The following is an 88,093-nucleotide window of genomic DNA, read 5'->3' as shown; positions in this document are numbered from 1 at the left end:
TAGCGCAGGTTTCATGTACTTTGAATCTGTACTTTCTTACCTCGCTACGTTTATAAATGACATCTCTTTAATGAACTTCTCGATTCGCCTCGCGGGTCATCTTTATATATCTTTAATGTCCTGGTTTGTGTTTCAGCCAAGTCTTATTGCTCTTCGCTTTCTGTTTAACCTTTTCATTATTTCAATCTTTTTTATTCCGTTACTAAACTCCGTTTGGTAACCCCCGTTTTGTTTGGGACTGCAAAGGTAGAAATCTTTTTCTATTTGTCAAGACTTTTATTTTCTTTTTTTCTTTTTGTTTCTTAGAACGCTAATTCTGATAAACTTAAAGAGACAAACCTCCTTTACAACCTTTCAAATACTCAATCTCACTGATCCTTTTCTCTGTTTCTCTTCCTCCGAAGCGGGATGCAAAAGTAGGAAAATTCCATCAACCTCCAAACCCTTTCCCATTATTATTTCATGAATTCTCCTAACTCATTAAAGGCTAGGCAGAAAATTAAATTTGCGCTCCGGGCAGGCCATGATCCGCCCGGCTCCCGGGGTAAACCGCCGGGGCATCGGCCAGGTTTCCCGCAGGCACAACTCAGGCGATTTACCTCAGCTTGGCCTGGGAAGAGCCTGAGAAACCCCTCAGAAAAGCCTGATTTCTCCCGAACAGGTATACAGTCGGCACAGCGCCGGTACCCAAAGGATACCTTACTTTTTTATCTTAAGCCATTAGGTGTATTTATTACCAGTGTTTATTACGAGATGCCAAGCTCGAAGAAGCTGCGAAGCAAAATAAATCACCAACGACAACGTGCGTTCGCTATACTGAATTCGCCATGCCGGCGAAGGCCCGCATCAGCATCTCTCAAGAGAAAGAAAGCCCTGCTAGTGCGGGGTCCTGAAATAAATTCAGGATGACGATCGATTAAAAAAGAACGACGATTAAACAAGATTGTCATTACCACTTTTTTGCATTCTTTCCAATGCTAGGCTCTCAGCACGACCGATTAAACAATTACGATCGCTTAAACAATGACCATCGATTAAATAATGAGGCTCGTTTATACGATCTTGCCCTTTTGAACAGCTTCCTTCAAAAAGGAATGCTTCGGTTTAATACTGGCCTGTAGCCAATAATACCAAGGTACAAGCCTCTAATACTTCTATATCATTTTCTGACAAGAGTTCTTCCAGCTCCTGATTTTCGGTTCCCGGGTTAAAAACAACACGTTTAGGACGAGTTTGTAGTATATAGTTATAATAGCCACTTTGTAAATGCGGACCTATATATAAGGTTATCGTATCAATATCATTATGTGCATGTCCGGGCTGCTCAATTTCCTCCCCCGCTACTTCACCTTTTTTTATACCAACATTGATAATATCGTGCCCTTTCGATTTAAGCATATGTGCTGCCTTATAGGCATACCTTTCTGGATTAGGGCTAGCCCCGATAATTAGTGTTTTTTTCACAATCTAAAATTTTAACAGCAAAGAAATCTGTCCGGCATGATAAGCATGATGCTGTACCAAGCCATTTAACAATTCAAAATAGCTCAAGCGAGTACCGGTTTCCTGCTGAATGGCAGCCCCCCATTGATCTTCAGAAATTTCCATGGCAAGATGGAGTAGCTTTTCATTAGCTAACCGAAACTCACTCAAAATGACATTCCATTCTTGCATGGTTTCTTCTTTAACTTTAGGCCAACCACCATTTTCAGGCTCTTTGGCTATATTTCCCTCTAATCTAGAATATACTTCTTCAGTCCACGAAGTTAAGTGCAATACTATTTCGGCAATACTATGCACATTAGGAATTGGCCTGCTAAATATCTGGTCTTTATTTACCAAGGCAAGAATAGCAGAAACGCTATTGCCATGCCATGCATCTCCATAGTATGCCTTTCTCAATTCATTTGCGAAATCAATCATACCGAAACAACAAATAAAAACTAAATGTGTTTAGCTAAACTTCAATATCGCATTGGCGCAATTAACACCATCAATAGCTGCTGATACGATACCTCCGGCATAGCCGGCGCCTTCTGCACATGGATACAATCCTGCAACCTGAGAGTGCTGAAAAGTCTCTCTATCTCTTGGTATTCGCACCGGCGATGAGCTTCTGCTTTCTACTCCTACTAAAATAGCTTCGTTAGTGTAGTAGCCTCTCATTTTTTTCCCAAACAAAGGCAGGGCGTTCTTTAGACTCGATGCCACAAAATCGGGTAAAGTATCTTTAAGCATTACGCTTCTTGTTCCAGGCAGATAAGAGTTTTTAGGTAAATCAATTGAAGTTCGTCCTTCAACAAAATCGACCATTCTTTGTGCCGGAGCAACCAAATCCCCTCCTCCTAACTTAAAGGCGGTCCTTTCTATCTCTGCCTGAAAATGCATCATTCTTAATGGATCTTCGCCCTTAACATCATCAAGTGTTATTTGGACTACCGTTCCCGAATTTGCAAATGGGTTATTTCTTTTTGATGGCGACCATCCGTTAACTACTATTTCATCGGCATAAGTTGCACAAGGTGCGATTATACCACCGGGGCACATACAAAAAGAGAATACACCCCTACTTCCAACTTGCTCAACTAAACTATAGTAAGCTGGCGGCAAAAACTCGCTTCTAATATCACAATGGTACTGCGCGGCATCTATAATTGATTGGGGATGCTCTATCCTTACACCTAAAGCAAAGGGTTTGGCCTCCACAAGAATGTTTTTCTCGTGAAGCAGTTCATAAATATCTCGTGCAGAATGACCTGTAGCAAGGATAACAGAATCAGCTAACAGCTTCTCTTCTCCATTAACTACTACTCCTTTTATCTTTCCGAAATCAATAAGGATATCCGTTACTTTCTGATCAAAACGAACCTCCCCTCCTGCATTTAAAATGGTTTCTCTAATTGCAGTGATGATATGAGGTAATTTATTTGTTCCAATATGTGGGCGGGCATCAACAAGAATATCCTCCGCAGCGCCATGTTGAACAAAAGCCTGAAGTACCTTATTAATATCTCCTCGTTTATTAGATCGGGTATATAACTTACCATCAGAATATGTTCCTGCACCACCTTCGCCGTAGCAATAGTTAGATTCGGTATTTACGATACCCTCTTTATTAATAGCTGCCAAATCCCTTCGGCGTTGCTTTACATCCTTACCTCGCTCAAGAACTATTGGCTTTAATCCGTTTTCTATGCATTGAAGTGCGGCAAATAATCCGGCAGGACCAGCACCAACAATGATTACGTGTTTAGAATTACTGACATTTTGATAGTTAACGACATAGGATTCTGCCAATTGTGGCTCATCAATAAACACCCTTACCTGAAGTCTGTAAATAACTGCTCTAGACCGTGCATCAATTGATCTTTTAAGGATTTTATAGCCCTTAATCTGTGATACATCAATCTTTAGTACTTGTGAAAGGTTTTTCTTTAGCGTACTTATATTATCAATTTCCTCAGGAATGAGTGTAATTTCTACGTCCTTTTGCATAATTCTTGTCAGGTTTTTATCCCGAACTGTAACAAAGGTACAGAAATTGAGTTCTAATGCGTAAATTAACACTGAAAAACAAAACAGAAAAATATGAAAAAAGTAGTTTTAGTAATTGTAGGAATCTTAGTCTTATTGGTGGCAGTAAGTGGTTGTGGTTACAACGGCTTGGTTAAACTGGATGAGGATGTAAAAACCAAATGGGCACAAGTTGAAACACAGTATCAACGCCGTTCTGATTTGATCCCTAATCTTGTAAGCACAGTTAAAGGTGCAGCAAAATTTGAGCAGGGTACATTAACTCAGGTTATTGAAGCACGTGCTAAAGCGAGCCAGATCACAGTTGATCCTGATAAATTAACTGAAGAGAATATGCAGAAATACCAAGCTGCGCAAGGCCAGTTAAGTCAGGCGTTAGGTAAATTAATGGTTCTAACAGAGAACTATCCTGAACTTAAAGCTACTCAGCAGTTTAGTGAATTATCAGCTCAGTTGGAAGGTACAGAAAACCGCATCACCGTGGCTCGTAAAGATTTTAACGAATCGGTTCAAGTTTATAATACAAAGGTAAGATCATTCCCTAACAACCTTACTGCCGGAATATTCGGATTTAGCCAAAAAGCAGCATTTAAAGCTGATGCTGGTGCACAAAATGCACCTAAAGTAGAATTCTAATATACCGTAACAACATTTAAGGGTAATGTATGTTTATTCATTTAAACGTACATTACCCTTATCTTTATTAAGTAATCCAATTATGGGGCCATTCACAGAACAAGAACAAGAACAAATTTCTCAGGCTATATCTGATGCTGAAAAAAGCACTTCAGGAGAAATCAGAATTGCTGTAGACAAACATTGCAGCGGCGAAGCATACGAAAAGGCAATATCGTACTTTTCGAAACTTGGGATGGATAAAACATCAAGACATAATGGTGTGCTAATATATCTTGCTTATGAAGATCATAAGTTTGCAATAGTTGGTGATACGGGAATCCATAAAGTAGTACCTGAAGATTTCTGGGAAACAACTAAAGTTGCAATGAGAGCACATTTTGCTGCCGATAATTTAGCACAGGGCATTATTGCGGGTGTAGTTTTAGCCGGAGAGAAACTGGCAACGTTTTTCCCTTCGCAAAGCGATGACATTAACGAATTGCCCAATGACATTATTTTTATGGATCAGAATAAAACTGTTTAAGCTATGAAAAAACTAATCGTAGCATTATTCTTACTCACTATATCCGCTGTTGGATTTGCCCAGGATTTTCCGGCAAAGCCAAACAAACTTGTAAATGATTTCACAGGAACACTTTCTGCTGCTGAACTGCAACAACTGGAACAAAAACTAGTTGCCTTTGATGATTCAAGCTCAACTCAAATAGCAATAGCTATATTGAAATCGGTGGGCGACTATGATATCAACGAATATGCGCTTGAACTTGGCAGAAAATGGGGAGTTGGTAGTTCAGGAAAAAACAACGGGATAATGATTGTAGTGGCACTTGGCGACAGAAAGATCTCGATCCAAACAGGCTACGGCCTGGAAGGTGTATTACCCGACATCTATGCCAAGCGTATTATTGAAAACGAAATAAAGCCTTATTTTAAAACCGGAAATTATTATCAGGGTCTCGAAGCAGGTACTGATGCCATTATAAAATATACCAAGGGCGAATACAAAAACGAGAACCCTAAAAAAAGAAATGATGCCGGTGGTGGTGGCAGTATGTTAGCCATCATTATTATCATTGTCGTTATCATCATCATTCTTAGAAGAGGTGGCGGTAGTGGCGGCGGCGGGCAAGTTATTGGTGGCCGTGGTGCTGCTGATGCTCTTTTCTGGAGTATGCTTTTAGGTGGTGGCAGAAGTTCTGGCGGTGGCTGGGGCGGTGGTAGCAGCGGCGGAGGCGGTGGCTTCGGAGGATTTGGTGGTGGTAGTTTTGGTGGCGGTGGTAGCAGTGGTAGCTGGTAAACGATATGTTAAGAAGAGACTTAATTACTGCCGAAATTCAAAAACTTGCTCAAGTTCTGGCTCGTATTATGGGCTTAAAGTTAGAGGGCAAATTAGCTGAAGCTGATGATCTGCTTATTGAGTCGTTAGCGAATGATTTTGGGATTACGCCAGAAGAATTGTATTCAAGTTCTTCTGATGAATTTGATGTGCTGTTAACCGAGAAGGCATTTCCTGCTGAAAAGCTAGAAATGCTAAGTCAGTTCTTCTATTCACAATTCGATCCTTCAGTTATTAATCCAAGAAACGATTCTTTTGCGGAAAAGCTTTCCTTAATATACCGTATTCTTGAAACCAAACATCACATTGTAAACATGACTAATCTAGACCGTCAAAAGCTGGTCGATCAATATCTTAATAGCTAATATGGAAATAAAAAAATGGCAGAGACTTTCATCAAGATACCTGGTGAAAGAAAAATGGGCGACTTTACGTGTGGATACTTGCGATTTGCAAAATGGGGTTATAAAAGACGACTATTATGTTCTGGAATATCCAAACTGGGTTAATGCTATTGCAGTAACCGAGGACAACAAAATAATTATGGTTAGACAGTATCGTCATGGAGCAGATATCATATCATTAGAAATACCCGGAGGCGTAATAGATGGAGATGAATTACCTGAAGTTGCCATTAAACGAGAACTATTAGAGGAAACCGGTTATTCATTTAAAAGTGCTGAACTGATAGCGACATTATATCCTAATCCGGCAACGGCAACAAATGTTACTTATACCTATTTGCTAAAAGGAGGCGTTAAAACCCACGATCAGCATTTAGATGAACATGAGATCCTTAATGTAGAGGAATACACTATAGACGAGGTTAAACAGATCCTTAAGGACAATAAAATTGAACAAGCCTTACATTCTGCAGCCTTATTTTATGGCCTAATGAAACTTGAGGTTCTAAAATAGAAAGTAGTCACATAAAAAAGCCCTGCAAGTAAAACTTGCAGGGCTTTTTTATGTGATAAGATTTGAGCTCTAATGATTTAGCTCATTTTTAGTTTCTTTTGTATGTCGTGTACGTAACCTTTAAACTTCTTATCTGTATCAATTAAATCTTCTACAGTCTGGCATGCATAAATTACTGTTGAGTGATCTCTTCCTCCAAAGAAAGCTCCAATAGTTTTTAATGATGACTTAGTGTGACTCTTAGAAAGATACATGGAAATCTGTCTTGCCTGAACAATTTCACGTTTCCGCGTTTGCGATTTCACCATGTCTACAGGAACTTCAAAATACTCACACACCAATTTCTGGATGTATTCCATTGAAATCTCTTTGGAAGTGTTTTTGATGAAGTTTTTCAACATCTGTTTAGCTAACGCTAAATCGATGTCTTTTTTGTTTAAGGTTGATTGAGCTAACAGGGAAACCATTGCACCTTCCAGTTCCCTTACGTTATTATCAATGTTGTGGGCTACGTACTCCACTACTTCAGCTGGCAATTCAATACCATCTGCATACATTTTCTTTTTAAGAATTGCTATTCTTGTTTCAAAATCAGGAATCTGCAAATCTGCAGAAAGCCCCCATTTAAAACGACTTAACAACCTTTCTTCTAGTCCGGCAAGGTCTTTAGGTGCTTTATCTGACGACAAAATAACCTGTTTACCTGATTGATGAAGATGATTAAAGATATGGAAGAATATATCTTGTGTTTTCTCTTTACCTGCAAAGTTGTGCACATCATCCATGATGATTACATCCATTGCCTGGTAGAAGTTCACAAAATCATTAATCGTATTGTTCTTTAATGAATCAACAAATTGCTGACAGAATTTCTCACACGAAACATAAATTACCAGTTTGTCTGGCATGTTACGTTTAATTTCATTACCAATAGCTTGAGCTAGGTGTGTTTTTCCTAACCCTACTCCTCCATAAATCATTAACGGATTAAACGAAGTACCTCCTGGTTTTGCGGCTACGGCATAGCCCGCTGATCTTGCTAAACGGTTGCAGTCTCCCTCTATGTAATTCTCAAACGTATAGTTAGAATTCAATTGAGGATCAACATTAAGTTTCTTTAAACCCGGAATAATAAAAGGGTTCTTAATGTCTTTGTTTATAGAAACCGGAATTGGCATTGATTGAATCTTTGCCTCTGCCCCATTTCCATTACTTGGCATGTTGGTAGTATATGGCGACCCCGTATTAGAAGACTTATCCACAACGATGTTATACTCTAACCTTCCCTCATCTCCTAATTGCTTTTTAACTGTTTTACGAAGCAGACCTACATAGTGTTCTTCCAACCATTCATAGAAGAACAAACTAGGCACTTGTATGGTTAAAACTTTGCCTTCCAATTTCAATGCTGATATCGGTTCGAACCAAGTCTTGAAACTTTGGGTCGGTATGTTATCTTTTATGATTTGGAGACAGTTTTTCCACACTTCTGTACAAGTTTTTTCCATTGTTATTCTATAATTTGTTGGTTTACAGTGACGATACGAGCATAAAAAAACTGCTGTTTCGAGAGATCGAATATTCAAAAAATTATCAACAAAAAAAACTTAATTTTCATTTATTTGGTAACTCATTAGCTTGCAACAACCTACCCTTGTTAACCTGAATTTTTTGTGTTAATAACTATTTATTAACATCCTTTTTAATATTCCCCAAAAACATTACGTAGAACATCGGCTATCTCGCCAAGGGTTGCGTATGCTTCAACCGCTATCAAAATGTGCGGCATTAGATTCTCAGTCCCTTTAGCAGCTTCAGATAAATTCTTCAACGCTTTTTCAACAGCATTGTTGTCTCTTTCGGCTTTTAGCTTAGTTATCTTCTCTGTTTGTATTGTACGGATAGATTCATCTATAGTAAATACTTCGGTTATGCCTTCCTGTTCCTGTGTAAATTTATTTACACCAACAATTACCCTACTGGCCTCTTCAACCTCAACCTGATAACGATAAGCTGCGTTTGCAATTTCATTTTGAATATACTCATTTTCTATTGCATTTACAGAGCCACCCATCGCATCTATTTTATCTATATATAACTGCGCTGCCGTTTCAATTTCATCTGTTAGTGTTTCTACAAAATAAGACCCTGCCAAAGGATCTACCGTATCGGTTACTCCACTTTCAAAAGCGATTACCTGCTGTGTACGCAAAGCGATTTTTGCCGCAGCTTCAGTTGGTAAGGACAGCGCTTCATCATATCCATTTGTATGCAGAGACTGGGTGCCTCCTAAAACTGCAGCCATGGCCTGATTAGTTACCCTGATTACATTATTAAGTGGCTGCTGCGCAGTAAGTGTTGATCCGCCTGTTTGAGTGTGAAAACGCAGCATTTGAGCTTTCTCATCTGTTGCCCCAAGTTCCTTTGTTATTTTGGCCCACATTCTTCTTGCCGCTCTAAACTTGGCTATCTCCTCAAAGAAATTATTGTGGCAATTGAAGAAGAAAGAAAGTCGTTTAGCGAATACATTAATATCCAACCCCTTATCTAACGCTGCATTAAGGTATGCCTTTCCGTTTGCCAGAGTAAATGCCAGTTCCTGAACGGCAGTAGATCCTGCTTCGCGGATGTGGTACCCAGAAATAGATATCGTATTCCACTTAGGCACTTCCTTACTGCAATATTCAAAAATATCAGTAATGATCCTCATTGAGGGTTTTGGTGGATATATATACGTACCTCTGGCGGCATACTCTTTTAAGATATCATTTTGAATAGTACCGGATATTTGCTTAATGTCTGCTCCCTGTTTTTTGGCTAATGCAATATACATTGCCAATAAAATTGAAGCCGTAGCATTTATTGTCATAGATGTGGTGATCTTTTGCAGTTCTATCCCATCAAACAATATCTCTATATCTTTTAATGAATCGATAGCAACACCAACCTTACCTACTTCCCCTTCTGACATATCATGATCAGAGTCATATCCAATTTGAGTTGGAAGGTCAAACGCCACAGACAACCCCATCGTTCCTTGTTTTAGCAAGTAATGATAACGCTTGTTAGATTCTTCAGCGGTGGAAAATCCTGCATACTGTCTCATCGTCCACAACCTACCTCTATACATATCCTTTTGGATACCTCTGGTAAAAGGAAACTCGCCCGGAGTTTCTGCTAAAGGTTTTGCGGTAGTGTATACTTCCTTTATTTCAATGCCTGAAGTTGTGGTAAACCTTTTCTCTTTCATAATTAAAATAACAAGTGAATATCCTTTTTAATCAGATCTAATGTTAAATCATAAGGGTTATCGGCAATACCTGCCATATGCTGCAATATCTTTCTACTCAAATCTACTCCTTCTGCTTCGGCAGGTAAGCCACGGGCAGCATTGCTAACCATAGTTAAAGTATCATCTTTAAGCTTACGCACAACATCCCATGTTGCCGCACTTATATATAATTGCTGAGCTACATTATGCTGATATTCCGATCTTACTTCGTTAAGCAATACTGACTGAAGATCGACAACGGAAATGCCTTGCTGATGTACCCGTATTAATAGATTAGCAGGATTAATCCTATCAACAAAAACAATAAGGCGTTCATGCGCCTGAAGTCGTAACGGAAGTATCTGTAAATGTTCTTCCTTTTTAGGATCCGATGGTTTAGTTTCAACAGATTTTGTAACCAGGTACTTACGCAAATCATTTATAAAGAGATAATATCCGGCTGCAACAGTTATAATACCACCTGTAGCCAATATGGCAACTTCTGTTAAAAAGTTTTGTACGTTCATTCAGCTTTGTTTGAATACAGTAATAATTAGTATAGAGTCTCAGCAAAAATGTACAAATTATTTATATTTACGCCACTATTTGACATATTAAATGACGACATAGACGTCTCTATCAGAGATAGCTATAGCACGTTTGTAAACAATTATAACTAAATTTGTACTTCCTAATTTTTTAAGAATATGAGTAATACAGTAGATACAGCATTTGCACCGGTAACTTTCACAGAAGGCGCTGTAAAGGAGCTTTTTAAATTAAAAGATCAGCAAGAGATTTCTGAAGACTTCGGATTACGCGTAGGAGTTGACGGTGGAGGCTGCTCTGGAATGAGCTATGTACTAGGTTTTGATCAGAAAAAAGAAGGCGATCAGGAATTCATTATTGATGGCATTAAAGTTTTCATGCACAAAGCTCATCAGATGTATTTGATGGGAATGCAGGTAGACTGGCAGGATGGTTTAAACTCAAGAGGCTTCACTTTCAGTAACCCAAATGCAAATAGCACTTGCGGTTGCGGAACAAGTTTCTCAGTTTAAGTTCCTATTCTTTTGTAACATTATACATGGTCTCGTTGTCTTAACAGCGGGACTTTTTATTTTTATCCCTTTAAGAATATATTTCATTTGAAATGACCTATACCGAAAACGTACGACTAGCCCTTCAATCTATAAAAAGTAACCGCTTGCGCACCATGCTTACAGCATTGATTATTGCAATTGGTTTATCTGCATTAGTAGGTATATTAACAACTCTTGATGCTGTAAAGAAAAGTATGACGGAGGCTTTCTCTAGTATGGGAGCCAACGCTTTCACTGTCAGAAACAGAGGATCGGGTATTAGGGTTGGAGGCTCAGGCCAACGTCCAAAACCATTCAGATCTATCAAGTATGAAGATGCCATAAACTTTAAAGAAAGACTAAACACCCCTGCAACCGTAGCAATCAGTGTATTTGCTACAGGTGGTTCGACTGCAAAATATGGAGCTGAAAAAACCAATCCAAACATCAATATTCAAGGCATTGATGAGAATGGATTAAACGCACAGGGCTTCAACCTTTCGCTTGGCCGTAATTTCAGTCCTGCTGAAGTTCAATCCGGTAACAATGTTTGTATAGTAGGGAATGAGATCAGAACCAAACTTTTTAAGAACCTAGATCCAATAGATAAAATCATTAACGTTGGCAACAACAGGTTAAAAATTATTGGAGTTCTTGAATCTAAAGGCCAAAGTATGGGCTTTAGTGGCGATAGATCCGTTTATGTCCCTCTTTTAAAAGCAAAACTGATCAACACCAATTCAAATCCTTCTTATACCATTACCGTAATGGTGCCAAGTAATGACCAGATGGACAACATTATTGGCGAGGCCACATCGGAACTGAGAAAAATAAGGAAAGTAAAAATCTCCGAACCCAATAATTTTGAAATCACCAAAAGTGATTCACTTGCTCAAACACTATTCGAACAACTTCGAATGGTTGTATTGGGTGGTATAGCCATTGGAGTTATTACACTAATTGGCGCCTCAATTGGTTTAATGAATATTATGCTAGTTTCTGTAACAGAAAGAACTCGTGAAATTGGAATCAGAAAAGCCATTGGAGCCAATCCTTCAGTAATCAGAAAACAGTTCCTTATTGAGGCTGTCATCATCTGTCTTATTGGTGGCGCGTTTGGTATATTCCTGGGTATCGCTATTGGAAACCTAATCTCCTTTGCAATGGGAGGATCATTCATCATACCATGGGAATGGATTATGGGAGGTTTTGCGCTATGTGTTGGCGTTGGAATTATCTCAGGTTATTATCCTGCAAAAAAAGCTTCTAAACTTGATCCGGTAGAAGCATTAAGATATGAATAAAAAAAAGGGAAGATAACTATCTTCCCTCATATTGATTTTCGTAGTAAGCCTGGTAATTTCCAGAAGTGACATCAGAAAGCCACCCTTCATTTTGCAAATACCATTCTACTGTTTTCTCTAATCCTTCTTCAAACTGCAAACTAGGTACCCAGTTTAACTCATTTTGAAGTTTAGTTGAGTCGATAGCATAACGTAAGTCATGACCCGCTCTATCTGTTACGAAAGTAATCAGCTTTGCCGACTCCCCTGCTGCTCTACCTAGCTTCTTATCCATTATCTCACATAATAAATGAATAAGATCTATGTTTTTCCATTCGTTATGACCACCAATGTTATAAGTTTGACCTGTTTTAGCTTGATGGAAGATAACATCAATTGCACGTGCATGATCTTCTACCCATAACCAATCGCGAACATTTTCGCCCTTACCATAAACAGGTACCGGCTGTCCATTCTTAATATTGTTGATTGCTAATGGTATCAATTTTTCTGGAAAATGATGAGAACCATAATTGTTTGAACAATTAGACACTACGATATCTATACCGTAGGTATCATGATAAGCTCTTACAAAATGATCTGAAGATGCTTTTGAAGCCGAATACGGGCTATGCGGATCATAAGCTGTTGACTCAGTAAACATTCCGGTTTCACCTAGTGCTCCATAAACCTCATCTGTTGAAACATGGTAGAATCTTTTCTTATCATAATCGCCTTTCCAATATTCACGAGCCGCATTCAAAAGATTAACGGTTCCAATAACATTCGTCATCACAAAAGCTGTTGGATCAGCAATTGACCTGTCAACATGCGATTCAGCGGCTAAATGAATAACTGCATCGAAATTCTCTTTACCAAATAATTCATTTATAGCAGATGCTTCAGTGATATCTGCTTTAACAAAACGATAGTTTGGTTTATCTTCAATATCAGTAAGATTTGCAAGATTACCTGCATAAGTTAACTTATCCAGATTCACGATCATATAATCAGGGTAGTTATTCACGAACCTCCTTACTACATGAGAGCCAATAAATCCTGCTCCTCCGGTTATTAATATTTTTTTCATGGTTTATAGTTCTTTAGGCAGCCCAAGTTCTTCAGCTACCAGGGATGTTTTGTTCTGATATATCTTAGCAAGTACTGTATTTAACGAATCTCTTAAATCAAACTGAAGGTCTTCGTGTAATTTACTGTACTTACTTAGTACAGAAACTGTCGATTTAACAAAATAAACCGACAGTTTTTCATTAAACTTATGCAATGGCGAAAAAACACCATCATTAAAATCTATTGGAATATGTTTTAATAAATGGACCCTCAATTCCATTTCAGTAGTAACATCTTTAGTTACCTTAAAATGATGAGTGATGCTTCCATTTAACTTACGCATCTTCAATATTGTATCTTTTGACGTGAGCCTTTTGTTAGACAAAAGTTCGTTAACCGTTTCATCTATTGTGGCCAATAACTTTTCATAACGCTCTACCAGATCATGTTCATCTTCAAGCAACTTAAAGTGCAAATGTTCTGTTAAAACCTTATCCTTAGCAATTAGCCTGAGCAATAATTTATCTTTTTCCTTTTCAGGAAGAGACTTTATCTCCAGTTTAAGATCCTTATGCTCACTTAACAGCATCCTAGAATGGGTTGTCTTTTAAATACTTCTCCCAATTCCATGCCGACGACATCATTACGTCGATATCTAATTCTGCTTTCCAGTTTAAATCTCTGGCAGATTTAGTTACATCTCCCCAAACTTTTTCGATATCACCTTCTCTTCTGGCTCCGATAGTGTACTGTAATTTCTGACCAGTTGATTTTTCAAAGGCATCAATCACTTGCAATACTGACGATCCTTTTCCTGTACCTAAATTAAATACCTCATAATTTGAAGCTGCAGCATCACTTTCTAAACGTTTAATGGCTGCAACGTGTGCCTTAGCTAAATCCACTACATGAATGTAATCTCTTATTGCACTTCCGTCTGGGGTATCATAATCATTACCATAAACAGTTATAGGGCCACGTTTGCCAATAGCAGATTGTGTAATAAATGGAACAAGGTTCTGAGGAACTCCAATTGGCAACTCACCAATTAATGCAGTATGATGCGCCCCTACCGGATTAAAATAACGAAGTGAAGTCACTTTTAAAGAAGGAGTAACAGCGCAAGTTTCTTGCAAAATCTCCTCAGCTATTTGTTTTGTGTTACCATATGGTGATTCGGCCTTTTTTGTTGGAGCCTCTTCAGTTACAGGCAACACATCAGGCTGTCCATAAACAGTGCATGATGAAGAGAATACTAACTTAATCGAGCTATTAAACGCATTAATAAGATTAATTAGCGAATAAAAATTGTTCTTATAATATTTTAGTGGCTGTTGAACTGATTCGCCAACTGCTTTAAAGGCTGCAAAATGAATCACGCCATCTATATCAGTATTTTTAGCTACAAATTCAGTTACTTTAGCTTCGTCACAAAGATTAAGCTCAACAAACTCTGGCTTAATCCCTATAATTGCTTCTATTTGATCAAGTATTTTAGGATTAGAATTAGAAAGGTCATCGACAATTATCACCTCATATCCTGCATTGTGTAATTCAACCACTGTATGGGAACCAATAAAACCGGTTCCTCCAGTTACTAATATTTTAGACATTCTTATTAACGGTTATATGTTGTAAAATCTTTATGTTCTTTATCTATTAACGCTTCTTTTGGTAATGATTTAAAGTACTCGTAAGTAATCTTTAATCCTTCTGCACGACTTACTTTTGGTTCCCAACCTAAAATTTCTCTCGCTTTTGTAATATCCGGGCGACGTTGCTTCGGATCATCAACAGGCAAGTCTTTTAAAACTAGTTTTTGCGAAGTACCCGTTAATTTGATAATCTCTTCTCCAAACTGCTTAATTGTAATTTCATCTGGATTCCCGATATTAACCGGCATAGCATAATCGCTCAATAACAACCTATAGATACCTTCTATAAGGTCATCAACATAGCAGAAAGATCTGGTTTGAGATCCATCACCAAATACGGTTAAGTCCTCACCTCTTAATGCCTGACCAATAAAAGCAGGTAAAACACGTCCATCATTTAGTCGCATTCTAGGCCCGTAAGTATTAAATATTCTCACTATTCGTGTTTCCACTCCATGAAAAGTATGGTAAGCCATTGTCATAGCTTCCTGAAAGCGCTTAGCTTCATCATAAACACCTCTTGGGCCTACCGGGTTTACATTGCCCCAGTATTCCTCTGGTTGTGGATTCACACTTGGATCGCCATAAACTTCTGACGTAGATGCGATTAACATCCTTGCATGTTTATTTTTCGCCAATCCCAACAAATTATGCGTTCCCAAAGATCCAACCTTTAAAGTCTGAATAGGTATTTTAAGGTAGTCGATTGGACTAGCTGGCGATGCAAAATGAAGTATATAATCCAATTTACCGGATACATGAACAAATTTTGAAACATCATGGTGTGCAAACTCAAAGCACTCCAATCCAAATAAATGCTCTATATTTTTCAGATCTCCGGTTATCAGGTTATCCATGCCAATAACATAGTAGCCTTCTTTTATAAACCTATCGCATAAATGCGATCCTAGAAAACCGGCAGCTCCGGTAATTAAAATTCTTTTGCGTCCCATTAATTTATCAGCTTACGGCCTATACTGTTATAATAATATCCTAAATCGATCATTTTCTCAAGATCATATAAATTACGTCCGTCAAAAATAACCTTATTTGTTAATGTCTGTTCCATTCTATCAAAATCCGGATTTCTGAAAACAGACCACTCTGTTGCAATCAGTAATGCATCTGCACCCTCTAAAGCTTCATATTGATTACTTGAGTACTGGATTTTATCGCCAACCACTGCTTTTACGTTATTAACACCTTCAGGATCGAAAGCAGCAACAGTTGCACCATGTTTTAGTAGCTCATTAATAATGTATAAAGCCGGTGCTTCACGGATATCATCAGTTTCAGGTTTAAAAGCCAAGCCCCATAATGCAAAGTGCTTACCTTTTAAATCATTTTTATAGTATTTCAAAAGTTTATCAACCAAAACAACTTTCTGTTTTTCATTCACGTTCATTACAGCCCTAAGAATCTGAAAATCATAATTGTGTTCATCAGCAGCTTTAGCTAATGCCTGTACATCTTTAGGGAAGCAACTACCGCCGTAACCAATACCCGGGAACAAAAATCTTTTACCGATTCTGTCATCTGACCCGATACCTTTACGCACGGCATCAACATCAGCTCCAACAATTTCGCATAGATTCGCTACCTCGTTCATAAAGGTGATTTTAGTAGCCAGGAATGAATTAGCAGCATATTTTGTCAATTCAGATGAACGCTCATCCATAAATAGAATTGGATTCCCTTGTCTAACATACGGACCGTATAATTCTAAAAGTAACTTCTTTGCTCTTTCGCTACGTGTACCAATAACTACCCTATCAGGCTTCATAAAGTCATCCACAGCAACACCTTCGCGCAAAAACTCTGGATTTGACACTACATCAATCTCAACGGAAGTGTTTTCTGTAAATACTGCCTGAACTTTATCTGCAGTTCCTACAGGAACAGTCGACTTATTGATAATTACTTTATACTCCGTTACCAGCTTAGAAATATCTTTTGCTGCACCTAGAATATATGATAAATCTGCAGCACCATCCCCACCTGGAGGCGTTGGTAAAGCCATAAAAATAATTTGAGCATCTTTAATCGCCACTGCCAGGTCAGTAGTAAATACCAGCCTTCCCTGAGCAATATTTCTATGAAACAAAATATCTAATCCGGGTTCATAAATAGGAATCTCACCATTCTGCATTTTGAGCACTTTGGCTTCATTAACGTCGACACAAATAACGTCGTTACCAGTTTCAGCTAAACAAGTTCCGGTAACTAAACCTACATAACCTGTTCCTATTACGGCTATTTTCATATATTAATTTGGTTTTAATTTTATTGAAGTATCTTCGGCTAAGATAAGAAATAAACACAAAATGCTTTTGCTTTATAACCTAGCGATTCAACTTTATGGTTTAATTGTTAACATATTCTCCCTGTTCAATAATAAAGCCAAATTCTTTGTTCAAGGCAGAAAGAATATTTTCGAAAATATACAAAAAAAGATAGATCCCACTAAATCAAATATATGGTTTCATTTTGCCTCTCTTGGAGAATTTGAACAAGGCCGGCCTTTACTAGAAAAGATTAGAAATCAATACCCCGAAAAGCGAATTGTAATTACCTTTTTTTCCCCATCTGGGTATGAAATCAGAAAAGATTATGCGTTGGCTGATGGTGTATTTTATCTGCCACTCGATACTGCTAGCAATGCAAAAAAACTAATTGCAGCAATAAATCCTGAAATAGCAGTATTCACCAAGTATGAATATTGGTATCACTATTTCGAAACCCTTCATAAATCGGGAATTCCACTTTACATTATATCAGGTATTTTCAGACCAGATCAAATTTTCTTTAAGTGGTATGGTTCATTCAATCGCAAAATCCTAAGTTTTGTAAACTACTTTTTTGTTCAGAACGAAGAGAGCAAACAACTGCTTAGTCAAATTAACATTAAAAATGTAAGTATAAGTGGTGATACCAGATTTGACCGTGTAGCGGAGAATGCCAAATCCCCAAAAGAATTTGAACTTATCAGCAAGTTCTGCAACAACAAAAGCACACTTATTGCCGGAAGCACCTGGCCTGCCGACGAACGTTTGTTAGCACTGCTTATTAACAAAAGACCTGACTGGAAATTTATAATTGCCCCTCATGAAATAGACAAGGCACATATTGATGAGATTGTAAGGCTTGTTCCAACGGCAATCCGCTATTCTGAATTATCTGCTCAATCTTCCGAAACTCAAGTCTTGATCATAGATAACATTGGCATATTATCCTCTGTTTATCAATACGGAGAGATTGCTTATATAGGTGGAGGATTCGGCGTTGGTATCCACAATACTTTAGAAGCTGCAGCATTTGGAATGCCCGTAATCTTCGGTCCTAAATATGATAAGTTCCAAGAGGCAAAAGATCTCATCTCTATAGGAGCAGCTAGCAGTATTAGTACTGCGGAAGAACTACTCAGCGCTTTCGAAAAATTCACAGAAAATAAAACAGCCGGAGAAACTGCTAAGAATTACGTAAATACGAAAACAGGATCAACAGATCAGATCATAAAACACATCGCTCAGAACTTCTAGCTTACCGCCAATTCCACAAGTGCATCAATAAACTTTGGATTGTCATTTAGGCTTTCAACTAGTTGAACATGCTCACCACCTAAAGCCTTAAATTCTTCATGATATTCAACAGTAATTTCATAAAGCGTTTCCAGGCAATCAGCAACAAACGCAGGACTAAACACAAGCAAACGTTTTTTACCTTCAGCAGCTAATTTCTTTAACACATCTGTGGTATATGGTTGCACCCAAGGCTCTTTACCCAAACGAGATTGGAAGCAAACGGTATAATCTTCTCTGGCAATATTCAATTTCGCTGCAATCAATTTTGCAGTATCATGTCCTTGGGCAGAGTAACAAAACTTATTGGTATCGTTTAAAGTATCACAGCAATTGTCCTTTTTTAAACAATAGCTACCCGTATGGTCACATTTTAACAGCTGACGTTCCGGAAGTCCATGAAAGCTAAACAATACGTGATCATAAGTTTCAGGTTGATACTTTCTCGCATTTTCAGCGAAAACCTCTAACATCAATTCATTATTATGAAAAGAGCTCACAAACGAAACCGGTGGTATGGTTGTCCATTTACTAACAATCTCCATTACGTTTTGTATTACCGAACCACTACTGGCTGAGGCGTATTGAGGGAATAAAGGAATAACTTTTATGCTTTCAACCAAACCAGCTTTCATTTTATCTAAAGCAGACTCAATTGAAGGATTCTGATACCTCATAGCTAGTTCAACGTGATATTCATCACCCAATTTCTCTTGAACTAATGCAGCTTGTATTTTGCTATAGTACAATAGTGGAGATCCGTTTTCATCCCAGATCTCTTTATATAATTTCGAAGTTTTAGGGCTGCGAAAAGGAACTATCACACCTTTAACCAATAATGTGCGGTTAAAAGCATTGATATCAATTACACGTTCATCCATCAAAAACTGATCAAGATATTTGCGTACGTCTTTAACTTCCGGGCTATCCGGAGTTCCTAAATTCACTAATAAAATGCCCTTTTTTCCCATAATATGGCGCGAAATTAACTTATTATACTTTTATGTTCTCTCGTAAAAACAATAATTACTTTTTAATGATTAAGCAGAAAGCTTTTAACCTCTTCCATTAACCACATAGGTGTAGATGTAGCACCGCAAATTCCAACCTTATCTTTAGGAGAAAACCAGTTGAAATCTATTTCTTCAATGTTTGAAATGAAATATGAATTGTCATTATATTTTTTGCAAACATCATACAGTACTTTACCATTAGAGGATTTCTTACCTGAAACAAATAAGATTTTATCATAATTCACTACAAACTTTTCAAGGTCACCATAACGGTTGGATACTTGTCGACAAATGGTATCATTTGCTTTAACATCATATCCCCTATTGATAAGTTCATCCTTTATCTGATAAAATTTGTCTGTACTCTTTGTGGTTTGACTATACAGTGTGAATTTAGAAGGCAAATCAACATTATCCAACTCCGCTAAATCCTGAAAAACAATTGCCTTACCATCGGTTTGGCCTTGTAAGCCAACTACCTCAGCATGACCATGCTTACCAAAGATCAGGATTTGCTCATCATCATCATGTGAGTTTTTAATCCTGTTCTGTAGCTTTAAAACTACCGGACAAGAAGCATCAATTAATGTCAATTCATTTTCTAATGCAAGCTGATAAGTAGATGGAGCCTCTCCGTGAGCTCTGATCAGAACCTTCTCTCTCTTTAAGCCTTGCAATTGTTCATGATCGATAATCCTTAAACCTTTATCGGTTAATCGCTTTACCTCCTCATCGTTATGCACAATATCACCAAGGCAATACAAGTAATCTTCATGATCTAAAATATCTTCAGCCATATCAATAGCATAAACTACCCCAAAGCAAAAGCCCGAAGCCTTATCTATAGTAACGGTTAAATCGTATTCCATCTTTTTCTTGACACTAGTTAATGTACAAAATTACACAAAAAGAGTTTCATATCCTTACAACTTATGTTTACCAGATGTCAATACCTTAATCCAAAGCCCCTTTATTAGTAACACAAAAAGCATTACCATTTGAATCGGATGAAGTAAAACATTAACAAATGGATTCTGTGCAGTAAGAAACGAGATCATTACCCGGCTTAAAAAAATCAAACCTACAGGTAAAACCAAAAGTACCGGCTCAAAATTAAGCAGTACAGCTACAGGCCCGCCAATAACCAATAGCAGGTAAATCAACACGGCCAATACGTTACTTCCAAATGCCAGCAACAATTGCGATGAGACCTTATCAAGGTTCATCCTCTCGTTAAAGTAAACGAACTTATTGCCTAATAAAACTTCAGTTTTAAACTTCATCTGTTTCATTAACCTGGTAATTTCAATACCATCCAAATCCTGTTCATCAACCTGTTCATACCAATTATTCTTCTTATAACTATTGGCCTTAAAGAACATACATGCGGTATTAGTAGCAGCAAATATCTGTTGAGTGCTTAACCTCACCAATCTTAATGGTAAAAGATTTAATAAAACAAAGTCGCCTAAAGGATAAACCAAACGACTTAACAAACCATTAAGTTTTCGATTGGGAATTATACTGAGCAGATCCAAATCAAACACCTTAACCCTATAAATAAGATTATTTATTAGCCCTTTACTAATAGTGGTATTGCCATCCAAAAACAAAATATAGCTACCTGTTGATTTCGCAACTGCTTTTCGCGAAGTTTCAGTGTGTTTTTTAACAATGATCTCCACATTCGAATAATCCTGTGCTTCAATTGAAGTTACCAAAGCAGTAGGATCATCATCTGCATCAGATAAAGAAATTATAATCGAAACCTTATCCGTAAAATGTTTCCCATAATATCCAAGTTTGGGATTGGACAAGAAATTAAACAACGTTACTGAAACCCGTAACACAAGGAATACAAGAACAGCGTAAATAAAAATGATCATAAAGCCTTTCCCTGACTTTTAACGGCAGCTCCGTAGTGCTTATTGTACTCACTTTTCAGCAACTGTAAACTCACATATTCTTCAGCCTCCCAGCTAGCTAAGTAACTCCTGGCTTCCGGTTTCCGTTCACCAAAATAATCTGTAAGATTGGCTGAAAATATAGTCTGAAACTTCTTCTTTGATGCATTCACAACCTGCATCACTCCCTTCTCGAAACTAATACTACCGATATAGCTTGTATACAACTTTCCTTGCGGAAAAATAAGAACCAAATTATCAGGATTATCTAGCAGACCACCTGCATATATTAATGTTTGAACCACATCTTTCCCATTTGTTTCAGCAGCAAAAGCTCCTAAGTATTTTAAAAACCATAATTTCTCATAGTCCTCTTTTGTAACCAGCACATGAAACTGTTTCTTAAATAGCTTTTTATTTAAATAAAACATCAAAAAGCCATCCCACCAGCTAAAATGATTGGCTAATAAAAGTACAGCCTCATCATCTTTAATCTGAAGTTTATTAAAATTATACGAAGAAAAGTCCTTCTTTATGATATAAGCAACATACCAGGAAAAGAACTTAAAAACTATAGGGCTTTTTTGGGACTGGTACATCCCTCTAAAATGAGAAAAATTAGCTTTAAATGCAAACGGTTAGCTTAAATAGACCCTATCCTCTTCTCCTTCAACATCCATTACCACATCTACATGTTCTTTTAAAACCGTAGCCAACTGTAAACCAACAAAATCTGTTGCTATTGGGAAAATTTTATGACTTCTATCAACTAGTACCACTGTTCTAATCTTTTTATGTGGAGTATTCAGGAAAACACCAAGGCCATAAGCCAAAGTCTTACCACTGTTCAATACATCATCAACAAGTATGATTACCTTATTCTTCCAATGCGACTCATCTAAATCCGTATTGGCCACCAGTTTGGTATTCAATCTATCAAGATCAATCCTAAGCATTGTAATTTTAAGATCAGAAATTTTTGTCAACACCTTTTTTAAACGCAAGGCCAATTTATAGCCACGGTCCCATATTCCGGCCAGTACAATTTCTTTCTCATTTAAATTATCTTCCAAAATCTGGTATGCAATTCTGTTGATCTTTTGCTGTATCTGTTTTTTATCAAGAATAAGTAATTGAGATTCTCCCATCTGGTATCACATTGTTTATACTACAAAAAGAACCATTTTAAGGTTCATATTCAAACTTAGATTAAAATATTTTTATATCCCTTAAAAAAAAGTTTACAAATCGTGCAACGTTTAGCCCCCTGTTGCGTCTAATTAATAAACCATCATTCAAAAACCTAATATGAAAACATCATCTATACTTAAATCCGCACTAACACTTCTAATCTTTACAGCCTCTGTGATATCCCTAAAGGCACAACAGGATAAAGATGTTGCAATAAAAAACTTTAATGAAGTTTCAGTTTCAAGTGGAATAGACTTATACCTTACTCAAAGTAATTCAGAGAATATCCGTATCAATGCTCACCCAGATCTTATTAAAGATGTGATTATTGAAAAAGAAGGAAATAATCTAAGAATCAAATACAAAGATGGCGTTAACTGGGGTCGCATATTTAAAAATCAATCTATCAAAGTTTACGTAAACTACAAAACACTTACTGCTATATCGGCAAGTGGTGGCAGTGATGTATATACTCAAAACACGCTGAAAACAGACAGGTTATCACTAAGTGCATCCGGAGGTTCAGACTTGAAATTAGACGTAGTTGCTAAAGATGTCGAAATACAAACAAGTGGCGGCTCTGATCTTGATTTAAAAGGTAGCGCTACAAATATGGAGGTTTCTACAAGTGGCGGCAGCGATGTAAACGCACTTAATTTTGTAGTTGATTATGCAAAAGTAAGTTCAAGCGGCGGGTCTGATGCAAATATTTATGTTAATAAAGCATTAGAAGCAAGTGCCAGTGGAGGTAGTGATATAAACTACAAAGGAAATGCATCAGTAAAAAACAACTCCAGCAAAAGCGGAGATGTTAACCGAATAAAATAAAGTTTAGTTTAGTTTTTAGTTATTCCTGCCAAACGGATGTCTGGCAGGAATTTTTATTTTAGCTCGCCTTTACTTTTTATAAGGATAATAAATAAAGTTCGCCCCTTCGGGTACGATTACAAAAACACACATAAAGTCTTCAGGTTTTTTGTAGCTTTTAAGAAACAATGCTTTTTTATCCGGTTGGATAATACCTTTCTCTATAAACTCTTCGAAAGTAGAAACTTGTATGGTCCACTCCGTATTTAGTTCTTTTCTATCCAGAATTACCTCTCCAATATTTACAACGTACTGGTGAGCTATAAAAATAGGATTAGCGGTTATTCCTTCCACCATTATATCTACTGCAACCTCTTTAATAGAATCAGCATATAAATCCAAATCCTTTTCAAGGCTTACCAAAGGACTTTGCTTTTTCTGTTCTGGTTTTCCGCCTTCCGATTCCTGTGGCAATAATTCTTCTATATCCATTTTTTAATTATTCTCTAAATTATCTTGCGGTTTGCTACCTACAAATTTTAACAACACAACATTCTCAACATGCTGAGTATGCGGAAACATATCAACCGGCTTAATACGAACTACCTCATATTTTTCTTTTAACAAAGCCAAATCTCTTGCCTGGGTAGCTGCATTGCAACTCACATAAACAATTTTCTCAGCTTCCATCTCAAGTAATCTTTCAACTACGTCGGCGTGCATTCCAGCCCTCGGTGGATCTGTTATTACCACATCAGGTTTACCATGATCAGCAATAAAATCTCTTGTCAGGATGTCCTTCATATCACCGGCATAGAAAATCGTATTCTCTATTTTATTAAGCTCCGAATTAAACTTAGCATCCTCAATAGCTGTAGGTACATATTCAATTCCAACAACCTGTTTCACACTTCTCGCTACAAAATTGGCAATAGTACCTGCACCGGTGTATAAATCATAAACCAGTTCATCACCAGAAAAACCGGAAAATTCCTTCGTGATTTTATACAACTCGTGAGCCTGATCTGAATTGGTTTGATAAAAAGATTTCGCACCAATTTTAAACTTTAGACCGTCCATTTCCTCAAAAATGTAATCCCTACCCGCGTAAGTAATTACATCCTGGTCAAAAATGGTATCGTTCTTCTTTTGATTTAATATGTAAAGTAATGAAGTGATTTCAGGGAAGTTTACTTTCAGATATTCCATTAAGCCATCTACCTGTTCTTGTTCTGCATACGCAAAAACCACAACCACCATTACTTCTCCTGTAGATGAAGTACGTATAATCAGGTTTCTTAAGCTACCTTCATGATTACGCAAATCGTAAAAAGACAGTCCGTTTTCTAAAGCATATGCTCTAACGCTATTTCTTAATGTATTAGATGGCTCAGCTTGTAAATAACAATGCTGTATATCTAAAATTTTATCAAACCTAAGTGGAACGTGAAAACCAAGGGCATTCATTTCCAGGTCCTCATTTGGCCCTTCTGAATCCTCTGCTCTATCCGCCATATCTTGTTTATTTAACCAGCGTTTATTAGAAAACGTGTATTCAAGCTTATTGCGATAGTATTTATTTTCTGCAGAACCTAAAATTGGCTCCATTGCAGAAGTATCAATCTTTGCGAGACGCTGTAAAGCAGCCTCCACATTTTTATGTTTAAATTTCAATTGAGCATCATAGCCCATGTGTTGCCATTTGCAACCACCACAGGTACCAAAGTGCTGACAAAAAGGATCAACCCTTAAATCAGAAGCTTCATTTAAGCTTTCAATTACTGCTTCAGCAAAATTCTTCTTTTTCTTTACTATGCGAACATCAACCACATCACCCGGTACGGCTTTATCCACAAATATTACCAATTCATCTGCTTTACCAACACCCTTGCCTTCCTCGGCAATATCAATAATACTTAAATTGGGGATGATGGTTACTGTTCCGGCTTTTCTATTTCTACTCATTTGCCGCAAAATTAGATAAAATTTCAGACATACTGATCTCCGTCAGGTAATCAAACACCTTTCAAAGAAAAGAAAATGCAATATCAAACTCTACTTACCAAAAACTTTAAGGATTAAACCAAAAATGCCTTCAACCAGATTAAAGCTCATATCAAACTTCTCATCAACCATTACAGAAATCTCTAAAACCTCTTTACTCATAATATATTGACGTATATGGCCAAATATAAATGTTTTTATACCGAATACCAAAACGGTATAAGTTAAGGTTTTGTAAAGAAACCTACAATGCGGCCTTTACCAGGAAGGGAAGAAGTTCTTTCTGAAAACTAACGAAGTTCTTACGAACGTCAGAATCACTAACAGAAGTGAATGCGAATGAGAACACAATGCTCTTGCTGGCTTTTAACAAAAATGCAAGTCCCTCTTTACGCGATGGATTATTTTTAAAATGATCAAGCTCCAGATAAGCAGAAAGTAATAACGACTCCAACTGATCAGATAAATGCTTTAGAAAGTCTTGTGAGTTGGCATTCTCTCTAACAAAATCCCAACCAATAAACTCATTGCAAACCGTATAAGTAAGTCTGCATGTTTTCATTACAAGTGCCTTAAGATGCTCTTCTTCATCAGCAAACTGAGCTTTATTTTTTAAAATCTCATGAAGATTTAAGTCCAGATAATCCATTAGGATAGCATCAAGAATCTGCTCTTTACTTTCAAAATACTTGTATATAGTTGCCTTAGCTATTCTGGCTTTTCTGGCAATTTCATTAACACTTGTTTTATGATAGCCGTACTTTCTGAACAGTTCTTTAGCAGACCTGATTATACTTTCCTTTATTTTCTCTGGTTCCATTAATTACTTACATTTATAGTTTGCCCACCACGAAGTGATGTACTATAAGACTTTAAATTACGTACAGCTGGTGCCTTTTGCGGAGTTCCATCCAACAGTAAAAACTTAGCTCCTGTACAAGGATCAGTAGCAGTAATTCCGGTTGAATCCGGTACAACTGCACAGCCCCCATTTTGAGGGTTTACCGAGCTCGCTCTATCGAACGCCCTATAACCACTACCAACTGCAACTATCATCAAGCCCTTAACGCCTTGGTTACTTACCAATAATACACGATTCTTAGCTTTAATATTAAATTCCTGAACAGTCACATTATATTCCACGAAAACATTAGGAATCATTTCACTTTCCTTTCCGCAACTCAAAAAAGTGACCGCCAATAAAAATAACCCAGCTAATTTTTTAATCATTATATCAATGATGTTTTATATTGCTTTAAAAAGCGAGCATCGTTTTCAGAGAATAAACGTAAATCTTTGATCTCAAATTTAAGGTTGGCAATACGCTCAATACCCATTCCAAATGCAAATCCGCTATATTTCTTACTGTCAATACCACAATTTTCTAAAACGTTAGGATCAACCATACCACATCCTAAAATCTCAACCCAGCCGCTATACTTACACATCTGACAGCCTGCACCTTTACAGATTGTACAAGAGATATCCATTTCAGCAGATGGCTCTGTAAAAGGGAAATAAGATGGGCGGAAGCGAACTTTCGTACCCTCACCATAAAGCTCCTGAACAAAATAGAATAACGTTTGCTTTAAATCAGCGAATGAAACATTCTCATCAACATACAAACCTTCTACCTGATGGAAAAAGCAATGTGCTCTTGCAGAAATAGCCTCATTACGATAAACACGACCCGGCATAATTGCTCTAAATGGTGGCTTACCAGCCTCCATCATCCTTACCTGTACAGATGAAGTATGGGTACGTAAAGCAATATCACCTTTTTCGCCTCCTTTTTTAATAAAGAAAGTATCCTGCATATCTCTTGCCGGATGTTCTTCCGGGAAGTTCAAAGCAGAGAAATTGTGCCAGTCATCCTCAATTTCAGGACCTTCTGCTACAATAAAACCAAGTTTATTAAAAATCTCAATGATTTCTCGTCTAACCAATGCTAATGGATGGCGGGCTCCAATTTCAAACCCTTCACCCGGCAAGGTTAAATCTATACCGGCATCAGTTGAAACTTCTTCTACCCCACCCTGATCTTTCAAAGTCTGATATTTAGCTTCTGCCAGTTGTTTAAATTCGTTCAAAACCTTCCCCAGAGTTCTTTTCTCTTCTGGTGAAACGGCCTTAAACTCATCAAAAATATCTTTGATAATTCCTTTAGTACCAAGGAATTTTATACGGAATTGTTCTAATTCATCTGCCTTATCAGTTGAAAAAGCATTTATTTCGGCTGTATATTGTGTTATCTTGTCTTGTAACATGGCGACAAATATACAGCTATTTATATAATATATTTATAATGGCTGAGTCCAAAAATCATCATGAAGTATCACTCCATACAGAAAATGGACTCAGCCGCTTAATTTTATATTACGCCTAACGCTTTACCTACTTTAGTAAATGCAGCAATAGCTTTATCTAAATGGTGTTGATCGTGAGCAGCTGACAATTGTACGCGGATCCTTGCCTTACCCTGTCCTACTACCGGATAATAGAAACCGATTACATAAATACCTTCTTCAAGCATTTTCGCAGCAAATTCCTGCGCAAGTTTAGCATCATAAAGCATCACCGGAACAATTGGGTGTACACCTTCTTTAATGTCAAAACCAGCTTCAGTCATTTTTTTACGGAAGTAAACCGTGTTGCTCTCCAATTTATCTCTTAAATCAGTAGTTTCACTTAAAAGATCCAAAACTGCTACAGATGCACCTGTAATTGCAGGAGCAAGTGTGTTCGAGAATAAATACGGACGAGATCTTTGACGCAACATATCAATGATTTCTTTTTTACCTGATGTAAAACCACCTGATGCACCACCAAGAGCTTTACCCAAAGTACCGGTAATTATATCAACCCTATCCATCACATTGAAATGTTCATGAGTACCACGACCGGTTTTACCCATAAAACCAGTACAATGCGACTCATCAATCATCACAAGTGCTTCATATTTATCTGCTAAATCGCAAATCTTATCTAACGGAGCTACCACACCGTCCATAGAGAAAGCACCATCAGTAACAATAATACGATGTCTGGAATCCTTAGCGGCAATTAATTGCTGCTCTAAATCTGCCATATCCGCATTTTTATACCTAAAACGCTTTGCTTTACACAAACGCACACCGTCAATAATAGATGCATGGTTCAATTCATCAGAAATAATTGCATCCTGATCATTAAACAATGGTTCAAAAACACCACCATTTGCATCAAATGCAGCCGCATATAGAATTGTATCTTCTGTACCTAAAAATTTAGAAAGCTTTTCTTCCAATTCTTTATGCACATCCTGAGTACCACAGATAAAACGTACCGACGACATTCCGTAACCATATTTATCTATTGCTTTCTTAGCCGCATCAATAACAGCTGGATGAGACGATAGTCCCAAATAATTATTTGCACAAAAGTTGATCACCTCCTGACCAGTGCTGATCTTAATATCCGCTCCCTGAGGGGTTACAATAATACGTTCACGTTTAAATAAACCGTCTTTTTCTATTTGCTCCAGTTCTTGTTTTAGAACCGGTTGTAAAGTTTTGTACATATTTATAAATAATTAGTGCAACCAAAGTTATAAAAATATCATCTTGTGTAGGTAAAGCATTTAGATGACCCTTGCAAACTTTAACACAAAAATTCTGTTTAGTATTAACAACTAATCCGATATTTAAGCTTTAAACCCAATTAATGAAGAACATTTTTTTAACGCTATTCCTACAAATATGCACGCTTAGTCTATCAGCACAGCAGTTTAAGCTTGGGGGTTCAATTAAAGATACTGATGGACAATCTGTTCCTTTCGTATCTGTATACATAAAAAATACAACTACCGGAACATCGGCTAATGTTGATGGAATCTATTCATTAAGTATTCAAAAGGGAACTTTTACCATTGTTTTTAAAGCAATCGGCTATAAAGCATTAGAGAAAGATATAACTATCGAAGACAACATAACAGAAAACATAACAATAACCCCCGAAACCTATACCCTGGCCGGAGTAACCATAGATGGAAATGCTGAGGACCCTGCCTACGAAATCATCAGACAAGCCATTAAAAAAAGAAAAGAACATTTAACAGAGGTAAAAGCCTATAAAGCCGATGTATATATTAAAGGAGTACAAAAACTTGTTGGCGCACCAAAAAGATTCTTTGGACGAGACATTCAAAAAACACTTGATCTTGATACGAACAGAAGAGGGATTTTATACTTATCAGAATCAACCTCTACCTTTTCTTACGAACGTCCTGATAAGATCCATGAAGAAATGGTCTCTTCAAAAATTGCAGGCCGTAACAATGCCTTCAGTTTCAATAAAGCATCAGACCTGATTATTAATTTTTATGAGAACATCTTATTAGAGAATAAACTGAGCGCCCGTGGCTTTGTATCTCCAATTTCCGACAATGCCTTTCTCTACTACAAGTATAAATTATTGGGTGTTTCTACAGAAAACGGAGAAATCATTAATAAGATACAAATCATCCCTCGTCGTGACCACGACCCTATTTTTAGAGGTATTATATATATTAAGGATGATACCTGGCACCTTGTTAATGCCAATGTATACTTAACAAGTAACTCAGGCATCAACCTGCTCGATACCCTAAATATTTCGCAACAATTCCTTAAAACTGAAAACACATACATGCCTTCAAACGTAAACTTTCAGTTTAATGGCAATGTGCTTGGCTTTAAATTCGAAGGTTATTACGTAGGTGTTTATAGTAATTATAACCTCCACCCTATTTTCCCAAAAAACTACTTCACCGGAGAAATCCTCAAAATAACCAAAGCTGTAAATGAAAAAGACTCACTGTTTTGGCTTAACAACCGACCAATTCCGCTTACCAAAGAAGAAAGTCGTGACTACGTTAGAAAAGACAGCGTAGCCGCCCTTAAGGTCTCAAAACGCTATCTCGATTCCTTAGAGCGTGAAAACAACAAGTTTGGAATTATAAAGGCTGTGGTAACCGGCTATACTATAAATAATAGGTATGCCCAAAAGTATTACAGTTTTGATCCCCTTTACCGATCTATATTTTACAACACAGTTGAAGGTTTTGCAATTAAATACGGCGTAACCTATACAAAACGGCTACAAGACAGGCGCTACTATAGCGTACGCCCAGAATTCAGGTACGGATTTTCTAACAAGACGCTAACCGGAAACCTATCTGCAAATTATTATTACAACCCTATAAAACGTGGTAATATTAGCATGAGTGCCGGTTCGGGCATTTACGACTTAAACAATTTGGGATCGATGAGTCTTTTGGCCAACTCTGTTAACTCCTTATTTTTCGAAACCAACTTCTCTAAATTCTATAAAAAGGAATTTGCAAATATTGGTACCTCAAGAGAATTAGCAAATGGCCTATTAGCAACAGTTCTGGTAGATTACTCACGAAACACCAATCTTGTAAACACAACAACTTTCAAAGTAAAAGACTTAAAAGGCGAAACCTTTACCTCCAACAACCCTTTTACACCAGATACTGAAACTCCGCTATTTCCAACATACAAAGCATTAACGGTAACTGCATCATTAAACTATACTATTGGTCAGCAGTACATCACCCGCCCTGATGGTAAATTTTATCAAGGCTCAAAGTACCCTACAATTAACCTTACGTATAAAAAAGGTATAAACGAATTATTTAATAGTGATGTAGATTACGACTTATTGTCGTTAGAAGTTTCTCAAAACCGCATTAGTGCAGGTTTATGGGGTTATTCATCATTTGTAGTAGGTGCCGGCAAATTCATTAACAATAAGACAGTTTATTACCCTGATGCTAAGCATTTCAGAGGTAACAACTCATTATTAGGGCAACCGGATTTAAGGAAATTCTTATTCTTAGATTTTTATCTTTTCAGCACAAACCGTCAATATGTAGAAGCACACTTTGAGCATAATTTCTCAGGTTTATTAACTAACAAAGTGCCAATGTTGCGCAAGTTAAAATTAGAAGAGCTTGTTGGGGTTAGTTATTTGAGCCAGCCAATAAAAAGGAACTACACAGAGTTTTACTTTGGCTTACAACGATTGATTTTCAAAGCAACCTACGGCTTTGCTTATGATGGCAACAAAAGGGTAAATCATGGGTTCAGGTTGTTTTACGGATTCTAGTGGTTTGAATAGGTATCTGAGCACTGTAGGGCATCTAAGTATTGTAGGTATCTAGTATTGTAGGAATCTTAGTAGGATGGTAGGTATCTGAGTAGGATTCTAGGTATTTAGGGTAGTTATTTAGGATCGCAAATAAAAATAGCGCCTGCTTCATGATTATGACACAGGCGCTATTTTTATATTCTGATATTTATTAAACCACTCGTGATTCTGTTAAGCGCTTCGTCATCCTGAATTTATTTCAGGACCTCGCAAGCGCTGTTCCGTCTTTCTCTTGAGGGGTCCTGAAATAAATTCAGGATGACGTGATGCCCTCAACTATGTGAAAAACCTTAGATATCCAGTTTTTTACGGATATCAGAAGGGATACCTTTTTTATGTAATAAAAACGCAGTGGTTTTATATTTCACAAAGTTTTTAGTTACATATAAATAACCGTTATAATCGTTTGTAGCACCCCAAGAGTTCTTAACGATATAATATTCTTTACCATTCTGATCTTTAGCTAATCCGGTAATCTGCATACCATGATCATCAGTAGTTTGATAATCATCAAATGCCGCCTGACGTAAATCTACAGTGATTTCCTTTTCAGCTTTTGGACCATTAAACATTGCTTTTTTCTCTTCGTCAGTCATGCTGTCAAAGTCCTTTTCAGGAACGTAAGCAACACCGTTTTTCCAGCTAAAGCCTTTCTCACTAACATCAGTTGCCCATGCAACGCTATAACCACCTTTTAAAGCATTATCAATGATTTTAGTGATATCGTCCATTTGCACATTATATACCTGATCGTACGACCAGTTATCAGGAACCATCAAAACAGCTTTTTTGTAATATGGAGAAGTATTGAAAGATGAAAGTTCAACATAATCTTCAGGATTAATACCTACAACCTCTTTAGCAAAGCTTTTTGGAGTGTATTCTTTTCCTTCGTAAGTGAATTTTTCAGGAACTGCACCCATACAAGAATCGATAGTTGCAATATATTTAGCTTTCCATTTAGGATCAAACTTACCATCAGCTCCATTTACAGCTTTCTCTAAAATAGCTTTTGTTAAAGTGTTCATTCTATCTGATGATCCAGGAGATCCGTAATCATTACCACTATAAGCTTCCTGAGGTAAAGCACCATATTTAGCCAACATATTAATTACATCATGACATGCACCGCCATCGCCTAATGTTAAGGCACCATGCATACGCACATAATTGATTCCTTTTTCAACATAAACATTACGAGCAGTAAATAAATCGGCAATATCTACCGGTTTTTTGCCCATTCTAATCATTTCCGACTCTAAGAAAGAGTTGGTGCTGTAACTCCAGCAAGTACCAGAAGATTTTTGATTTTTAACAGAAGTTGCTTCAGTATTTATAACTGGTGTAAATTTAAAACTGGTTGCGCTGTTTTCGCTTTGGTTGTTTTTTAATGAATTTACAAGGTTGTCTTGTGCAAATCCAACAGTTGATCCAAGTAGAAGACTTGCTGTCAACCACAATGATCTCATAGAAGTGTTAGTCATTTTATGAATAATAAATTAGTTTTATTTGTGTTTTAAATAACGGTTACAAACTTAACAATAATCTAACTAAGGTGGTAAGTTTACAATAATGTTACAAGAAACACATGCTGGCCAGAGCATCATCTCCATTTTCAGTTATGGGGCCGTTGCCAGGGCGTTGATAGGGCGTTACTAGGGCCTTGGTAGGGCCAAACACCCTGTAAACGCCCTTACATCACCCAAACAAAGCTTAAACATATAGCCGCAGCAACATATCAATTCTTTTATTTTTTTACTACCTTTGCACCGCATTAAACGCCGTTTGCATCGGTATCAATGAATTATGAAAAAATTCCAGACATTACTTTACTATTGCTATAGTCACATAGCCGAGGCAGAACAATTTGCTGCTGATCATCTTACATTCTGCAAATCTTTAAACCTTGTTGGTCGTATTATTGTTGCCAACGAAGGATTAAATGGCACTGTTTCAGGAACAAAAGAATCATGCGACGCCTACATGGCAGCTATAAAAGCTGATGAACGTTTTGCTAAAACTGAATTCAAAATTGACAATGTAGAAGAGCCTTCATTTATTAAAATGCATTGCCGCTACAAAGCTGAAATTGTACACTCAGGATTAAGAGATCCAAACATTATAGACCCAAACAAGCAAACAGGTAAACACCTGGAGCCTGTTGAGTTTCAGAAAATGATAGATCAGGAAGATGTGATCATCCTTGATGTACGTTCAAACTACGAGCACAATCTGGGTAAATTTAAAAACGCAGTAACCTTAGATATTGAGAATTTCAGAGATTTCCCTGAAAAAATAAATGAGCTTGCTAAATACAAGGATAAAAAAGTACTTACTTATTGCACTGGCGGCATAAAATGCGAAAAAGCATCAGCTTTGCTTTTACACCATGGTTTTAATGATGTTTACCAATTACATGGCGGTATCATAAAATATGGTAAAGAAGCAGGTGGCGAAGACTTTGAAGGTAAATGCTACGTTTTCGACAACCGTATTGCGGTTGATGTAAACACGGTTAACCCCTCAATAGTATCTAAATGCTATAACTGTGGTACAATCACTCCAAAAATGATCAATTGTGCCAATCCAGAATGTAATGAGCACGTAACACAATGTGATGATTGCGGAGATGCTTTACAAGGCTGTTGCTCAACTGAATGTACCACCAACCCTCGTAAACGAGCTTATGATGGAACAGGATATTATGTAAAAGTTCCCCAACAGGTAAACGTTCCGAGTAAACAACTATCTTAGCTGTTGATGAACAACGGAATCCTTAAGCACATTATATTTTTTATCTTTTGTTTTCTCTCCGTTTCTGCCACAGCGGACGATATCAAAAGCATAGGGGTTCCTTACATTCAAAATTATCCTAAATCCGTTTATCTTTCAGGTAATCAGAATTGGTCTATTGCCAAAGGCAAAAACGGCGTTATGTATTTTGGAAATACACAGGGTCTTTTAACCTACGATGGCAAATACTGGCAACAATACGAAATGCCAAATAGGCAAATCGTACGTTCGGTTGCTACAGGCGATAACGACATCATTTATACCGGCAGCTTTGGAGAATTCGGCTATTGGAAAGTAGACAATAAACGCCTAAAATATACTTCCCTCATCAATCTTATTCCTAAAGAGTATAAAATGAACGATGAGATATGGAAAATATATGTGGATGGCAAACGTATTATTTTCCAGTCTTTCTCGAGTTTATATATTTACAATGACAACAAAATTAGTGTTGTAAAAATCCCTGCTTTCTTTCTGTTTTTACACAAAGTGGATAAGCGTTTTATTCTTGAAGCTTTAGGAAAAGGTTTGTACGAGCTTGAGGGCAATAATCTTATTCCGCTTAAAAACACAGGTGCTCCCCTTCCCGGATCAGTTCTTTCTATACTTCCTTATAAAAACGGCAGTTTATTAATTGGCACCAGCAAAGACGGCTTGTTTCTATATGATGGCGAGAAATACACACCCTTTAACACGCCTGCAAATGCTTTTCTGCAAACTTATCAATTAAACAACGGGGCTAAAGTACTAGGCAAATATTATGCTTATGGTACAATTTTAAACGGTTTGATCATTATTGATGAGAATGGAAACATTGTGCAAAGGATCAATAAATCGAGTGGTTTACAGAACAATACCGTACTTAGTCTTTATGCCGATGATGAACAGAACTTATGGACTGGTCTGGACAATGGTATAGATCGTATTGAATTAAACTCTCCGCTTTACTTTTATTTTGATAAAACCGGCTTGTTTGGCACTGTTTATTCGAGCCTTATTTATAAAGACAATATCTATTTGGGCACCAATCAAGGCCTTTTTTATAGTCCTTGGGTAGGCAATAAAGGTAATTCATTCAGCTCTTTTGATTTTAAACTGATTCCTAAATCTCAGGGTCAGGTTTGGGATTTGCAGATGATTGATGGCCAGCTTCTTTGCGGTCATAACGATGGTACTTTTAGTGTTAACGGAAACACGATTGAAAAGGTTACTGGTATAAGCGGAGGCTGGGTAATTAAAAAACTAAACGATAACTACCTTATTCAAGGTACCTATAATGGCTTGGTTTTGTTTAAAAAAGATCCGACAGGCCAGTGGAAGTTTGACTCAAAAATTAAAGGTTTCGATGAACCATCAAGATATTTAGAACAAGATGCTAAAGGCGACATTTGGGTAAGCCATGCTTACAGGGGTTTGTATAAACTGGTACTCAGTGCTGATTTTAAAACAGTTACAAGCACAAAGTATTACGATGAACGTAATGGATTGCCAAGTACCTATGGCATCAACCTTTTCACGCTCGACAACAAATTAATTTATTCTTCTAGCGAAGGTTTTTTAACTTACGATGAGATCAGCAATAAGTTTAGCAAGTACACTACCTTAAATAAAGAGCTTGGCTCTTTTGCCACATCCCATAAAATCATAAAAGCCGATTATAAGAAGTATTGGTTTATAAACCATGGTAAAATGGCACTGGTTAATTTTTCTCAACCGGGGAAAATAGAAATTGATTCCAATCGCTTTAGTGTTCTGGATGGCCGTATGGTTCAATACTATGAGAATATCAGTAAAATAAGCGACCATATTTACCTTATCAGTGTTGATGATGGTTTTGTTATTTACAATGAATTAGATTCCTTAAACCACAAAAAGATAGTTTTACCCTCGGTTTTAATTAGAAAAGTAGAGGATATTACAGATACTTACTCTATCCTTAGTGAAGTAGGCAATACAGACTCAGAAATAGAAATTCCTTTTAGCAGAAATAACATCAGGATATCTTATGCACTTCCCTATTACAGACAAAGCAGTATTAAATTTCAGTATTTTCTGAAGGGTTATTCTAAGCAATGGGCTGATTGGAGTACTGCGTCGCAAAAAGATTTCACCAATCTAAGTGCAGGAACTTATACTTTTCTGGTTAGGGCTAAGATTAATGATGAAACAATAAGTAAAGACACTGAGTTTGAGTTTACCATACTCCCACCCTTCTACGCAAGTAAATGGGCTTTTGCTTTATACCTAATCGGCATTGTTCTTTTACTAATTGCCGGTAAGCGCTTTTACGAAAGAAAACTAAAGAAAGATCAGCAAGCCATTTCTGATAAATTACAAACAGAAAAAGAAGAATTCCTAAAGAAAGAAGCTGAAGCAACTGAAAGACAAATCATCAAATTACAGACAGAGAAACTACAGGTTGAACTGGCAGGTAAAAACAGGGAGCTGGCAAACTCTGCCATGAGCCTTGTGTACAAAAATGAGTTGCTGCAAAAGCTAAGTCAGGAGATGCTGAAACTTAAAGATTCTAACGGAAAACCTTTGGCCGAAGAGCAGCTTAGAAAAATTCAGAAGGTGATTGATGACGGCATGAATGATGAGCGTGATTGGAATTTATTTGAGAGCAGTTTTAACGAGGCTCACGAAAGTTTCTTCAAAAAGCTTAAAGCCAACCACCCCGATCTAGTACCAAATGATCTAAAACTTTGCGCATACCTGCACATGAATATGAGCAGTAAGGAAATGGCCTCACTACTCAACATTTCTCTAAGAGGTGTCGAAATACGTCGATATAGACTCCGTAAAAAGCTTGATGTACCCCACGACAAGAACCTCGTAGAGTTTCTAATGGAGTTATAGCACTACATCATTACCTCTCATACCCCTTTTTCAAAGTTCAGATTTATGAAATTCTTTTGGCCTCATGTTGTAGGTCTAAATTTTGTTATGTTGGCATAGGACGCTGTTTTTAGCAAAACAAGTGGCCTATTTCGATTGTTTGAGATAGTATAAGTTTCTATGATGATGTATTAATGTTGAGGTGCTTTATTTGTTTTAACTCAAATACTCTCGGAGATTTATACAACTAACAACTAAATTTTAAACAGCATGAAAAGAATCTTTACAAAACTTTCTGTTTTAACTTTTTTATGTTTCTTTTTTATTAACGCAGCATCTGCACAAGATATTACTATACATGGTGTAGTAAGTGACGGTGCAGACAAGACCACCCTTCCGGGTGTAAGCGTTTTAGTAAAGGGAACAAAAATAGGTACACTAACAGATGCATCAGGAAAATACGCAGTAAGTGCTCCGGCCAATGCGACTCTTGTATTCTCTTACATCGGATATGATCCGATAGAGGTACAGGTAAACAACAGAACAACAATAAATATTGAATTGGCATCAAATTCACAAGAACTTGAGCAAGTTGTGGTAGTGGGTTATGGTACCCAAAAAAAGAAGGACCTTACAGGTTCTGTAGCTCAGGTTAAAGGTGAAGACATCGCACGTCAGCCAGTTTTATCTGCTACTCAAGCCATACAAGGAAAAGTTGCAGGCGTTCAAATTGTTAGCTCGGGAGCTCCTAACAGCTTACCAACTGTCCGTGTACGTGGTACAGGTACAATGCTTGCAGGCGCAAACCCACTGTATGTAGTTGATGGGGTAATCAATGAGGACATAAGAAATATCAACTCAAATGATATTTTAACGATGGACATCCTTAAAGATGCATCTGCTACTGCAATATATGGTATGCGTGCTGCAAATGGAGTTATACTTATAACCACAAAAAAAGGTAAAGCTGGAGATATGCAGATAGAGTACAATGCTACTGCAGGCTTTAAAGAAGCTGCAAAACTGGTTAATATGGCTGGTGCGAATCAATACGCAGGCTATCTTAATGAAGCAAACCTTTATTACGGAACCGGAGACGTTTTAATTACTCCGACAATGTTGCAAAATGGAGCAAATACTGATTGGTATGATGCTATTCTTAAAAGGGGTTTCCAGCAAAATCACAACTTATCAATATCTGGAGGTAGCGATAAAGGAACCTATTTATTTAGTGCAGGTTATTTAAGTGATGCAGGTATTATAAAAACCAATGATTTTAATCGTCTTACTTTACGTTCAAACAACGAATACAACATTACCAACTGGTTAAAATTTACATCAATGACATCTTTTAGCAGATCAGATGTTAGAAATGTAAATCTAGATGCATTTAATATCGCATACAGAGCAGCACCTTATGTCGCTTCTAAAGTGGATGGAAAATATGGTAATACTTCATTATCAAATAATATTAGTAACCCTTTGCTTAATCTTGAAAAAGAAAATAACAGGGAACTTGGAAATAGAATCCAAAGTAATTTCGCTTTAGATTTAAAACCTATTTCATGGTTATCTTTCAGATCTTCATTTGGTATTGATGGCGATTTTGGGAAAGTTACAACATACAATTACCGCTATTTAAATACTGGCCCTAACAATGTTTTCTTAACTGAAGGTGGTAACCAGGTGCGTCCGAACAGCGCATTGGCACTTGAGGATAAAACAACTACAAGATGGGTTTGGGACAACACAGTTACGGCAAACAAAACTTTTGGAGAGCATAGCTTTAATTTATTAGTAGGTACTACAGCAGAGGGTTTCAAGTTTAGAAGCTTTAAAGGATCAAGAACTGATGTTCCTGAGAGTCCAGACCAATGGTATCTTGGAGCAGGATCACCAACTAATCAAACCAATGATAATACAGGTGATAAAGCAACCCGAAATTCATACATAAGTAGATTTAATTATTCTTACGCTAATCGTTATTTATTAACGGCAACTTTTAGAGCTGATGGAACTTCACGATTCCCTTCACAAAACAGATGGGGTTATTTTCCATCTGTCGGATTAGGATGGAACGTTGTAAATGAAAGTTTTATGGCTAACCAAAGAATATTCTCTGCTTTAAAATTAAGAGCTAGTTATGGAAAGGTGGGGAACGACTTAATCCCAACAAGTACATATTTACCATTAGCAACAATAAACAAGCCTTACTTTTTTGATGGAAAAGAATACTTAGGGATTTCATTTGATAATCTTCCTGATAAAAACATTAAATGGGAAACTACCACAGAATACGATTTAGGTTTAGATTTCGGGTTCCTTGAAAACAAACTAACTGGAGAATTCAACTACTATAATAAGAAAACTGAAAATGCACTTGTTGCAATAAGAATTCCAGCTATTCTAGGTGATACCGATAGTCAATACACCACAAACGCTGCATCTTTTAGCAATAAAGGAGTAGAACTTGCTTTAAACTGGGCCTCATCTGTAGGTAAGGATTGGAGCTATTCAATAAATGGTAACGTTTCTTATAACCAAAATAAAATTACAGGTTTAAATGGTGGTCAGGCATTATTTGATGCCAATGTTGGTGGAACTTTTGTTACTAAATCTGACAACAACCAACCAATTGGAAGCTTCTTCTTGTTACAAGCAGATGGGGTCTTCCAAAACGCAGCTGAAATAGCAGCTTCTGCACAAAAAGATGCTAAGCCTGGTGATTTAAGATATCGTGACATTAGCGGAGATGGGGTTATTAATGATGAAGATCGTGCCTTCTCTGGTTCATATCAGCCAAAACTAACATTTGGATTGAATGGTAACGTAACATACAAAGCGTTTGACCTAAATATTGGCACTTACGGTACATCAGGAGGAAAGGTATATAATGGCAAAAAAGCTGAGCGCGAAAACTCAAAAGATAATCTTGAAACAAATGTAGCTAAAAACAGATGGACACCTAATAATCCAAGCAATAAGATTCCAAGAGCTAATCTAGACAAATTACCGGCTTCAACTTACTTCCTTGAAAAAGGTGATTTCTTTAGAATCAACAACCTTACTCTAGGGTACAGTTTGCCTAAAGAGATGATGTCAAAATACAAAATCCAGAAATTAAGGGTATTTGTAACTGCACAAAACTTAGCAACGATAACCGGATATAGCGGATTTACACCTGAGATAATTAGTGATAAAACTCTAAATGCAGGGGTAGAATCTAAAATTTATCCTACAACCAGAACTTTCGCTTTTGGTGTTAATGTTGGTTTTTAACTTTTTAAAAAATACGATCATGTTTAACATAAAACAAGTATTCATCATATTCATTGCACTAGTTGTAATATCTGGTTGCAAGAAGAGCTTTCTTGATGTAGAACCTCAAGGAAATTTAACTGAGGAACAAGCATTAAAAGACCCAGATGCAGCCGAAAAGATGGTGGGCGGTGTATACAACACCCTTTACATGGGTGGGTTTGACCCAACAACCTTTGGATTCCTTTTCGTACTGGCTACAGACGTCGCTTCTGATGATGGAGATAAAGGCAGTACCCCTTCAGATTTCGGATCAGCCGGAGAAATTGACAACTTCACATTTACTCCTTCAAACTTCATCTTCGACAACATTTGGAGAGGCCATTACACCGGTATTGCCAGAGCCAATAGGGCTATCGATATTTTATCAAAAAGTACTTTTGACGAAACAGTTAAAAATAGACTAATTGGAGAATCCAGATTCATAAGAGCACTTTACTATTTTAATCTTGTTAGATTATTTGGAGGAGTTCCCAAACTAATCAGAGTTCCTGAGCCATCAGAGGGCAATAATGAAGAATTTCAGACCAGAGCAACCAAAGAAGCTATCTATCAGATAATTACTGAAGATCTGCAATTTGGAGTTGACAACTTACCTGAAAAAAGTGGATCAGGAGTAGGTAAAGCGACTAAAGGAGCAGCCCAGGCTTACCTTGCTAAGGTTTATTTATACCTAAAAAACTATCAAAAAGCTTACGAATTATCAAAAGCTGTAATGACTTCAAATAAATATAGCCTTGTAAGAGACTACAATTTAATTTTCAGACAAAATGCAGTTGGAGGAGATGGAGGAAACAACAACAGTGAATCAATATTTGAAATTCAAACTGGATTAAATGTTGCAAAAGATGCTGTTAGTCCCCTATTCAGTAATGGACAAGGAGCCCGCTCTAAAGGTGGTTGGAACGATGTTGGTCTAGGGTTTAACACGCCTACTTCCGACCTTGTAAGCGCATATGAGCCTAATGATGTAAGAAAAAATGCTACCGTTATTTTCATAACTCCTACTTTACCTGCAAACAGTCCTGGAACAGTTCTTTGGGACGGTTTCCGTATCCCATCTCAAGATTCAGTGGAGAATTCAAGATATAGCTATAAAGCTTATCACAGTATCCTTAAGGAATCTGTGCCTTTAGATGGAGATAAAGATAAAAGACCTAAAAATATTCGCACTATGCGTTATGCAGAAGTTTTGTTAATCAATGCTGAGGCTGCTGCAAATGCCGGTGGAGATGCCCAAACCCCGTTAAACGAAGTACGTGAGCGTGCAGGACTGACTCCCGTTCCAGCCACAATAGCAAATATCTGGAAAGAAAGAAGGGTTGAACTAGCTATGGAGCAAGACAGATTTTTTGACCTGGTACGTCAGGGAAGAGCAGGAACAGTTCTAAGAGCTCATGGTAAAAACTTCGTAGATGGAAAAAATGAGTTATTCCCTATACCGCAAAATCAACGTGATTTAAGCGGTGGTAGATTGGCTCAGAATCCAGGTTATGGCAACTAATTATTAACACTTTTATAGCGAGTTATGAAAAATACTAAAATATCTGCAAGCGCTCTATGGTGCTTAGCATTAGCAATAAGTTTCAGTTTGGTACAATGTACCAAAGCAGAAAAAGATGATGACTTTACTCCCGGAGACCCACCTCCTGTGGAAGGTGGATTTGTTAATTCCTCAGAAATAGAACCCGCCAGTCTCGTAGCATACTTCCCTTTCGAAGATAACGTGGATGACAAACAAGCTACCGTTACTGGAGGAGCAATAAAAGGATCGGGAACTTTCACAGAAGGACGTAAAGGAAAAGCGTATCAAGGTGCAAATGGAGCATTTATCTCTTATGCAAATCCTGGTGCTGTTGGAGCCCTTACAAGTTTTACCGTTTCCTTTTGGATAAATACTCAAAAACATGATGGAGGGGCGCAAGGAGTTTTTGCATTAAGTAAAGAGGACGGCTCATTCTGGGGCAATTTCTTTGTTATCATCGAAGGAAATAATTCGTCGTCTGACAAAATGCTTACTAAACTACATTTTGAGAAAAATGTTACTCCGCCAATAAATAACGTTGAACAGTGGTTAGATTTACCAGAAGCACTTAGGCCAGATAACATGTACGGCGCATGGAGACAAATTACTTATACTTATGACGAAACTACATCAAAGGTTGCGTATTATGCCAATGGACAACGTATAACTATTGATGAGAATAATGCAGGTGCTATAGTAAACAGAACAGACAGAAAAGCCAATGACACAACTCCACTTGGAGCATTGGCCTTTAAAAACCCTGCTAAATTTGTGATAGGTGGTTACCAAAATCAATTAGGTGCTCCTTATGGAGGTGCTGAACCATGGATGCTTACCTATACCGGCAAATTAGATGAAATGCGTATCTATAAAAAAGCATTGACTCCTCAACAGGTTTCTGCCTTGTTTAAGTTAGAAAGTCAAGGACGATAAAGTTTACCACAACAATCACCATTAAAAAATAATGGTGATTGTTTTACACCTGATCAGTATCTCTGAAAATTATGAAAAAACACTTACTCCTTTTTTATCCATTTCTATTTTTACTGGTAAGCTGTAAGAAAAATTCTACTGTTGTACCCCCAAAAAATAATATCAAGGCTTTCCAGCATACATCAATTAGTATAGACGGCAAGTCTTCAACAACCGGATCGTTCAACAATATTGAGGTGAATCCAGTTGTTAAAATTGCTTTCTCAGAAAGCATCAGCTCTACTGATTTAGCGACTAACATACTTTTTAATGAAAGTTCAGGCGCTGGAATTCCCTTTTCGGCCACTATCGAAAACAACAATACTGTTGTTATTAAACCAACATCGAATTTATCAGGTATAAAAGCCTACAATATATCAATAGCAACTACACTAAAATCTACTCAGGGTGGCAGTCTCGAAACCGCTGTGAGCATTAATTTTAATACCGGCATCGACGATTCAGATAAGTTTCCGAGAATTACCGACGACGAGTTACTAACTAAAGTTCAACAACAAACCTTTAAATACTTTTACGACTTTGGCCACCCCGAAAGTGGAATGGCGCGCGAAAGAAACAGTTCGGGAAATACTGTAACTACTGGAGGAACCGGATTTGGAGTGATGGCACTAGTTACCGGGGTTAGCAGAAACTTTATAACAAGAGCTGAAGGGTTAGCAAGAACACAAAAGATCGTTAACTTTCTAAAAACTGCCAATCGCTTTCATGGTGTTTATCCGCACTGGCTTGATGGCAGTACAGGAACAGTTATTCCATTTAGTCAAAAAGACAATGGTGGAGATTTAGTAGAAACCTCACTCCTTATGCAGGGATTACTAACCGCAAGGCAATACTTTAATGGTGCTGATGTAGCGGAGTCTACCTTGCGTACAGATATCAATGCGCTTTACAATGCTGTAGAATGGGATTGGTACCGAAAAGATAATAGCGATGTCTTATACTGGCATTGGAGCCCTAATTACAATTGGGATATGAACCTTCCTATTCGCGGATGGAATGAATCTCTTATTACCTATGTTCTGGCAGCCTCCTCTCCTACGCACTCAATTCCGAAATCAGTTTATGACAACGGATGGGCACAAAACGGAGGTATGAAAAATGGAAAAAGCTATTTCGGAATCCAATTACCATTGGGCGAAGCCAATGGAGGCCCATTGTTTTTTGCGCATTATTCTTTCCTAGGTATAAATCCAACAGGCTTATCGGATGCTTACGCCAATTATGAAGTACAAAATAAAGCACATGCTTTAATCAATTACAACTATTGTAAAGCAAATCCATTAAACTATTATGGCTATGGAGAAAACTGCTGGGGCTTAACTGCCAGCGATATTCCATCGGGTTATACTGCTAGTTCACCAAACAATGACAGAGGGGTTATTGCGCCAACAGGAGCATTAGCATCATTCCCATATACTCCCGTTGAATCTATGCAAGCACTTAAATTTTACTACTATAAACTAGGCGATAAAATTTTCAAGGAATACGGTTTTGTTGATGCCTTCTCCCTGCAACAACAATGGTTTGCCGATTCTACCTTGGCAATAGATCAGGGTCCAATTATAGTAATGATCGAAAATTACAGAACTAAGTTATTATGGAACTTATTTATGAGCTGTCCGGAAGTAAAAACAGGAATGAAGAGCCTAGGCTTTACTAGTCCGAACCTCTAATAAAATATTGAAACACAAAAACGAGATAACACTCAAATGAAACCCTTTATTATGAAAACTACACACTTAATCGCAGTCCTCCTCTCTTTTTTCATGCTATCTTCAACTTCGAAGATTTCGGCTCAGCAAAGTGACAAAGCTAAAGTGCTGATTAAACCAGAACTCTCCATTAAAAAAAACCTTACCGATGATCAGTTGCTAGATCTGGTACAAAAACAAACTTTTAGATACTTCTGGGATTTTGGACATCCGGTTAGCGGTATGGCACGCGAACGTAGTAACATTTCTTTTGACTATGGCTCAGAAGTGGTTACAACGGGTGGTACCGGCTTTGGTGTTATGGCTATGATAGTAGCTGCCGAGCGTAAATTCATCACTCGTGAACAAGCTGCCGAACGCACAAAAAAAATAGTAGACTTTTTATGGAAAGCAGATATGTTTCATGGTGCTTTCCCTCACTGGTTAAACGGAGAAACCGGAAAAGTAATCCGCTTTAGCCCAAAAGATGATGGCGCAGATATCGTTGAAACTTCATTACTGTTTCAAGGTTTATTAACTGCCCGTCAATATTATACTGCAGATAATCCAGTCGAAAGCGACATTAGAAATAAAATACTTTGGATGTGGGAAGGCATTGAATGGAATTGGTTTACTCAAAACCAAAACGTTCTTTACTGGCACTGGAGCCCTAATAATGGATGGAGTATGAACCATCAGATTAAAGGATGGAACGAATGCTTAATCACTTATGTGATGGCAGCTGCATCTCCAAAATACCCAATCAACAAACGCGTTTACGATGATGGATTTGCCAACAACAATACTTTCTTTAATGGCCGTAAATTTAACGACATCACATTGCCATTGGGCTTTGATTACGGAGGTCCGTTATTCTTTTCACACTACTCTTTTATGGGGTTAGACCCACGTGGTTTAAAAGACAATAATGCCGACTATTGGGAGCAAAACAAAAACCACACGCTTATTAACAGAGCCTATTGTATAGAAAACCCTAAAAAATTTAAGGGTTATGGTACTAATAGCTGGGGCTTAACTGCCAGCGACAGTTGGGTTGGATATGCTGCTCACTCGCCAACAGAAGATCTTGGTGTGATTTCGCCAACCGCAGCTTTATCAGCTTTCCCTTATACTCCAGAATATTCTATGGAAGCTTTAAAACATTTCTACTTTGAAAAAGGCGATAAGCTTTGGGGCGAATATGGCTTTATTGATGCGTTTAGTGAAGACAAAGACTGGTATGCTAAATCTAACCTTGCTATAGATCAGGGGCCAATCATTGTGATGATTGAAAACTACCGCAGCGGTTTGTTATGGAAACTATTCATGAGCAGTCCGGATGTAAAAAGAGGTCTTAAAACCCTAGGATTCACAAGTCCTAATTTGTAGGTGATGGCGAAGCAAAAATATACAGCGATGTTCCTGATGCTTTTTCTAAGCATTGGGGCATTTGCTCAAAAAAAACAACTTACTTATTGTAATCCAATTAACCTGGATTATGGCTATACTCCTATTCCTAATTTTGCTACCCAAGGAAAACACAGGGCCACAGCCGATCCGGTTATTGTTACTTACAAAGGGGATTATTATTTGTTCTCTACCAATCAATGGGGTTATTGGTGGAGCAGCGATATGAATAACTGGAAGTTTGTTTCTAAAAACTTCTTAAGGCCAGAACATAAGGTTTATGATGATCTTTGCGCCCCATCAGTATGGGTACAAGGCGACACCATGCTTGTTTTTGGATCTACTTATTCTAAAAACTTTCCAATCTGGATGAGTACAGATCCTAAAAAGAATGAATGGAAAGAAGCTGTTCACGAGTTTGAAATTGGTGGATGGGACCCGGCTCATTTTGTTGATGACGACGGCAAGCTATACATGTACAATGGTAGTAGCAACAGCTATCCTCTATATGGAATTGAACTAAACCGTAAAACATTTGCGCCAATTGGCACTCGTAAAGAGCTCCTTCTGTTAAATCCAGAGCGTTTTGGATGGCAGAGGTTTGGCGAGTATTTAGACAACACCTTTTTAGATCCTTTTATGGAAGGTGCATGGGTAACAAAACACAATAGCAAATATTACCTTCAATATGGTGCTCCGGGAACAGAATTTAGTGGTTATGCAGATGGCGTAGCAGTTGGACCTACCCCATTGGGGCCATTTGAACATCAGTCGACACCTTTTTCATGGAAACCTGGTGGCTTTGCCCGTGGTGCAGGTCATGGTGCTACTTATCAGGATAAGTGGAACAATTACTGGCATGTTTCTACCATTGCCATCTCAGTAAAAAACAACTTTGAACGCCGTTTGGGTATCTGGCCAGCCGGATTTGATAAAGACGACGTAATGTATATGGATGCTGCCTTCGGCGATTATCCTCATTATTTACCTACCGAAGCTCAGGATCATTTAAAAAGTGGCTTTACAGGATGGATGTTATTAAACTACAACAAGCCTGTAACCGTATCATCAACACTTGGATCATTCTATGCAAATAATGCTGTTGATGAAAGCATTAAGACTTATTGGAGTGCAAAAACAGCGGATAAAGGCGAATGGATTCAAACAGACCTTGGCAACGTGTCGACTGTAAATGCAGTACAGATTAACTACGCAGATCAGGATGCTGAATTTCTTGGTAAGCGACTAGACATTTATCATCAATACAAACTTTGGTACTCTACTGATGGTGTTAAATGGAAAATTTTAAAGGACAAAAGCGCCAACAAAACTGATGTTCCTCATGATTATGTTGAGCTGGAACAGCCCGTTAAAGCACGATACGTAAAACTGGAAAACATACATATGCCTACCGGTAAATTCGCCATTAGCGGTTTAAGGGTTTTCGGTAATGGAAACCAGTCGGCGCCAAAAAGCGTCAAAGACTTTGTGGTACTAAGAACTGAAAAAGATAAGCGCAGTGCCTGGTTAAAATGGGCTCCTGTAGAAGATGCTTATGCTTACAACATCTACATAGGCACTGAACCCGACAAGCTTTACAATTGCATTATGATACATAATACCAATGAATACTGGTATAAAGGGATGGACAAAAATAAAACTTACTATTTTAGCATTGAAGCAATTAATGAGAGCGGAGTCGCTCCAAGAACAGAGGTTGCAAAAGTTAATTAGAAAAACACATTATGAAACATCACTTCTATTTCCGCCTGCTTTTTGTATTACTGGTAAGTCTGTCTGTTAACTCATTTGCCCAGAATAGACCTTTCTGGAATGATATCCAGAAATTTAAACATCAGGATAGCCTATCAATGCCCGCTAAAAACAAAGTTGTATTTGTGGGCAGCTCTTCGTTTACAAGGTGGGATGATCTGGAAACCGTTTTCAAAGATTACCATGCTATTAACCGTGGCTTTGGCGGTTCAACACTTGAGCAGGCTAATGAGTACATCAACGAACTTGTATTCGCTTACAAACCTAAGCAGGTGGTAATTTATAGTGGAGAAAATGACATAGCCGAAGGAGCTAACGCAGAGCAAACTTATAACAGGTTTATCACCTTTTATACTAACCTACGCAAAGGTCTTCCAAAGGCAAACATCATCTACATTTCTATGAAACTAAGTCCATCAAGGGCAAAGTTTGCAGACAATGTAAATAAAGCAAACACCAGGATAAAAGATTACATCGGCAAGCAAAAAAATGCCCGCTTTATAGATGTAAACTCAAAAATGCTGGATAGCAATGGTGCTCCAAGGCCGGAACTGTTTGTGGATGACATGCTACACATGAAACCAGAAGGGTATGCCATCTGGATAAAGGAAATAACACCCTATTTAAAGAAATAATACTATGAAAATATCGCACTTACTATTCTTATCTATATTTTTCTGTACCAGTACAACATTTGCACAACAGAAAACCAAAGTTTCCGCTCCTGATCAAAAGATGAATGCTTTTATCAGTAATCTATTATCTAAAATGACTTTAGATGAAAAGATAGGTCAACTTAATTTACTAACCGGTGGTGAAGCAACCACAGGATCGGTAGTAAGTACAGATGTTGAAAGTAAGATAAAGAAAGGCCAGGTAGGTGGTATGTTTAGCTTTACAACACCGCAAAAAATCCGTAAGGCACAAGAGATTGCTGTAAATCAGAGCAGGCTTAAAATTCCTATCATTTTTGGGCAGGATGTGATCCACGGATATAAAACTACCTTCCCCATTCCATTGGCATTGTCTTGTACCTGGGATATGTCGTTGATACAAAAAACAGCCCGTATAGCCGCTATTGAAGCCACTGCTGATGGCTTAAACTGGACTTTCTCTCCAATGGTTGATATTTCAAGAGACCCTCGTTGGGGAAGAATCTCTGAAGGATCAGGAGAGGATACTTATTTGGGCAGCCAAATTGCCAAGGCTATGATTAAAGGTTATCAGGGAGATGATCTTTCTAAATACAACACCATGATGGCTTGTGTAAAACACTTTGCTTTATATGGTGCAGCTGAAGCTGGAAGAGATTACAACACTACAGACATGAGTTTGGACAGAATGTATAACGAATACCTTCCTCCTTACAAAGCTGCTATTGATGCTGGTGCCGGAAGTGTGATGACTTCGTTTAATGATATAAATGGTGTGCCTGCCACTGCTAACAAGTGGTTAATGACTGATTTATTGCGTAAACAATGGGGTTTTAAAGGTTTCGTAGTTACCGACTACACTGCCGTAAATGAACTAATAGATCATGGCTTGGGTGATTTGCAAGCTGTATCTGCTTTATCATTAAACGCAGGTGTTGATATGGATATGGTTGGAGAAGGATTTTTAACTACCCTAAAAAAATCGGTACAGGAAGGAAAAGTAAAAACACAACAAATTGATAATGCTTGTCGCCTTGTGTTAGAAGCTAAATATAAGCTGGGTTTATTTGAAGATCCTTACCGTTACTGCAACGAGGAGCGTGCAAAAACAGAAATACTTAAACCAGAGAATTTACAATTTGCTCGTGAAGCTGCAACTCAATCATTCGTATTGTTAAAAAACGACAATCAAACATTGCCCCTTAAAAAAACGGGTACAGTTGCTTTAATTGGGCCTTTGGCTAATACAGGTTCTAATATGCCTGGTACCTGGAGTGTAAATAGTGATTTAGCCAATACTTCGTCTCTTTTAGATGGAATGAAAGCTAATTTGGGTTCAGACGTTAAAATATTACACAGTTTAGGTTCTAACTTATTAGCCGACGAAGAGTATCAAAAAAGAGCTACTATGTTTGGTCGTGATATTCCAAGAGACAATCGTCCGGAAGAAGAAGTGATCAAAGAAGCTGTTGATATAGCTAAACAAGCTGATGTTGTTATTGCTGCTCTTGGTGAAAGCTCAGAAATGAGTGGAGAAAGCTCTAGCCGTACCGATTTGGAAATTCCACAGGTTCAAAAACGTTTACTACAAGCTTTACTTAAAACAGGAAAACCTGTTGTATTGGTTCTATTTACTGGCCGTCCATTAGTTTTAAACTGGGAGAACCAAAATGTTCCGGCAATACTTAATGTTTGGTTTGGTGGTACAGAAGCGGCAAAAGCCATTACTGATGTATTATTTGGTGATGTCAATCCTTCAGGAAAACTGACTGCTACTTTCCCTCAGAATGTTGGTCAAATACCTTTGTACTATAGTCATAAAAATACTGGCCGTCCGTTAGAAGATGGCAAATGGTTTTCTAAATTCCGCTCTAATTACATCGATGTGAGCAATGATCCTTTGTATCCTTTTGGTTATGGACTGAGCTATACCACCTTTGATTATAGTGATATAAAACTAGATAAGAGCAGCTTTAAAGCTGGCGAAACCATCAACGCAAGTGTTGAGGTAAAAAATACAGGAACTAGAGAAGGAAAAGAAGTAGTTCAGTTTTACATCAGAGATCTTGTTGGTAGTTCTACCCGTCCGGTTAAAGAACTAAAGCATTTTGAAAAGATCAGCTTAAAAGCTGGGGAGAGCAAAACAGTTACTTTCAAAATTACTGTAGATGACTTGAAATTCTTTAACTCTGATTTGAAATTTGTAGCAGAACCTGGAGATTTTAAAGTGTTTATCGGCACAAATTCAAGAGATGTAAAAACGAGTCAGTTTAGATTAAGATAACTATTATCAATCGAGTAAGAATAGGGTATTATAGGAGTTTTGTAGGACTATTAAAGGACAAATAGTCCTACAAAACTCCTATAATACCCATAAAAAATACATAAATAAGTCTTTTTCAAATACAATCCCATTCTCCAAAACCTATAAAATTTCATAGTTTAGTATCATGAACAGGATTAAATTAACCACGCTTATGGTTTTGCTATTTGGTTTGAATAGTAAAGCGCAAGATTTCAAGAAGTATGAATCGGGGAGTTTTATTAAAGGGAAGGATAGCATTTCCTATAGAGTTCTGTTTCCTGAGAATTTTGATGCAAATAAGAAATACCCAATCCTGTTCGTTTTACATGGAAGTGGAGAAAGAGGCAACGACAATGAGAAACAGCTAACTCATGGTGGTAAGTTGTTTTTAAAAGAAAGTGTTCGTAAAAAGTTCCCCGCTATAGTCGTATTCCCTCAGTGTAGCAATGATAGCTTTTGGGCAAACGTTAAATTTGAAAGCAATGATGGTTCCAAGCGAGAATTTAATTTTGAAACCGGAGGTAAACCGACGAAAGCCATGCATGCACTGCTAGGCATGATAGATAACTTTTTGGATAAACCTTATGTTGACAACAAAAAGGTTTACATAGGTGGCCTATCTATGGGAGGTATGGGTACTTACGAATTGTTAAGACGTAAACGCAAAACATTTGCCGCCGCTTTTTCTATTTGCGGAGGAGACAACATAGCCAATGTTCAGAAGTATAAAAAAGTTCCCCTATGGATTTTTCATGGAGAAAAAGATGATGTAGTACCTGTAGTACTATCTACTTCAATTGCGGATCAATTAAAAGTATTGGGACAAACTCCAAAAATAACATTGTATCCTGAAGCGAATCACAACAGTTGGGACTCTGCCTTTGCAGAGCCTGAACTGTTGCCATGGTTATTATCTAACCAGAAATAATGGGTTTTTATATGGCAGAATTTATTCTGCCATATTGTGATAAACTGCTTGAACGTCATCGTCCTCTTCCAGTTTATCTATTAGTTTCAGTACATCTGCAGCCTGTTCTTCGGTCACTTCATGACTAGATAAAGCGATACGTTCCAGTTTAGCACTTTTTAATTCGAGGCCTTTTTCTTCCAATGCTTTTTGCAGCGTTCCAAAGTTTTCAAAAGGACCTTGTGCTACCGCAATATCATTACCCTCTTCATCAGCCTCCACATAAAGTTCTTCCAGTCCGGCATCAATCAATTCAAACTCCAGTTCTTCCAAATCAAGGTTCTCAGGAGGAACAAATCTGAATATTGATTTTCTGTTAAACACAAAATCCAGTGAGCCTGTTTTACCTAAAGTGCCATTTGTTTTATTGAAATAGCTACGCACATTCGCAACTGTTCTGTTGGTGTTATCAGTAGCCGTCTCAACCAGTACAGCTACACCATGTGGTGCATAACCTTCATAAACAATCTCTTCATAATTGGCCATGCTTTTATCAGAAGCCCTTTTAATAGCAGCCTCTACACGGTCTTTTGGCATATTTACCGCTTTAGCATTTTGCATTGCAGTACGTAAGCGTGAATTTGTTTCGGGATGAGGCCCAGCATCTTTTACCGCCATCACGATATCTTTACCTATCCTGGTAAATTGTACGGCCATTTTGGCCCAACGTTTAAATTTTCTTTCTTTTCTGAACTCAAATGCTCTTCCCATTTTTTTTGTTGTTATTTATTTCTTAGGCTCTTTATTTACCGTATCCTAGTTCAAAACCACTGGTTAAGGTTCTAGTCAAATCCGTCATCTTGAAGCAAACTCACCATCCTAAATCAAATCCGTCATCCTGAATTTATTTCAGGACCCCGCACCTACAAATCCGCTTTTCTCTTGCGAGATCCTGAAATAAATTCAGGATGACGGAAACAAGGGGTGAGAATAACGGAAGCGGGACACCAGATATACACACGGTATCAATAAGCGCACTAAATTTATATTTATTTTTTTAAATTATTAATCATTTCTATTGCAAGCCTTTCAAGATTAAACTCTGGCTTCCATCCCCATTCTTTCACTGCATAACTATCGTCAATAGATCTAGGCCAGCTATCTGCTATATTTTGGCGAGGGTCATTTTCGGCGTAAGTTAATGTAAATTCTGGAATATGTTTTCTGATCTCAGCCGCTAAAATCTCGGGTGTAAAACTTACTCCTGCAAAATTATAGCTGGAGCGAATCGTAATTTTTGAAGCATCGGCATCCATCAATTCTATTGTTCCACGGATTGCATCATCCATATACATCATTGGCAACTCTGTTGCAGCATTTAAAAATGATGCGTAAGTACCTTTTTTTAATGCATCATGAAAAATGTGAATAGCATAATCTGTAGTTCCTCCACCCGGTGCAGCCTTCCAGCTTATTAAACCGGGATAGCGAATACTGCGCACATCTAAATTATATTTTTGGTGATAATATTCGCACCAGCGCTCTCCTGCAAGTTTACTAATTCCGTAAACCGTGTTAGGATCCATTACACAAAACTGAGGTGTATTGTCTTTAGGTGAATTTGGCCCAAACACAGCGATAGAACTTGGCCAGTAAACTTTTGCCGTTTGATAGGTAATTGCCAGATCTAAAATATTAAGTAATCCATTCATATTTAGATCCCAGGCAAGCTTAGGGTTTTGCTCTCCTGTGGCCGACAATAATGCCGCCAGCAAATAAACCTGCGTAGGTTTATACCTCTGAAAAATAGACTTCAAAGTATCTTTTTCCAGAACATTTACAAATTCAAAAGGCCCGGAGTTTTTGATATCATAGTCGGGTCGGCGAATATCGCAGGCAACTACATTTGACTCTCCATACACTTTGCGTAGAGCCGTTACCAGCTCAGTGCCTATCTGACCGTTAGAACCTAATACTACTATTTTCTCTGCCATGACTGACTTGGATTTTGACAAAAGTAAATAATTGAACAATCCTATTCAAAAATGTTTACTGCAATAACCATTTTCACTTGCCTAAAACCCTAAATACAGATACTCAAAGAGATGGATTTTCGTTAATTTTAAAACTGCCTTTATTAAGTAACAAAAACATTATATATTTACTTTAATTGTGTATTTAGAACACTAACTATTTATTTTTTCTTAATATTACAAAACAAAACACACTTAGAATACACCAAAACACCTAAACCGCCAAATATGGACAGACGAGAAGCAGTGAGGAATATGGCCTTCCTAATGGGAGGAGCTTTATCTGCAACTACGATAGGAGTATTTCTTGATAGTTGCAACTCACCATCTACTAAAACCAAAGGCAACTTATTTGCCGATGACCAGCTTAAGCTGATTACCGAAGTTGCCGACATCATTATTCCTACCACAAGTTCGCCAGGTGCAAAGGCGGCGGGTGTGGGCCCATTTATCGCATTAATGGTAAAAGATTGTTATCCTGAGGATGCTCAAAATGCATTCGTAAAAGGCTTAGATGATCTTGAAAAACAATCTAAAGACCAGTTTAAAAAATCTTTCCTGGAGATTTCTCCTGAGCAACGCACACAATTGCTGAGCAAACTTAGAGAAGAGACTATTGCCGCTACCAAAGCAGAGCAAGAAACTCTTGATAAGCAAAAAGAAGCAGATGCAGCAAAACAAAAAGGTTTTGCATCAATCCTACCGAAGGAAAAGCCGAAAACAGAACCACGTTTCTTCTCTATCATCAGAGATTTAACCTTACTAGGTTATTTCACTTCTGAGATTGGAGCAACTAAAGCAAAGGCTTTCGTTGAAATCCCTGGCCGTTATGATGGTTGCGTGGATTTAAAACCAGGTCAAAAAGTTTGGGCATAAACCTTTTATAGCATTAAAATGAGCAATTTAAATACTAAAGCGACAGCTAATAATACATATGATGCCATTGTTGTAGGATCGGGAATTAGCGGCGGTTGGGCAGCAAAGGAACTAACAGAAAAGGGCTTAAAAGTTTTATTACTTGAAAGAGGAAGAAACATTGAGCACATAAAAGATTATACTACAGCTACCAAAAAGCCATGGGAATTTGAACACCGTGGCAGAATAACGGAAGCGCAAAAAGAAACACATCCGGTACAAAAAAGAGATTACCCATACTCGGAATTTAATGAGAGCTATTGGGTTAATGACCTTGAATGCCCATACACAGAAATTAAACGTTTCGATTGGTACCGTGGATTCCACGTAGGTGGAAAGTCATTAATGTGGGGCAGACAGAGCTATCGTTTTAGTGACCTTAACTTTGAAGACAACCTTAAAGACGGTCATGGTGTAGACTGGCCTATCAGATATAAAGACCTTGCTCCGTGGTACGATTATGTAGAGAAATTTGCAGGTATCAGTGGACAAGTAGAGGGCTGGCCGGCATTACCTGACGGGCATTTTTTGCCTCCAATGGAGATGAACTGTGTTGAGAAAGATGTAAAGAAACGTATTGAAGATAAGTGGAAAAAGTCGAGAATCATGACAATTGGCCGCACAGCCAATTTAACTGTTCCTCATGGAGGAAGAGGATCTTGCCAATACCGTGATCTTTGTAGCAGAGGCTGTCCGTTTGGAGCTTATTTCAGTACTCAATCATCTACCCTACCTGCTGCGGTGGCAACAGGCAATCTCACTTTACGTCCTTTCTCGTTGGTAAATACCATTATCTATGATAAAGAAACTCAAAAAGCAAAAGGTGTTGTAGTAATTGATTCTGAAACAAAAGAAACTATAGAATATTTTGCAAAGATCGTTTTTGTAAATGGATCTACTTTAGGATCTACTTTCCTATTACTTAACTCTACATCTGCCGAATTCCCTGAAGGATTAGGTAATGGCAGCGGACAGTTGGGCCACAACTTAATGGATCATCACTTCCGTTGTGGTGCTTCGGGAAGAGCGGAAGGTTTTGACGATAAATACACTTATGGACGCAGGGCTAATGGAATCTATATCCCTAGATATAGAAACATGGGCAATGATAAACGTGACTATGTAAGGGGCTTTGGTTATCAGGGTGGTGCAAGCAGAGGCAACTGGCATGCCGATGTTGCTGAAATGGCATTTGGTGCAGAATTTAAAGATCAAATGACTACACCTGGTGCATGGAGCATGGGATTGGGAGGTTTCGGCGAATCTCTTCCATATTTCGAAAACCGTGTATATATAGACAAAAGCAAGAAAGACAAATGGGGTCAACCTGTATTGGCTATTGATTGCGAATTTAAAGATAACGAACAAAAAATGCGTGTTGACATGATGAATGATGCTGCAGAAATGCTTGAGGCATCAGGAATTAAAGACGTAAACACTTATGACAATGGATCTGCTCCGGGTATGGCTATACACGAAATGGGAACTGCCCGTATGGGACATGATCCAAAAACTTCAGTATTAAACAAATGGAATCAGATGCATGAGGTAAAAAATGTATTTGTAACAGACGGTTCTTGCATGACTTCAGCTGCATGTCAGAATCCATCATTAACATATATGGCTTTAACAGCAAGAGCTTGTGATTTTGCTGTTAGTGAATTAAAAAAAGGTAACATTTAATGAAAACAAGAAAAATTAGAATGGGCATGGTAGGCGGCGGTAAAGACGCGTTTATCGGTGCAGTTCATCGTATTGCCGCTAACATTGACGGCCAGGTAGAATTTTGCTGCGGAGCATTGAGTATTAACCCGGAAATCGCCAAAGAATCTGGCGAGATGTTATTCCTACCGGAAGACAGGGTTTATATGAACTTTGAGGAGATGATTGAAAAGGAAAGTAAATTGCCCGCCGACAAACGTATTGACTTTGTAACGATTGTTACCCCAAATTTTGCTCACTTTGCTCCTGCAATGATGGCATTAGATCATGGGTTTAACGTAGTAATTGAAAAACCAATCGCTTTATCTCTTGAAGAAGCTAAATTGCTTCAACAAAAAGTAGAAGAGACAGGTTTGATTTTATGCTTAACTCATACCTACTCTGGCTACCCTATGGTAAAACAAGCCAAACAAATGGTTAAAGAGGGAAAACTAGGTGCTATCAGAAAAGTATTAGTTGAATATCCTCAAGGTTGGTTAAGTACACTTACTGAAAGAGAAGGAAATGCTGGCGCTGCTTGGCGTACAGACCCTAAGAAAAGTGGAAAAAGCGGTTGCATGGGTGATATAGGTACTCACGCTGCTCAATTAGCTGAATATATTTCTGGTGCTAAAATCACTAAATTATGTGCTGATTTGAACATTGTTGTTGAAGGCAGAGGTCTTGATGATGATGGAAACGTTTTGCTTAAATTCGACAATGGAGCAAATGGTGTATTGGTTGCATCTCAGGTTGCTGCAGGTGAAGAAAATGCATTAAAAATTAGAGTGTATGGTGAAAAAGGCGGTTTAGAATGGAATCAACAAGAACCTAATACCCTTACTTTAAAATGGCTTAACGAGCCTGCACAAATTTATCGTGCTGGTCAGGCTTACCTTTCTGATATAGCTAAACACAACACTCGTGTACCGGGCGGTCACCCAGAAGGTTACTTAGAGGCATTTGCTAATATCTACAGAAATTTTGCATTAACTGTTTCTGCAAAAATTCATGGAACAACCCCTACCGAAGCTATGCTTGATTTCCCTAAAGTGGAAGATGGTGTAAGAGGTATGGCATTTATTGACACCGTAGTGGCTTCTAGCCAGTCAGATCAAAAATGGTCGGATTTTAAAATATAAAGAAACATCATGACGACACTTAAAGGCCCCGGAGTTTTTCTTGCCCAATTTATTGGTGACGAGGCTCCATTTAATTCTTTAGATGCTATTTGTGAGTGGGCGGCTGGCTTAGGCTTTAAGGGTATCCAGGTACCCACGCTTGACGCAAGGTTTATTGACCTTCAAAAAGCAGCAGAAAGCAAAACCTATGCTGATGAATTAACCGGAAAGGTTAGATCATACGGATTGGAAATCACTGAACTATCAACTCACTTACAAGGTCAGTTAGTTGCGGTACATCCGGCATATGACCTTGCTTTTGATGCTTTTGCTCCTGAGCAGTATAAAAACAATCCTAAAGCTAGAACTGAATGGGCTGTGCAGCAATTAAAATATGCTGCAAAAGCTTCTCAAAATCTTGGTTTAAATGCACATGCTACTTTTAGTGGTTCACTACTATGGCATATGTTCCACCCATGGCCTCAACGCCCGGAAGGATTAGTAGACGCTGCTTTTACTGAGCTTGCAAAAAGGTGGACTCCAATATTAAATGAATTTGATACTTGTGGTGTAGATGTTTGTTACGAAATACACCCGGGAGAAGATCTTTTTGATGGAATCACTTATGAGATGTTCCTTGAAAAAGTAAACAATCACCCACGTGCCTGCTTACTTTACGATCCATCTCACTTTGTATTACAACAACTTGATTATATCCAGTATATCGATTTTTATCATGAGCGTATAAAAGCATTCCATGTTAAAGATTCTGAATTTAATGCTACAGGTAAACAAGGAACATTTGGTGGTTACCAAAGCTGGGCAAACCGTGCCGGAAGGTATCGTTCTCCTGGTGATGGACAAGTAGATTTCAAAACCATATTTAGTAAACTTGCGCAGTATGATTACAAAGGATGGGCTGTAATGGAATGGGAATGCTGCATTAAGGATGCTGAAGTTGGCGCCAGAGAAGGTGCTGAATTCATTAAAAAGAATATCATTAAAGTAACCAACAAAGCATTCGATGATTTCGCTGCTTCTGGAGGTGATGATGACTTCAATAATAGAATTTTAGGTTTATAATTAATACAACACAACAATGAAAAGAACACTATTAGGTTTAGGCTGTTTAGCACTCTTTATGGCCTCATGTGCAAGTCCGGAAGAAAGAGCTGCTGCAAATAAAGCTGCAGATTCTGCTTCTACTGCAACGCATGCTACAACAGACACGTCAGCAAAAGCAACCGTAACTGTTGAGGCACCACCGGCTGCTTCAACTGAGACAAAAGAAGCTGCTCCGGCTGTTGAAGCACCAGCTGCTCCAGCTGCAAAAATGAAGGGCGAAGCACTACTGGGTAAATCTGACTGTTTAGCATGTCACAGTAAAACGCAAAAACTTGTTGGTCCTGCTTACGTGAACGTTGCTGGTAAATACCCTGCAACTGACGAAAACATTGAGCACCTTGCTGATAAAATCATTGCTGGTGGACAAGGTGTTTGGGGTGCAATTCCAATGACTCCTCACCCGGGATTGAGTAAAGACGATGCAAAAGAAATGGTAAAATATATTTTATCACTTAAAAAATAATTCAACCTACCTAACCAAATAGAACCATGGAAGAAACAAAAAAAGATCAGAATGCTACAAACAGACGTAGTTTTCTAAAAACATCAGCTATTGCTGCCTCTGCATTTATGATAGTTCCGCGTCATGTTTTGGGTGGAAAAGGATTTTTAGCTCCTAGCGACAGGTTAATTGTAGCAGGAATTGGTGCAGGCGGAAAAGGTCAGTCTGATATTGCTGAATTTGCAAAAAGCGGAAAGGCCGATATCGGTTTCTTATGCGACGTGCATGATTCAAGAGCTGCAGCAAGTGTAAAAGCTTTCCCTAAAGCTAAATATTACAGAGACTGGCGTGAGTTGATGGATAAAGAAGCTAAAAATTTTGATGCTGTTTCTGTTTCTACTCCAGATCATAACCATGCCATTATTGCCCTTGCAGCGATGCAATTAGGTAAGCATGTGTATGTGCAAAAACCCTTAACTCATGATATTTATGAGGCAAGAGCTTTAACAGCTGCTGCCAAAAAATATAAAGTGGTTACCCAAATGGGAAATCAGGGTGCATCTAACGATGGGCCCAGACAAATGAAAGAATGGTATGATGCAGGATTGATTGGAGATGTACACACGGTTTATGCATGGACAGATCGTCCGGTATGGCCTCAGGGTATTCCATGGTCGGCTAACAAAGCTCAGGTACCATCAGATCTTGATTGGGATCTTTGGTTAGGTACTGCTCCATACAAAGACTATGTAGATAAATTGGTTCCGTTTAACTGGCGTGGCTGGTGGGATTACGGTACTGGTGCACTTGGTGATATGGGCTGCCACTTGCTTGAAGCTCCGTTCAGTGTTTTGAATTTAAAATATGCGAGCGAAGTTCAAGCTAGTGTTGGTTCTGTATATGTGGATGAGTTTAAAAGAGGATATTTCCCTGATAGCTGTCCTCCATCAAGCCATGTAACCTTAAAATTCCCTAAAACGACTAAAACCAAGGGTGATGTTACTGTACATTGGATGGATGGTGGTATTCAACCTGAAAGACCAGAAGAATTACAGGCAAACGAAACCTTTGGAGACGGAGGTAACGGAACCTTATTTGTTGGTACAAAAGGTAAAATGATGTGCGAAACTTATAGCGCAAATCCAAAATTACTTCCATTAACCAAAAACAAAGACATCAAGGTAGCACAAAAATTTGCTCGTGTACAAGGTGGAGCAAATGGTCACTACAAACAATGGGTTGAAGCTGCTATTGCCGGTTATGGCAAACAAGAAGTAAGCTCTCCTTTTGAAATTGCAGGACCACTTACTGAAGCTTTATTAATGGCAAATCTTGCTATTCGTGGTGTTGATGTTCAACGTAAAAACAGTGAAGGAAAAATCTCATACCCTGGTCGTAACATTAAATTACTTTGGGATAATGACCAGATGAAGGTTACTAACCTGGATGATGTGAACCAATACGTGAAACGTGAATATCGCAAAGGCTGGACATTGGGAGCATAATAAATAAAGAACATTTTAAAACATATAATGAAAAAATACATTTTCTCTGCGCTTATCTTAACTACAATAATGAGCTGCAGTAGCACGAAAAGTCAAAAAGGTACAAAAGGTTTTACCAAGCTATTTGATGGTAAAACCACTTCCGGATGGCACACATATGGAAAAACAACCGCCGGCAGTAAATGGAAAATAGAAAACGGTACACTTCATTTTGATCCTAAAGGAGAAAATGAAGGTGGGGGTGATTTAGTAACGGATAAGGAATACAGTAACTTTCACTTAAAACTGGAATGGAAGGTAGCTCCGAAATCTAATAGCGGTATTATTTTCTATGTACATGAAGACCCTAAAAAATATGGTGCTACTTACAGTACAGGTTTAGAAATGCAGGTTTTAGATAACGACGGTCACCCGGACGGAAAAATAACCAAGCATAGAGCGGGAGATTTGTATGATCTTGTTAAAAGTAGCTCTGAACCGGTAAAACCTGTTGGAGAATGGAATACAGCTGAAGTAATCAGTAACAACGGAGCCCTTGAATTAAAGCTTAATGGCGTTAAAGTAGTAACTACTACGCTTTGGGATGAAAATTGGAAAAATCTGGTATCAAAAAGTAAATTTGGTGGATGGGACGGTTTTGGAACCTTCAAATCAGGAAAAATAGCACTTCAGGATCATGGTGATGCTGTTTGGTACCGTAACATTGTGATTAAAGAACTGTAATTTATACTTTTAAAGATTAACAAAAACCCAATATGAATACGACTAATCGTGTCAAACTTTCAATCATGATGTTCCTGGAATTTTTTATCTGGGGATCATGGTTTGTTACCTTAGGTACTTTTCTGGACAAGAATCTTTCTGCTTCCGGTTCAGAAACTGCCGCTGTTTTTTCTACCCAATCATGGGGAGCTATTGTAGCTCCTTTTATTATTGGCTTAATTGCTGATAGGTTTTTTAATGCTGAAAAAATCCTTGGTGTTTTACACCTACTTGGAGCTGCATTGATGTATCAAATGTATACTGCTACAGATATCTCTGTTTTTTATCCTTACGTATTAGGCTACATGATTCTTTATATGCCAACACTTGCTTTGGTAAATTCAGTTTCATTTAATCAAATGAAAGATCCTGAAAAAGAGTTTGCTAATATTAGAATCTTTGGAACTATAGGCTGGATCGCTGCCGGATTAATTATTAGTTATTTGTTTGTTTGGGATTCACCTGAAGCTTTATCTGCAGGTTTATTGAAAAACACATTCCTTATGGCTGGTATTGCTTCATTAGCTTTAGGCTTATTTAGTTTCACGCTACCTAAAACTCCACCAAAAGTGGCTGCAGGTGAAAAGGTAAAAATCAGTGACATCTTAGGTCTTGACGCATTGAAACTGTTAAAGGACAAAAACTTTGCTATATTTTTCGTTTCTGCTATCCTTATTTGTATCCCTCTGGCATTCTATTATCAAAATGCGCACCCTTTCTTATCTAATATCGGTGTTGAAGGACCAACAGGTAAAATGGCTATAGGCCAGATTTCAGAAGCGTTGTTTTTACTACTAATTCCTTTCTTCTTTAAGAAATACGGATTTAAGAAAACTATCCTTGTGGGTATGCTTGCATGGTCTGTTAGGTATTTGTTATTTGCCTACGGAAATGCAGGAGAGCTTAGCTTTATGATCTTAATTGGTATTGCTTTACACGGTATTTGCTATGATTTCTTCTTTGTATCAGGACAGATCTACACCAACTCAAAAGCTGGTGAAAGATATAAAAGTGCTGCTCAGGGATTAATTACCTTAGCTACATATGGTGTGGGTATGCTTATCGGATTTGAAGTTGCAGGTTGGATTACAGATACCTACAAAGGTGCTAATGGTGCTGCCGACTGGAAAATGGTATGGCTAATCCCATCAGGTATTGCATTGGTAGTTTTCTTATTGTTTGCTTTAACCTTCAATGACAAAAAGAAAATTGAAGAGGAAGCAATTGCCCATTAATCTATTTGAACCAAATCAAAACTTAGATAATTAAAACAATGGAACCAGAATTAAGCAGGAGATCTGCACTGAAGAATATTGTTGCCGGAACCGCCGCTTTAGGTGTTTCGGCAGCTCTGCCGGCCTTTGCGCTTGAGCCATATCAGTCAACTATGTTAAAAGGAAATGTGAACCACTCTGTTTGTCGTTGGTGCTTCGGCAATATCGACCTTGATACTTTATGTATTGAAGCCAAAAAAATCGGAATTAAAGCCATAGACATTGTTGGGCCAAAAGATTGGCCTACGCTAAAAAAACATGGTTTATATTCTGCTATGTGCAACGGTGCAGAAATCAGTATAGATGATGGATGGAATGATCCTAAATTTCATGAAACACTGATTAAGAACTACTCTGAAATGATTCCAAGAGTTGCTGAAGCAGGATACTCGCAATTAATCTGCTTTAGTGGAGCTCGCAGAGGAAAAGATAATGAGACCGGTTGGAAAAACTGTGTAGATGGTTTAAAACAAATACTTCCCATTGCTGAAAAGCATAATGTGATCGTTGTTATGGAACTATTGAACAGTAAAGTTGACCATAAAGATTATCAATGTGACAATACTCCTTGGGGTGTTGAACTTTGCAAAAGACTAGGTTCTGAAAACTTTAAATTACTTTACGATATTTACCACATGCAAATTGATGAGGGAAATGTAATCAGTACTATACAAAATAACCATCAGTACATTTCTCATTACCATACCGCCGGTGTACCGGGAAGACATGAGATTGATGATACTCAGGAATTATTTTATCCTGCGGTCATTAAAGCTATTGTTGCAACTGGTTTTAAAGGATACCTGGCTCAGGAATTTATCCCGAAAAACAAAGACGGTATAAAATCGTTAAGAGAAGCAGTAAATATTTGTGACGTATAATTCAAAAACTATGAATTCTAGAAGAAATTTTATTAAACAGGCAGGTATTGCTGTAGCAGGTGCTGCATTATTACCTTCTTTTGCTTGCAGTGGTGCTCCTGCCGGACCTGCTCATCCAATAGGTTTACAACTTTACACGCTAAGAGATCTATTACCTAAAGACGTAAAAGGTGTAATAGAGAAAGTGGCAAAAGCAGGATACAAGGAAGTTGAAACTTATGGTTATACTGCTGAAGCAGGATATTGGGGTTTGGATGCCAAATCATTTAAAGCCTTGCTTGATGCTAATGGATTAAAAGCTCCTAGTGGTCACTTCGGATTAGATGGCTTTATTAAAAGTGGAAACCTTGATGAAGTTAAGCCTCTGATTGAAGGTGCGGTTGCACTGAACATGGAGTACCTTACCTGCCCTTATCTTGATGCATCTTTAAGACCTGATGCTGATGGTTACAAAAGAGTTGCGGCAAGATTAAACGAAGCAGCAGAGTTATGTGCAAAATCTGGCTTACAGTTAGGTTACCATAATCATAACTTTGAATTTGATAAGCTTGGCGATACTACAGGTTACGAAATATTGCTTCAGGAAACTGACAAGAAAAATGTTCAGTTCGAAATGGATTTATACTGGGTTGTAAGATCTGGAAATGATCCACTTGCTTTATTTGCAAAACACCCTGGCCGTTTCGTAATGTGGCATGTAAAAGATATGGACAAAGCTGATAACACCATCAATACAGAAGTAGGAAGTGGAAAAATCGACTTTAAGAGCATCTATAAACACGCCAAGCAATCAGGACTTAAACACTTAATTGTTGAGCAGGAGAATTTCTCAAAGGATCCTTTTGTAAGCATTAAGCAAAGCTTTGATTACGTAAATCGCGAACTGGTTTAAGAAGATATATCTTAACAACAAAAGGGAAGTGGTTTACAAAAATCACTTCCCTTTTTTGTTTATAAGTACCCTGCTTTGCAGAAACATTTACTTAATGCTGAAATATTTCACATCTTTGGGAACTTATTAAACATAAAACCTTTATAATTAATTAAAAACAAGTAAAAAACAATTAGAAAAAAATGAAAATTGCAGTAGTTGGAGCCACCGGTTTGGTAGGCACCGTAATGTTAAAAGTATTAGAAGAGCGTAACTTCCCATTAACTGAATTGATCCCTGTAGCATCTGAAAAGAGTGTTGGTAAGGAAATCTCGTTCAAGGGTAAGAAGTATGCTGTTGTAAATATGGAGACTGCAATTGCAATGAGACCAGATATCGCATTGTTTTCTGCAGGTGGCGGTACTTCAACAACATATGCACCTCTTTTTGCAGAGGCAGGCACAACGGTGATCGACAATTCATCAGCCTGGCGTATGGATCCTTCAAAAAAATTGATCGTTCCTGAAGTTAATGCAAGTGAATTATCTATTGATGATAAGATCATTGCAAACCCGAACTGTTCAACCATACAAATGGTAGTGGCTTTAAAACCACTTCATGATAAATATAGAATCAAACGTGTTGTAGTTTCTACTTACCAGTCTGTTACAGGTACGGGAGTAAAAGCTGTTGAGCAGATGATGAATGAGCGTAATGGTATTACTGATGGCCCTATGGCTTATGCATACCCTATCGATTTAAATGTTATCCCTCAAATTGATGTGTTCACTGAAAACGGATACACTAAAGAGGAAATGAAAATGATTCTTGAAACACGCAAGATCATGGGCGATGACAGCATTAAAGTTACTGCTACTACAGTACGTATTCCTGTTATGGGTGGTCACTCAGAATCAGTTAACATCGAGTTTGAAAACGACTTCGATCTTGCTGATGTAAGAGATTTACTAACCAAAACAGAAGGAATAATTGTTGTTGATGATCCGGCAAACCTTAAATATCCTATGCCTAAAGATGCTCATGAGAAAGATGAAGTATTTGTAGGAAGAATCAGACGTGATGAGTCGTTACCAAATACATTAAACATGTGGATCGTAGCTGATAATTTACGTAAAGGTGCTGCAACAAACGCAGTACAGATTGCGGAATATTTAGTTAAAAGTGAGCTGATATAAGTTAAAAGCAAACTGATATAAGTTTTAACAAATCTAGTGTCACACTAGATCAATAACGCGGTCGTCATCCTGACGCAGGTCAGGATCTCAGAAAAGCAGGACTCATCTTTCTGTTCCGAGGTCCTGAAATAAATTCAGGATAGCGACCGTTTTATGTGAATACCGATTGCCATATTATGTTCAAAAACCCACTATTATTCCTTCTGTTCTTTCTGAACACGGTTATCGTTCTAGCCCAAACACCTGCGCAAAAACTAGAGCAGGCTTTTAACAACTTACTTGCAGATCCACAAGCTACGTATGCACTAACATCCTTGTGTGTACTTGATGCTAAAACCGGGCAAACTATATTTGGCAGAAATGAAAATATAGGTGTTGCAACGGCCTCGACTTTAAAAACCATTACATCAGCTACCGCATTCGGATTATTGGGCAAAGACTTTCAATACCAGACAACATTGGCTTATAGCGGTACAATTGGTTCGGATGGAACATTAAAAGGAAACCTCATCATTATTGGCGGTGGAGACCCTACCCTTGGCTCCTGGAGATATGAAAGCAGTAAGGAAAATGTAATCTTAAATCAATGGGTAAATGCGATTAAAGCGGCTGGGATTAAAAAAATTGAAGGAAAAGTTATAGGTGATGACAGTTTATGGGGTAGCCAAACAACTCCTGATGGCTGGATATGGCAAGATATTGGCAATTATTATGGTGCAGGAGCATCTGCACTTAGTTGGAGAGAAAATCAATTTGACATTCACCTAAGGGCAAATAGAGCCGAAAACAACGTAAGTATCTTAAAAACGGTACCTGAGATGCCTTATGTTAAGTTTGTAAACGAACTTAAAGCAGGTGCGGAAGGCACAGGTGATAAAGTTTATTCTTATTTACCACCGCTAGGCAATATCGCTTACTTAAGAGGAAGCTGGGCAATAGGCATTTCAAAATCAGGAGTTTCTGCCGCACTCCCTGATCCTGCTTTTGACGCAGCATTTAGATTGCAAGACACTTTAAATCGTATTGGGATAGCTGCTTCCGAAACAGCTACAACAGCACGACAATTAACAATCGAGCAAAAGCCAATGCCGACTGTAACACAAAAACTAGCTACTATCAGTTCCCCTACCCTTGGCGAAATTGTGTACTGGTTCAATAAAAAAAGTGTGAACCTATATGGTGAGCATCTGTTAAAAACCATTGCCTGGAAATCGGGAAAAGAAGCAACTACACAAAACGGAGCTGCAACTGTAATTAATTACTGGTCGGCAAAGGGGATAGATAGTCGTGCTTTAAACATTATGGATGGTAGTGGACTATCACCCGCTACCAGAGTAACCGCCGCAGCTATGGCAAATGTTCTTTTTCAGAGCCAAAAAGAAAGCTGGTTCCCCATATTTTACGAGTCTCTTCCAGAAAACAATGGTATGAGACTTAAAAGTGGGAGCATTAGTGATGTTTCTGCCTATGCAGGTTATTATACCGACAAGAATGGGAATAAGTACATCATTGTTATAAATATAAACAACTATTCCGGCTCGGGAATCAGCAAAAAATTATTCAGGGTACTCGATGCCCTTAAGTAAAATTGTAAATTGCGGCAATTATGAAAAACACCTTTTACCTGTTCTGTCTAAGTCTCTTAAGTATTCCTGCATTTGGTCAGTACGCGCCTAACACTGAAGCAACTACAGAAACTATTGCTATCGTAAACAATGCACCTGATATTGCAATTATCCCAGAACCAGTATCAGTTATAAAAAGCGATGGGCATTTTGTACTTCCATCAAATGTGGTAATACAAGCACCAGCTATACCGGAAGTTAAACAGGTGGTTAATTTTTTACAGGAGAGGCTTTCTATCCCTACCGGAAGTTATGTAGCTGAGGTTAGCGCTCCCACAACAACTTCTACAATTAATCTGATTTTAAATGAGAAACAGAACTCCGCATTAGGAGCAGAAGGTTATCAGTTGTCAGTAACTCCAAACCACATCACCATAAAAGCAAACAAACCTGCTGGATTATTTTACGGAGTTCAAAGCCTTGTTCAGTTATTCCCTAAGGAGATTGAGAGCAAAGAAGCTGTTGAAAATATAATATGGAAAGCACCTTGTGTAGAAATAATAGATTACCCTCGAGTTGGATGGAGAGGTTTAATGTTTGATGTTGCACGTCACTTTTTCACTAAAGCAGAAGTGAAACAATACATCGATGCAATGGTGCGCTATAAATACAACATTTTGCATTTACACCTTACTGATGACGAAGGCTGGAGAATAGAAATAAAAGGTTTCCCAAAATTAACTGAGGTGGGTGCATGGAATGTGAAAAAGGTAGGCGACTTTGGAACTTTCTTCCCTCCGGCTGCTGATGACCCAAGAAATTACGGTGGTTTTTACACACAGGATGATATAAGAGAACTGGTACAATATGCTAAAGAGAGGTTCGTAAATATTTTACCCGAAATAGATGTTCCCGGTCATAGTTTAGCTGCAATAGCTTCTTATCCGGAACTATCATGTACGCCTGGCGCTGAGAACTATCGTGTACGTTCGGGCGAGAGAATTATGGACTGGTCAAGAGGGGCCCCTCCTATTGCTTTAGTTGACAATACACTTTGTCCTGCCAACGAAAAAGTATACAGTTTCCTGGATACTGTAATAACTCAGGTAGCGCAATTGTTCCCTTTTGAATACATCCACATGGGCGGTGATGAAGCCCCTTTTAATTTTTGGGAGAAGAACGACAGCATTAAAGCCTTAATGAAAAAAGAGGGATTAAAAAGTATGCACGAGGTTCAGGGCTATTTTGAAAAACGCATTCAGAAGATTGTGGAATCAAAAGGAAAGAAGTTTATGGGCTGGGATGAGATTCTTGATGGAGATATGCCACAAAACACTGCAGTGATGAGCTGGAGAGGCATGAAATACGGAATTGAAGCAGCTAAAAGAAAACACGAAGTAGTGATGAGTCCTACTACATACGCTTACCTCGATTACATGCAAGCTGATGTTATTACAGAACCAAAAGTCTATGCATCGTTGAGGCTTAGTAAATCATATGAATTTGATCCTATACCCGCCGGTGTTGACAAAAAATACATCAAAGGTGGGCAAGCTAACCTATGGACGGAGCAGGTATATAACATCCGTCAGGCAGAATATATGACTTGGCCAAGAGGACTGGCAATAGCAGAATCTGTATGGTCGCCAATAGAAAAGAAAAACTGGAACAATTTCTTTAATCGTGTTGAGCAGCATTTTAAAAGGCTTGACGTTGCTGAAACTAAATATGCCCCTAGTGTGTATGATCCTATATTTAGCGTAAGCAGATCGGCTGATAAACAGCTAATGATCGAATTAAGCACCGAGGTACAAGGACTAGATATTTATTACAGCTTTGATAACTCATTCCCTGATCGTTTTTACCCTAAGTACACTGAAAAGATGACCCCTCCAAAAGATGCGACTACAATGAGAGTGATTACTTACAAAGGGAAACAGCCAGTTGGCAGAATGCTTTCTATGCCAATTGATGAATTAAGCAAACGATCTAGAAAATAAGAAATTGAGGTACTTTGTCCATATTGGCTACAACGGATTACATTATAACGGCTGGCAAAAACAACCGGGTGTACTAAACGTACAGGGTGTACTTGAAAAAGCACTTACTCAGATCCTAAAAACTGAAGTGTTCATTAATGGATGTGGAAGGACAGATGCGCATGTACATGCGAGTCAATTCTTTTTCCATATGGATGTAGAGCAAGAATGGGATTTCGATCTGATGTTCAGATTAAACAAACTCCTACCTGCCAATATTGCCATATTCGACATCATTGCAATGGATGGTAAGCAACATGCCAGATTTGATGCGGTACAAAGATCGTACGACTACTTTATCCACACTTATAAAGACCCATTTTTAAATGGGCTTAGTTCTTTTTATCTGCTCCAAGATTTGCATTTTGATAAAATGAAACAGGCAATCGATGTACTTCCAAAGCACAAAGATTACAGAGCCTTTTGCACCAGCCCCGATAAATACGAGCACACCATCTGCAATGTAATGTCGGCAAATCTTGCTGTAGACCCCAGTGGAGATAAGTTGCGCTTCCAGATCTCTTCAAATCGCTTCCTGAGCAAAATGATCAGGATTATCATGGGGCAAGTTTTAAAAGTAGGCAAAGGACTTTTAAGCGTAGATGAATTTGAAAGTCATCTGATTACTAAACAAACTCCGGAATTAATTACCCCCGCACACCCACAAGGATTATACCTGTCAAAAGTTACTTATCCATATCTGAATTTACCAAGAAGAACCTCTTTTTCATCGATACTGCAGAACCAAGCTGACCTTTCCTGGAAAACATTATAATATATTGATTGTTAATATCTTGCTATTGATTATTTAATCAATTTTAATTAGCTTTAATAGACCATAAAAATAGGAGGCATTATCATGACTGTTATTCAAAAAATCGAGCACTGGGGCGATGTACATCATGCCAAATGGCTGGACATTATCCGTATTGCATTAGGTATTCTCATTTTCAGCAAAGGCATTGCAATTGTCAGCAATACGGAAGCGCTTCAAAATCTGTTATTACAAAATAATGTATTTGGGTTTTCCGGACTGATGGCTAGCCTGGCAGTGCATATCATTGGATTCGTACATTTGGTTGGAGGCCTCCTAATTGCGATTGGACTTGTCACTAGGTTTGCATCTGTAATACAAATTCCAATATTGCTATGCGCTGTTTTCTTTGTAAACCTATCGCATGGTTTTTCTGCTCTGAACTCCGAATTATGGCTATCAATTATCGTATTGCTATTATTGGTTCTGTTTTGGGTGGTTGGATCTGGTCCTTATTCGGTAGATCACTCCATGAAAAAGAGACAAGATATCAATAGATAAATAGGCTTATATAATAGCGATTCTATGATTCTTAGTATCTTTCGGCATATTTTATATGCATGAAAAGACTACTGCTTGCCGGATTGCTATTATATACTTCGCACAGTTTTGCGCAAGATCCTACATCAACATATTTTGACCTTACCCGTAATGGGTTTAATGAAAAAAATGCCATTGAAACTACAGCCTTTGTAGAACAGCGGTGGCGTTTGCCCGGAAACAAGGGATTTAATGAAACTATCTATTACGTAGAAGGTCTGTTAAAAAAAGCTGGATTTGTACAGGAGCAAAATAATGAGTCGGAAGCATTATTAACCTACCGTATTGAAAAACGTCCCATGAAACAAAATACGTGGGACCCAATCAATGCAATAGTTAGCATAGAAGGAGAACCAGAACCACTACTTGAGTTCAAAACAAACCGTAACATGATCACGATAAACTCTGCCTCTACCCCCAAAGAGGGTATTACGGCAGCGGTGCTTTATCTGAATTCTACAGACCTCAGTTCAATTGACGACAAAGACCTTAAAGGAAAGATCGTATTTTCCGAAATTGGAACAGGTAGACTATTCAATGTGGTTATAAATGCGGGAGCCTTGGGAGTTTTAGGCTACTCAATGCCTACATATACACAACCAGAAAAGTATCAGACCTCCATTCAATTTTCAGGAATTAATAATCCAGAGAATAAGGGCTGGGCTATTAACCTATCATACAAAGCTAAAGAACGCTTAAAGAGTGCTTTGGCAAAAGGACCTGTTAAACTGAATGTTAAAGTTGAAACAAACACCTATCCCTCAGATGAATTAACCATAATTGCCAATGTAAAAGGCAGTACCAACCCTAACGAACGTTTTGTATACAGTGCCCATGTTCAGGAGCCTGGAGCAAATGACAACGCATCAGGTGTAGGGACACTGGCTGAGATGGCAAGACTTACTGCTGATTTAGTAAAATCTGGAAAGCTGACACCTCAAAGAACATTAACCTTTTTATGGGGTGATGAAATTGTATCAACCCAACGTTACATTAAAGAAGACAGTGAAAGAGCAAAAGGAATTATGTGGGGAATGAGTCTCGATATGGTAGGTGAAAACACAGAAAAAACAGGCGGATCTTTCCTCATAGAAAAGATGCCCGATCCTTCAGCAATATGGACTCGAGGTGAAGACAAGCATACCGAATGGGGAGCTGGCGATGTAAAGGAAGATGATCTTTTCCCTCACTATTACAATGACCTTGTTATGAAAATTTGCAGCGACCAGGGCAAACACGCAAACTGGACGGTTAACTACAACCCATTTGAAGGGGGCAGCGATCATACACCCTTTATTAGAAGCAACATCCCCGGCTTACTAATGTGGCATTTTACCGATGTGTTTTACCATACTGACAATGACCGATTAGACAAAGTATCTGCCACAACGATGAAGAATGTAGGGATAAGCGCTTTAACTACAGCTTATACACTTGTGACTGCTGATGAAAGCACCGCATTATTTGTAATTAATGAGGTAAAAACCGCAGCTTTAAAGCGATTAAAAACAGAATTCGACCTAAGTACACAAGCCATTGCTAATGGAAAATCTACTAAACAAGATGAAAAACATATCCTATCAACCTGGGGAAAATACTATACTGATGCACTAGCCACCATCCCTTCTATCCCCATAAAAACAGAAACAACAAGGATAGGTTCAGCAATTAAATTTGCTGTACTGGAAGTAGAAAAGCAAACCAACCAGTATTTAGAAGGTTTGAGATAGCTGAGCTAATGCTCTATCGGGGGTCAGGTTAATTCCATCCACGATTAAAGCAGCGCGTTTATAGAAACTTTCTCTTTCAGTTAGTTTCGATTCTATAAATTTGATCAGCTGCTCTTCACTCATATCTCTCAACAAAGGACGTTTTTCTTTACCTTTCTCCAATCTCTTGGCTAAGGCAATCGGCGGCATTTCTATATAAAAAGTAATTCCATTATTGTTCATCCATTCCATATTATCAAAATAACATGGAGCCCCGCCGCCAGTTGCAACAATACAGTTTGAAGGATAGTTATGTTCTTTAAGTACTTTACTTTCCAGAGCTCTAAATGCATCCTCTCCATTGGCAGCAAAATATTCTCCGATGCTAGAAGCTATCTGATCTTCAAACACCTGGTCAAGATCTATAAAATCATACCCCAACTTTGCAGCCAGTTTTTTACCCAAAGTGCTTTTACCGCAACCCATAAATCCAATCAGAAATATCTTCATTCTTAAGCCAATTTTACCCTTGGATCAACAAAGGCATATAAAATATCTACAAAAATATTAATTACTACAAAAACAAAGGCAATAAAAAGTATAGACCCCATAACCACTGGAAAATCCGACATCTCTAAGGCAGTTACTGTAGTGCGTCCTAAACCATTATAACCAAAAATGTACTCTACAAAAAAGGATCCAGCAAGCAAAGAAGCAAACCACCCTGAAATAGCAGTGATGACAGGATTTAGTGCATTTCTAAGTGCATGCTTATAGATAATTGCATTTCTGCCCAAGCCCTTTGCTCTGGCAGTCCTGATATAATCCTGAGCCAGCACATCTAACATGGCACTTCGCGTTAACTGTACAATTATCGCTAAAGGCCTTAAACCTAAGGTAACCATCGGTAACCAAAGATTTTTCCAGGTAGTGACCTCACCCTCAAAAGGATCATAACTGTATAAGCTACCCGACATATTTAATCCGGTATAATCACTTAATACAAAACCAAAAAACCATGCAATAATAATCCCGGCGAAAAAAGAAGGGGCCGATATTCCCAAAATAGCAAAAGCATTTGCAGTTTTATCAATCCAGGTATCTTTATGAACTGCTGATAGAACGCCTAAAAAAACGCCTATAATGGTCGCAAATATCATTGCAGTAAAAGCCAGAATAAAAGTATTAGGAACAGTTTCTGTTAAAATAGTAGTTACATCACGCTTAGTTTGATAAGAGCGGCGTAAGTAAGGCCATTTTAACGCAACAGCATCATTACCAATAGAAAATAGCTTTACATAATGGTATTTCTCTTCAGTCTCCTTATTATTATCATGAAGACCTATTGGCGAAAGATCATTTAAATAAAGAAAGAATTGTACTGGTCTTGATCTGTCTAAACCAAACTCTTTACGCACAGCTTCTAAAGATTGTACATCAGAACGTTGTCCTAAAGTCATTCGTGCCGGATCCCCTGGCAATACATTAAACAGTATAAAAACGACTACAATTACGCCCGCCATAACGGCAAATCCATAGATGAATTTCTTAAAGGCGTATTGAAACATGATTATTTAGCGAAATACTTTTCAGCAAGTTCGTCAAAACTAGGCACATTATTATAGTGCCATTTATTAATGACTACCCCATTCTTTAGCAAGAGTATACCGGGGTTCGCCCTTACCATGCTTTTTAAAGGAACGGCATCAGCATAAAAAATTTCGCTAAACAACTTCATTCTTTTGCTGTACTCATCTGCATTTTGCGCTGAACTTGAGGTTAACAATACAGACCTTATATTAAATTGCTCAGTAGCATTTAATGCTACTGCATTTAACTTCGCCATCCCCTCCTCATTAGCATCTTTTAAATTGTAAGCTACAATTACCAGATTATAATATGGGTTCTCTATCAGTTCTTTAGTATAATCGGTACCCGAAGCATCAGTTATTTGAAGGTCCTTAATTTTAGGCTCATAACCTTTTTTAATTAATTTACTTTCCGGCTCACCTACAATTTCCCAATTCTCATCTTTCCATATCTCTGTTTTTAGGTAATCCTTATCACTCATCACTTTCGTTTCACCGGTTTCCTTATTCTTCATGTTATACATGATTAGATACTCATCAGGCTTTGCTCCCGCAGGTATTTTCATCAATTCAGGTAAACTAGCCCCAACTTTATAAGGTAAAAAATCTAATATTGGCAGTCTGCTATAGGTGAACTGACTAAACATTAATGAGAAAGTAAGTACAATGGCAAACAAGCCACTTTGCCATCTGGCATCATTAGTAACCGGGTTTATCCGATCCCTGTTTTTAAACAAGTAAACGATCATTGCCAATAGCACAAGGTCTTTAGAGAAGGATTGCCACGGCGTTAAAGGAATGGCATCACCAAAGCAACCACATGATGTTACCACTTTAAATGCTGCCGAAACAAAGGTTAGAAAAGTAAAGAAGATAATAACAACTAATAAGCCGGTAGTTACTTGTTTACGCCAAAAACCAAAAAGCAACAAAGCACCCAATACTATTTCAAAAACACAAAGCAGGATAGCAATTCCTGTAGCCATACCACTAAGGAATGGCATGTGAAATACTTCGAAGTACTCTTGAAGTTTATAACCAAATCCGAGTGGATCATTGGCTTTTATCAATCCTGAAAATATAAAGAGGACACCAACAAATATCCTTGAAAAGTTTAATGCAGCTTTCTTCATTGTTTACCAGCTATTTTACGCCTAACTTAATTAAAGCAAAAACAGCATAGTTTAACATATCCTGATAATTTGCATTTACTCCTTCTGAAGCCAGAGTATGGCCAGAATTGTCTTCTATTTGTTTTACCCTTAAAATTTTCATTAAAATCAGATCTGTTAAAGAGCTGATGCGCATGTCTCTCCAAGCTTCACCATAATCGTGATTTTTGGCAAACATAAGCTCTTTAGTTCCACCTACCTTTTCATCGAAAAGTTTTTCAACTCTTTCTACTCCTAGTTCATACGGATCATCTTCTCCAAGTTCAAGTTGCATCATAGCAATTGCGCAATAATTAATAATGCCGATATACTCAGAAACCACGTCTTCCCCTACTTTGGATACTTTTTTTTCTTCAAGCGTGCGGATGCGCTGTGCCTTAATGAAAATCTGGTCTGTTATAGAAGACGGGCGTAATATTCGCCATGCCGTTCCATAGTCATTTGTTTTCTTTAAAAAGAGCGATTTACAAACCGCGATTACCGAGTCAAATTCTTGTGAAGTGTTTGTTGCCAAAACGATTAAAATAATAAGTTTACATCCGTTTTAATACAGGATCCTAATAGAGTTAAATCATTTAAAGATTTTATCTAAGTTTGTATTCAAACAATGGCTAAAGATACATTTTTAAACCGAAAGACTACACTAAACGTCAAAGGCAAACTGACAGATATCAGCTCCCCATGCGTAATGGGCATACTAAATCTAACTCCCGACTCATTTTACAACAGCAGCAGGGCTGGCTCCCTTGATGATGCATTGCAGAGAACAGAAGCCTTTCTGAAAGATGGAGCTAAGTTTATAGATATCGGAGCATACTCCTCTCGTCCGGGGGCAGCAGAAGTTAGTACTGATGAAGAGTTAAAAAGGATAGTCCCTGTAGTAGAGGCCATCACAAAAAAGTTACCTGAAGCAGTAATTTCTATTGATACATTTAGAGCCAAAGTAGCCAAAGAAAGTATTGAAGCGGGCGCTCATATCATAAATGATATCGCATCGGGCGATCTGGATGAAGCTATGTTTGACACTGTTGCTGCACTTCAGGTTCCATACATTATGATGCACATGAAGGGCAATCCACAAACCATGCAACAGGAAACAGCATATAAAGATCTTGCATTAGACATAACAGATTATTTTTCTGCTAAACTTGCTCAATTACAAAAATTGGGAGCAAAAGATATCATTTTAGATCCAGGCTTTGGTTTTGCAAAAACTTTAGATCAGAACTATCAACTGCTAAACCAACTGGAAGATTTCAACATCTTTGAATTACCCTTACTTGTGGGCTTTTCCAGGAAATCTATGATCTATAAATTTCTGGGCTTAACACCGCAGGAAGCCCTAAATGGCACATCAGTATTGAATACAATAGCACTACTAAAGGGAGCAAGCATTTTACGCGTTCACGATGTAAAAGCTGCGGTAGAATGCATAGCTTTAGTCCAAAAGACACAGCAACAATAAAAAACCATAACTTGGCACTAATGAAAGGCTTAGAATTTGATTTCTTAAAGGTAACAGTTACAGATGCGGTAGACATTATTCTTGTCGCTTTAATTATCTATTACATCTACAACCTGATTAAGAATACCCTCGCAGTAAATCTTTTACTAGGTATGGTTATTATACTAGTAATACACTGGGTTGTAGATGCATTAAAAATGAATTTACTCTCTACCATCATTAACCAGTTTATAAGCGTAGGAATTATAGCCTTAATCATTATTTTTCAGCCCGAGATAAGGCGCTTTCTCTTACTCATCGGAAAAAATACTTTCCTTCAGCAAAACAAAGCATGGTGGGGTTATCTATTTGGAAGTAAAAATATAGAACGAGACAACCTAATCCGTATAAAACCGATTATTGATGCTTGTAAAAGCATGAAGAAATCCAGAACAGGTGCTTTAATTGTATTCGTAAAGTTTTACGACGACCAGCTTTTTGCTAATAGCTGTGAACTAATAGATTCAAAAATATCCAAGCGATTACTGGAAAGTATCTTTCAAAAATATAGCCCTCTGCATGATGGCGCAGTTGTTATTGCGGAGAACAAGATTAAAAGTGCAAGCTGTATTCTGCCTTTAACTGATAATGACAAACTACCTCCACAGTTTGGTCTGCGTCACAGGGCCGGGATTGGTGTTTCTGAAACCACTGATGCTGTAGCCGTAATTGTTTCTGAAGAAACAGGTGAAATTGCCTATGCTAAACAAGGCAGGGTAAGGATGAACGTATCATTTGGAGAGTTGGAGAAACTGCTCAATAAAGATTTTTAAATTAAGTGATCTGTTCATGGGCTGGAACAAATTGCGCTGAAGGGCGCAAATGGTTCCTAGGCCCCATCTCAGACACTGAATTTAAGGGAAACAGCATGGAAAAATGGCCCATTTACTTAGGATAATACGATGATGTTTAGAATAGCTTGAAGCTACTACCGGTAAAGTACAACACTAATTATAGTATAATAATTAATGTTTCCTATCTCAAAAACTAGCCCCCTTGCTTTCCTTAAAAATCACCTTCTTCGATGAGGCCTAGGCGCTGTTGCTTTTCGCAACAGATGCCAGACTTAGCGAAGAACGGTTATTTTCCTCCCTTTAATTTTGAACTTTACCAAACCCGTGTTCTCCAAAGATTTTAAAGTTGCGGAGATGTTATCAAATCTTGAAACCGACAAACTAAACAACTCCTTACGTACTGCATCATTAGTATAAACTATTTCGACATCATACCATCGGGAAATGCTTTTCATAATAGTTTCCAGACTTTCTTCCTGAAATAAGAACAGTCCATTTTTCCAGGCAACTGCCTCTTTAGGATTTGCTGCTGTTATTTGTAAACCATCTACACCTATTGTAGACTGTTGATCTACTTTGATAAGATTATAATAGTTGATTTGAGCTGCCCCTTCTAATACTGTAGTTTTTGTAGATTCATCGTTGGGATAACCACTAATGTTAAAACGAGCTGCTTCAACCTCAATTCTCTGTTTCTCTGATACCACAATAAAAGTCACATTAATCGTAGTATCATTACCTGGAATAAGAGATTTAGCTACAATTTTTGGCACTTCAAAGTAAGCTTCACCTATTAATTCTACCTTTCTTGCTTTATTAGGAGGGAATGACGCTGGGTAAGTTAATTTTGAGCCAGCATTTAACCACACTTTAGTTCCATCGGGTAATCGCACTTGATATTGACCACCTATTGGGGTTTCAAGGCTGTTAACGCCTTTATCTTTAGCTACATCAGCATCCGCCCCTTTTTCATTAACAGCATAAGTAATTTGCCCTGTACCTGTTCTTATAATACTTGAACCCGACTCCTGGGCTAAAATCCCATTGGGTGCATCATCCAGAATAATCTTTTTACCATCAGCTAAGGTCAATGTCGCTCTGCTGCTGCCTGCATGAATATCACGTTTAGCAAATCTGTTTTCTTTTAGTGGTTTTGGATGATGGTTATAAAAAAGTGCACCAACAGCACATGCAATTAATGCGAGACAAGCTATTGCTAAATACCTAAATGCCCAGGTTTTATAAAATATTGGCTTTTTTTCTGATTCTGTATTCATATTTCTATTCTTTCTTCTGACTTAATTAAATTTAATCTTAATGAATCGGGGCCTGTACAACTGAGGATCCTTATCAAGATCTTTAAAGAACTCAAAAGAATTAACATTATAACTAATTAAAAGTTCACCTTTTTCAGATAAACTAGGATGTGCTTTAGCATTATATGGAAAATACGACTTCTCTTTTAATGCATCAGAACAATCCCAAAGTTTTATTATCGGTCCAAATGGTCCTACCGGAGTTTTCCCTAAACGCATCCCTACTGTCCTGCTCAATCCACTCTGCTGAAAAACCAAAGCATATCTACCGTCAGGTAATGCTGATAAACTTAATTCGTTTGAAACCTGATCTGTTACCGTTTCTGCTTTCGTAATATCTGCATTCCAAATAGCACCATCCCAAAAATTCCATTTGGAATAATCATCAAACTCCTTTGGCTTTACTCTTGCTACCAACAGTTTTTTAGCCATCCCCTTAACGCCGTAAATATAAATATATCCATCAGGATTAGGAGCTCCGGCTTTTGCTGTATTCACAAATATACCTGCACCAAACGATCCCATTTCTTTTTCCGTTTTGCTCTCACTCAAATAAAAAGGTGTATCCTTTTGTTCAAAATTTTTAAAAGGGGCTTGCTCTTTTTGAGATATTTTTATCAGTGTATTACCTACCTCCGAAAAACCAAACGCACCATCTCCAACTTGTTTTACTCTGTATCCAAAAATATAGATAGCATCATTTTGTTCCTGATTGACAAAACCATCTCCAAGCCAGTAATAATCTTTAGGGCCAGTTAAAGGAGTTTTTGGCACAAATACTGTTTCAGCACTATCCTTAGCATCATTTTTCCAAAAAAAAGATATATTTTCCTTTACGGGCTTCACTCCTTTTAGTACAGCCACGCTATTGTGGATCATTCTAGCTCCCGGTTTCATTTTACTATCTTTAATCTTCCCGATCATGCTATCGCTAAAAATAAACAATGTTTTTTTAGCTTCAGGCTTGCCATATTCTACGCCATTTAATGGAATACTGTAAATGCCATCGCCACCAAACCACCCATCCTCTCTTACAAATAAATTTGTCCATGCAGTATCCTCTGTTGCTGTAAATTTTATATTGGTCAAATCCTGAGCATCAGCATTCGTGAACCAGCCTGCTAAACTGCAGAACAAAACGATATTTTTTATGCTTAATGTAAATTTAAATCTATTCATCAGGCATAAATATATCAAAAGTATTATAGATGTTTTTTAATTAATATTGTATCAATGAAAATTCAATTACACTTTTCGGGGGTATTTATTAAGAGAGTTGTCCTCAGTATGATTCTCTTATCGAGCACACTAGACTCCTTCTGTCAGGATCAAAAAACAATTAAATTCACCTTACTGTTCGACAAAACTGTGCAACAAATACACAACATTGGTGGATCTGGATGTTGGTACACAGAAGAAATTGGCAAGCAATGGCCATTAGCTAAAAAACAACATATTGCCGAATTACTATTTAGCAGGGAGTTTGATAAAAATGGCTGCCCGAAAGGCATCGGTTTATCGGCATGGCGTTTTAATATTGGAGGAGGCACAGCTGAACAAGGCGATAGCAGCGGAATTGCAGATTCTGCACGCAGAGTAGAGTGCTTTTTATCCCCTGACGGGACTTACGATTGGGACAAACAACAAGGATATACCTGGATGTTGCAGCAGGCAAAAAACTATGGTGTAAAGGACCTGATTGCATTTGTAAATAGTCCTCCTGTACAATTTAACAAAAATGGTCTCGGCTATAAATCACAAAAGGATGGATCCACAAACCTAAGACCCGACAAATACGATGCTTATGCAAATTTCCTAACTGAAGTAATAAAACACTACGACAAAAAGAACCTTCATTTTAACTATATCAGCCCAATAAATGAGCCCCAATGGGATTGGCTAAAGAGCTCCAATCAGGAAGGCAGTCCATGGACAAATGAAGAAATGTTTGAAACTATTAAATCTTTAAACACCAGTTTAGCTAAGCAAAAACTTAGTACAAAAATTCTAGCTACTGAGGCTGGTCAACTTGATTATCTATATGCACATAAAGGGCGTACATCTCGTCAAATAGATAACTTCTGGAATCCTAAAAGCCCGTTGTATATAGGTGGTCTTAGTAATACTACAAAGTTTGTTGAAGGTCATGGCTATTTTACAGAAAATGGCGACAACACGCTAATAACCGTGAGAAGATCTTTAAGAGATACTTTGAAAAAGTACAAGGGACTGGAATACTGGCAATCAGAATATTCAATGCTTGGCAATGGTTTTAAAGATAAAACTTCGGGCAATCCAAGCGAAATGGATCATGCATTATTCCTTGCTAAAGTAATTAACCATGATTTTACCATTGGGGACGCATCTGCCTGGCATTTCTGGAATACTTATGAACCAGGGAATCCATTAAACCCTCGTTATTTCCTTATTGCTATAAATCCAAAAAGGGCAAACAATCCTGAAACCATGTACACAATCACTAAAAATTTATGGGCATTGGGGCACTACAGTCTCTTTATCCGTCCAGGAATGGTTCGTATAGAAACCCAAAGAAACGATGGTTTAAACGATATCGAGATTGCTCAACAGGTTATGATTTCTGCATTTAAAGACCCTAAAGGAAAAAGCATTATTGTAAATGTAATTAACTATACCAGCGAAGCTAAAAAGACTGATTTTGTATTAAAAGGATTAGCTAAAGGAAAGCTTAAAAAACATTACATAACCTCCGAAAAACAAGATGATAATATACGCCCTTATCCGCTTGAGGATACTACACTACCTCCCCGATCAATAAGTACGTTTATATTCTCTGCTCCTTAAATAAAAGTATTTTTATTTAAACGCAAAAGAGAGTATCCAAAAGATAAGATTGTCATTCTGAATTCATTTCAGAATCACACAATTACTATTTAATATTGCTTAAACGAGATTCTGAAATGAATTCAGAACGGCGATGAGCATAATCAAATAGTAAATAAATCTTTTTGGATACCCTCTTTATATAATTTCTAATTCCTACTAGCAGTACTGATCAAAAGCACCAATAAGGCTATCAGCAATCATTTGTGCAGGACGGCCTTCAATTTGATGACGCTCTATCATATGAACTAATTTGCCATCTTTAAATAAAGCCATTGAAGGTGATGATGGAGGAAAAGGCAACATATAACCCCTAGCTCTGTCAACCGCTTCTTTTTCCATACCTGCAAAAACTGTTACTAATTTTGTAGGATGTTTTTCATTTGCTGCGGCCAATCTTGCTGCCGGACGTGCGTTTGATGCTGCACAACCACATACCGAGTTAACTACTACAAACACAGTTCCTTCGCTTGTAATGGCGCTATCAACTGCTTCAGCAGTTTTTAATTCTTCAAAACCTACGTTTGTAAGTTCAGCACGCATTGGCTCAACTAAATATTCTGGATACATATGCTTAATATTTTTATTAATTTCTTCTTTAAGTATACAAAGGTACTGTACCTGCAACTAGCATCAAAACATTGGCGATAAGACCAATATAGTTTTGACCTTCAAATTACTTTGTGCCCGCTAGCCAAAACACAGTATTTCTCTGCTCAAATCATCATTTCTTGTCTTTCCCTTTCTTTCCAAACTGTCTCGGATAGTAAGATATAGTAGTCATAAAATATTGCTTCAGCACATTCTGCGTCCCTATGGTAAAACTATTAGCATCACCATAATTGATCACACTGGTGTTCTGGTGTAAAAGATCCAGTGCGGAGAATTTAAATTCTGCGTTATTGCCTTTAAGAAAACGATAAACCGCACTGGCATTCCAGATGGTAAAATTGATATCGTCGGCTATAGAGGACGAACTCTTGTTGAAAGTTACATTGCTGTTCAACGTAAATCTTTTGGTTACATTATAACTACTACTCAGTGTAGTACCCATATTTGTACCGCTGTATTCGGTATTAAACGCCTCCTGTTTAGAATGCGAGGTATTGTAAGACTGCCCAAATGCAACAGCCAGGTAGCTTTTGTAGGTATAATTGATATTTACACTTGTATAAGTGTTCAGGTTGGTCGAAAAAGTAAAGATACTGTTGGTATATCCGGGGTTTTTATTTGCATTGAAGTTGCTGTTCAGACTCAGCTGAAGTTCTGAAGACTTCAACTTGTACGCTTTTCTGATGTTGCCATAACCGTTGATGTATTTGTGTCCGTTTGCGTTAACCAGGTATACGGTACGCCTGTTTTGTTCATCGATCAACAGACTGTCTACAATATTATTGGCAATCAGACCAGCGCTGATCCCCATATAATAATTGAGGGTATTTTTACTTCGCTGGTCATTACTGTCGAATCTAAAAGACAATTCCCGCTGCACCCCTTCTTTCAAGTTAACATTTCCCCTTTGCAGGTAGTACAGGTTGGTGCTATCCGTCAGCGGTGCCAGCTGATTGATGTTGGGTATATTAATCTTCGTAGTGTAACTAAGGTCATAGCTTCTTGAAGTTTCCCCATATTGGTGATTATAGAAACTGAGGCCGGCATCAGGAGCAAATCTGCTGTAGTTGCGTTTTAAGTTTTGAAATGATCGGTCAGATTTATTGTCTTGGCTAATCATTAGTTGTTTGGGATGAAACCGGATGGTAAATGATTTATAATAGCGGTTAGACAGGCTTTTCTGAAAAGATTTTTCTATTCTCAGCCCCGGCGTTTCCTCGATCACATTAGTGCGGATCTGGTTGTCCAAGTAAGCATTTGTTTTATATACATTAGTCAGAGTGTCCAGATCCTGTACCCTGTTGATGTTTTTATCCGAGTTGAGTACCAGTTTGTTGGTGAGGTTAAAGCTTAACCTGGAGTAGTTCTTACTTCCAAAAATTAACCTTTTTACATCCGGTATTGTCAAATTTAATTCCTGTCTTAAACCATCTGAGCTGATATTGTACTTTCTGTTAAACTTCTGATTGGAAGCTGTGCCGGTAAATGATTTAAACTCGGTGATGTTCAGTCGCTCACTTTCGTTATTGTAATTATTCAAACTATATTCGGCAGTACCCCCCCTAAACCGTGTTTTGGGGGTGATGATGTATGGAGAATACTGGTATTGACCGCTAAACCTGAAATTTTTGTTATTATTACTGCTCGTATTTAACGAGTTGTTGGTACTGGTCAGTACATCCTCTACATTGGTAGAACTACGGAAAGTTTGATTATTGTTTTCTATCCGGTCGAATTTTACTTCCTGGGAAAATTCTAAATTATGACCTTTTTTAGCGTACTCATAATAGGAATCAAACTTTTGTGTCATATTGGAAGATTCATTGATGGTCCGGCTGTTCTCGATCACCTTATCTGTACTGTTAACAGAGGTCGTAGTTTTGTAATCTGCCAGGAAATCGGTGTTCCTGTCCTGCAAAAAGTAATTGGACTTTAAAGTACTTTTGAGCTCGTATGTTGGTTTCTCAATGAAATTGTAGCTGAAGTTAGCTCCTAGTGCACTGGGCCGGGAGATGCCTTCGGCCCTGAAATCAGGCTGGTATTCTACGTTGGTACCCACCCCCTTAAATGTGCTATTGGACATGAGATCGCCAGTGTTATCTGCAATCTTATTGATGTTATTCATGGCTCCCACAATAGCAAGCTGCATCTTTGGAGTAAACATATTGATACTGCCATCGGTCTCAAACCGATTGTTGGTACCATAACCAAAACCAATCTTACCAAAAAAGCCTATGTCCTTTCCCTTTTTGAGCTTAATGTTCATTTCCAGTGTAGAATCTGCTCTGCTGGAACTTTCCTGGTTCCTCGATTTGTTATATACCTGTATTTTTTGAACAGAATTCTTGGCCAGGTTTTGAGTGGCCAGCTTCATGTCGCCGCCAAAAAAGGACTTTCCGTTTACCAGCAGACTTTTAACTTCTTTACCATTAACGGTGATCTTCCCATCGCCCCATAGCGTAATGTTCGGGATCATTCTCAGTAAATCCTCCACCACAGCATTGCTATCCAGCTTAAAGGCGGCGGCGTTAAATTCAAGTGTATCTCCGTTCATGCTAATCGGCGGCACAGAGATGACCACATCATTCAGCATAACATCCCTTTTGGTTGCTACAATGGTTTGGAGATTGATCGTATTTTTATCGGCAGGTATCGTAAATTGTTTTCTGGAAGTCAAGTAGCCCACGTGGCTGACATCAAGTCTCAAAGGAAGATTGACTGGAAGATTTTTAAAGTTAAATTCACCATAATTATTAGTCACCTGGTAACTCAGCAAAGTGCTGTCTGCGGCTTTGTACACAGAAACGGTGGCAGATTTAAGGACATAATTTTGCGCGGTATCCCTCACAAGACCTTTTACGCTTCCCGGATTTGCAGGATTGACTTGTTGCGCGCGGAGTGTAATACAGGTAATACTCAGCAAAAATGCCAGAGTTAGCGTTGTTAATTTAGACATGGAGCGTTAATTTTTCTTTGGCTTTAATTTGATGATTACCGGGTTGCTTTTCTTATTCTGCGTTTTAAAAAATTGTGTTAAAACATCATTGTACTTCCTGTTTTTTTCTTCATTCTGTTCTTTAGCAGTGAACATTGTCAAAGAAGAATAACTGGTGTAAAAATATTCGGGGCTAACGATCAGGAAACCCTTATTGGTAAAGTCATATTGAGAGGCTAAATCAGTTACAGGTAGGAATTGCGAGGTAGAATCGGGTTCAATGTCTGCTATTGAAGTCAGTTCAGCTGTTTTCAGGTTGTAGATGAAAGCTTTTTTCTCATCGCGACTCCAGTTAAAGTTCCTGACCTGGAAATACAGGTTATTGAAATGCAGATAACTATTTGTCATCTCATAGAAAGCATCCCTGTTTTTCTCATAATAATCAAATGCTTTCCCCTTGTAAACCGGGTTGGTACCATAGTCCATTGGCAGGGAATTTGCCGCCGGGAAAAATATCTGATAGGCCAAGGAAAGCTTGCTGGAGGTTAGCTTATAAATATTATACTGGTAATTCTTGATGAATAGAAATTCATCAGGATTACCGTAGTCGTATACGCGCCCACCATGCCACCTGTCATCCCCCTTACGGTCTTCGGTTTTGTAAGAAAAATAACTCTCTACTCTTTTATTGTCTTTAATCAGGCTCAAATAATAGTACGTACTGTCTTTTTCGTTCTTTTCCAGGAAATTCTGATCGATCACAGTACCATCACTGAACTTTTTATAGTTGGCGTAGTTTTTCTCTTTAGGTACAGGTACTTTTTTGATGAGTTTACCGGCAAAATCAAAATAGTACACTTGTTTCCCCGCACCTATTTGGATGGCCTGCTTGTCATCCTCTTTGACGATATTGAAGCCATAAAAACTTTGATCCTTTACATCCGGATCTTTTTCAAACTTGCTGGCATTGATTTTTGCCACGTATTTGCCAGCTTTTGTAAATATCAGCACTGCTTTAGTTTCCCAATCGTAAACCACATAATGCTCATCGGTCATTTTAAGTTGCTGAATAGCTCCAAAAAGACTTTCCTTAGTGGTTTCCAGAGGCGTAAAGGTAACTTCGTCAAAAAATTGCGACACAGCTGCCCCACGTGCGCTAGAAGGATCTATCCTAAGGGTAACCATTGTGGAACTATCTATCTTACTTACCTGGGCCATAGTTTGGCCATAAGAGAGAATGCAGGTTATTAAACTGCATAAACTGCAGAGAGCGAATTTTAACATAAAGGCATCATTTGGTTCCTTAAATATATTAATTTTCAGAAGATTAATGATTTTAATTCAAGTTCAGCCCCCATTTTTAACACTAATTAACATTAAGCCAAAAAAAAACTGAATAGGAATAGATACAAATCTTACAAAGATTTCTTTCGTCCCAGTTGTTGTGCAAGATAAGGACAAAGCGGGGTCTGGTACGTAGTTTATTCGGATAAAGGTACCTTTTACCCGAAGCGGACCCCAATCTGGCACGAACCAAACACGAATGTGGTTACTATTTATTACGACAAAAGGGGCCAGAACAATTTGAATTGCACCATTCATTTTTTGTTGCAATAAATAAACATAAATAGTCGTAAATTTGCGGCTGTTTACTAGAAACTTAATCACTTAAATATGTCATCAGTAGAGACAACTTACGTTCCTTACAAAGTTAAGGACATTTCACTGGCAGAATGGGGCCGCAAAGAAATTGAACTGGCAGAAGCAGAAATGCCAGGATTAATGTCGTTACGCGAAGAATTTGGTCCTTCTCAACCATTAAAAGGCGCACGCATTGCAGGTTGCCTTCACATGACCATCCAAACTGCAGTTTTAATTGAAACATTAGTTGCATTAGGTGCTGAAGTTACCTGGTCATCTTGTAATATATTTTCTACTCAGGATCATGCTGCTGCTGCTATTGCCGCTGCTGGTATCCAGGTATATGCATGGAAAGGTTTAGATGAGGCTAGTTTCGACTGGTGTATCGAACAAACTTTACATTTTGGCCCTGAGCGTCAGCCATTAAACATGATCTTAGATGATGGTGGTGACTTAACCAATATGGTTTTCGATAAATTCCCTGAACTTATCGCTAACATCAAAGGTTTATCTGAAGAAACTACTACCGGTGTTCACCGCTTATATGAGCGCATGAAAAACGGAACATTGCACTTACCTGCAATCAACGTAAATGACTCAGTTACCAAATCTAAATTTGATAACAAATACGGTTGCCGTGAATCATTAGTAGATGCAATTCGTCGTGCTACTGATATCATGATGGCTGGTAAAGTAGCTGTTGTTGCTGGTTACGGTGATGTTGGTAAAGGTTCTGCCGAATCTTTAAGTTCACAAGGTGTACGTGTAATTGTTTCTGAAATTGACCCAATCTGTGCATTACAAGCTGCAATGGAAGGTTATGAAGTTAAGAAATTTGCTACAGCAGTTAAAGAAGCTGATATTATTGTAACGACTACAGGCAACTGTGACATCGTTCGTGCTGAACACTTCAAAAGCATGAAAGATAAAGCTATCGTTTGTAACATCGGTCACTTTGATAATGAAATCGATGTTGCCTGGTTAAACAAAAACTATGGCGCTACTAAAGTAGAGATCAAACCTCAGGTAGACAAATATACTATTGATGGAAAAGACATCATCCTATTGGCTGAAGGTCGTTTAGTAAACTTAGGCTGTGCAACTGGTCACCCAAGCTTTGTAATGTCTAACTCATTCACTAACCAAACTTTGGCTCAATTAGAATTATGGATCAATACAGATCAATATGAGAACAAAGTTTATGTACTTCCTAAGCATTTAGATGAAAAAGTAGCTCGTTTACACTTGGCTAAAATCGGTGTTGAACTTGATGTTTTAGATGCTCATCAGGCAGAATACATTGGTGTTCCGGTTGAAGGTCCATTTAAACCTGATACTTACAGATACTAATATTTAGATTCTTATCTTTATACAAAAGAAGCCGTATCATTAATCAAAAGATGATACGGCTTCCTTTTTTGTTTGTTGTGAGATCCGTCCTGAGTATTTCCTTACTATGCCTTTTTTCTTTGAATATTTCTTGAAGTGTACAAA

77 protein-coding genes are annotated in these 88,093 nt (G+C 37.9%); 42 read left to right on the top strand and 35 right to left on the bottom strand.

Going from position 1 to position 88,093, the window contains the following annotated elements:
- The coding region (locus tag HQN83_RS25230) for a hypothetical protein (RefSeq protein WP_217277459.1) at window positions 1-220 on the top strand (220 nt) is incomplete at its 5' end.
- 884 nt (window positions 221-1,104) lie between these two features.
- Here HQN83_RS25230 and HQN83_RS23105 read toward each other — a convergent pair.
- From HQN83_RS23105 to HQN83_RS23095, 3 genes are read right to left on the bottom strand one after another with little or no spacing between them, the layout of a single operon-like run.
- The gene (locus HQN83_RS23105; RefSeq protein ID WP_173093796.1) at window positions 1,105-1,464 is read right to left on the bottom strand and encodes a CoA-binding protein; all 360 of its coding nucleotides are present in this window, start codon (window positions 1,462-1,464) and stop codon (window positions 1,105-1,107) included.
- A 3-nt stretch (window positions 1,465-1,467) separates the two neighbouring features.
- A complete protein-coding gene (locus HQN83_RS23100; RefSeq protein ID WP_173093794.1) occupies window positions 1,468-1,923 on the bottom strand; it encodes a DinB family protein in 456 nt (151 codons plus the stop codon).
- Between the two features lie 30 nt (window positions 1,924-1,953).
- A complete protein-coding gene (locus HQN83_RS23095) occupies window positions 1,954-3,495 on the bottom strand; it encodes an NAD(P)/FAD-dependent oxidoreductase (RefSeq protein ID WP_173093792.1) in 1,542 nt (513 codons plus the stop codon).
- A 93-nt stretch (window positions 3,496-3,588) separates the two neighbouring features.
- Between HQN83_RS23095 and HQN83_RS23090 the strand changes: the two genes are divergently transcribed.
- From HQN83_RS23090 to HQN83_RS23070, 5 genes are all read left to right on the top strand, one after another.
- Window positions 3,589-4,170: a LemA family protein gene (locus HQN83_RS23090; protein ID WP_173093790.1), complete on the top strand. Its 582-nt coding sequence runs from the start codon at window positions 3,589-3,591 to the stop codon at window positions 4,168-4,170.
- Between the two features lie 82 nt (window positions 4,171-4,252).
- Complete coding sequence (locus HQN83_RS23085; RefSeq protein WP_173093788.1) at window positions 4,253-4,696, top strand: TPM domain-containing protein; 444 nt, start codon at window positions 4,253-4,255, stop codon at window positions 4,694-4,696.
- 3 nt (window positions 4,697-4,699) lie between these two features.
- The gene (locus HQN83_RS23080; RefSeq protein ID WP_173093786.1) at window positions 4,700-5,470 is read left to right on the top strand and encodes a TPM domain-containing protein; all 771 of its coding nucleotides are present in this window, start codon (window positions 4,700-4,702) and stop codon (window positions 5,468-5,470) included.
- 5 nt (window positions 5,471-5,475) lie between these two features.
- Window positions 5,476-5,874, top strand: coding sequence for a hypothetical protein (locus HQN83_RS23075; RefSeq protein WP_173093784.1), 399 nt, complete (start codon window positions 5,476-5,478; stop codon window positions 5,872-5,874).
- Window position 5,875: 1 nt separating this feature from the next.
- Window positions 5,876-6,427, top strand: coding sequence for an NUDIX hydrolase (locus HQN83_RS23070; RefSeq protein WP_173093782.1), 552 nt, complete (start codon window positions 5,876-5,878; stop codon window positions 6,425-6,427).
- A 77-nt stretch (window positions 6,428-6,504) separates the two neighbouring features.
- Here the strand turns inward: HQN83_RS23070 and dnaA are convergent, their stop codons facing one another.
- From dnaA to HQN83_RS23055, 3 genes are all read right to left on the bottom strand, one after another.
- Window positions 6,505-7,935: a chromosomal replication initiator protein DnaA gene (gene dnaA / locus HQN83_RS23065; protein ID WP_173093779.1), complete on the bottom strand. Its 1,431-nt coding sequence runs from the start codon at window positions 7,933-7,935 to the stop codon at window positions 6,505-6,507.
- A gap of 194 nt (window positions 7,936-8,129) precedes the next feature.
- Window positions 8,130-9,677, bottom strand: a complete 1,548-nt coding sequence (locus HQN83_RS23060; protein ID WP_173093777.1) for an acyl-CoA mutase large subunit family protein — start codon at window positions 9,675-9,677, stop codon at window positions 8,130-8,132.
- A 2-nt stretch (window positions 9,678-9,679) separates the two neighbouring features.
- Window positions 9,680-10,225 carry a DUF7935 family protein gene (locus HQN83_RS23055; RefSeq protein WP_173093775.1) on the bottom strand — a complete coding sequence of 182 codons (546 nt, stop codon included), beginning with the start codon at window positions 10,223-10,225 and terminating at the stop codon, window positions 9,680-9,682.
- A gap of 180 nt (window positions 10,226-10,405) precedes the next feature.
- Between HQN83_RS23055 and HQN83_RS23050 the strand changes: the two genes are divergently transcribed.
- Both HQN83_RS23050 and HQN83_RS23045 read left to right on the top strand, forming a co-directional pair.
- On the top strand, window positions 10,406-10,759 hold the full coding sequence (locus HQN83_RS23050; RefSeq protein WP_173093773.1) for a HesB/IscA family protein: 354 nt from the start codon (window positions 10,406-10,408) through the stop codon (window positions 10,757-10,759).
- Between the two features lie 92 nt (window positions 10,760-10,851).
- Window positions 10,852-12,084, top strand: a complete 1,233-nt coding sequence (locus HQN83_RS23045) for an ABC transporter permease (RefSeq protein ID WP_173093771.1) — start codon at window positions 10,852-10,854, stop codon at window positions 12,082-12,084.
- 16 nt (window positions 12,085-12,100) lie between these two features.
- On the opposite strand, the gene rfbB is transcribed toward HQN83_RS23045, so the two are convergent.
- The 5 genes from rfbB to HQN83_RS23020 are packed head-to-tail and all read right to left on the bottom strand — an operon-like array spanning window position 12,101 to window position 17,052.
- Window positions 12,101-13,153: a dTDP-glucose 4,6-dehydratase gene (gene rfbB, locus HQN83_RS23040; protein ID WP_173093769.1), complete on the bottom strand. Its 1,053-nt coding sequence runs from the start codon at window positions 13,151-13,153 to the stop codon at window positions 12,101-12,103.
- 3 nt (window positions 13,154-13,156) lie between these two features.
- Window positions 13,157-13,723, bottom strand: coding sequence for a hypothetical protein (locus HQN83_RS23035; RefSeq protein WP_173093767.1), 567 nt, complete (start codon window positions 13,721-13,723; stop codon window positions 13,157-13,159).
- Window position 13,724: 1 nt separating this feature from the next.
- Window positions 13,725-14,747, bottom strand: a complete 1,023-nt coding sequence (gene galE / locus HQN83_RS23030) for a UDP-glucose 4-epimerase GalE (RefSeq protein WP_173093765.1) — start codon at window positions 14,745-14,747, stop codon at window positions 13,725-13,727.
- A 5-nt stretch (window positions 14,748-14,752) separates the two neighbouring features.
- Window positions 14,753-15,742: a UDP-glucuronic acid decarboxylase family protein gene (locus HQN83_RS23025; protein ID WP_173093763.1), complete on the bottom strand. Its 990-nt coding sequence runs from the start codon at window positions 15,740-15,742 to the stop codon at window positions 14,753-14,755.
- Window positions 15,742-17,052, bottom strand: a complete 1,311-nt coding sequence (locus HQN83_RS23020) for a UDP-glucose dehydrogenase family protein (protein WP_173093761.1) — start codon at window positions 17,050-17,052, stop codon at window positions 15,742-15,744. The genes HQN83_RS23025 and HQN83_RS23020 overlap by 1 nt, the downstream gene beginning before the upstream one ends.
- 61 nt (window positions 17,053-17,113) lie before the next feature.
- Between HQN83_RS23020 and HQN83_RS23015 the strand changes: the two genes are divergently transcribed.
- Window positions 17,114-18,328: a 3-deoxy-D-manno-octulosonic acid transferase gene (locus HQN83_RS23015; protein WP_173093759.1), complete on the top strand. Its 1,215-nt coding sequence runs from the start codon at window positions 17,114-17,116 to the stop codon at window positions 18,326-18,328.
- Here HQN83_RS23015 and hemH read toward each other — a convergent pair.
- The 5 genes from hemH to HQN83_RS22990 all read right to left on the bottom strand — a co-directional run bounded on the left by hemH (window position 18,325) and on the right by HQN83_RS22990 (window position 22,432).
- Entirely contained in the window at window positions 18,325-19,338 is a 1,014-nt protein-coding gene (hemH, locus tag HQN83_RS23010) for a ferrochelatase (protein ID WP_173093757.1), read from the bottom strand. The two genes, HQN83_RS23015 and hemH, sit on opposite strands and share 4 nt — an antisense overlap.
- Window positions 19,339-19,400: 62 nt before the next feature.
- Window positions 19,401-20,249: a 4-hydroxy-3-methylbut-2-enyl diphosphate reductase gene (locus HQN83_RS23005; protein ID WP_173093755.1), complete on the bottom strand. Its 849-nt coding sequence runs from the start codon at window positions 20,247-20,249 to the stop codon at window positions 19,401-19,403.
- Between the two features lie 54 nt (window positions 20,250-20,303).
- On the bottom strand, window positions 20,304-21,266 hold the full coding sequence (locus HQN83_RS23000; RefSeq protein WP_173093753.1) for a glycosyltransferase family 2 protein: 963 nt from the start codon (window positions 21,264-21,266) through the stop codon (window positions 20,304-20,306).
- Complete coding sequence (locus HQN83_RS22995; RefSeq protein ID WP_173093751.1) at window positions 21,263-21,883, bottom strand: 1-acyl-sn-glycerol-3-phosphate acyltransferase; 621 nt, start codon at window positions 21,881-21,883, stop codon at window positions 21,263-21,265. The genes HQN83_RS23000 and HQN83_RS22995 overlap by 4 nt, the downstream gene beginning before the upstream one ends.
- Window positions 21,884-21,922: 39 nt before the next feature.
- Window positions 21,923-22,432, bottom strand: coding sequence for a phosphoribosyltransferase family protein (locus tag HQN83_RS22990; protein WP_173093749.1), 510 nt, complete (start codon window positions 22,430-22,432; stop codon window positions 21,923-21,925).
- 160 nt (window positions 22,433-22,592) lie between these two features.
- Between HQN83_RS22990 and HQN83_RS22985 the strand changes: the two genes are divergently transcribed.
- Window positions 22,593-23,303, top strand: a complete 711-nt coding sequence (locus tag HQN83_RS22985; RefSeq protein ID WP_173093747.1) for a head GIN domain-containing protein — start codon at window positions 22,593-22,595, stop codon at window positions 23,301-23,303.
- A 69-nt stretch (window positions 23,304-23,372) separates the two neighbouring features.
- Here HQN83_RS22985 and HQN83_RS22980 read toward each other — a convergent pair whose 3' ends face one another.
- From HQN83_RS22980 to kbl, 7 genes are all read right to left on the bottom strand, one after another.
- Window positions 23,373-23,774 (bottom strand): hypothetical protein, encoded by a 402-nt coding sequence (locus HQN83_RS22980; protein WP_173093745.1) that lies wholly within the window; start codon window positions 23,772-23,774, stop codon window positions 23,373-23,375.
- A gap of 3 nt (window positions 23,775-23,777) precedes the next feature.
- Entirely contained in the window at window positions 23,778-25,247 is a 1,470-nt protein-coding gene (gene rlmD, locus HQN83_RS22975; protein ID WP_173093743.1) for a 23S rRNA (uracil(1939)-C(5))-methyltransferase RlmD, read from the bottom strand.
- Between the two features lie 90 nt (window positions 25,248-25,337).
- Complete coding sequence (locus HQN83_RS22970; protein WP_108207440.1) at window positions 25,338-25,448, bottom strand: phenylalanyl-tRNA synthetase subunit alpha; 111 nt, start codon at window positions 25,446-25,448, stop codon at window positions 25,338-25,340.
- Window positions 25,449-25,530: 82 nt separating this feature from the next.
- On the bottom strand, window positions 25,531-26,106 hold the full coding sequence (locus HQN83_RS22965; protein ID WP_173093741.1) for a TetR/AcrR family transcriptional regulator: 576 nt from the start codon (window positions 26,104-26,106) through the stop codon (window positions 25,531-25,533).
- Window positions 26,106-26,516, bottom strand: a complete 411-nt coding sequence (locus HQN83_RS22960) for a Rieske (2Fe-2S) protein (protein ID WP_173093739.1) — start codon at window positions 26,514-26,516, stop codon at window positions 26,106-26,108. The genes HQN83_RS22965 and HQN83_RS22960 overlap by 1 nt, the downstream gene beginning before the upstream one ends.
- Window positions 26,516-27,553 (bottom strand): phenylalanine--tRNA ligase subunit alpha, encoded by a 1,038-nt coding sequence (pheS, locus tag HQN83_RS22955; RefSeq protein ID WP_173093737.1) that lies wholly within the window; start codon window positions 27,551-27,553, stop codon window positions 26,516-26,518. The genes HQN83_RS22960 and pheS overlap by 1 nt, the downstream gene beginning before the upstream one ends.
- A gap of 104 nt (window positions 27,554-27,657) precedes the next feature.
- The gene (gene kbl, locus HQN83_RS22950; RefSeq protein ID WP_173093735.1) at window positions 27,658-28,845 is read right to left on the bottom strand and encodes a glycine C-acetyltransferase; all 1,188 of its coding nucleotides are present in this window, start codon (window positions 28,843-28,845) and stop codon (window positions 27,658-27,660) included.
- A 143-nt stretch (window positions 28,846-28,988) separates the two neighbouring features.
- On the opposite strand from kbl, the gene HQN83_RS22945 reads away from it, so the two are divergent.
- Complete coding sequence (locus HQN83_RS22945; RefSeq protein WP_173093733.1) at window positions 28,989-31,436, top strand: DUF5686 and carboxypeptidase regulatory-like domain-containing protein; 2,448 nt, start codon at window positions 28,989-28,991, stop codon at window positions 31,434-31,436.
- 332 nt (window positions 31,437-31,768) lie between these two features.
- Here HQN83_RS22945 and HQN83_RS22940 read toward each other — a convergent pair whose 3' ends face one another.
- A complete protein-coding gene (locus tag HQN83_RS22940; RefSeq protein WP_217277458.1) occupies window positions 31,769-32,947 on the bottom strand; it encodes a C1 family peptidase in 1,179 nt (392 codons plus the stop codon).
- A 337-nt stretch (window positions 32,948-33,284) separates the two neighbouring features.
- Between HQN83_RS22940 and trhO the strand changes: the two genes are divergently transcribed.
- The 11 genes from trhO (at window position 33,285) to HQN83_RS22885 (ending at window position 51,702) form a co-directional block, all read left to right on the top strand.
- Window positions 33,285-34,232 (top strand): oxygen-dependent tRNA uridine(34) hydroxylase TrhO, encoded by a 948-nt coding sequence (gene trhO, locus HQN83_RS22935; protein WP_173093729.1) that lies wholly within the window; start codon window positions 33,285-33,287, stop codon window positions 34,230-34,232.
- A 6-nt stretch (window positions 34,233-34,238) separates the two neighbouring features.
- A complete protein-coding gene (locus HQN83_RS22930) occupies window positions 34,239-37,130 on the top strand; it encodes a ligand-binding sensor domain-containing protein (RefSeq protein WP_173093727.1) in 2,892 nt (963 codons plus the stop codon).
- A gap of 249 nt (window positions 37,131-37,379) precedes the next feature.
- Entirely contained in the window at window positions 37,380-40,388 is a 3,009-nt protein-coding gene (locus HQN83_RS22925; RefSeq protein WP_173093725.1) for a SusC/RagA family TonB-linked outer membrane protein, read from the top strand.
- Window positions 40,389-40,407: 19 nt separating this feature from the next.
- A complete protein-coding gene (locus HQN83_RS22920; RefSeq protein ID WP_173093723.1) occupies window positions 40,408-41,931 on the top strand; it encodes a RagB/SusD family nutrient uptake outer membrane protein in 1,524 nt (507 codons plus the stop codon).
- A gap of 24 nt (window positions 41,932-41,955) precedes the next feature.
- Complete coding sequence (locus HQN83_RS22915; protein ID WP_173093721.1) at window positions 41,956-42,885, top strand: LamG domain-containing protein; 930 nt, start codon at window positions 41,956-41,958, stop codon at window positions 42,883-42,885.
- A 71-nt stretch (window positions 42,886-42,956) separates the two neighbouring features.
- A complete protein-coding gene (locus HQN83_RS22910; protein ID WP_173093719.1) occupies window positions 42,957-44,618 on the top strand; it encodes a glucoamylase family protein in 1,662 nt (553 codons plus the stop codon).
- 51 nt (window positions 44,619-44,669) lie between these two features.
- Window positions 44,670-46,025, top strand: a complete 1,356-nt coding sequence (locus tag HQN83_RS22905) for a glucoamylase family protein (RefSeq protein WP_217277457.1) — start codon at window positions 44,670-44,672, stop codon at window positions 46,023-46,025.
- 3 nt (window positions 46,026-46,028) lie between these two features.
- Window positions 46,029-47,777, top strand: coding sequence for a family 43 glycosylhydrolase (locus HQN83_RS22900; RefSeq protein ID WP_217277456.1), 1,749 nt, complete (start codon window positions 46,029-46,031; stop codon window positions 47,775-47,777).
- An 11-nt stretch (window positions 47,778-47,788) separates the two neighbouring features.
- Window positions 47,789-48,451, top strand: coding sequence for a GDSL-type esterase/lipase family protein (locus HQN83_RS22895; RefSeq protein WP_173093717.1), 663 nt, complete (start codon window positions 47,789-47,791; stop codon window positions 48,449-48,451).
- A gap of 4 nt (window positions 48,452-48,455) precedes the next feature.
- A complete protein-coding gene (gene bglX, locus HQN83_RS22890) occupies window positions 48,456-50,753 on the top strand; it encodes a beta-glucosidase BglX (RefSeq protein WP_173093715.1) in 2,298 nt (765 codons plus the stop codon).
- 166 nt (window positions 50,754-50,919) lie between these two features.
- Window positions 50,920-51,702, top strand: coding sequence for a carboxylesterase family protein (locus HQN83_RS22885; RefSeq protein WP_173093713.1), 783 nt, complete (start codon window positions 50,920-50,922; stop codon window positions 51,700-51,702).
- Between the two features lie 21 nt (window positions 51,703-51,723).
- Here HQN83_RS22885 and HQN83_RS22880 read toward each other — a convergent pair whose 3' ends face one another.
- Complete coding sequence (locus tag HQN83_RS22880) at window positions 51,724-52,452, bottom strand: YebC/PmpR family DNA-binding transcriptional regulator (RefSeq protein WP_173093711.1); 729 nt, start codon at window positions 52,450-52,452, stop codon at window positions 51,724-51,726.
- 278 nt (window positions 52,453-52,730) lie between these two features.
- Window positions 52,731-53,675 carry an NAD-dependent epimerase/dehydratase family protein gene (locus HQN83_RS22875; RefSeq protein WP_173093709.1) on the bottom strand — a complete coding sequence of 315 codons (945 nt, stop codon included), beginning with the start codon at window positions 53,673-53,675 and terminating at the stop codon, window positions 52,731-52,733.
- Between the two features lie 267 nt (window positions 53,676-53,942).
- On the opposite strand from HQN83_RS22875, the gene HQN83_RS22870 reads away from it, so the two are divergent.
- The 16 genes from HQN83_RS22870 (at window position 53,943) to HQN83_RS22795 (ending at window position 72,195) form a co-directional block, all read left to right on the top strand.
- The gene (locus HQN83_RS22870) at window positions 53,943-54,590 is read left to right on the top strand and encodes a gluconate 2-dehydrogenase subunit 3 family protein (protein ID WP_173093707.1); all 648 of its coding nucleotides are present in this window, start codon (window positions 53,943-53,945) and stop codon (window positions 54,588-54,590) included.
- 18 nt (window positions 54,591-54,608) lie between these two features.
- A complete protein-coding gene (locus HQN83_RS22865; RefSeq protein ID WP_173093705.1) occupies window positions 54,609-56,312 on the top strand; it encodes a GMC oxidoreductase in 1,704 nt (567 codons plus the stop codon).
- Complete coding sequence (locus HQN83_RS22860; RefSeq protein ID WP_173093703.1) at window positions 56,312-57,472, top strand: Gfo/Idh/MocA family protein; 1,161 nt, start codon at window positions 56,312-56,314, stop codon at window positions 57,470-57,472. Before HQN83_RS22865 ends, HQN83_RS22860 begins: the two co-directional genes overlap by 1 nt.
- A 9-nt stretch (window positions 57,473-57,481) precedes the next feature.
- Window positions 57,482-58,534, top strand: coding sequence for a sugar phosphate isomerase/epimerase family protein (locus HQN83_RS22855; protein ID WP_173093701.1), 1,053 nt, complete (start codon window positions 57,482-57,484; stop codon window positions 58,532-58,534).
- Window positions 58,535-58,550: 16 nt separating this feature from the next.
- On the top strand, window positions 58,551-59,039 hold the full coding sequence (locus HQN83_RS22850; protein WP_173093699.1) for a c-type cytochrome: 489 nt from the start codon (window positions 58,551-58,553) through the stop codon (window positions 59,037-59,039).
- A 26-nt stretch (window positions 59,040-59,065) separates the two neighbouring features.
- The gene (locus tag HQN83_RS22845; protein WP_173093697.1) at window positions 59,066-60,523 is read left to right on the top strand and encodes a Gfo/Idh/MocA family protein; all 1,458 of its coding nucleotides are present in this window, start codon (window positions 59,066-59,068) and stop codon (window positions 60,521-60,523) included.
- 27 nt (window positions 60,524-60,550) lie between these two features.
- Window positions 60,551-61,246 (top strand): 3-keto-disaccharide hydrolase, encoded by a 696-nt coding sequence (locus tag HQN83_RS22840; protein WP_173093696.1) that lies wholly within the window; start codon window positions 60,551-60,553, stop codon window positions 61,244-61,246.
- Window positions 61,247-61,278: 32 nt separating this feature from the next.
- The gene (locus HQN83_RS22835) at window positions 61,279-62,520 is read left to right on the top strand and encodes a nucleoside permease (protein WP_173093695.1); all 1,242 of its coding nucleotides are present in this window, start codon (window positions 61,279-61,281) and stop codon (window positions 62,518-62,520) included.
- 38 nt (window positions 62,521-62,558) lie between these two features.
- Window positions 62,559-63,440 (top strand): hydroxypyruvate isomerase family protein, encoded by an 882-nt coding sequence (locus tag HQN83_RS22830; RefSeq protein WP_173093694.1) that lies wholly within the window; start codon window positions 62,559-62,561, stop codon window positions 63,438-63,440.
- A 10-nt stretch (window positions 63,441-63,450) separates the two neighbouring features.
- Complete coding sequence (locus tag HQN83_RS22825) at window positions 63,451-64,332, top strand: sugar phosphate isomerase/epimerase family protein (RefSeq protein WP_173093693.1); 882 nt, start codon at window positions 63,451-63,453, stop codon at window positions 64,330-64,332.
- A gap of 182 nt (window positions 64,333-64,514) precedes the next feature.
- Window positions 64,515-65,507 carry an aspartate-semialdehyde dehydrogenase gene (locus tag HQN83_RS22820; RefSeq protein WP_173093692.1) on the top strand — a complete coding sequence of 331 codons (993 nt, stop codon included), beginning with the start codon at window positions 64,515-64,517 and terminating at the stop codon, window positions 65,505-65,507.
- Window positions 65,508-65,683: 176 nt separating this feature from the next.
- Window positions 65,684-67,093, top strand: a complete 1,410-nt coding sequence (gene dacB, locus HQN83_RS22815) for a D-alanyl-D-alanine carboxypeptidase/D-alanyl-D-alanine endopeptidase (protein WP_173093691.1) — start codon at window positions 65,684-65,686, stop codon at window positions 67,091-67,093.
- A 20-nt stretch (window positions 67,094-67,113) separates the two neighbouring features.
- Window positions 67,114-69,072: a beta-N-acetylhexosaminidase gene (locus HQN83_RS22810; protein WP_173093690.1), complete on the top strand. Its 1,959-nt coding sequence runs from the start codon at window positions 67,114-67,116 to the stop codon at window positions 69,070-69,072.
- A 4-nt stretch (window positions 69,073-69,076) separates the two neighbouring features.
- On the top strand, window positions 69,077-69,886 hold the full coding sequence (gene truA / locus HQN83_RS22805; protein WP_173093687.1) for a tRNA pseudouridine(38-40) synthase TruA: 810 nt from the start codon (window positions 69,077-69,079) through the stop codon (window positions 69,884-69,886).
- Between the two features lie 84 nt (window positions 69,887-69,970).
- Complete coding sequence (locus tag HQN83_RS22800) at window positions 69,971-70,426, top strand: DoxX family protein (RefSeq protein ID WP_173093685.1); 456 nt, start codon at window positions 69,971-69,973, stop codon at window positions 70,424-70,426.
- 59 nt (window positions 70,427-70,485) lie between these two features.
- Complete coding sequence (locus HQN83_RS22795; RefSeq protein ID WP_173093683.1) at window positions 70,486-72,195, top strand: M28 family peptidase; 1,710 nt, start codon at window positions 70,486-70,488, stop codon at window positions 72,193-72,195.
- Here the strand turns inward: HQN83_RS22795 and HQN83_RS22790 are convergent.
- The 4 genes from HQN83_RS22790 to HQN83_RS22775 are packed head-to-tail and all read right to left on the bottom strand — an operon-like array spanning window position 72,178 to window position 75,449.
- A complete protein-coding gene (locus tag HQN83_RS22790; RefSeq protein WP_173093681.1) occupies window positions 72,178-72,684 on the bottom strand; it encodes a shikimate kinase in 507 nt (168 codons plus the stop codon). The two genes, HQN83_RS22795 and HQN83_RS22790, sit on opposite strands and share 18 nt — an antisense overlap.
- Window positions 72,685-72,686: 2 nt before the next feature.
- Window positions 72,687-73,742 (bottom strand): ABC transporter permease, encoded by a 1,056-nt coding sequence (locus HQN83_RS22785; RefSeq protein ID WP_173093679.1) that lies wholly within the window; start codon window positions 73,740-73,742, stop codon window positions 72,687-72,689.
- Window positions 73,743-73,744: 2 nt separating this feature from the next.
- On the bottom strand, window positions 73,745-74,896 hold the full coding sequence (locus HQN83_RS22780; protein WP_173093677.1) for a BT_3928 family protein: 1,152 nt from the start codon (window positions 74,894-74,896) through the stop codon (window positions 73,745-73,747).
- A gap of 10 nt (window positions 74,897-74,906) precedes the next feature.
- On the bottom strand, window positions 74,907-75,449 hold the full coding sequence (locus tag HQN83_RS22775; RefSeq protein WP_173093675.1) for a DUF1599 domain-containing protein: 543 nt from the start codon (window positions 75,447-75,449) through the stop codon (window positions 74,907-74,909).
- A gap of 93 nt (window positions 75,450-75,542) precedes the next feature.
- Between HQN83_RS22775 and folP the strand changes: the two genes are divergently transcribed.
- Both folP and cdaA read left to right on the top strand, forming a co-directional pair.
- On the top strand, window positions 75,543-76,400 hold the full coding sequence (gene folP / locus HQN83_RS22770) for a dihydropteroate synthase (RefSeq protein WP_173093673.1): 858 nt from the start codon (window positions 75,543-75,545) through the stop codon (window positions 76,398-76,400).
- A gap of 20 nt (window positions 76,401-76,420) precedes the next feature.
- Window positions 76,421-77,212, top strand: coding sequence for a diadenylate cyclase CdaA (cdaA, locus tag HQN83_RS22765; protein WP_173093671.1), 792 nt, complete (start codon window positions 76,421-76,423; stop codon window positions 77,210-77,212).
- Between the two features lie 293 nt (window positions 77,213-77,505).
- Here cdaA and HQN83_RS22760 read toward each other — a convergent pair whose 3' ends face one another.
- Together HQN83_RS22760 and HQN83_RS22755 are read right to left on the bottom strand one after the other, a co-directional pair.
- A complete protein-coding gene (locus HQN83_RS22760) occupies window positions 77,506-78,510 on the bottom strand; it encodes a FecR family protein (protein ID WP_173093670.1) in 1,005 nt (334 codons plus the stop codon).
- 21 nt (window positions 78,511-78,531) lie between these two features.
- Window positions 78,532-79,728, bottom strand: a complete 1,197-nt coding sequence (locus HQN83_RS22755; RefSeq protein ID WP_173093668.1) for a DUF4185 domain-containing protein — start codon at window positions 79,726-79,728, stop codon at window positions 78,532-78,534.
- Between the two features lie 54 nt (window positions 79,729-79,782).
- Between HQN83_RS22755 and HQN83_RS22750 the strand changes: the two genes are divergently transcribed.
- On the top strand, window positions 79,783-81,372 hold the full coding sequence (locus tag HQN83_RS22750) for a glycoside hydrolase (protein WP_217277455.1): 1,590 nt from the start codon (window positions 79,783-79,785) through the stop codon (window positions 81,370-81,372).
- 198 nt (window positions 81,373-81,570) lie between these two features.
- Here the strand turns inward: HQN83_RS22750 and HQN83_RS22745 are convergent, their stop codons facing one another.
- The 3 genes from HQN83_RS22745 to HQN83_RS22735 all read right to left on the bottom strand — a co-directional run bounded on the left by HQN83_RS22745 (window position 81,571) and on the right by HQN83_RS22735 (window position 86,176).
- Entirely contained in the window at window positions 81,571-81,981 is a 411-nt protein-coding gene (locus tag HQN83_RS22745) for a BrxA/BrxB family bacilliredoxin (RefSeq protein WP_173093666.1), read from the bottom strand.
- Window positions 81,982-82,135: 154 nt separating this feature from the next.
- Window positions 82,136-84,979, bottom strand: a complete 2,844-nt coding sequence (locus HQN83_RS22740) for a carboxypeptidase regulatory-like domain-containing protein (RefSeq protein ID WP_173093664.1) — start codon at window positions 84,977-84,979, stop codon at window positions 82,136-82,138.
- A 6-nt stretch (window positions 84,980-84,985) separates the two neighbouring features.
- Entirely contained in the window at window positions 84,986-86,176 is a 1,191-nt protein-coding gene (locus HQN83_RS22735) for a 6-bladed beta-propeller (RefSeq protein ID WP_173093662.1), read from the bottom strand.
- A gap of 456 nt (window positions 86,177-86,632) precedes the next feature.
- On the opposite strand from HQN83_RS22735, the gene ahcY reads away from it, so the two are divergent.
- Entirely contained in the window at window positions 86,633-87,949 is a 1,317-nt protein-coding gene (gene ahcY, locus HQN83_RS22730) for an adenosylhomocysteinase (RefSeq protein ID WP_048906320.1), read from the top strand.
- The last annotated feature ends 144 nt before the right edge of the window (window positions 87,950-88,093 follow it).

The organism is Pedobacter foliorum (assembly GCF_013266735.1).
GTDB lineage: Bacteria > Bacteroidota > Bacteroidia > Sphingobacteriales > Sphingobacteriaceae > Pedobacter > Pedobacter foliorum.
The sequence above is the reverse complement of the archived record's forward strand: the minus strand, read 5'-3'. Positions and strand labels throughout refer to the sequence as shown.

Coding starts and splice junctions, on each gene's coding strand:
- HQN83_RS23100 (WP_173093794.1), bottom strand. CDS start 1,923: ATGATTGATTTCGCAAATGAATTGAGAAAGGCATACTATGGAGATGCA.
- HQN83_RS23095 (WP_173093792.1), bottom strand. CDS start 3,495: ATGCAAAAGGACGTAGAAATTACACTCATTCCTGAGGAAATTGATAAT.
- HQN83_RS23090 (WP_173093790.1), top strand. CDS start 3,589: ATGAAAAAAGTAGTTTTAGTAATTGTAGGAATCTTAGTCTTATTGGTG.
- HQN83_RS23085 (WP_173093788.1), top strand. CDS start 4,253: ATGGGGCCATTCACAGAACAAGAACAAGAACAAATTTCTCAGGCTATA.
- HQN83_RS23080 (WP_173093786.1), top strand. CDS start 4,700: ATGAAAAAACTAATCGTAGCATTATTCTTACTCACTATATCCGCTGTT.
- HQN83_RS23075 (WP_173093784.1), top strand. CDS start 5,476: ATGTTAAGAAGAGACTTAATTACTGCCGAAATTCAAAAACTTGCTCAA.
- HQN83_RS23070 (WP_173093782.1), top strand. CDS start 5,876: ATGGAAATAAAAAAATGGCAGAGACTTTCATCAAGATACCTGGTGAAA.
- dnaA (WP_173093779.1), bottom strand. CDS start 7,935: ATGGAAAAAACTTGTACAGAAGTGTGGAAAAACTGTCTCCAAATCATA.
- HQN83_RS23060 (WP_173093777.1), bottom strand. CDS start 9,677: ATGAAAGAGAAAAGGTTTACCACAACTTCAGGCATTGAAATAAAGGAA.
- HQN83_RS23055 (WP_173093775.1), bottom strand. CDS start 10,225: ATGAACGTACAAAACTTTTTAACAGAAGTTGCCATATTGGCTACAGGT.
- HQN83_RS23050 (WP_173093773.1), top strand. CDS start 10,406: ATGAGTAATACAGTAGATACAGCATTTGCACCGGTAACTTTCACAGAA.
- HQN83_RS23045 (WP_173093771.1), top strand. CDS start 10,852: ATGACCTATACCGAAAACGTACGACTAGCCCTTCAATCTATAAAAAGT.
- rfbB (WP_173093769.1), bottom strand. CDS start 13,153: ATGAAAAAAATATTAATAACCGGAGGAGCAGGATTTATTGGCTCTCAT.
- HQN83_RS23035 (WP_173093767.1), bottom strand. CDS start 13,723: ATGCTGTTAAGTGAGCATAAGGATCTTAAACTGGAGATAAAGTCTCTT.
- galE (WP_173093765.1), bottom strand. CDS start 14,747: ATGTCTAAAATATTAGTAACTGGAGGAACCGGTTTTATTGGTTCCCAT.
- HQN83_RS23025 (WP_173093763.1), bottom strand. CDS start 15,742: ATGGGACGCAAAAGAATTTTAATTACCGGAGCTGCCGGTTTTCTAGGA.
- HQN83_RS23020 (WP_173093761.1), bottom strand. CDS start 17,052: ATGAAAATAGCCGTAATAGGAACAGGTTATGTAGGTTTAGTTACCGGA.
- HQN83_RS23015 (WP_173093759.1), top strand. CDS start 17,114: ATGCTTTTGCTTTATAACCTAGCGATTCAACTTTATGGTTTAATTGTT.
- hemH (WP_173093757.1), bottom strand. CDS start 19,338: ATGGGAAAAAAGGGCATTTTATTAGTGAATTTAGGAACTCCGGATAGC.
- HQN83_RS23005 (WP_173093755.1), bottom strand. CDS start 20,249: ATGGAATACGATTTAACCGTTACTATAGATAAGGCTTCGGGCTTTTGC.
- HQN83_RS23000 (WP_173093753.1), bottom strand. CDS start 21,266: ATGATCATTTTTATTTACGCTGTTCTTGTATTCCTTGTGTTACGGGTT.
- HQN83_RS22995 (WP_173093751.1), bottom strand. CDS start 21,883: ATGTACCAGTCCCAAAAAAGCCCTATAGTTTTTAAGTTCTTTTCCTGG.
- HQN83_RS22990 (WP_173093749.1), bottom strand. CDS start 22,432: ATGGGAGAATCTCAATTACTTATTCTTGATAAAAAACAGATACAGCAA.
- HQN83_RS22985 (WP_173093747.1), top strand. CDS start 22,593: ATGAAAACATCATCTATACTTAAATCCGCACTAACACTTCTAATCTTT.
- HQN83_RS22980 (WP_173093745.1), bottom strand. CDS start 23,774: ATGGATATAGAAGAATTATTGCCACAGGAATCGGAAGGCGGAAAACCA.
- rlmD (WP_173093743.1), bottom strand. CDS start 25,247: ATGAGTAGAAATAGAAAAGCCGGAACAGTAACCATCATCCCCAATTTA.
- HQN83_RS22970 (WP_108207440.1), bottom strand. CDS start 25,448: ATGAGTAAAGAGGTTTTAGAGATTTCTGTAATGGTTGATGAGAAGTTT.
- HQN83_RS22965 (WP_173093741.1), bottom strand. CDS start 26,106: ATGGAACCAGAGAAAATAAAGGAAAGTATAATCAGGTCTGCTAAAGAA.
- HQN83_RS22960 (WP_173093739.1), bottom strand. CDS start 26,516: ATGATTAAAAAATTAGCTGGGTTATTTTTATTGGCGGTCACTTTTTTG.
- pheS (WP_173093737.1), bottom strand. CDS start 27,553: ATGTTACAAGACAAGATAACACAATATACAGCCGAAATAAATGCTTTT.
- kbl (WP_173093735.1), bottom strand. CDS start 28,845: ATGTACAAAACTTTACAACCGGTTCTAAAACAAGAACTGGAGCAAATA.
- HQN83_RS22945 (WP_173093733.1), top strand. CDS start 28,989: ATGAAGAACATTTTTTTAACGCTATTCCTACAAATATGCACGCTTAGT.
- HQN83_RS22940 (WP_217277458.1), bottom strand. CDS start 32,947: ATGAGATCATTGTGGTTGACAGCAAGTCTTCTACTTGGATCAACTGTT.
- trhO (WP_173093729.1), top strand. CDS start 33,285: ATGAAAAAATTCCAGACATTACTTTACTATTGCTATAGTCACATAGCC.
- HQN83_RS22930 (WP_173093727.1), top strand. CDS start 34,239: ATGAACAACGGAATCCTTAAGCACATTATATTTTTTATCTTTTGTTTT.
- HQN83_RS22925 (WP_173093725.1), top strand. CDS start 37,380: ATGAAAAGAATCTTTACAAAACTTTCTGTTTTAACTTTTTTATGTTTC.
- HQN83_RS22920 (WP_173093723.1), top strand. CDS start 40,408: ATGTTTAACATAAAACAAGTATTCATCATATTCATTGCACTAGTTGTA.
- HQN83_RS22915 (WP_173093721.1), top strand. CDS start 41,956: ATGAAAAATACTAAAATATCTGCAAGCGCTCTATGGTGCTTAGCATTA.
- HQN83_RS22910 (WP_173093719.1), top strand. CDS start 42,957: ATGAAAAAACACTTACTCCTTTTTTATCCATTTCTATTTTTACTGGTA.
- HQN83_RS22905 (WP_217277457.1), top strand. CDS start 44,670: ATGAAAACTACACACTTAATCGCAGTCCTCCTCTCTTTTTTCATGCTA.
- HQN83_RS22900 (WP_217277456.1), top strand. CDS start 46,029: ATGGCGAAGCAAAAATATACAGCGATGTTCCTGATGCTTTTTCTAAGC.
- HQN83_RS22895 (WP_173093717.1), top strand. CDS start 47,789: ATGAAACATCACTTCTATTTCCGCCTGCTTTTTGTATTACTGGTAAGT.
- bglX (WP_173093715.1), top strand. CDS start 48,456: ATGAAAATATCGCACTTACTATTCTTATCTATATTTTTCTGTACCAGT.
- HQN83_RS22885 (WP_173093713.1), top strand. CDS start 50,920: ATGAACAGGATTAAATTAACCACGCTTATGGTTTTGCTATTTGGTTTG.
- HQN83_RS22880 (WP_173093711.1), bottom strand. CDS start 52,452: ATGGGAAGAGCATTTGAGTTCAGAAAAGAAAGAAAATTTAAACGTTGG.
- HQN83_RS22875 (WP_173093709.1), bottom strand. CDS start 53,675: ATGGCAGAGAAAATAGTAGTATTAGGTTCTAACGGTCAGATAGGCACT.
- HQN83_RS22870 (WP_173093707.1), top strand. CDS start 53,943: ATGGACAGACGAGAAGCAGTGAGGAATATGGCCTTCCTAATGGGAGGA.
- HQN83_RS22865 (WP_173093705.1), top strand. CDS start 54,609: ATGAGCAATTTAAATACTAAAGCGACAGCTAATAATACATATGATGCC.
- HQN83_RS22860 (WP_173093703.1), top strand. CDS start 56,312: ATGAAAACAAGAAAAATTAGAATGGGCATGGTAGGCGGCGGTAAAGAC.
- HQN83_RS22855 (WP_173093701.1), top strand. CDS start 57,482: ATGACGACACTTAAAGGCCCCGGAGTTTTTCTTGCCCAATTTATTGGT.
- HQN83_RS22850 (WP_173093699.1), top strand. CDS start 58,551: ATGAAAAGAACACTATTAGGTTTAGGCTGTTTAGCACTCTTTATGGCC.
- HQN83_RS22845 (WP_173093697.1), top strand. CDS start 59,066: ATGGAAGAAACAAAAAAAGATCAGAATGCTACAAACAGACGTAGTTTT.
- HQN83_RS22840 (WP_173093696.1), top strand. CDS start 60,551: ATGAAAAAATACATTTTCTCTGCGCTTATCTTAACTACAATAATGAGC.
- HQN83_RS22835 (WP_173093695.1), top strand. CDS start 61,279: ATGAATACGACTAATCGTGTCAAACTTTCAATCATGATGTTCCTGGAA.
- HQN83_RS22830 (WP_173093694.1), top strand. CDS start 62,559: ATGGAACCAGAATTAAGCAGGAGATCTGCACTGAAGAATATTGTTGCC.
- HQN83_RS22825 (WP_173093693.1), top strand. CDS start 63,451: ATGAATTCTAGAAGAAATTTTATTAAACAGGCAGGTATTGCTGTAGCA.
- HQN83_RS22820 (WP_173093692.1), top strand. CDS start 64,515: ATGAAAATTGCAGTAGTTGGAGCCACCGGTTTGGTAGGCACCGTAATG.
- dacB (WP_173093691.1), top strand. CDS start 65,684: ATGTTCAAAAACCCACTATTATTCCTTCTGTTCTTTCTGAACACGGTT.
- HQN83_RS22810 (WP_173093690.1), top strand. CDS start 67,114: ATGAAAAACACCTTTTACCTGTTCTGTCTAAGTCTCTTAAGTATTCCT.
- HQN83_RS22800 (WP_173093685.1), top strand. CDS start 69,971: ATGACTGTTATTCAAAAAATCGAGCACTGGGGCGATGTACATCATGCC.
- HQN83_RS22795 (WP_173093683.1), top strand. CDS start 70,486: ATGAAAAGACTACTGCTTGCCGGATTGCTATTATATACTTCGCACAGT.
- HQN83_RS22790 (WP_173093681.1), bottom strand. CDS start 72,684: ATGAAGATATTTCTGATTGGATTTATGGGTTGCGGTAAAAGCACTTTG.
- HQN83_RS22785 (WP_173093679.1), bottom strand. CDS start 73,742: ATGTTTCAATACGCCTTTAAGAAATTCATCTATGGATTTGCCGTTATG.
- HQN83_RS22780 (WP_173093677.1), bottom strand. CDS start 74,896: ATGAAGAAAGCTGCATTAAACTTTTCAAGGATATTTGTTGGTGTCCTC.
- folP (WP_173093673.1), top strand. CDS start 75,543: ATGGCTAAAGATACATTTTTAAACCGAAAGACTACACTAAACGTCAAA.
- cdaA (WP_173093671.1), top strand. CDS start 76,421: ATGAAAGGCTTAGAATTTGATTTCTTAAAGGTAACAGTTACAGATGCG.
- HQN83_RS22760 (WP_173093670.1), bottom strand. CDS start 78,510: ATGAATACAGAATCAGAAAAAAAGCCAATATTTTATAAAACCTGGGCA.
- HQN83_RS22755 (WP_173093668.1), bottom strand. CDS start 79,728: ATGAATAGATTTAAATTTACATTAAGCATAAAAAATATCGTTTTGTTC.
- HQN83_RS22750 (WP_217277455.1), top strand. CDS start 79,783: ATGAAAATTCAATTACACTTTTCGGGGGTATTTATTAAGAGAGTTGTC.
- HQN83_RS22745 (WP_173093666.1), bottom strand. CDS start 81,981: ATGTATCCAGAATATTTAGTTGAGCCAATGCGTGCTGAACTTACAAAC.
- HQN83_RS22740 (WP_173093664.1), bottom strand. CDS start 84,979: ATGTCTAAATTAACAACGCTAACTCTGGCATTTTTGCTGAGTATTACC.
- HQN83_RS22735 (WP_173093662.1), bottom strand. CDS start 86,176: ATGGCCCAGGTAAGTAAGATAGATAGTTCCACAATGGTTACCCTTAGG.
- ahcY (WP_048906320.1), top strand. CDS start 86,633: ATGTCATCAGTAGAGACAACTTACGTTCCTTACAAAGTTAAGGACATT.